This window comes from Bacillus piscicola (genome assembly GCF_022458745.1).
GTDB lineage: Bacteria > Bacillota > Bacilli > Bacillales > Marinococcaceae > Alteribacillus_A > Alteribacillus_A piscicola.
This window is the reverse complement of sequence record NZ_JAJJJF010000001.1, coordinates 115,344-230,686: the sequence shown is the minus strand read 5'-3', so window position 1 is coordinate 230,686 and position 115,343 is coordinate 115,344. Positions and strand designations below refer to the sequence as shown.

105 protein-coding genes and 2 pseudogenes (1 of these 107 only partly in view) are annotated in these 115,343 nt (G+C 44.7%); 18 read left to right on the top strand and 89 right to left on the bottom strand.

What is annotated here, in order from left to right:
• The 7 genes from LOR49_RS01050 to LOR49_RS01020 all read right to left on the bottom strand — a co-directional run.
• A protein-coding gene (locus LOR49_RS01050; protein ID WP_240374158.1) for a PocR ligand-binding domain-containing protein crosses the window boundary here: on the bottom strand, positions 1-36 show its beginning. The gene continues 981 nt to the left of window position 1, outside the view; 36 of the gene's 1,017 nt are visible here — the first part of the coding sequence; its start codon is at positions 34-36; its stop codon lies off the left edge, out of view.
• Between the two features lie 473 nt (positions 37-509).
• Entirely contained in the window at positions 510-1,169 is a 660-nt protein-coding gene (locus tag LOR49_RS01045) for a haloacid dehalogenase type II (protein WP_420830379.1), read from the bottom strand.
• Between the two features lie 485 nt (positions 1,170-1,654).
• Entirely contained in the window at positions 1,655-3,253 is a 1,599-nt protein-coding gene (locus LOR49_RS01040) for an aldehyde dehydrogenase family protein (RefSeq protein WP_240374154.1), read from the bottom strand.
• On the bottom strand, positions 3,235-4,692 hold the full coding sequence (locus LOR49_RS01035; RefSeq protein WP_240374146.1) for an aldehyde dehydrogenase family protein: 1,458 nt from the start codon (positions 4,690-4,692) through the stop codon (positions 3,235-3,237). Before LOR49_RS01035 ends, LOR49_RS01040 begins: the two co-directional genes overlap by 19 nt.
• A gap of 18 nt (positions 4,693-4,710) precedes the next feature.
• Entirely contained in the window at positions 4,711-5,889 is a 1,179-nt protein-coding gene (locus tag LOR49_RS01030; RefSeq protein WP_240374144.1) for a saccharopine dehydrogenase family protein, read from the bottom strand.
• 180 nt (positions 5,890-6,069) lie between these two features.
• On the bottom strand, positions 6,070-7,830 hold the full coding sequence (locus tag LOR49_RS01025; protein ID WP_240374139.1) for a sigma-54 interaction domain-containing protein: 1,761 nt from the start codon (positions 7,828-7,830) through the stop codon (positions 6,070-6,072).
• Positions 7,831-7,960: 130 nt separating this feature from the next.
• Positions 7,961-9,220 (bottom strand): MFS transporter, encoded by a 1,260-nt coding sequence (locus tag LOR49_RS01020; protein WP_240374138.1) that lies wholly within the window; start codon positions 9,218-9,220, stop codon positions 7,961-7,963.
• 996 nt (positions 9,221-10,216) lie between these two features.
• Between LOR49_RS01020 and LOR49_RS01015 the strand changes: the two genes are divergently transcribed.
• Complete coding sequence (locus LOR49_RS01015) at positions 10,217-11,425, top strand: NERD domain-containing protein (RefSeq protein WP_240374137.1); 1,209 nt, start codon at positions 10,217-10,219, stop codon at positions 11,423-11,425.
• Between the two features lie 33 nt (positions 11,426-11,458).
• On the opposite strand, the gene LOR49_RS17430 is transcribed toward LOR49_RS01015, so the two are convergent.
• The 6 genes from LOR49_RS17430 to LOR49_RS00990 all read right to left on the bottom strand — a co-directional run bounded on the left by LOR49_RS17430 (position 11,459) and on the right by LOR49_RS00990 (position 18,894).
• Entirely contained in the window at positions 11,459-11,584 is a 126-nt protein-coding gene (locus LOR49_RS17430; RefSeq protein WP_275899442.1) for a hypothetical protein, read from the bottom strand.
• 241 nt (positions 11,585-11,825) lie between these two features.
• The gene (locus LOR49_RS01010; protein ID WP_240374136.1) at positions 11,826-12,815 is read right to left on the bottom strand and encodes an Rpn family recombination-promoting nuclease/putative transposase; all 990 of its coding nucleotides are present in this window, start codon (positions 12,813-12,815) and stop codon (positions 11,826-11,828) included.
• A gap of 396 nt (positions 12,816-13,211) precedes the next feature.
• Positions 13,212-14,876, bottom strand: coding sequence for an amidohydrolase (locus LOR49_RS01005; protein WP_240374135.1), 1,665 nt, complete (start codon positions 14,874-14,876; stop codon positions 13,212-13,214).
• Between the two features lie 20 nt (positions 14,877-14,896).
• Positions 14,897-16,405, bottom strand: coding sequence for a BCCT family transporter (locus LOR49_RS01000; protein ID WP_240374134.1), 1,509 nt, complete (start codon positions 16,403-16,405; stop codon positions 14,897-14,899).
• 27 nt (positions 16,406-16,432) lie between these two features.
• The gene (speB, locus tag LOR49_RS00995) at positions 16,433-17,386 is read right to left on the bottom strand and encodes an agmatinase (RefSeq protein ID WP_240374133.1); all 954 of its coding nucleotides are present in this window, start codon (positions 17,384-17,386) and stop codon (positions 16,433-16,435) included.
• Between the two features lie 167 nt (positions 17,387-17,553).
• Positions 17,554-18,894, bottom strand: a complete 1,341-nt coding sequence (locus LOR49_RS00990) for a sigma-54 interaction domain-containing protein (RefSeq protein WP_240374132.1) — start codon at positions 18,892-18,894, stop codon at positions 17,554-17,556.
• 529 nt (positions 18,895-19,423) lie between these two features.
• Here LOR49_RS00990 and LOR49_RS00985 point away from each other — a divergent pair.
• The 3 genes from LOR49_RS00985 (at position 19,424) to LOR49_RS00975 (ending at position 24,372) form a co-directional block, all read left to right on the top strand.
• Positions 19,424-20,566 (top strand): FxLYD domain-containing protein, encoded by a 1,143-nt coding sequence (locus LOR49_RS00985; protein ID WP_240374131.1) that lies wholly within the window; start codon positions 19,424-19,426, stop codon positions 20,564-20,566.
• A gap of 9 nt (positions 20,567-20,575) precedes the next feature.
• Complete coding sequence (locus LOR49_RS00980; protein WP_240374130.1) at positions 20,576-21,685, top strand: S1C family serine protease; 1,110 nt, start codon at positions 20,576-20,578, stop codon at positions 21,683-21,685.
• Between the two features lie 647 nt (positions 21,686-22,332).
• Positions 22,333-24,372, top strand: a complete 2,040-nt coding sequence (locus tag LOR49_RS00975) for an EAL domain-containing protein (protein ID WP_275899441.1) — start codon at positions 22,333-22,335, stop codon at positions 24,370-24,372.
• 457 nt (positions 24,373-24,829) lie between these two features.
• Here LOR49_RS00975 and LOR49_RS00970 read toward each other — a convergent pair whose 3' ends face one another.
• Both LOR49_RS00970 and LOR49_RS00965 read right to left on the bottom strand, forming a co-directional pair.
• Complete coding sequence (locus LOR49_RS00970) at positions 24,830-25,114, bottom strand: type II toxin-antitoxin system HicA family toxin (RefSeq protein ID WP_240374128.1); 285 nt, start codon at positions 25,112-25,114, stop codon at positions 24,830-24,832.
• Positions 25,115-25,117: 3 nt separating this feature from the next.
• The gene (locus tag LOR49_RS00965; RefSeq protein WP_240374127.1) at positions 25,118-26,128 is read right to left on the bottom strand and encodes a hypothetical protein; all 1,011 of its coding nucleotides are present in this window, start codon (positions 26,126-26,128) and stop codon (positions 25,118-25,120) included.
• A gap of 528 nt (positions 26,129-26,656) precedes the next feature.
• On the opposite strand from LOR49_RS00965, the gene LOR49_RS00960 reads away from it, so the two are divergent.
• Positions 26,657-27,121, top strand: coding sequence for a hypothetical protein (locus tag LOR49_RS00960; RefSeq protein WP_240374126.1), 465 nt, complete (start codon positions 26,657-26,659; stop codon positions 27,119-27,121).
• A gap of 639 nt (positions 27,122-27,760) precedes the next feature.
• Here LOR49_RS00960 and LOR49_RS17590 read toward each other — a convergent pair.
• From LOR49_RS17590 to LOR49_RS17680, 13 genes and pseudogenes are all read right to left on the bottom strand, one after another.
• Positions 27,761-28,507, bottom strand: coding sequence for a FadR/GntR family transcriptional regulator (locus LOR49_RS17590; RefSeq protein ID WP_240374125.1), 747 nt, complete (start codon positions 28,505-28,507; stop codon positions 27,761-27,763).
• A 58-nt stretch (positions 28,508-28,565) separates the two neighbouring features.
• Positions 28,566-28,820 (bottom strand): hypothetical protein, encoded by a 255-nt coding sequence (locus LOR49_RS00950; RefSeq protein ID WP_240374124.1) that lies wholly within the window; start codon positions 28,818-28,820, stop codon positions 28,566-28,568.
• 100 nt (positions 28,821-28,920) lie between these two features.
• A complete protein-coding gene (locus LOR49_RS00945) occupies positions 28,921-30,417 on the bottom strand; it encodes a glutamine synthetase family protein (RefSeq protein WP_240374123.1) in 1,497 nt (498 codons plus the stop codon).
• On the bottom strand, positions 30,418-31,140 hold the full coding sequence (locus tag LOR49_RS00940) for a gamma-glutamyl-gamma-aminobutyrate hydrolase family protein (protein WP_275899439.1): 723 nt from the start codon (positions 31,138-31,140) through the stop codon (positions 30,418-30,420). It lies immediately after the preceding gene.
• A 42-nt stretch (positions 31,141-31,182) separates the two neighbouring features.
• Positions 31,183-31,455 (bottom strand): hypothetical protein, encoded by a 273-nt coding sequence (locus LOR49_RS00935; protein WP_240374122.1) that lies wholly within the window; start codon positions 31,453-31,455, stop codon positions 31,183-31,185.
• A gap of 70 nt (positions 31,456-31,525) precedes the next feature.
• Positions 31,526-32,110 carry an aromatic-ring-hydroxylating dioxygenase subunit beta gene (locus tag LOR49_RS00930; protein WP_240374121.1) on the bottom strand — a complete coding sequence of 195 codons (585 nt, stop codon included), beginning with the start codon at positions 32,108-32,110 and terminating at the stop codon, positions 31,526-31,528.
• Positions 32,098-33,405: an aromatic ring-hydroxylating oxygenase subunit alpha gene (locus tag LOR49_RS00925; RefSeq protein WP_240374120.1), complete on the bottom strand. Its 1,308-nt coding sequence runs from the start codon at positions 33,403-33,405 to the stop codon at positions 32,098-32,100. Before LOR49_RS00925 ends, LOR49_RS00930 begins: the two co-directional genes overlap by 13 nt.
• A 278-nt stretch (positions 33,406-33,683) precedes the next feature.
• On the bottom strand, positions 33,684-34,052 hold the full coding sequence (locus tag LOR49_RS00920; RefSeq protein WP_240374119.1) for a DUF8042 domain-containing protein: 369 nt from the start codon (positions 34,050-34,052) through the stop codon (positions 33,684-33,686).
• Positions 34,053-34,211: 159 nt separating this feature from the next.
• Complete coding sequence (locus LOR49_RS17415; RefSeq protein ID WP_338021120.1) at positions 34,212-34,301, bottom strand: hypothetical protein; 90 nt, start codon at positions 34,299-34,301, stop codon at positions 34,212-34,214.
• Positions 34,302-34,333: 32 nt separating this feature from the next.
• Positions 34,334-34,540 (bottom strand): TIGR00366 family protein, encoded by a 207-nt coding sequence (locus tag LOR49_RS17410; protein WP_338021119.1) that lies wholly within the window; start codon positions 34,538-34,540, stop codon positions 34,334-34,336.
• A 259-nt stretch (positions 34,541-34,799) separates the two neighbouring features.
• Positions 34,800-35,306, bottom strand: coding sequence for a hypothetical protein (locus LOR49_RS00910; RefSeq protein ID WP_420830378.1), 507 nt, complete (start codon positions 35,304-35,306; stop codon positions 34,800-34,802).
• Between the two features lie 232 nt (positions 35,307-35,538).
• Positions 35,539-35,970 (bottom strand): annotated as a pseudogene (locus LOR49_RS17685) (flagellin); the annotation flags it as partial.
• Positions 35,971-36,999: 1,029 nt separating this feature from the next.
• Positions 37,000-37,404, bottom strand: a pseudogene (locus LOR49_RS17680) (flagellin N-terminal helical domain-containing protein); the annotation flags it as partial.
• Between the two features lie 521 nt (positions 37,405-37,925).
• Here LOR49_RS17680 and LOR49_RS00895 point away from each other — a divergent pair.
• The gene (locus LOR49_RS00895; protein WP_240374117.1) at positions 37,926-38,306 is read left to right on the top strand and encodes a cytochrome-c oxidase; all 381 of its coding nucleotides are present in this window, start codon (positions 37,926-37,928) and stop codon (positions 38,304-38,306) included.
• Between the two features lie 78 nt (positions 38,307-38,384).
• Here LOR49_RS00895 and LOR49_RS00890 read toward each other — a convergent pair whose 3' ends face one another.
• Positions 38,385-39,815, bottom strand: coding sequence for a VWA domain-containing protein (locus LOR49_RS00890; protein ID WP_240374116.1), 1,431 nt, complete (start codon positions 39,813-39,815; stop codon positions 38,385-38,387).
• Between the two features lie 356 nt (positions 39,816-40,171).
• On the opposite strand from LOR49_RS00890, the gene LOR49_RS00885 reads away from it, so the two are divergent.
• Positions 40,172-40,324: a putative holin-like toxin gene (locus LOR49_RS00885; protein WP_240374115.1), complete on the top strand. Its 153-nt coding sequence runs from the start codon at positions 40,172-40,174 to the stop codon at positions 40,322-40,324.
• Positions 40,325-41,365: 1,041 nt separating this feature from the next.
• Here LOR49_RS00885 and LOR49_RS00880 read toward each other — a convergent pair.
• The 3 genes from LOR49_RS00880 to LOR49_RS00870 all read right to left on the bottom strand — a co-directional run bounded on the left by LOR49_RS00880 (position 41,366) and on the right by LOR49_RS00870 (position 45,288).
• A complete protein-coding gene (locus LOR49_RS00880; RefSeq protein ID WP_240374114.1) occupies positions 41,366-42,370 on the bottom strand; it encodes a DUF3231 family protein in 1,005 nt (334 codons plus the stop codon).
• A gap of 1,176 nt (positions 42,371-43,546) precedes the next feature.
• A complete protein-coding gene (locus tag LOR49_RS00875) occupies positions 43,547-44,725 on the bottom strand; it encodes an iron-containing alcohol dehydrogenase (RefSeq protein WP_240374113.1) in 1,179 nt (392 codons plus the stop codon).
• 125 nt (positions 44,726-44,850) lie between these two features.
• Positions 44,851-45,288, bottom strand: a complete 438-nt coding sequence (locus LOR49_RS00870) for an RpnC/YadD family protein (protein ID WP_240374112.1) — start codon at positions 45,286-45,288, stop codon at positions 44,851-44,853.
• A 688-nt stretch (positions 45,289-45,976) separates the two neighbouring features.
• Between LOR49_RS00870 and LOR49_RS00865 the strand changes: the two genes are divergently transcribed.
• Both LOR49_RS00865 and LOR49_RS00860 read left to right on the top strand, forming a co-directional pair.
• On the top strand, positions 45,977-46,564 hold the full coding sequence (locus LOR49_RS00865; protein ID WP_240374111.1) for a DeoR family transcriptional regulator: 588 nt from the start codon (positions 45,977-45,979) through the stop codon (positions 46,562-46,564).
• Positions 46,565-46,612: 48 nt separating this feature from the next.
• Positions 46,613-47,380 (top strand): FixH family protein, encoded by a 768-nt coding sequence (locus tag LOR49_RS00860; RefSeq protein ID WP_240374110.1) that lies wholly within the window; start codon positions 46,613-46,615, stop codon positions 47,378-47,380.
• 825 nt (positions 47,381-48,205) lie between these two features.
• On the opposite strand, the gene LOR49_RS00855 is transcribed toward LOR49_RS00860, so the two are convergent.
• From LOR49_RS00855 to moaA, 10 genes are all read right to left on the bottom strand, one after another.
• On the bottom strand, positions 48,206-49,339 hold the full coding sequence (locus tag LOR49_RS00855; protein ID WP_240374109.1) for a M14 family zinc carboxypeptidase: 1,134 nt from the start codon (positions 49,337-49,339) through the stop codon (positions 48,206-48,208).
• Positions 49,340-51,104: 1,765 nt separating this feature from the next.
• Complete coding sequence (locus LOR49_RS00850; protein WP_240374108.1) at positions 51,105-51,728, bottom strand: nucleotidyltransferase family protein; 624 nt, start codon at positions 51,726-51,728, stop codon at positions 51,105-51,107.
• Positions 51,725-52,840, bottom strand: a complete 1,116-nt coding sequence (locus LOR49_RS00845; RefSeq protein WP_240374107.1) for an XdhC family protein — start codon at positions 52,838-52,840, stop codon at positions 51,725-51,727. Before LOR49_RS00845 ends, LOR49_RS00850 begins: the two co-directional genes overlap by 4 nt.
• On the bottom strand, positions 52,840-54,066 hold the full coding sequence (locus tag LOR49_RS17585) for a vWA domain-containing protein (RefSeq protein WP_240374106.1): 1,227 nt from the start codon (positions 54,064-54,066) through the stop codon (positions 52,840-52,842). Before LOR49_RS17585 ends, LOR49_RS00845 begins: the two co-directional genes overlap by 1 nt.
• On the bottom strand, positions 54,063-54,941 hold the full coding sequence (locus tag LOR49_RS00835) for an AAA family ATPase (protein WP_338021103.1): 879 nt from the start codon (positions 54,939-54,941) through the stop codon (positions 54,063-54,065). Before LOR49_RS00835 ends, LOR49_RS17585 begins: the two co-directional genes overlap by 4 nt.
• Positions 54,942-55,010: 69 nt before the next feature.
• On the bottom strand, positions 55,011-55,868 hold the full coding sequence (locus LOR49_RS00830) for an FAD binding domain-containing protein (RefSeq protein ID WP_240374105.1): 858 nt from the start codon (positions 55,866-55,868) through the stop codon (positions 55,011-55,013).
• On the bottom strand, positions 55,865-58,213 hold the full coding sequence (locus LOR49_RS00825) for a xanthine dehydrogenase family protein molybdopterin-binding subunit (protein WP_240374104.1): 2,349 nt from the start codon (positions 58,211-58,213) through the stop codon (positions 55,865-55,867). The genes LOR49_RS00830 and LOR49_RS00825 overlap by 4 nt, the downstream gene beginning before the upstream one ends.
• On the bottom strand, positions 58,206-58,739 hold the full coding sequence (locus LOR49_RS00820; RefSeq protein ID WP_240374102.1) for a (2Fe-2S)-binding protein: 534 nt from the start codon (positions 58,737-58,739) through the stop codon (positions 58,206-58,208). Before LOR49_RS00820 ends, LOR49_RS00825 begins: the two co-directional genes overlap by 8 nt.
• A 29-nt stretch (positions 58,740-58,768) precedes the next feature.
• A complete protein-coding gene (locus LOR49_RS00815; protein ID WP_240374101.1) occupies positions 58,769-59,221 on the bottom strand; it encodes an SRPBCC family protein in 453 nt (150 codons plus the stop codon).
• Positions 59,222-59,275: 54 nt separating this feature from the next.
• Positions 59,276-60,289 carry a GTP 3',8-cyclase MoaA gene (gene moaA / locus LOR49_RS00810; protein WP_240374100.1) on the bottom strand — a complete coding sequence of 338 codons (1,014 nt, stop codon included), beginning with the start codon at positions 60,287-60,289 and terminating at the stop codon, positions 59,276-59,278.
• 95 nt (positions 60,290-60,384) lie between these two features.
• Here moaA and LOR49_RS00805 point away from each other — a divergent pair, with 95 nt between their 5' ends.
• Entirely contained in the window at positions 60,385-61,401 is a 1,017-nt protein-coding gene (locus tag LOR49_RS00805; RefSeq protein ID WP_240374099.1) for a ThiF family adenylyltransferase, read from the top strand.
• A 14-nt stretch (positions 61,402-61,415) separates the two neighbouring features.
• Here the strand turns inward: LOR49_RS00805 and moaD are convergent, their stop codons facing one another.
• The 11 genes from moaD to LOR49_RS00750 form a co-directional block, all read right to left on the bottom strand.
• Positions 61,416-61,661 carry a molybdopterin converting factor subunit 1 gene (moaD, locus tag LOR49_RS00800; RefSeq protein ID WP_240374098.1) on the bottom strand — a complete coding sequence of 82 codons (246 nt, stop codon included), beginning with the start codon at positions 61,659-61,661 and terminating at the stop codon, positions 61,416-61,418.
• Positions 61,645-62,070 (bottom strand): molybdenum cofactor biosynthesis protein MoaE, encoded by a 426-nt coding sequence (locus LOR49_RS00795; RefSeq protein ID WP_240374097.1) that lies wholly within the window; start codon positions 62,068-62,070, stop codon positions 61,645-61,647. The genes moaD and LOR49_RS00795 overlap by 17 nt, the downstream gene beginning before the upstream one ends.
• A gap of 30 nt (positions 62,071-62,100) precedes the next feature.
• Positions 62,101-63,309, bottom strand: a complete 1,209-nt coding sequence (locus LOR49_RS00790; RefSeq protein WP_240374096.1) for a molybdopterin molybdotransferase MoeA — start codon at positions 63,307-63,309, stop codon at positions 62,101-62,103.
• Between the two features lie 215 nt (positions 63,310-63,524).
• Positions 63,525-64,505 carry a 5-oxoprolinase subunit C family protein gene (locus tag LOR49_RS00785; protein WP_240374095.1) on the bottom strand — a complete coding sequence of 327 codons (981 nt, stop codon included), beginning with the start codon at positions 64,503-64,505 and terminating at the stop codon, positions 63,525-63,527.
• Positions 64,506-65,390: a 5-oxoprolinase subunit B family protein gene (locus LOR49_RS00780; protein WP_240374094.1), complete on the bottom strand. Its 885-nt coding sequence runs from the start codon at positions 65,388-65,390 to the stop codon at positions 64,506-64,508.
• Positions 65,383-67,437 (bottom strand): sigma 54-interacting transcriptional regulator, encoded by a 2,055-nt coding sequence (locus LOR49_RS00775; RefSeq protein ID WP_240374093.1) that lies wholly within the window; start codon positions 67,435-67,437, stop codon positions 65,383-65,385. Before LOR49_RS00775 ends, LOR49_RS00780 begins: the two co-directional genes overlap by 8 nt.
• A gap of 114 nt (positions 67,438-67,551) precedes the next feature.
• The gene (locus LOR49_RS00770) at positions 67,552-68,313 is read right to left on the bottom strand and encodes a LamB/YcsF family protein (protein ID WP_240374092.1); all 762 of its coding nucleotides are present in this window, start codon (positions 68,311-68,313) and stop codon (positions 67,552-67,554) included.
• Positions 68,314-68,319: 6 nt separating this feature from the next.
• Complete coding sequence (locus LOR49_RS00765) at positions 68,320-69,666, bottom strand: acetyl-CoA carboxylase biotin carboxylase subunit (protein ID WP_240374091.1); 1,347 nt, start codon at positions 69,664-69,666, stop codon at positions 68,320-68,322.
• A gap of 74 nt (positions 69,667-69,740) precedes the next feature.
• Positions 69,741-69,983 carry an acetyl-CoA carboxylase gene (locus tag LOR49_RS00760; RefSeq protein WP_240374090.1) on the bottom strand — a complete coding sequence of 81 codons (243 nt, stop codon included), beginning with the start codon at positions 69,981-69,983 and terminating at the stop codon, positions 69,741-69,743.
• Positions 69,984-69,998: 15 nt separating this feature from the next.
• Entirely contained in the window at positions 69,999-70,973 is a 975-nt protein-coding gene (locus LOR49_RS00755) for a 5-oxoprolinase subunit C family protein (protein ID WP_240374089.1), read from the bottom strand.
• Positions 70,970-71,839: a 5-oxoprolinase subunit B family protein gene (locus LOR49_RS00750; protein ID WP_240374088.1), complete on the bottom strand. Its 870-nt coding sequence runs from the start codon at positions 71,837-71,839 to the stop codon at positions 70,970-70,972. Before LOR49_RS00750 ends, LOR49_RS00755 begins: the two co-directional genes overlap by 4 nt.
• A gap of 1,766 nt (positions 71,840-73,605) precedes the next feature.
• Between LOR49_RS00750 and LOR49_RS00745 the strand changes: the two genes are divergently transcribed.
• Positions 73,606-74,721 carry a 5-methyltetrahydropteroyltriglutamate--homocysteine S-methyltransferase gene (locus tag LOR49_RS00745; protein ID WP_240374087.1) on the top strand — a complete coding sequence of 372 codons (1,116 nt, stop codon included), beginning with the start codon at positions 73,606-73,608 and terminating at the stop codon, positions 74,719-74,721.
• A gap of 73 nt (positions 74,722-74,794) precedes the next feature.
• Here the strand turns inward: LOR49_RS00745 and LOR49_RS00740 are convergent, their stop codons facing one another.
• From LOR49_RS00740 to LOR49_RS00730, 3 genes are all read right to left on the bottom strand, one after another.
• A complete protein-coding gene (locus LOR49_RS00740; RefSeq protein WP_240374086.1) occupies positions 74,795-76,468 on the bottom strand; it encodes a thiamine pyrophosphate-dependent enzyme in 1,674 nt (557 codons plus the stop codon).
• A 323-nt stretch (positions 76,469-76,791) separates the two neighbouring features.
• The gene (locus LOR49_RS00735; RefSeq protein ID WP_240374085.1) at positions 76,792-77,964 is read right to left on the bottom strand and encodes an aminotransferase class I/II-fold pyridoxal phosphate-dependent enzyme; all 1,173 of its coding nucleotides are present in this window, start codon (positions 77,962-77,964) and stop codon (positions 76,792-76,794) included.
• Between the two features lie 97 nt (positions 77,965-78,061).
• Positions 78,062-78,445, bottom strand: coding sequence for a 2Fe-2S iron-sulfur cluster-binding protein (locus LOR49_RS00730; protein ID WP_240374084.1), 384 nt, complete (start codon positions 78,443-78,445; stop codon positions 78,062-78,064).
• Between the two features lie 207 nt (positions 78,446-78,652).
• Here LOR49_RS00730 and LOR49_RS00725 point away from each other — a divergent pair, with 207 nt between their 5' ends.
• A complete protein-coding gene (locus LOR49_RS00725) occupies positions 78,653-79,117 on the top strand; it encodes a hypothetical protein (protein ID WP_240374083.1) in 465 nt (154 codons plus the stop codon).
• Positions 79,118-79,234: 117 nt separating this feature from the next.
• Here LOR49_RS00725 and LOR49_RS00720 read toward each other — a convergent pair whose 3' ends face one another.
• The 7 genes from LOR49_RS00720 to LOR49_RS00690 form a co-directional block, all read right to left on the bottom strand.
• Positions 79,235-80,083, bottom strand: coding sequence for a family 1 encapsulin nanocompartment shell protein (locus LOR49_RS00720; protein ID WP_240374082.1), 849 nt, complete (start codon positions 80,081-80,083; stop codon positions 79,235-79,237).
• A gap of 13 nt (positions 80,084-80,096) precedes the next feature.
• The gene (locus LOR49_RS00715) at positions 80,097-80,717 is read right to left on the bottom strand and encodes an IMEF encapsulin system ferritin-like cargo protein (RefSeq protein ID WP_240374081.1); all 621 of its coding nucleotides are present in this window, start codon (positions 80,715-80,717) and stop codon (positions 80,097-80,099) included.
• Between the two features lie 198 nt (positions 80,718-80,915).
• The gene (gene splB, locus LOR49_RS00710; RefSeq protein WP_240374080.1) at positions 80,916-81,944 is read right to left on the bottom strand and encodes a spore photoproduct lyase; all 1,029 of its coding nucleotides are present in this window, start codon (positions 81,942-81,944) and stop codon (positions 80,916-80,918) included.
• Positions 81,937-82,194: a transcriptional regulator SplA domain-containing protein gene (locus LOR49_RS00705; RefSeq protein ID WP_240374079.1), complete on the bottom strand. Its 258-nt coding sequence runs from the start codon at positions 82,192-82,194 to the stop codon at positions 81,937-81,939. Before LOR49_RS00705 ends, splB begins: the two co-directional genes overlap by 8 nt.
• Positions 82,195-83,150: 956 nt before the next feature.
• Positions 83,151-84,524, bottom strand: a complete 1,374-nt coding sequence (locus LOR49_RS00700) for a vWA domain-containing protein (protein WP_240374078.1) — start codon at positions 84,522-84,524, stop codon at positions 83,151-83,153.
• 190 nt (positions 84,525-84,714) lie between these two features.
• On the bottom strand, positions 84,715-85,095 hold the full coding sequence (locus LOR49_RS00695; protein ID WP_240374077.1) for a retropepsin-like aspartic protease: 381 nt from the start codon (positions 85,093-85,095) through the stop codon (positions 84,715-84,717).
• Positions 85,092-85,349 (bottom strand): hypothetical protein, encoded by a 258-nt coding sequence (locus LOR49_RS00690; protein WP_240374076.1) that lies wholly within the window; start codon positions 85,347-85,349, stop codon positions 85,092-85,094. The genes LOR49_RS00695 and LOR49_RS00690 overlap by 4 nt, the downstream gene beginning before the upstream one ends.
• 148 nt (positions 85,350-85,497) lie before the next feature.
• Here LOR49_RS00690 and uvsE point away from each other — a divergent pair, with 148 nt between their 5' ends.
• The 3 genes from uvsE to LOR49_RS00675 all read left to right on the top strand — a co-directional run bounded on the left by uvsE (position 85,498) and on the right by LOR49_RS00675 (position 87,694).
• Entirely contained in the window at positions 85,498-86,460 is a 963-nt protein-coding gene (uvsE, locus tag LOR49_RS00685; protein WP_240374075.1) for a UV DNA damage repair endonuclease UvsE, read from the top strand.
• A gap of 94 nt (positions 86,461-86,554) precedes the next feature.
• Entirely contained in the window at positions 86,555-87,034 is a 480-nt protein-coding gene (locus tag LOR49_RS00680) for a YugN family protein (RefSeq protein ID WP_240374074.1), read from the top strand.
• A gap of 63 nt (positions 87,035-87,097) precedes the next feature.
• Complete coding sequence (locus tag LOR49_RS00675) at positions 87,098-87,694, top strand: DUF421 domain-containing protein (RefSeq protein ID WP_240374073.1); 597 nt, start codon at positions 87,098-87,100, stop codon at positions 87,692-87,694.
• Between the two features lie 343 nt (positions 87,695-88,037).
• Here LOR49_RS00675 and LOR49_RS00670 read toward each other — a convergent pair whose 3' ends face one another.
• The 4 genes from LOR49_RS00670 to LOR49_RS00655 all read right to left on the bottom strand — a co-directional run bounded on the left by LOR49_RS00670 (position 88,038) and on the right by LOR49_RS00655 (position 91,092).
• Positions 88,038-88,970 carry an NAD(P)-dependent oxidoreductase gene (locus LOR49_RS00670; RefSeq protein ID WP_275899436.1) on the bottom strand — a complete coding sequence of 311 codons (933 nt, stop codon included), beginning with the start codon at positions 88,968-88,970 and terminating at the stop codon, positions 88,038-88,040.
• A 356-nt stretch (positions 88,971-89,326) separates the two neighbouring features.
• Complete coding sequence (locus LOR49_RS00665; RefSeq protein WP_240374072.1) at positions 89,327-90,397, bottom strand: TRAP transporter substrate-binding protein; 1,071 nt, start codon at positions 90,395-90,397, stop codon at positions 89,327-89,329.
• Positions 90,398-90,531: 134 nt separating this feature from the next.
• Positions 90,532-90,693: a hypothetical protein gene (locus tag LOR49_RS00660; protein WP_240374071.1), complete on the bottom strand. Its 162-nt coding sequence runs from the start codon at positions 90,691-90,693 to the stop codon at positions 90,532-90,534.
• A gap of 138 nt (positions 90,694-90,831) precedes the next feature.
• Positions 90,832-91,092 carry a hypothetical protein gene (locus LOR49_RS00655; RefSeq protein ID WP_240374070.1) on the bottom strand — a complete coding sequence of 87 codons (261 nt, stop codon included), beginning with the start codon at positions 91,090-91,092 and terminating at the stop codon, positions 90,832-90,834.
• Between the two features lie 682 nt (positions 91,093-91,774).
• On the opposite strand from LOR49_RS00655, the gene LOR49_RS00650 reads away from it, so the two are divergent.
• Entirely contained in the window at positions 91,775-92,875 is a 1,101-nt protein-coding gene (locus LOR49_RS00650; RefSeq protein ID WP_240374069.1) for an NAD(P)/FAD-dependent oxidoreductase, read from the top strand.
• A gap of 51 nt (positions 92,876-92,926) precedes the next feature.
• On the opposite strand, the gene LOR49_RS00645 is transcribed toward LOR49_RS00650, so the two are convergent.
• Positions 92,927-93,586, bottom strand: a complete 660-nt coding sequence (locus LOR49_RS00645) for a hypothetical protein (RefSeq protein ID WP_240374068.1) — start codon at positions 93,584-93,586, stop codon at positions 92,927-92,929.
• A gap of 132 nt (positions 93,587-93,718) precedes the next feature.
• Between LOR49_RS00645 and LOR49_RS00640 the strand changes: the two genes are divergently transcribed.
• Positions 93,719-94,696 (top strand): MBL fold metallo-hydrolase, encoded by a 978-nt coding sequence (locus LOR49_RS00640; RefSeq protein WP_240374067.1) that lies wholly within the window; start codon positions 93,719-93,721, stop codon positions 94,694-94,696.
• Positions 94,697-94,897: 201 nt separating this feature from the next.
• Here the strand turns inward: LOR49_RS00640 and LOR49_RS00635 are convergent, their stop codons facing one another.
• The 18 genes from LOR49_RS00635 to LOR49_RS00550 form a co-directional block, all read right to left on the bottom strand.
• Entirely contained in the window at positions 94,898-95,698 is an 801-nt protein-coding gene (locus LOR49_RS00635; protein WP_240374066.1) for an S-layer homology domain-containing protein, read from the bottom strand.
• Positions 95,699-95,901: 203 nt separating this feature from the next.
• Complete coding sequence (locus LOR49_RS00630) at positions 95,902-96,315, bottom strand: carboxymuconolactone decarboxylase family protein (RefSeq protein WP_240374065.1); 414 nt, start codon at positions 96,313-96,315, stop codon at positions 95,902-95,904.
• Between the two features lie 248 nt (positions 96,316-96,563).
• Positions 96,564-96,788, bottom strand: coding sequence for a hypothetical protein (locus LOR49_RS00625; RefSeq protein WP_240374064.1), 225 nt, complete (start codon positions 96,786-96,788; stop codon positions 96,564-96,566).
• An 87-nt stretch (positions 96,789-96,875) separates the two neighbouring features.
• Positions 96,876-97,580 (bottom strand): SDR family oxidoreductase, encoded by a 705-nt coding sequence (locus tag LOR49_RS00620; protein ID WP_240374063.1) that lies wholly within the window; start codon positions 97,578-97,580, stop codon positions 96,876-96,878.
• 66 nt (positions 97,581-97,646) lie between these two features.
• The gene (locus tag LOR49_RS00615) at positions 97,647-98,213 is read right to left on the bottom strand and encodes a hypothetical protein (RefSeq protein WP_240374062.1); all 567 of its coding nucleotides are present in this window, start codon (positions 98,211-98,213) and stop codon (positions 97,647-97,649) included.
• Between the two features lie 93 nt (positions 98,214-98,306).
• On the bottom strand, positions 98,307-98,633 hold the full coding sequence (locus tag LOR49_RS00610) for a YnfA family protein (RefSeq protein ID WP_240374061.1): 327 nt from the start codon (positions 98,631-98,633) through the stop codon (positions 98,307-98,309).
• A 100-nt stretch (positions 98,634-98,733) separates the two neighbouring features.
• Positions 98,734-99,291, bottom strand: coding sequence for a DUF5412 family protein (locus LOR49_RS00605; RefSeq protein WP_240374060.1), 558 nt, complete (start codon positions 99,289-99,291; stop codon positions 98,734-98,736).
• Positions 99,292-99,941: 650 nt separating this feature from the next.
• Complete coding sequence (locus LOR49_RS00600; RefSeq protein ID WP_240374059.1) at positions 99,942-100,850, bottom strand: sensor histidine kinase; 909 nt, start codon at positions 100,848-100,850, stop codon at positions 99,942-99,944.
• A gap of 22 nt (positions 100,851-100,872) precedes the next feature.
• Complete coding sequence (locus tag LOR49_RS00595) at positions 100,873-101,622, bottom strand: ABC transporter permease (protein ID WP_240374058.1); 750 nt, start codon at positions 101,620-101,622, stop codon at positions 100,873-100,875.
• Complete coding sequence (locus tag LOR49_RS00590; protein WP_240374057.1) at positions 101,615-102,535, bottom strand: ABC transporter ATP-binding protein; 921 nt, start codon at positions 102,533-102,535, stop codon at positions 101,615-101,617. Before LOR49_RS00590 ends, LOR49_RS00595 begins: the two co-directional genes overlap by 8 nt.
• A 94-nt stretch (positions 102,536-102,629) precedes the next feature.
• Positions 102,630-103,307 carry a response regulator transcription factor gene (locus LOR49_RS17580; RefSeq protein ID WP_240374056.1) on the bottom strand — a complete coding sequence of 226 codons (678 nt, stop codon included), beginning with the start codon at positions 103,305-103,307 and terminating at the stop codon, positions 102,630-102,632.
• A 455-nt stretch (positions 103,308-103,762) separates the two neighbouring features.
• A complete protein-coding gene (locus LOR49_RS00580) occupies positions 103,763-103,915 on the bottom strand; it encodes a hypothetical protein (RefSeq protein WP_240374055.1) in 153 nt (50 codons plus the stop codon).
• A gap of 14 nt (positions 103,916-103,929) precedes the next feature.
• A complete protein-coding gene (locus LOR49_RS00575) occupies positions 103,930-104,814 on the bottom strand; it encodes a permease (RefSeq protein ID WP_240374054.1) in 885 nt (294 codons plus the stop codon).
• A 78-nt stretch (positions 104,815-104,892) separates the two neighbouring features.
• Entirely contained in the window at positions 104,893-105,219 is a 327-nt protein-coding gene (locus LOR49_RS00570; RefSeq protein ID WP_240374053.1) for an ArsR/SmtB family transcription factor, read from the bottom strand.
• A 199-nt stretch (positions 105,220-105,418) separates the two neighbouring features.
• On the bottom strand, positions 105,419-105,976 hold the full coding sequence (locus tag LOR49_RS00565) for a peroxiredoxin (RefSeq protein WP_240374052.1): 558 nt from the start codon (positions 105,974-105,976) through the stop codon (positions 105,419-105,421).
• A 184-nt stretch (positions 105,977-106,160) separates the two neighbouring features.
• On the bottom strand, positions 106,161-106,862 hold the full coding sequence (locus LOR49_RS00560; RefSeq protein WP_240374051.1) for a GNAT family N-acetyltransferase: 702 nt from the start codon (positions 106,860-106,862) through the stop codon (positions 106,161-106,163).
• A gap of 623 nt (positions 106,863-107,485) precedes the next feature.
• Positions 107,486-108,064, bottom strand: coding sequence for a CBO0543 family protein (locus LOR49_RS00555; RefSeq protein WP_240374050.1), 579 nt, complete (start codon positions 108,062-108,064; stop codon positions 107,486-107,488).
• A 95-nt stretch (positions 108,065-108,159) separates the two neighbouring features.
• On the bottom strand, positions 108,160-108,951 hold the full coding sequence (locus tag LOR49_RS00550; protein ID WP_240374049.1) for a sulfite exporter TauE/SafE family protein: 792 nt from the start codon (positions 108,949-108,951) through the stop codon (positions 108,160-108,162).
• 326 nt (positions 108,952-109,277) lie between these two features.
• On the opposite strand from LOR49_RS00550, the gene LOR49_RS00545 reads away from it, so the two are divergent.
• Complete coding sequence (locus tag LOR49_RS00545; RefSeq protein ID WP_240374048.1) at positions 109,278-110,918, top strand: catalase; 1,641 nt, start codon at positions 109,278-109,280, stop codon at positions 110,916-110,918.
• A gap of 74 nt (positions 110,919-110,992) precedes the next feature.
• Here the strand turns inward: LOR49_RS00545 and LOR49_RS00540 are convergent, their stop codons facing one another.
• The 3 genes from LOR49_RS00540 to nadX form a co-directional block, all read right to left on the bottom strand.
• The gene (locus tag LOR49_RS00540) at positions 110,993-112,969 is read right to left on the bottom strand and encodes a RecQ family ATP-dependent DNA helicase (RefSeq protein ID WP_240374047.1); all 1,977 of its coding nucleotides are present in this window, start codon (positions 112,967-112,969) and stop codon (positions 110,993-110,995) included.
• Positions 112,959-113,930 carry a hypothetical protein gene (locus tag LOR49_RS00535; protein ID WP_240374046.1) on the bottom strand — a complete coding sequence of 324 codons (972 nt, stop codon included), beginning with the start codon at positions 113,928-113,930 and terminating at the stop codon, positions 112,959-112,961. The genes LOR49_RS00540 and LOR49_RS00535 overlap by 11 nt, the downstream gene beginning before the upstream one ends.
• Before the next feature lie 162 nt (positions 113,931-114,092).
• Positions 114,093-114,884, bottom strand: coding sequence for an aspartate dehydrogenase (gene nadX, locus LOR49_RS00530; protein ID WP_240374045.1), 792 nt, complete (start codon positions 114,882-114,884; stop codon positions 114,093-114,095).
• Positions 114,885-115,343 lie beyond the last annotated feature (459 nt).

Below are 115,343 nucleotides of genomic sequence, written 5' to 3'. Positions count from 1 at the left end.
CTGAATCACATCCACTATATCCTGCAACTTCAACATACTATCAGCCCTCTTGCACGTGATAAAATTATTTGAATTTTAAATCTATATTACCGCTATTATATACGATCTTGCTTCAAAACGAAAGACATGATTCGAAGGCGCAGGAATGTAAGTCTGGATGACACGCACCCAACTCTGGATATCTCCCGGCTAAAGATGGATACTTGTTGCTGGAAGGTGGATATCCCTCGCTCAAATGTGGATAGACACCATCTACGTATGGATTCACCTGTTGGATGTCTGGATTTCACGCACTCGACTCTGGATATCTCTCAACTAAGTCTGGATACTTGCTGCCAGAGTGTGGATGTCCCACGCCAAGTGTGGATATACGCCATCCAAGTACGGATTCACCGGGGGATGTCTGGATTTCAAACGTCTAACTATGGATAACGGGACGCGAAGTGTGGATGAACACAAAAAAAAGAAATCCCCTCATTCTCGTACGAACAAAGAGGATTTCTCTTTCATTAAATCTGATCGATCAATTCATCTAATTGAGTGATCACACGGTCCGGCTCGGCACCCAGCTCATCAAATTGCTTGTTAAAACGGTTAATCCAGCATACTTGAAAGCCGAATGTTTTTGCGCCAGCGGCATCCCACGAATTGGATGACACAAATAGCGTTTCCTCTCTTGGCACACCTAACGTTGCCGGGCTTAGTTGATACACGCCCATGAACGGCTTGAACGTTTTTAGCTCATCGACGCTGATCAGGTTGGAAAACACGTGGGACAGACGCGCATTTTCTACCAATGTATGCAGCATCTGCGGTGATCCGTTTGAAAGGATAGCGAGATTTTTATCTTTCAATCTCTCTAACGCTTCCGGCACTTCCGGGTAAGGTTTCAATTGTAAATATTCGTGAAGAAGCGCCGTGCGGGTATCTTCATCTGCTTCCAGCTTCAGTTCTTTCAACGTGAACTGCAGGGCATCTTCTGTAATTTCCCAGAAATCTTTGTAGCGCCCCATTAACGAACGGAGCCATGAATATTCTAATTGTTTTTGTCGCCAAATTTCACTAAACTGCCGGCCCTGTCCTGGAAAAAACTCCTCACATTTATCCACTACCGTATGTACGTCAAATAACGTGCCATATGCATCAAACGCAATCGCTTTAATCGTCAAAATCATCCACCCTTTCTTTTTATTTTATTTTATCACAATAATAGATTTTTCGGGAAGTGCTCAAGTTTGGATATCTCGGGCTTACGTCTGGATAACAGCTCGTGAAGTATGGATTTCGCATACTTGACGATGGATAACGATGCCTGGAGTCTGGATTATAAGTGGGGAAATCTGGATAACTCTCTTTCCTGCGAGGATGTTCGCATCATATGTGGATAGCTTTTTCCTATGTATGGATAACTTCACCTTCTGTATGGATTCCATCCGTCCTTGTTTGGATATCCTGCCCTCCATTCTGGATAACTCCGCGTAAACGATGGATAATTCCGATTCATCTCTGGATATACCGCGCTTGACTCCGGATTATTCCTTGCAGTCGTGCCTGGATCTAGATTCTACGCTCTGCACGCCGCACTCACTAAAAAAACCTATCGAGCTGCCTCTAGTGGAAGCTGCTGGATAGGTAAGGTTTTTCGTCATTCTAGCTAACTGTTAAACCAATTGGTTGGTTGTACATCTAAATTATTGATAATTTGCTTGATTTCTGTATAGGCTTCATAGCCGTAGACACCCAGTTCTCTGCCGGTGCCGCTTTGTTTGTATCCTCCCCACGGTCCTTCAATTAAATTTTCTTCGTAGGTGTTAAGCCAGACAGTGCCCGCCTTGATCTTGCGGGCCATCCGTTCGGCCTTCGCACTATCAGAGGTAAAGACGGCTCCTGCCAGTCCGTATGGTGTGGCGTTCGCCAGTTGAACGGCTTCTCTTTCGTTTTCAAACGGAATCACACATAATACAGGGCCGAAGATTTCTTCTTGGGCGATTCGCATGTCGTTTAAAACATCAACAAAGACAGTTGGCTCGATGAAGTAACCGTCTTCTGATCCTTCTACTAACAAGGGGTTCCCTCCAAAAGCAATCCTTGCACCTTCGGACCGACCGATATTGATATAGTCCAGTACCTTTTCATACTGCTTCTCTCCCGTAACGGGCCCCATTTGTGTCGTCTCTATACTGCCGTCCCCTACGCGGATCTGTTTTACACGAGAGATAATGTCTTCCACTGCTCTGTCATACACCGATTTTTCAACGAGTAAGCGGGAGCCGGCGGAGCATACTTGGCCGGTGTTATTAAATATGCCAAACACAGCATAGTCCATCGCTGTTTCAAAATCCGCGTCAGCAAAAATAATATTCGGCGACTTTCCACCCAACTCGAGGGATACCTTTTTTAAATTACTGAGAGAATTCATCATTATTTTTTTCCCAGTTTCTGTCCCGCCGGTAAACGCTACTTTATCTACCTGTTTGCTTTCTGTCAGCGGCTGCGCGGCGTCCATCCCGGTACCGATTACTAAATTCATGACACCAGCAGGAATGTCTATCTCCTGGATTAACTCAAAAAAGCGTAATGCGGATAGCGGCGTCACTTCTGATGGCTTTAAAATGCAAGTGTTACCTGCAGCCAAAGCAGGGGCCAGCTTCCAGGCAGCCATAAGGAGCGGATAATTCCAAGGGATAATTAACGCACAAACGCCGATCGGTTCACGGACTACTTTGGCTGACAGAGGATAGTCCGCTTCAAACGTCTCTCCGTAGGGTTTGCCGCACAAGCCGGCATAATAACGGAAGGTGCGGATGACACCGTCCATATCCCCGCGGCTTTCCCTAAGGGTCTTGCCGTTGTCCAGTGTTTCCAGTTGTGCCAACTCTTCTTTGTTGTGCTGGACGATCCGGGCAATATCGAATAAGATTTGGGCTCGTTCACTTGGGTGGTACTCTTTCCACGGCCCTTCATCAAACGCTTTACGTGCCGCTGCAATCGCGCGTTCTGCATCTTCCTGATTACCCGCAGCTACCTTTGCAATTACTTTCCGGTTAGCAGGATTAATGACCTCTATTTTTTTATCGGATGCGGCTTCCACCCACTCTCCGTTAATAAATAATTTGTCCACTTGCTTGATTAAGTCAGCTGTTATCAATGAAAACTCACCGTCCCTTCTATTTTTGGCAAAGAAAAAGACGGGGCTGTCTCTAACCCCGTCTCCCCCTTTTTCACACACTTCTGCTATTCGCTGAAATCCCATGTTACAGTACGCAGATCGGTCATATCGAGCATCGTATAACGGCCGCCAATGCGTCCCCAACCCGTACGAGTTCCGGCAGCTGCCCCAAATGGTACGTGAGCTTCCCAGTAGTCGGACGTGTCGTTAATAACGACGTTCCCTGTCTGCAACTGGTTCATATACTTATAAGCACGTGCTGAGCTTTTTGTGAAGACAGCGGACTGTAATCCTAAATAAGTGTCATTTGCCACTTGGATCGCTTCCTCATCGTCTTGAACCGTGATGATCGGAACAATAGGCCCGAATGTTTCGTGTTTGTTAATCAAAGTGTCCAGCCCGACTTGATCGATAACAGTTGGCTGATAATACAAGTTTGTCGGCATTCCTGCTTGTCGTTCTCCACCAACGAGAACACGCGCGCCTTTTTCTACTGCATCTTTCACATGGGCGTCCATCTTCTGGGCATTCGGTTCATTATTCATCGCTCCGACTGTCGTATCGTCATCAAATGGGTCGCCAAGCTTCCATTTTTTCGCTTCCTCGACGACTTTTTCAACAAAAGCATCGTGGACACTTTCCACAACCACCACTCTGGCTGTAGCGCAACATACTTGTCCTGCGCAGAAGAAAGCTCCAAATACTGCTGCTTCTGCTGCCCTGTCTAAGTCAGCATCGGCACAAACAATAGTCGGTCCGTTGCCGCTTGCCTCAATGATAGAAGGTTTAAATCCAGCAGAGCGAATAATGGTCTCCGCTGTGTTATGAGAACCGATAAACCCGATTGCATCTACCCCGTCATGCTCGACCAGATATTGTCCGGCCGGTCCGCTTCCGTACACAACATTTAAGACACCTGGTGGCAGGTTCGTCTCTTCTTCCAAGATTTCCATGAGGAGAGAAATGGTCCCTGGCGTCCATTCAGAAGGTTTAAAGATCATCGTGTTTCCTGCTGCAATCCCGGGAGCCGCAAATTCAGCAAGCATTAACGGTGGAAAATTCCATGGAATAATGCAAGCGTAAACGCCTTTTGCTTTTCGGAAAGTGAAAATGCGTTTGTTTACGTCCTCGGATGGAATAATAGACGTTTCCATTCTCTTCACGTCTTCCGCTGCAATTCTAAAGTTCTCCGCTGTCTCTTCCATATCAGGGATCGATTCTTCCTTGTAGGGCTTTCCCTGCTCCATTGTTTGCATATGGGCAAGCTTTTCGATATTTCTATCAATCGCGTCGGCTATTTCGTGACATATTTTGGCGCGTTCCCACGGAGATTTGGCTTCCCAGGCAGGCTGGGCCCGGCGTGCAGCTTCTACTGCTTTATCCATATCTTCTTGGCTGGATTCAGGGGCCTGAAAAAGCTCTTCCCCAGTAGCTGGAGATACGATCGTACGTGTTTCTGTACTAGTTGATTCAACCGCTTTACCATCAATAAAGTTTTTTAACGTTGCCAATTTTACTGTCATCTATTCCACTCTCCCTTGTTAACTATTTATTTTTTCTTTCTTGCCTTCCCCTTGAAGCTCGGTTTGTTCATTTATCGTTGTGAAAATTCGTACATTTTTCTCAGCTAAATACTGAAGAAATTTTTCTGGGTCCAAACATACTTCCGGCGGTTTTACACCAACTGCATTCACTTCGCCTTTTATAATCATTTGCGCCGCAATAGAGGCGGGCATAGCAGTTGCGTACGCAGTTGGCCCAATCTCCCAACCTTCCTGAAAGCCACAAAGTATTTCAACGGTAACCGATGTCTTTTTATTGTCCTTTATCCCTTTTACTTCTACCTTCATGACGTCCTGGCCCCAAGAGATTTCTTCCTCTTTCAACGTTTCACGGAGCATGGAAACGGTGCGCCTGCGTGGAACATAGTGATCACCGTTCTCCTCTATTGTTTCTTCCCGTAACAGACCGAGCTCTTCCAACACCTTCACTTTCTCAATCGTCGCCGGATCCCAGCTGTCCTTATAAGTAATCACCTTCAGTTCTGGAAAACTTTTAGGCAGCGTAACTAGTTCGGAATGTATGATAGAGTACGTGCGTTGTGTCCCTATTTCGTCATGAAAAGACGTCAGTTCTTCTTCCGACAAAGGAGGAATTTCTACTAAATCATTATTTCGATATGTGACGGCATTTTTTGTTACTTCATCAATAATCGTGTCGATGGCAAATGGGAACGTCACCCCTGAAGTCGTAGACCCAAAGCGGATATGCACTTCTTCTGCCTGATCGAGCTGATCAACGCCATAACGGCTGAACACGTTTGACGCCCCTGGATCAGAACCGATCCCGATGATGGAGAGAACGTTGGCTTCTGCCATCTTCTCATCTAGCTTCAACTGCTCTTTTGTCATAGTGAACAGTCCACCAAGATCGACCACATGCACTCCTGCCGCAGCGCACGCTTCCATCACTTTTAAGTTAAAAGCGTAGTTAGTTGCATTGACGCATACCTTTGCGCGTTTAATCACTTGCTGTGCTTCTTCCACGTTATTAATATTAAGCTTTATCGTCTCCATGTCTTTCCCGGTCCACTTTTTTACATCTTCCAGCCGTCCTTCATCCATGTCGGAAGCAATAACGTCATAGCCTTTTTCTGCTAAGTCACGAACAATTGCTTTTCCCACAGTTCCTGCGGCTCCTAGTACTATCATATCTGCCATTGTTTTAGACTCCCTTCTCCCTCTTTGTAGATCTTGTTGTGAAGCAGCCTTTCCTCCTTTCGATTCATTTGCTTAGTAATATTGCAAAAATCGTGCCAATTTTAAAAATGGCTAATTTTTGCTTGTTTGATGCCAAAAAGGGAGAAAGAAGCCTACTGGACAGTTCGTTATGGCCTGTTTTTAGCTATGCACCTTGGCATCATGCATTGAACCTTGTTGCATGTCTGCATCAACCTGAAGAGGCAGTTGGTATTTCTGCAGTTTTCGAGAAATGGTGGACTGATTCACCCCTAAGGCTTTCGCGATGCTGCGTGTCGTCTTGTATTTTTTGGCCGCAGCCTTCAGCACCTTCCTTTCCGTTTCGTGCAAGTAATCCGTTAAGCTTTCCGGGATAAAAAGATCGTGCTCATGGGACCCGTGACGGCTAGATGACTCGGCTGCAGGTTGGATGTGTGTTTGACCGGTGACAACGAATCGTTCTACCGCATTAGAGAGCTCCCTTACATTGCCGGGCCAAGAATAATGCAGATATCGCTGCATTTCCTCTTCCGTCATCGTTGCCTGCTTCTTATATTTTGTATTGTAATGATTTAGAAAATGATAGATAAGCGTATAGATATCTTCTTTCCGCTCCCGTAGCGGCGGGATGTGGATGGGAATGACATTGATTCGGTAATAGAGATCTGCCCGGAACTTTCCCTCTTTCACTCGTTTTTCAAGATCTTGATTCGTAGCAGCAATGATGCGGACATCTATATTCCTCTCGGTTGTCCCCCCAACGCGCATGACCTTTTTTTCTTGGAGGACACGGAGCAATTTGACTTGCAACTGCAGAGGAAGCTCACCAACCTCATCCAAAAACACCGTTCCTTTATGAGCGGATTCAAATATACCGATTTTTCCGCCTTTTCTTGCGCCAGAAAAAGCCCCGTCCTCATAACCAAATAACTCTGATTCTAATAAGTGGCCTGGGATTGCCCCGCAGTTCACCGGAATAAAAGGCTGATCACGTCTCCCGCTTTGTAAGTAAACCTGCCGGGCAACAACTTCTTTTCCTACCCCTGTCTCACCTAATACAATGGCAGTCGTGTCGACCGAAGCAATGGAAGAAATCCGCTCAAATAAATCTTCCATCACCTTGCTGGAGAATACGAGTTCTTCTTCCACATAAATAGATTTGTTCATCTTAATCATTTCCTGTTGGTAGTGTTCGAGTAATTTCCTGTAATCGTTTATTTCTTCTGAAAGCTTTCCTAATTCTGAGACTGCATGTGTGACGGAAACTACTTGTGTTACGCTTCCGTCCTTGTCTTTTATCGGTATCGATTCAATATCAAACGCCTCGCCCGACGGAACATACTGCCATCCCCGCTCCCTTTTCCCCGACTTCAAGGCCCGGGCGCTTATCGAAGGATAAAATTCCCGGCGCTTTTCCAGGTCATAGACATTCTGGTTAATGTAAAGCTGATCATCACGATCCGTCGCATAGGTCACGTTTCCTTTGTCATCCGTAATAAAGATAGAATGATCCAGGCTGCTCCAGTTGGACGTCAATTCATCGAGCGGCATGTCGCCTTTCCGGATAATTTCTTCCAAGTGGGTATTGTTTTCGATGATCCCGGCCACATCTCCCTGCTTCGTCAGCACCACCGTCAGTTTTTCCTCCCCGTTCATTTCCCTTCTTTCTGTCAGATCGTCTTCGGTAATCACGAAGCACTCCTTCATAGGAAGATCGAACACCGATATATCGGCTAACTGTGCCACCCCGTATTCTTGAACCGTTTGAATCAACACTTTATTCTCTATACAGCCCGCTATCTCTCCCTTGTCCTTAATGACGTACCATTTTGCGTTCGTTCGCAGCCCTTCTAATAAAAGATTATCCATTTTAACAGGTGATGTTAAACAACTCACCTCCGTAATGAAGTACCCATTTAACAACGTTTACCCCCTCCTATCGGTAACAATTAAACTTCGACATTTTTCACCATTATCCTTTTCTCATCTCCATACAAAAACTGCCAAAAATACCATCCCCTGTATTTTTGGCAGTCCTCGCGATATTTACCTGCTACATGGCAACTTCGTCTTGATCGTTTCCTGTTCGTTTTTTCATATCTTTACCTAGAAAACCGATGAGAAAGTTTAACAGGAAGGTTGCGGCAATGGCTCCAATGAAACCTACCGTGTACGTCCCCGTAATATCTTTAATGTAGCCCATAATAAAAGGATACAAGAAACCACCTAGTAAAAATCCTGTCCCTAAAATAAAACCATTTGCTGTCGCGACATACTTGCTTCCTACCGATTCAGCGGCAAGCGCGAGTGCAACCGGCATTCCCGTGTACACACCAATTCCGACAAGCGGCATAATCCAAGCGACTAGGTCAAAACGGTTATTCACTAAGGCAATTGTTAAGGCAATTAACATGATCGTCATCCAAAGACCAGCAGAGACTATAAACGGTTTACGTTTCCCCATTTTATCCGACATGAGCCCAAAGACGATAGACGGCACAACGCCAATCAACACATAAAGAGAAGCTAAAAAGCCAGTGAGACCCTCAGACCACCCTGCTCCTTCCATAAGTATCGTAGGAATCCAATAAGCAATAACTGCATATAACCCCCACTCTCCAACAAAAAACGCCGTCGCTACGATCACATTTTTATTTCCAATGACATGGAGATAATCTTTCACCGTAAATTTTTCATCTGGATTCGTTAAGCGTTCCTGCTTTTCCTGCTCGAAATGAGGCGGTTCCTTTAAGAAAAAAACAGTCAGCACGAGTATGCCAAGAAGGAATATTCCGCCAATGGCTGATCCATGCTGCCAGCCAAGCCCCGTTAATAAGAAAGAGAATAAATATAACGCAAACACGGTGCCGATTCCGTCAGATGAAAACATGACCCCCATCGCTGAACCGATGCCGTCCTCTTTCTCAAACCATTTAGCAGCCATCGTATAAGGACCTACAAATAATAAACCGACCCCTAAACCAATGAGCCCCCGTGAAAAAACCATCATGGAATAGTCCGGAATATACGCAAAAAGCAATTGACCGACAGCGCTTACAAGCAGCCCCAAGATAATAATGTTTTTTGCTCCCCATCTGTCTACGAGAACTCCAACGAAAGGCAAAATTAAACCGCCAACTAAAGCCGTTACCGATGCCAACAACCCGGCAGACGCATAATTAATAGATGTGGCCTCCATGATCTGCGGCAGTTTCGTCGAGTATCCTATATAAGGAATAAAACATGCTACTAGTGCAATATAAGACAAAGCCAGCATAAACCACTTCGTTTTCGGTGAATTTATTCCACCCATTCCAATCACTCCTTCTTTTCTTTTTGAAAAATGAGAAATATTAGCGCGAGAAAATAGTGAGAGCCGATACTTCTAACCTCCTATCTGAGAGATGTCGTCTGGGAACAAAGCTCTTGCGACTGCCTATCTATTATGCAAGTATCGTGCCATCTGTGGATCCCCTGATCTATAAGTGTTGCGAACTACAGAAATTTGAAAGTATGGCATTTTGCATCATCTATGTATGCCGCTTTGCATCGGACACTACCACGTCTGGCCACGTCTGGCTCTGCTTTGTTTGCACCATGTGTGGATTCTCAGCCGCTAAGTGTGGATTCCTTTCTCTCAAGTGTGGATTCCCGGTCCATATGTCTGGATTTCTTCCGCACTCGTTCGGATATTCTGCACATAACTCTGGATTCCGTTAACACAAGTATGGATAGCTTATGCTTAAGTATGGATTCTCTCCGTTTAGATGTGGATTCGTTGTGCTCCAGTGTGGATTCTTCTCCCGCACGTCTGGATTCCACGCACACAAGTATGGATTTCTGCACCAGTCTGGATTACTTACGCTTAAGTATGGATTCTCTGCGTTTAGATATGGATTCGTTGTGCTCTAGTATGGATGCTTCTCCCGCTTGTCTGGATTCCACGCGCACAAGTATGGATTTCTGCACCAGTCTGGATTGCTTATGCTTAAGTATGGATTCTCTCCGTTTAAGTGTGGATTCGTTGTGCTCTAGTATGGATTCTTCTCCTGCATGTCTGGATTCCACGCTCACAAGTATGGATAGCTGCACCAGTCTGGATTACTTACGCTTAAGTATGGATTCCCTCTGGTTAGGTGTGGATTCGTTGATCCCATATATGGATTCTTCCCGTGTATGTATGGATATTCCGAGCTTACGTCTGGATAACAGCTTGTGACATCTGGAATTCGCACACCTGACGATGGATAACGATGCTCGGAGTCTGGATAAGGCGCGAAGAAATCTGGATAACTCTCTTCCTGGGAGGATGTACGCATCATATGTGGATAGCTTTCGCTTATGTATGGATAACTTCACCTTCTGTATGGATTTCACTCGTCCTTGTCTGGATATTCTGCTTTCCATTCTGGATAACTCCGATTCATCTCTGGATTATGACCCACTTAGTTTGGATTTCTCGCATACTAGAGTGGATAACCCGCCGCTTTCCAACCTGAATGCACAGCTTTTTACTTTTAAAACGATTTGTCTTTCCCTAACTTGCATTCTCCTTTATAATGAGATTAATTTAAGAATGGAGGTTGCTTACTTGATTCTACTCCCTCATGCAAAGTCCCCCGAACTGCTGACACTTGAGTCGCTTCTGCCCCGGCTATCTCCCCGTTCCCCACAGTTTCAGGAACTCAGCGATTATTATGAGCGGACGCTTTCTGGTTACATCGGCGAGATCTCCCTTGATTATTATTTACGAATTGCTAGTATACACGAAGTGATCCTTCTCCACGGGCTGCGAATGACCCATGAAAACAACACCTTCCAGATCGACACCCTCGTGATGCTCCCTAGTTTCTTCCTTATTATTGAAGTGAAAAATTTCAGAGGTGAAGTCATCATGGATCCACATTCGCTTCAAATGATTCGCGACGATGAAGTGTTTCCGAACCCGCTTCTGCAAGCGGATGTGCAAAAGCTGCATCTCGGAAATGTACTTGCAGCAGCTGGCTTCCCACCAATTCCGATTTATACTCTCGCTGTTTTCACCCACAAAAAAGTGCTCTTGCGAAAGGCAGCAGCCGAAACAGATATCCTCGTGAGCCAAGTCCTTCCTCAGCGAATCGCCCAACTCCAATCCGATTATCGAAAAAAGCGTTACTCCCGAACGGACTTATTGCAAGTCGGCCGTATGTTGAAAAAGCGGCACACCCCAAAGCAATTCCGTGGTCCTGTGGAAAGGCAGCATATTCAAAACGGTGTCCGCTGCCCCTCTTGTAAGGAAAGTTTCATGAATTGGCAACGACGGACGTGGCGTTGCACGCACTGCAAAGCCACCGATCGTAGCGCCCACTTGATTGCCCTCGCGGATTACGCCCGCATCTTCCAGCCTGAGATCACAAACCAAGACGCACGAACATTTCTGCGCCTCCCCACTTCCGCCTCCGCCTACCACTTATTAAAAAAATCAGGATACCAAAAAATCGGCCAGAACCGCGGCCGCAAGTATATCATCACCCTATAGCAGGGAAGCGTTCAAATGTGGATATTTCGCACGTCAGTCTGAATTGTTTGCTCCTTTGTGTGGATTCTCAACCGCTAAGTATGGATTCTTTTCCCCAAGTGTGGATTCCCGGTCCGTATGTCTGGATTCCTCCCGTTCTCGCTCGGATTCTTTGCTCATAAGTATGGATCCCTTGGACACTAGTATGGATAATTGCTCTAGTCTGGATTCCCATGCTCAAGGATGGATTCTCTGGGCGCGAGTATGGATTGTCCCCCCTCATGTGTGGATACTTTACGCTCTACGTTCGTTTATATGCACACAAAAAATCCATCCCCGCTAGTACACGACATAGCGGGATGGATTCTTTATTTGGTTATATACTTCTTCTGTATTTGGTTAATGCAAAAGGGAAAGACGATCAATCTTCCTTCCTCTCTTGCTCTATTTCCATAATTCTTTTTTCATCAAGTTCCGTGATCTCCGCAATGTCCTTGACTTCCATTCCCTTTGCCAGAAGACGACGTGCCGTTTTTTCCTTTGTTCTTTCCTCACCTCTTTTCTCGCCTCTTTTCTCGCCTTGAGCTTCTGCTTCTTTGGCGCGAGTTTCTGCTTCCTGTATACGAAGTTCTGCTTCTCGGACGGCTGCTTCTTCATCAAGCACTCGCTTCAACCGCGCTTCATATGCAAGCATTTCTTCTTGTGTGCAACTAAGGATTTCCCAGTTATGGAAAACGTTCCGCAGCTTTTCATCTTTCATGGAAATTTCCTCCAATTCCTTAAAGATGTCTTCATATACTTTACCATTACGGTGATCAACTATTCCTAATAACAATAACCATCTTGCCAGTACGTCATTCCATGGGTTCAGTTTCTCGGCTTTCCAATCTTGAATTAGCTTAGGCATTTCGATGAAGTGAAATTCCATAATGTCAGTGAGCTTGAATCTTTCTTCATCTTCATATAAATGAAAGATGGTGTGAAACTGTTCCGTCTGCTGAAACATATCGAAGTTCAACAAGTTGATGGCAATCACAGGGCGCAATTCCCGATACCCCATTTTCCGCTTCATCTGTGAGCGGTATACCCCAGACCAATAATAAATGGAACGTTTCGTCATATTATATTGGTCCGTAAATTGAATTTCGACATTAATCCATTCATCCGCATTGGTGACGACTAAAAGATCCAACCTAGACTGTTTATCTGTTTCGTATTCACCGCCGGCTTCCGTATTCGAAAAAGTAATATCCTTAATGCTGTCTTTTCCCGTTCTTTGTAGAACCGCGTTAAGAAATACAACGGTAATTTCCTTATTCTTTTCGCTTCCAAACAGTTGCTTGAAAGCATAATCCACTTTCAAGTCCATCAGCCGCTCAAGAGGTATTCGTTTCAACACTTTCGATTTCATGACAATGAGCACCTCATTATCTGTTAATTTATTATAGCATTTACTTAGAAGAAGGCGAAAAATAACTACAACCCACCGGGAACGTTTGTTCTTAAATATAGAATACCAAATAAGTAGTGATCAATCAAGTATATTATTAAAATTTTCTGATAAAAATGATGTTTTTTCTTTCGTCTATACTTTCTTTGGTTTTGTCTCGCCCAAGTCTGGATTCTTCTCGTGTAAGTATGGATTCATCACACACAACTATGGATTGTTCGCTCGCATGTATGGATTCTTTCAACGGAAGTGTGGATAGCCGCCGCGTTAGTCTGGATTCCCCGCGCGCATTCCCTGGATGGAACAAAAAAACCATCCCCGTTCGCCATATTAGCGGGGATGGATTCTTTCGTGTTCTTATCCTACTTTTATTTCGCTGCTTTTCTTTGAAAAAACTTGCTCGCCTTCGATCCATGTCTGGGTGATGGATAGGTTTATCAAGTCATCGGGATCGGTTTCTAATGGATTGCGGTCAAATACGGCAAAGTCTGCATATTTTCCTTTTTCAATCGAACCGATCTTATCTTCTTTAAAAATAGCCTTTGCTGCATTGATTGTGTATGCTTGCAGGGCTTCTTCGGTGGTGAGTTGATGTTCTGCGCCCCCCATGTAAGTTCCCTTTGCTGTTTTCCGGGTGACGGCAGCATAGATTCCTTGAACTGTATTTACATGTGCTACTGGGGAGTCGGAGGTGATGGTGACCGGCACCCCGTGCTCTTTAAACCAGCCGTACGGAATAATGTTGCTCGTTCTTTCTTTTCCATATGCGCCGATTAGTTCTTCTCCCCGCTCATAAAAGTTTTGAGGCTGTGGCACTGGAATCACTTCTAATTCGGCCATCTTTCGAACTTGTTCCTCGGTCGCGAAACTACTGTGTTCGATCCGGTGGCGCATATTTTCCCGCGGGTGTTTTTTCTGAGCTTCCTCAATTGCTTCAAGGACAATTTGAATTCCGGCGTCCCCTTGTGCATGAGTGAGGGTCTGCAAGCCAAAGGTGTGTCCTTCGATAATAATATTTTTATACTCTTCTATTTCATGAAAGAGATAACCGTGTCCTTCCATCCCGTCTGCATAGGCGCTGCTCATATAGGCCGTACCTGCTGTGATCGCGCCGTCAATATACGTTTTTAAAGAAGTGATGGCCAGCTTGTCGTCTCCCAAGTGAGAAGAAATTCCTAAGTTCATTAAGTCATTGAGGTGGTTGGACAAAACCGAGCAAAATACTCTTACCTTTAGAAGCCCGCTGTTCCGTGCCGCTAAATAGGAGTTCATTTCTTGCTTGGTTACTTGCACGTCATTTGTCGTGGTAATGCCATGCGCTAAAAATTCATTTTGGCCGAGCTCGATGATCTTTTGTAAGTTTTTCGGTGTATCCGGGGTATGAAAATTGGGGCCGTGGTTACTGATTTCCACGCCAAATTCATCTGCCAAATAATCGCTCGCACTATCAAATAACGGACCGTTTGGCTCCCCGGCTTCATTTCTACCAATTGTCCCGCCATCGGGATTAGGTGTATCCTTTGTTATTCCTAGTTGATTTAATAAATAGTGATTTAATACATTCACGTGGCAGCTCACATGCATGATTTGCACGGGACGGTCTGTCGCCACTCTATCCAGCTCCTCAGCGGTCGGATAGCGGTTCTCCTTCAAACTGCGGTGATCAAAACCAAAGCCGCGTATCGGCTCCCCTGCCGGAAGATCTTTTGCATGGTCCGTCAGCACCTTAATGATGTCGTCGATGCAACTTACTTTTGTCGAGGAAATATCAGCCCAAAGCAGACTTCTCCCTCTCATCGTCATATGGCAATGGGCGTCTATTAATCCAGGAACCAGACACTGGCCATTTAAATTGATTTCTTCATAGTCATGGGTTAATCGCTCAGCCGCTTCCCGGCATTCTTCCGCAGTTCCTACGCATCTGATCACACCATTTTCAACTGTTACCGCTTCAGCTGTTTTATCCGCAGTCATCGTTAAAATAGTGCCGCCAGTGAATACTTTTACATCCTGTTTGATCATTTTGTTATCCTCCTCAGTGTTTAAGCATCTTTTTTTAGAGGTTCCACTTTCGTTTCTTCATCTAAATCTTCATTTCTAATTGCTTTTATAAAGGAGACCGACATGAGTATGAGCACAATGGCTAAAGGCAGTCCGCCTAATACGGATGCGGAATACAGTGGGTCTAGTCCTCCACTTAACAGCAAGACGAGCGTGGTAAGAAACATAATAAGTCCCCACGTGATTTTTGCTTTATTAGATGGCTGCTCAGAACGTTCACTCAGCATCGCTAATACGTAACTGCCTGAGTCCGCAGAGGTGATGATAAAGGTGAATATTAAAACGAACATGAGCAGAATAATCACAGGACTCATTGGGAAGAACTTTAAGAACTCGAATATGGCTAAAGGAAGATTCTGGTCAACGGTGTCTGCCAATTCAGTGATTCCTAAATTTTGAATGAAATGCAACGCTGATCCACCCATTGTAGCGAACCACACGAATGTACCTACAGTGGGGATCAAAATAGTCCCGATGATGAAATCCCGTATCGTTCTGCCTTTCGAAATTCTGGCAATAAAAACACCGATAAAAGATCCCCACGTAAATATTTGCCCCCAATAAAACAGTGTTTTGTTCCCTATCCAGGAATTATCGCGAAAAGCGTCAATGCCAAGGGTGAGGCTGGCAAAATTCTGGAGGTAATCTCCTGTTGTCCCAATGAATGTGTCAAAAATTTGTATCGTGGGCCCGGTCACCATTACCCAGAGCATGATGGCGATAGCAATCCACATATTTACATTCGATAAAATTTTAATTCCTCGGTGGATACCAGTGTACGCGGACGCAATAAAGATAACAGTCAACAAACTTAATAAGATAACGTGAGTAAACGTGGAATCGCCCATTCCCCATTCTGAGCTCAGACCGGCACTCACTTGCATCATACTTAGACCGAGAGACGTACTAATTCCAAACACAGATGCTATGATAACGATTACATCTGCAGATACGCCAATTGGCCCGTTAACCTTATCTCCAAACAACGGATACAAAGAGCGGCTGAACAGAGGAAGGTATTTTTTTCTGTGCATAAAGTAGGCCAAAATTAAACCAACCATCGAATAGGGCGCCCAGTTGTTAAATCCAAAGTGAAAAAATGTATAAAGCATTCCTGTTTCTGCTGCCTCTACAGTCCTCCCTTCTCCCGTTGGCGGCGAGAGATACGTGGTCACCGGCTCGCCAATCCCCCAGAATAAAAGGGTTGTTGCCAAAGCAGCACTGTACAACATCGCTATCCAAGTAAACGTACTAAACTCCGGACGTTCATCTTTTTTACCAAGCCTTAATTTTCCGTATTTTGAAAACGCAAAGTACAAAGCGATCAGGATAAATAGCGAATTCGCAAGCAAATAAAAGGAGCCGAAGTATACGCTGACAAAGTCTAAAAAGGAAGAAGCGAGCGCTCCAAATTGATCCGTAAACAAAATTCCAATGACAATAAAGACAATACTAATTGTCAAGGACACAATAAACGTTGTATTTTTCATATGGCCTCCTTTTTATAAGAAAAAAGCTTACCGTGTGATACCGAATTTACCGATCAAAGACATACATTCATACACAATAGTCGCGCCTAAGTGGGCTGTGATTTCTGATTGGTCCAATGCTGGCAGTACTTCCACCAGGTCAAGCCCTGCAAGATTCATCTTTGGCAGCTGTCTCAAGTAGCTCAGTCCCTCTGCACTTGTAAACCCTCCCGGTTCCGGGGTGCCTGTTCCCGGGGCATACGCCGGGTCAAAAAAGTCGATATCAAAGGTTAAAAATACTAACTTATCGCCAACTCTGTCTTTTATCCGTTTGCTTAATTCTTGCGGGGACAGAAGCCGGAGTTCGTCTGCCGTGACAATATCAAATCCCATTTCCTTTGCCACATCTAAATCCCCCGGGTCGTACACAGTGCCTCGCAAACCAATTTGTATGGAGCTGTGAGGATCAATCAGTCCTTCCTCTACCCCTCTTTTAAACGGTGTTCCATGCGTATATTTCATGCCCCAGTAATTATCCCACGTGTCCCCGTGCGCATCGAACTGTACTAAACTTAACGGTTTGCCGTAGTGCTCTTTTAATCCCCGAAGTTCTCCCAACGCGACGGAGTGATCCCCGCCAAGGCCAATGGGAATGATATTATTTTCGGCAAATTGTTTGTACGCTTTTGAAATAATCGAATATGATTCCTGGATATTCCCGGGTAGTAAAGGTAAATCTCCGTAATCAATAACCGAACAACGCTGAAACGGGTTCATTTTGTGATAAGCATTTGCCGGTCGCAGCAGCATAGACATTTCTCGAATACTTGATGGTCCAAATCTGGCTCCGGAACGGTAACTGGCTGCTGTATCAAAAGGCAGTCCTACTACTGCCACATCTATATCATCATCCACCTCCTGTACATGTGGCAGTTTCATAAAAGTGCGGATTCCTGTGTATCGAGGACTATTTCCATTATGTGGTCCATATTTAGGCTCCATAAAATCCATCTCCTTTGCTGAATAGTTCGTCTATTTGATGTTCACATGCAATGCTCGACACCGCACCCCCCTTCGAAAACGCTTCATGAGGCTTCACTTACTATAATTGCAATAAGCGTGCCAAGTGAAAAACGTTGAGTTATCAATAAAAATAGTCTGTTATTTAGTCACTTATGACTAACGTACTTACGGATTTTTCTATTGGCGGTGGGTTGGCTGATTCCTAATGCTTTGGCTAAAGCGATACTGTTGGGGTGCTTTTCGTATGTGCGGTTGATGATCGCCGACTCTACTTCTTCCATGTACGTATTCAGATTGAAAGCAGCATCAGGTGCTTGTTGCTTCCCATTCGCAACAGACTGGACAGTCAGCTCCTCGTGCTCTGCTGTAACCATCGTTCTCTCGATGTAGTTCCGCAGCTCTCTTACATTTCCGGGCCATTCCCTGTTACTAAGCCACATGATGAGGTCTTCGGAAAAGGTAATACGTAAGTTATGTTTTTTGTTAAATTCCTCCACGAAGTCGGTAATCAACGATTGGATCTCGTTGCGGCGTTCCCGTAACGGTGGGATTTCCAAGTTTACCACGTCAATTCTGTAGTATAGATCTTCACGGAACTGCTGTTGTTCCACTAATTTTTTTAAGTCTTTGTTCGTTGCAAAAATAATCCGACACCCCATAATAAAGGAGCTTTCCCCGCCGACCCGCGTCACTCTTTTATCCTGCAATACAGACAGCAGCTTGGTCTGCAAATGTAACGGCAATTCTCCGATTTCATCAAGTAATAGCGTACCTGATCCCGCACGTTCAAAGCTGCCTTGTTTTCCGCCTTTTTTGGCCCCGGTAAAAGCGCCTTCCTCATAGCCGAATAACTCAGACTCAAACAATGACTCAGGGATCGCACCGCAGTTAAGCTCAATAAAAGGCTCATCTTTCCGTGAGGATTTTTCATGAAGAAGACGAGCAATCCGGTTTTTCCCGACTCCAGACTCCCCTTCAATTAACACATTCACCTCTAAATCAGCCACTTTCTCGACCATATCAAGCACTCGCTCCATGCGGCCGGACCGGGAATACAAGGACCGTAACTCACTCATCTCTTCCATTTCTTTTTTGTAATATTGTAGAGTCGTAGTTACCGTATCATTTTGCTTTTTCAGCTCTTCAATCTCCGTGATATCGGTAGAAAAGCTTATCGTGCGAACCAATTCCCCGTTATCAAACAACGGATGCCCGGACACGGCTATCTTTTTCCCGTTACTTGTGACCTGTACCTTCGTTTCACTTTTTCGTGTTCTAAGGACCAACGCCGTAATGGACGGGTTTAACACGCCCTCCTTCTCCAGTTGAAAAACATTCTTGCCAACCATCTCATTCGGTGTGAAACCGTACAATTCATAACAAGCCGGACTAATATCAATCACATTCCCCTCGCCATCCGTTATAAAAATTTCATCCGAAGAATGAGTCATAATTGTTCGTAACAACAAATCATTATACTGTTTCATCCCCTTCTCCCCTCGTTAGTCATAGTTGAATAGCAATTATTCATACATGACTACTTCTTGAGATAATTCTCATTATCCTTCTATTTTAGTACCCTGGATTCCAGTGGCCGAAGTCTGGATATCACGCGTTTACCTATGGATTGTCCGTTCCTATGTATGGATTCTTTCGGTTGAAGTGTGGATATCTCTGCTCAAGTCTGGATTCTTTCCTTCGAAGTATGGATAGTCCTCCCTTAACTGTGGATTCTCGTAGGTAGGCTGCATTCCAGGACCCAAATCTGGATTTTTCTCGCGTAAGTATGGATTCCTCGTGTTCAAGTCTGGATTGTTCGCTCGCATATATGGATTCTTCCAACAAAAGTGTGGATAGTTCCCGTTTAAGTCTGGATTCTTCGCCTTAAAGTCTGGATTTTCCCCATACCAAAACAAGTTTTTGTAAATTTCAACATTTTTCCCACTTTCCGCTTGTATAATGGTAAAATATTCATAGACACAAAGATTACTTATCTCGTTATGTGGGTGATTGGTCATGTATTGTAAAAAGTGTGGTGGGGAAAACACGCCGGATAGTAAGTTCTGTACGCATTGCGGGAAGGCGATTACAGAGAAAAAGTTTTCTTCGGTAACTACGTCCTGGAAGCTTTTTTGTCTGGGGCTGCCGCTCGTCCTTTTAGTGGGAGCGGGGGTATTTTTATTTTTCACGTATGAAAAGGAGCAGTCGGTGAATCGTGACGTCCTCCGCTGGCAGGAGAAAATGGCTGCGGCAGCGGAGAAAGGTGATCTTGAAGAAGCGCTTGCGCTAAACGCACGAATGCAGGCTTATCGACCGAAAGAAAAGGCGTTTCGTGAAGACGAAAAGCAGTTGACCGAAGCCTCTTCCTGGCAGGAGAAACACGAGAGTGCGATATCCCAAATTGAGAAGCTGGAATTCGACAAAGCTGAAGAAAACTTAGCGTCGCTAAAAGAAGAGGCTGCCGTGTTCACGGAACCGTTCGCTGATTGGCTTTCCGACTCCTTGCAACAAGCAGATGCTGCTTTATTTCTCAGCAAGACACGGGAAGAAATGAAAGAAATGACATCTGTGGAGCAGCTTGGAAATAAACTTTCCTCTCTTAAGGATTATAAAGGAAAAGAAGCGAAAACCCTTGCGAAGGAAATCCGCGCGAAAGTGGAGGGCATTTCCTTTGAGGAGGCCTCCCAACAGTTATCCGCCGGCAATATGGACGGTGCGGAACAAGTGGTCGCGCAAGGGATGAAGTTTATTCCAAAAAGTGAAAAGTTGAGTGCCTTGCAAGCGGATATTGAACAAAAGCGACTCGCCTCCCAGCAGGCTGCCCAGGCCCGTCGAGAAAAACAGTTAAAAGAAGCTGCCGCCGAAGAACATCGAAACCAAACGGAAGCTGCGGAGGTCGTATCGGTCACGCCTGTCGTGGATGAATTGGGTGACTTAAACATCGAAGGCCAAGTGGTAAACAACGGTACCGCTCCGATAAGCGATATTCAAGTGTTGCTTTCTGTTTTTGAAGAAGAGCAATACATTGGGGAGACGTCTCTCCAAGTGCTCCCTTATGAGTTGTCGCCAGGAGAAACCGGCAATTTTTATGATTACTATTATGGTCCATATGAGAATGTCGATGTGGAAGTAGTCGAAGTAAATTGGTATGTGAATTGAGGTGAGACGATGTCACGCTCTGCTTATCTGATCCTTTCCTTATGTGCCTGTGTGCTGATTGCCGGCGGTACATACGGCGGTTACGTGTACATAGGAAAACATGTAGCCGGTGAACTCCGTGCTGAACCGGTGTTTTCCGCCGAGGAAGCAACCGCGGCGTCTGCGGAGGAAGTCGATATGAAAAAAATTATCCATGACGCGCAGAAAAGCGTCGTCATGATCGAAACCGATTACGGGCTTGGGAGCGGTTTTTTGTACAATGACAAAGGCGATATTATTACGAACGCCCACGTCGTCGAAGGTGCTGACACCGTGCGCGTCCAGCTTTCCGACTCCGCTACACATTCCGGGTCGGTGATCGGAAGAAGTGACAAGGTCGACGTTGCCCTCGTTCGTGTGGAAGCACTGAAAGACAGGAAACCATTGCCAATACGGGAAAAGGAGCATGTTGAGACCGGAGAGGAAGTAATCGCGCTCGGAAGTCCACGGGGGCTGCAAAACACCGCGACGACCGGGATAATCAGCGGTGTCGATCGCAACATAGACATCTCCCCTTATACGTATGAAAATGTGTACCAAACCTCCGCGCCGATTGCTCCTGGAAGCAGCGGCGGTCCGCTCATTGAACAAAACAGCGGAAAAGCAGTCGGCATTAACTCCGCCGGTGCCGGGGAAGGCGATATTGGATTTTCCATCCCGATTATCGACGTTTTGCCGATGTTGAAAGAGTGGTCCGAAAACCCAGCCGCTATAACGCAAGCACCTGCAGAACAGAAGCCAAGCACAGCGGCCGCCATTGATCAAGAAGCCGCCGCCTATCTCGTCGGCTATTACTTCGAAAGCTTGAACGTCGGCGATATGGCAACTGCCTACGAGCTATTAAGCCAAAGCTGGAAACAGCAGGAATCTTATGAAGAATTCGCGAGTCGCAATGCCGATTTAGGGTGGATCAACATCCGCGACATCGACACAACCATCGTCGGAAACAACGCCAAAGTCATGTTCGCCCTCATCGAAGACACCGGTTCCGAACAAGTTTGGTACCAAGCCACCTACACCGTTGCTGCGGAAAACGGCCAGCACGTTATTGTTGATAAAGAATGGGAAGCAGTGGAATAAAAGGTAACATGGGGTGATCCCCTGTTACCTTTTTTGTGTGGATTGTGCTACCGCTCAAGTATGGATTTTTTGCTCATATGTATGGATTCTTTCGGTTGAAGTGTGGATATCTCTGCTCAAGTCTGGATTCTTTCCTTCGAAGTATGGATATTCCTTCCTTAACTGTGGATTCTCGTGGGTAGGCTGCATTCCAGTCCCCAAATCTGGATTCTTCTCATGCAAGTATGGATTTCTCGTGTTCAAGTCTGGATTGTTCGCCAGCATGTATGGATTCTTTGAACGGAAGTATGGATAGTTTCCGTTTAAGTCTGGATTCCCAGCACTTCAATTTGGATTCTTTCTGACGATGAAAATCCTAAAATAAAATATTTGTAAAATTTTTACTGAAACAGTAGAATAAAAGAAATCTATGACTTTTTTCACGTGCGGGACATGCCCTTTTCTTATTCTTGATAGGAAAACAGATCATAGGGAAACGTTTATTTCTCGCGGCAAAGGGGTTGTTTTATTTGGTGAAGTTTCTTTTTAAACGACAAAAGTTAAAGAGTTATTTAGAGAACTGTTCAAAAAAATGAAGAACGGTTGAACACGTTGCTCACCTATTCGAGCGATATTGTCGGGATCCTTGACAACGATGGCACGATACGTTGGCAAATCCTTCTTTTTATAGAATTCTCGGCCATGATGCGGGACACATGAAGGGGACAAGTTGTTTCTCTCTTATCCACGAAGAAGATACGGATCGGGCCGGGGAGTTTCTAAAAGAGATAAACAGTCAACCAAACGAAGCGAAGAAAATAGAGCTTAGACTCCGACATGAGGATGGACGATGGCTTGATTTTGAAGTAAGTGCTGTACATCTGCCAAACAATGAAGTGATTTCGGGCATTGTGGTCAATTACTATGAAATTACCGAAAGAAAAAAAGCTGAAAATGAGATTCAATACATGGCCACTCATGATTACTTGACTGGATTACCGAGCCGCAGGCATTTTGATGATCAACTGGACTTGCAAGTAAAACTCGCTTATTCCAACAACTCCCTGTTAGCGTTGCTCATCATAGATGTAGATGACTTTAAGTTCATCAATGAAGTGCTCGGTTATTATGTTTCTGATCAATTGTTAATAGAGGTTGGAAAAAGATTAAAGAACCGTCTCCGTCACGATGATCTCGTTGCCAGAACAGGCAGTGATGAATTTTCCGTTATGCTGACAGATATCAAAGGGACAGATAGTGTGCATGAAAAGGCTGAGGAGATTCTTCAGCTCTTTGACGAACCATTCCATGTCAATCAATACGAACTCCATCTTACCATCAGTGTCGGGGCGAGTATTTATCCTCATTCAGGTGACAATGATGCAACACTAAAAAGACAAGCGCATTTCGCGGTTGAGTTGGTTAAAAAGAACGTGAAAAACCATTATCGCTTTTTTACACCTGAAATGGATATCGGCACTTCCAAATCATTCACGTTAAAAAACGATCTAAAAAGCGCCCTCCAAAAAGATCAATTTTTCGTTCAGTACCAGCCGATTATCGATGCCCAAACGAAACAAATTGTTGCCGCAGAAGCTTTAATTAGATGGGAACATCCAGAATGGGGAACCGTGCCCCCGAACGAATTTATTATGCTTGCGGAAGAGTCCGGCTCCATCCTCCCTATTAGTGATTGGCTGCTAGATACCGTCTGTAAGCAAAATAAAACATGGCAGTCACAAGGACTTCCATCCATTAAAATTTCGGTTAACTTTTCTGTGCTGCAGTTTTTAAGCCCTGACGTTCTCGGGCATGTCGAGCAAACCTTAAACAAACATGAATTACAAGCGAAATGGCTTGGTATTGAAATAACCGAAAGTGTCATGCTTGATAAGGAAAAAAGAGCACTGGAGATGATTAAACAGTTAAAACAGCTTGGCGTTCAGGTCGCACTCGATGACTTTGGAACGGGGTACTCCAGTTTAAGTTATCTGACCCAATTTAAACCACATACGTTAAAACTCGATCGGACGTTTATTCAAGGTATCCCGGCAGATACCGATACACGTGAAGTCGTATCAGCCATCGTACAATTAGCCAAAAAGCTGTCCATTCAGGTGGTTGCCGAAGGGGTAGAAACAAAAGAACAACAGAATGTACTAAGCGAATTCGGCTGTGATTGGCTGCAAGGATACTTATACAGCCCGCCTTTGTCCTCTGAAAATTTCGAGCAGTTGTTAAAGAAAAAATATGTAGGAGAAGAGGAGAGCGTTGAAGCGCCTACAGAAGAAAGAAGAAAACATTTCCGAATCGACTTTCCTTATCCCCTCCAAGCGGTTATGACCATGACCGAGTTAAACAACAAAAAAGTGAACCTTGGCGCCACGAACATATTGGTAGAAAATATCGGACCCGGAGGACTACGCTTCCTCTCCACGATTCGATTTCCGATCAGAAACGACGCCGTCTTAAAATTCGACCTGACCCTGGCAGGAGAAAAGCAACTATTATTTGGCCGTCTCCGATGGTTTACAGAAACAAACAACCTCTACCAATACGGTGTGGAATTTATCATCGAAGAAGAGGATAGAGAAACGTTAATCCAGCTCCTCTATCACCTGCAAATTATATTACGAAAAAACCCGTTACCGGAACACACCCCGTTTTATACGGATAACATTCCCTCCTTTTTCAAGCTGAGCCCCTAAGAAACTTACGCTTGTCACGCCGGCCTCGGCGAGAACAACAACACCGTCGAAAAATCATGATTTTTCAGCGGTGTTGCTGTTTCTAGAAAGCATGGATTTCCGACTTATAAGTCTGGATATTTCTCACGTAAATATGGATTCTCCGCCTTTATATCTGGATTCCTCACGACCAACTACGGATTCTTTCAACAGAAGTGTGGATATCCTATGCTTAAGTCTAGTTTCCTCGTGCCTTAGTATGGATATTATGCGATCAACTGTGGATGGTTTGTCCTATATATGGATTCATTTCATCCAGTCGTCCAGGTATGGATATCCCCTGCTTACGTAGTCCCCAAATTTTTGTCCAAGATAAAGGTTATTGCATATGCAAGAAAAAATCCATCCCTACATATTTGTGATGTGGGGATGGATTTGTCTGTATACTCCTGCCGTTTTTACATATTGCCAAGCAGGGTTACTCCTTTATTTCGTTCCTGTCGTATAATAATGCTATATAGCTTTCATATGTAAGAGGGCAATCTATTAAATCTAATAGCTCTTCATTGGAAAGGCGGAGTTGTTTCGACATAGCACTTAGTAATGTATTGCTATATTCTTTTTTTCCATGGCTGATAACGGTACGAACGGTTGTTTTTTTATTATTGACATACAAAATAAACCGCTTGTGCCGGCTATTTGATTCTTTAAACCCTTTATCCGTAAGTGCCTTGCGAATATCTTTGGTTTTTCGTACGGTCATCTACTACTCCTCCCCCATCATCCCCAACAATTTTTCTTTCAGCTCCTGTGCATCTGCTGTAAGATACCTGTCATCTTCCATGGCATACTCATCCCAGAGAAAAGCTATTTCTTCCTTAAATGCTTTGTAAAGGTTTTTAATCGTGGTATCTGTAAGAAAAATATTCAACGGCTCAAACGTCAAATGCCAATGATTGTCCTCAAAGTCAATCGAAACACGAACGTCCTCGTTCATCCGAAAGCGGCGTCCGTCTATTGTAAGAAGATCAATTGAATGAACACCCGGTTGAACTACTCTGAACTCTTTAACAAAAGAGAGGTTTTTTAATTGCCCGTCATCTGTAAATTCTCCCTCTCCTTTCACAATAACTTCTTGGTCAAAGGCTTTCAAAATCTCTTCCGTTCTCGAGTCATCGAGCAACTGACATTTGATGTTCCCCTCGTCTGCGTCTACAACGAATGACCATAGAGGACGGGACTCTAGCTTAATCACTTTTCCAACTAATTCTACCTCTTGATCGGTAGGCTGTTCATACTCATCCATTGCTTCTTTCAAGACCGCTTTATCTAAAGAAAAATATTGATCATCATGCCCAAGCATGACCGTGTATTCACTCGTTTCGTGAGCAATTTCTGAAAAATATTGGAGCACCCGAAAACGGACGGAAGGATCTTTTATGTTTGCGGCTATACCTCTTTTGGGATTTTCCTTTACTTCATGGGTAATCTGGTGAAAAGATTGTAAAGATTCCTTGCCTACTTCCATCGTCTCATCTTGCAAATCCAATGTAGCCATAAAGCTGCCTTTTTCTGTACCAACAAGTTCTAATGTACAGGCTTCTCTTACTTTTTTTGGAACGGGACCACTTCTCCTCACTTTCGCTTCCTCAAGATAATATTCACCAAGCCTAAATACGGCGTTTTGAATGGATTGCGTAACGCTGTTTAAAAGTGGGAGAGGAACTCTCCCCGTTTTTACTTTTGCTCCGGCAAACTTCACTTTAATTGGAGGCACGTTATTCACTCCCTTCTATATGGGGAAATAGGTGATAAATAATTTTTGTAAAAAGAGTGAAACAGTGTACAAAGTTATTGATACACTTAATACCCGTTGCGCTTGTATACTAAAAATTTTCTCTACACTTCTATGCATATTTTCTATAGTATATCCCATTTTTGTAAGGAAAACAGCAGTGACTGACACTATGTTAATAATACGAGCTTAACCATGCTGCGCTAAGTAGGGATTCCTTCTCTGACAGCATGGATTCCTCATGTATGAGTTTGGATTTCACGTGCTTAAGTCTGGATATTGTGCGTTCAACTGTGGATTATTTGTTCCTATGTATGGATTCCTCTCGCGCAAGTGTGGATATTCCCGGCTTAAGTCGCGATTTTCCGCTTTCCTCCCTCTGACGACTTCATGCTAGCATCTACTGCGAATACTTTATTCATAACGTTGGACGATTTTGAACAGACCCTTCATACTATTCCTATATATACACGAGTGACTGGCTGTATAGAACGAAAGGAGTTGATAGAGATGAACGTGAAGGAAGAGTTCAAGCGGTGGGCTGATTTCTTTGATAGTTTGGATCACTGCTACATGTCGGACCCAAAACCAAAAAATCAAGATGGCCGATTAAAAATTACGAGTGTAACGAAGGTTCCTTGGAGTGAAAGCCTAAAACCGCAATACAACGAGGACCCGGACAAAATTGGGTATCTGTTTCCACAGAAGAAAGGCATCAAGCTTGCTATCGATTTTCTGCCTCGTGATGTCGCCGCCGACGATGTGTATCGTTTTATGAAGCCTTATCCTCACATAAAGGAAACACCCGCAGACCAACGCGCTTCAGGGAGTATGTCCTGGTGGAGGTATAACACAGGAGACGATTTTAACACACTAGAGCTGGTTATCCGCAACCACGAAATAGGCACGATCAAGCTGGACAACGAGGAGACCCGCCATTTCTTTCAACAAATTGTAAGTGGAGATAATAGGTAGTTTTCATTTAATAGGAATATCCCCGTTTAAAAAAGACTCCAGGCTCGGAGTCTGGAGTCTGTATGGATATTTTGCATGTGACTATGGATTGTTTGTTCCTATGTATGGATACTTTCATGCAAAGTGTGGATATTGTCTGCTCGAGTTTGGATTATCCGCCCGTAAGTCTGGATATCTGCTGCTCAAGTATCGATAGTCATGCGTTAGTTTGGATTGGCTAATCATCCTAAGAAAAGAAGTATCTTCCTCCCTAATATATGAATAAGTTCGATAGATTTTACTTTTGCTGTCCAAGCTCATATCAGGACTTATAAGGAGTTTCACACAAAAAAATTACGCTACATGGAAGGATGTGGCGCAAATTATTGAAGCATTTAAATCCTTCAACGGACAAACAACCTACAAGGTGTCCATATTCTTGTCATTATCCCCTATCTACCTTGGTCAGGAGAAAGAAAAAACTAGAGATTCAGGTAAAGATAAATAGTGCCTCTCTTCCCTGAAGTACTCGCTCGGGGATCCAAATTCTAGTTGATCTTCCCGCAGAACCCCAATGCGCATTCTAACTCCAACGGCAAGTATTACAGCAAAATAGTGGGAAAAAGCAAAGTTTATTACCCAAAATGATAAGTTGCCTTGTCACTTGACGTTCACAAGTGGTTGCAAGCATCTAAAAAACTCTTCGAAATGGCATAAATGTTTACTCATTCTTTTTGCAGCGTCCTTGGGATCCTTATTGTAAATGGCATGATAAATACCCTCTAGTTCGTTATTTAATGTGTTCCTTAAATGCATAGGTACATTTATATATTTAAACAGCGGGACTATTACACGGGATATCGCTGTAAAACCTAGATTAATTAATCTATTTTTTGTTGCTAATGAAATATAATTATTAAAATTATAGTTATTTTTGCAAAACAACAAATCCGTCAATGGTTCATTATTTAAAAAATTTATGCTTTCCCTGAGTCTTTGTAAATCCTCTTCATTCCTTCGTAAAGCTGCCAGATATGCTGCTTCGACTTCAATCATTTTTCTCATTTCAATAACCTCTTCTAAAGTAATCCCACCTATGCTTAAAGATAAGCTTAAAGAGTCACCAAAGTTTTGTTTGATGGCTTCTTCCGTAACTACAGAAACGTAATGTCCCCCACTTCTACCAGACCTCGTTTCTATTAAGCCTTCCGAAGATAGTGAATTTAATGCACCTCTTACCGTATTTCTACTTACATTTAATCTTTCTGCCATCACTGTTTCGCTAGGTAACTTCTCACCTTCTCTTAAATCTCCATACACAATGGCTTGTTTGATATAATCAGCTATTTGCTCCGTCACACTATATATCTCAAAATCACTTAGGAAATCAACTTTTTGGGAGTTCACTATAATTGCCTCCTTCCATACAATAAGTTATTAGTAACTCCCCTTTAATCCCTGACTATTAATTCTCTCTTCCAAGACCGTCCCCGCTTAACTCCCAACCAAATTGTGAAGCGGAAAGGTCATGTGCGGTGTGCGGATTTGACCCTTCCACTGCTTCACCATTTAAGGAACCTTCTTTGTGATTACCTTTATCTCCAACCTGGCATTCCTCTAAAATAAAATAGTTCTCTTGGTTCATTGACCGTTCCTGCAGATTCTTTGATTCTTTTTCAATTAGCAGGGAATCCCCAAGAATATATTCTTCTTGCTCCATATTAGATCCTTCTAACTTGATCATTTTCGTTACAGTCTGAATCCACAATAAATCCCCTTAGATAGTAAAGTGAATTTTTAAATTATTCTTGATAAAAATGCTAAAATAAATCAAAATACTCTCGTTGTTCCCAATTCGTTACAACCCGCTCATGGTTTTCTATATTATTCTCTTCTACAAATGCTTCGTACCGGGAGATTTCACTTTCTTTCATTTTAACGATATAATCCACAAATACATCACCCATTTTATTACGATATAAAGTATCTTTCTTTAATGCTTCTACTGCCTCTCTTAAACTTATAGGTAATAATTCACGCTCTTCATTATAAGCTTCTCTACTAGATAATCCAGGGTCAATCTTTTCCTGAATACCGTGAAGGCCGGCAATAATTTGTGAAGCCAAGTACAAATAGGGGTTAGCAGCCGGTTCTCCAACTCGATTTTCAAACCGGATGTTTTTTTCACCCGGGGCGCCAATGACTCTCAGCATTGCACCGCGGTTATCATCCCCCCAACCAGCTCTATCGGGTGCTAGTGAATTTGGATTCAGTCGCTTAAATCCATTGATTGTTGGGGTTGTAAAAACAGTGGAAGCTCTAGCATGCTTTAAGATACCGCCTATAAAATGTTTCCCTGTCTGAGACAATGGTTCGAGCTGCCGTTTATCTTTCAGTAGATTTTCACCTGTGGCTATACTATTAATAGACTGATGTAAATGCCACCCACTCGACACGAAACTTGAGAACGCCGGTCGGCACATAAAAGAGCCGATGTATCCATGTCTCTTACATATTTGCTTCACAGTGTTCCTAAACAGCAGCATCGTGTCTGCTGCATCTAAGCCATTTAATGGAGCAAACGTAAACTCTTTCTGACTTGGCCCCCATTCGTCTTCTATTGTGTTTAACGGTAAACCAAGTAAGGAGAGGGCATTATAAATCTCCTGCAAAATACTATCCGCTTCATCTAAATGTGATTCTAAGTGATACTGATAGCCTCGTGCCGACGATAAAACGGTAGGCGCTTCTGCTGAAACACCGGGTCCTCCCATATACTCAGGCCTTAATTTGTTATCTTCAATTTTCATTAAGTGCCATTCTACCTCAATCCCTGCAACATATTCATAGCCGGCATTTTTAAATTCATTAAGGGCTTGACGTAGAATTCCGCGACTATCAAAGGGTAAAGGTCTTCCATCCTTTAAATACGCATCCGTTAAAATCCATCCAGTGTGTGGTGCCCACGGCAGTACTTTAAAAGTCGATGGGTCTGGAATAAGACGATAATTAGGACAGCCAGTCATTTCTTCTGAATCAAATCCTCCCCCCTCAATAAAAGGATTAAACACAATGGCGCTTCCCGTATCAAAAAAAAGAGGCCCCGTATTAAATTCAAGTCCGTTTTCCAGTGCACCCAGAAATGCTGGTACGGTCATCGATTTTGCTCGTGAAATCCCATGTTGATCTGCCCAAGCTACACGGATAAGGCGAATATCTTGTTCCTTAATTGTTGCTTTTATACGCTCAATCATTTCATCTTCTTCTTTGGTTCTCAAATTGTGCATATCAACAAATCCAAAGCTTGTCTGGGACATTTACTTTCCCCCTATTTTTAATTTAGATGACACTCGGTCTATGAAACGGGCTAATAATCTAATATTTTTTTCATCCTGCAAAATCTCAGGATGCCATTGTAGTGCAAAGATAGGTGAAATACCTGGTTTTGCTTCATAAGCCTCGACGAGCCCGTCCGGTGACCAAGCTAATGGATTTAAAGAAGGCGCCAAAGCATCGATTCCTTGATGATGCCACGAATTCACGTTACTTTCTTTACCAAGAATATCAGCAATCCAACCAGTTGTTTTCACTTTATGTGTATAGGCTGCCGGTCCCTTTGAAGACCGGTGTTCAATTTCAGTTGACCAATCAGGCAAATGTTGATGGAGCGTGCCTCCTAACACTACGTTCACCATTTGCACACCACGACACACCGCAAAAACCGGTTTCCCTTCTTCAATGGCTAGTTCAATGATACTCTTTTCAAAACTATCCCTTTTCCCGTCTTTCTCAAAAAAAGTCTGTGGATGTGGGGACTGATCATAAAAATCCGGGTTCACATCGGGTCCTCCTGGACTAACAATGATATCTAAATGATCAATAATACTAAGATCCTCGTTAGGAGAAATGAGACAAGCATGACACCCAACCTTATTGAGATATGACAAATAATTTTCCGCACTATACAACACTCTCTCTGTTGTATAGCTTGTATTATCGGGACTAACACGTTCTACTTCCTGAGTAAACGGTGTTTTCAAATCATAAATTGTTCCTATAACACCAGCTAATAGTTTCAGTGTTCATCTCCCCCTTAATCGTCTTTCTATTGGTGATTTCCATGGCCGTATTTCATCTAATTCAGATAATGATTTCATTATTTTTTCATGATCCTTCTTATCCAATGCGATCCACGTGTCATCTGGTATTTCATCGTATATACTGTAGTCCCAAGTTTCAGATTCATAAATACACGCAGTTAAATGTTTATACTTTTCAATCAATTTTTCTTGGTATTCCACTTTCCTAGTTAGCTTTTCAAGCTGTAAGGTTAACGAATGATCACTGTCTTTCATTTAATTAAACCTCTCCCTGCACCTTTCTGACTTGTTAATCACCTGCATCAAATGCATGTACTTTGCTTCATTACAGCATAAAGGTTAAATTTTTATGTGCTTGATCGGAGTCAATCAAATTAACCATTTTCATTGCTATTTTCCAATCATCGTTCTCCTTTTGCAATTTATATCCTGTCCAACCAGCAAAACTTCTTAATACACCGACTCGAAACTCATGCAAACAAAAATTAGATCTTATTAATAATTCATTTTCATTAGATCCCTCGGTTACTTCTATATTTGTTATCATGCGCCTTGTACGTGAAAGTGGTAGTTGAGAGTATGCATATCCAGTTCTGATTCGGTATACCCTATCTTCCAAACGACGACGGTCATCAAAAGCAATCGATACTTCTTTTCTAGGATCTCCTCCCCCTGGAATCGTAGGAATCCAATACAAGCATTTCTTACTATAAAGAGATAACCATTCCTCTAAGCGTAGTTCATCCAATAGTCGAGCTTCTTTAAGTAAAACACGTTCTGCTTCATCTTTTCGCTCGACTGAAACGGGCAAAAAATCATCTTCCATTCTTTTTACATCAGCTAAAGTATTTTCATAAAATTGTGGGGTCACATAAAATGAAGTAAGTGATGTATTTTCTATTCCTGGCAATTTACTTTTCTCCTTTCCACGCTAAGTAAGCGTTTCCATTCTTGGAAGTAATTTCTCATTGGTGTTTCATCCGTAACGGGAGCCGTAATCACACCCCTTTTATCAGTGGTTTGTCTGTCTGGCACGTTATACCCTCGATTAAACATAACCCATTCTACTTCCGGGATACTCAAACCCCTCTGACATTCTGCAAAATTAGCAACATCATCGGGTTCTCCAAAGGCAGGAAAATCTTCCTGTGAGCGCATGCGTAACGTATTGACTTCATCAGGTAATTCATCAACTGTCGTTGCATACCACGTCAACTGTGTTTGGTTTACGGAAATTGGTTCAATTACTTGAATTTGGTTTCCTATAATAAGCAGGTTTGGGAAAATGGATAAATTCATTTGAGCACCTGCCGTCCAATCTAAATAATCTTCTGCTTTCTCTTTAAATTTTTCTCTAATAGTTTTTTCATAAGCTTCTCGACCGGGTTGGGGACGTTGTTGCTCCCAACGGTCACCCACTTGATTATACATGGGGCGCTGATCTAAGAACACGTGTCCATTTCCTAAATACTGAACATACATTGGAGACCTATCTGGATTTTTACCAAAGTAAGTCATATCTTTATCTTGCTCAAGGTTATATCTTTCGCCAACTGCGAGTAATGAACGGTGCGAAAACGAAACATGATATCCATCCGCTGCATTATCGAATACAAACTTCCAATTTCCCTCTAATGTCATGCGGTGCGCACTGCTTCTTACAACTAATTCACCCTCATACCGATCTATCCATTGATCTAACAGTTCTTTTGCATTGCCTAGATAGTCTTGTAAGCTACAAATATCATCACTTATCGTACCAAAAATAAAACCACGATAACTTTCTACTTTCGCTAGTTGCTTTAAATTTAATTCATTTTTATCGAAGGATTCACCATAGCCGTCTCGACCCCACGGCACACCATTCAACCTGCCATCGTTTGAGAAATTCCAACCATGATAAGGACAGATAAAATTCCGTGTATTCCCTTTATCCGTTCGACAAATAGTGGCGCCACGGTGTGTACAACGATTAAATAGCGCACGAATAACCCCATCGTTGTCGCGACTTACAATTATAGGACGAAGACCGAGGTAGGTTGTCTTATAGTCATTTACATTGGGGATCTCACTTTCGTGTGCCAAATAAACCCATGTATCACCAAATACTTTTCTCATTTCCAATTCAAAAATCTCTGGATCTGTATATACGAAACGATGCACACGGTCATCTTGAATTAAATAGTCCCAATCCCACTTCGTCATTGTTTTCTCCTCCTTCGCTAGGAAATATTCACGAAACCCATTTCCAGTTTATAATTCTATTCTACCACTGATGGAGTCTATTTAATTGTTCAATAATTGTACAATTAAATATATTTAAAAAATTAAAAAACATACCTCGAAAATCCCGATCTTCCTTACACCTCCGGTTTCCTTGTACAAAAAAGAAGGAGCTACCCTGGATGAAAGGTAACTCCCTCGCTTGAATATAACTATTGGCTAATGGACACTCCCCACTACCCTTATTCTGTTTTGCTGTCTCAAGAAAGAATATAAGGCTGAAAGGCTGTTTCTAATTCTTGATGCAGTTCTTTGCATTTGGGGAGTACGGTAAATTGAATGATTTCCTGTACTTTGCCATATTGCTTTTTCTCATAAGCGGTGACCGTGACTTCCAAAGCTCTTTGAACCTGTTGAAGTTTGGTTTCTAAATCTGACTGCGGCATATCTGGGGCAACTGGTGCAACCGCTTCTTCTACGCTCGAAAAAGCAGCAACAATATCCTCAAACAAAAATACGGTATCCTCCATCTTCCCCTGGCCAAACAACGTTTGCATATGCTGCAAGCCCTCGATCATCGTATGACTCAATTCAACCGACTGCTTCATCACGTCTATATACTTCTCCATCGAATCACTTCTTTCCGAAACTTCCTTGTTAAAAAAACTTTCTACTACATATATCGGCAAGATGAACTTAACTTTTAGACCAAAGCCCCTACCCACAAGCAGAGACTGAAATACAACGGGCTAAAACATTTGAAAACCTAAACGGTTATTAATAAAAAACTATATTAAAACTGAAGTTAATAGGCCTACCCATGTGGATAACAGGATACAGTAACCACCCATAACGTGGCGGCTATGGAGGCTGACGATGCCTAAAATCGATAAAGCCCAGTAAGGTTGTATTAAGTTCGTCCAAACATCTCCCTAGCCGTCATCGCTGTCAAACTAGAATCCACTCCCAATTGCAGAACGACAAGTACCTGTAATGGACCTTGCAATTCCCACTGCCCCCCGCCGGAAGGAGAAAGAATATTAATAAATCCTGCAGCCCAATAAATTTGATAACAGTAGACGGATGAAAAATATAGTTTGAGAAGTAGGAATAACACCCATAATATCAACTAAAAAATGATCTTCAGTCGCAACCGTTAAACCGGAACTGGATAAACCAGCACTGCAAAGAATATTGACCATTAACTGGGGAACTGAGCCCGATATTCATTAACATATCTCTTTTCCCACAGTTAAGTAAAAAAGGGAACCTATTTCTTGTTCTGACTCGGCGGTCTTGGGGGTCTCTTTGTTTTTGGGGGATTTTTCAACCCGTGATTTACCTTGGTATTAGGGTTAATTTTCGGTATCTTTTTGTTATTCGCCACTTGCTTCATCCTCACTTTCATATATTTCTATAATAATTTTTGATTCAATATTAAAATTTATATAATTAAACTTCATGTCATGTAGAAATCTTAACTCTTGTCCCTCCTCCTTATAAACATTTACGTCTCCCAAAACAAGCTCCCTCTTATTATCTTTTTGTGAGAAAGCTATAACCGCACCTTGATAAACAAGCATAGTATCGTAATCTCGTATTGTTACCCACTCTATATCATTAGAGCTTAAAAGGAAATCCCATACATCGTCCTCTCCATGTTTATTGGAAATCTGAAATAAATTAGAAATTGTATAAACATACTTTTTGTTGATTACTACCACAAAAACCAGTCCTATTATAATTCCAATAAAACTTGCTATAAACACCTCATTGATATGTATTTCTGCATTATTATTTAATAATGATCTTAAAAATGAAACTTCCCACGTAGGGATAAGGTCTTTTTCAATAACGAGCCTGTTATTCACATAAACAATCAATAGTAATAAACCATAGGAAGCCATACTCAAAAGATAAGAATGTAAAATAAAATGAATAGATTGCCTTTTTCTATGTGTAGTAAGTAAATCAATGATTATCGTTGCTATAATTCCTGGTAGAAATAAAAGCAAAATCCTTACTGTTAACTCAGATATCCCTATAACTATCCCCCCTATATTAAAAACAAGAGACCCCAGCCTAAGCTGGAGCCTGTAAAGTGTTTTAAAAGTATTATTGAAGTAATTGCAGGACTGATTGTGGCTTTTGGTTAGCCTGTGCTAGCATTGATTGAGACGCTTGAGAAAGGATGTTTGTACGTGTCATTTCCATCATTTCTTTCGCCATATCAACGTCACGGATACGAGACTCAGCTGCTGACAAGTTCTCAGAAGAGTTACCTAGATTAGAAATAGTATGCTCTAAACGATTTTGGTATGCACCTAAATCAGACCGTTGAGCAGAAACCTTTTCAATTGCATCATTAATCACACTAATTGCAGCTGATGCATTTTCATGTGTGGAAACATCCAATGCATACTCTACATTATTATTATCAGTACCGTTAGTTACATTCTCAGATGAAACCAATTTAGCTTCCTCACCATTTTGAGCTGTAACAATTCCACCAGCTTCAACACCAGTTATTCCTAGTGCAGCTGAACGCATATCTCCAATTTCAACAGTCATACTTTGGCCAGTATTAGCACCAATTTGGAATGTTGCTTGGAATGGAGTATCAGATAATTGTGATTCTCTTTGAGCACCGTCCTCCATTGTGAATGTCCCTTCAGGACCACCTTTAGTAGCAGTGATATTTAATTGATGTGCATTAGTACCATCTTTAGATAATGCAAGATCATCTATTTTATCATTTGCTTGTTGTACAATAGCATCAACTAAATCTTCTTGAGCAGTAGCTGCTGCTCCAGTTGTATCAATACCAGATATGTTTACTGCAATATCGGCATCACCTGAATACTGACCATCATCTGCATTATAGAATTCAATACTTTTACCGTTTATAGTCAACCCTTTGCCAACTAATGCATCTACTTCAGCTGCGACATCAGTACCGGGGATAGCCGTATCAAATGTTATATTCCCAGAAGCATACGTGTATTGGTCACTAGTACCTGATTCGACAGTACCCACATTGGCTGTATTATCCGAACCATCATTGTAAAATGCAGCTACATCAGCTACTGCAGTAACTGTACCTGCACCTTTAGCATAATTACCCTCAGATGTTGCTTCAATTGTTAATCCATCCGGGCCAGATGTTCTGATATCAAAATCTGAAGCATCTATACTCGCATTTTTACTAATCATTTCTTCTAATGTACTCTTAACTAAATCACGAGTCTGTCCTGCAGATGTATTTGGGTCTGTTCCATCAACTCTTAACAATAGGTCTGCTGAATTTCCTGAAATATTTGATGCTGTCCCTTGTGGTCCATCAGGAGTATTAGCAGTAGTATCCGTAGAGATATTAAAAGTGAAATCTTGACCACCAAAAGAAAGTTTAAATTCTTGACCGTCAAAACCATTAGCAGCTTCCTTAAAATCAATAGTAAGTGAAGCATCTGTTCCTGGTGTAACAGTACCTGCAGTTACTGAAGATGTCGTTGCGCCTGTAGTGGCTAAATCTAGTTCTTTTACAGCTTCAAAGTTTTCAGAACCAACACCTTTTAGTACTTTTTGTGTGTTGAATTCAGTCGTGTTACCAATACGATTTATCTCAGAAGAAAGTTGATTCATCTCTTTTTGTATTTCATTACGGTCTACTTCTACGTTAGTATCATTTGATGCTTGTGTAGCAAGCTCACGCATACGTTGTAGAATGTTATGTGTCTCTTGTAATGCTCCCTCGGCTGTTTGGATCATTGAAACGCCGTCTTGAGCGTTACGACTTGATTGATCTAAACCGCGGATTTGCGCACGCATTTTTTCAGAAATTGCTAGACCTGCTGCATCATCCCCTGCTTTGTTAATACGAAGACCTGATGATAGCTTCTCCATTGAGTTAGAGTTTGCATTTTGGTTGATTCCCATCTGCCGATAAGTATTCAACGCGGGAATATTGTTATTAATAATCATGTAAATAATTCCTCCTTGAATGGGTTTTTCGTTCCGTTCCACGTCCTTGTGGTTGAAACGTTTGTTTATGTTCGGATAAAACGTTACGCTGTCGGCCGCCAGGGTTTCGTTTTATCCTTTCATTGATAATATCGGCGGGGGCATTTTTTTCTTAAGGGTTTGTTTCGTGATTTTTGGAAAAAGTTTTTGTTATGGTTGCGGGTGTTTTATCATAGTCTGTTTTAAAAGATGAATCAATTTCATAAATGATTAATTAGATCAAAAACACGAATTAGATAATTGTTTGATTAATTAGGTTATCTGTTGATTGTAACGGAAGGCGGCGACTCCGACGGGAATAGCATGAATCTTGAGACTTCGCAATGAGCGTAAGCGCGGTCTCGAACTGATGTCGCCCTTGTGCCTGTAGGTGAAAGCGTCCGCCTGCAGTGGAAATCGTCCTGTCCATGCTATATCTAAGGTATATGATTTTGGGGGCGGTTGGATGGTTTATTTTCCAAAGGACGGAAGGGGGAGTTTTTATGGGGGTTCGGTTGATTAAGGCGGCGGTTGTGTATTTTTTGATTGGTGTGTTGTTTGGGTTGTATATGTCGGTGTTTCATGTGTTTGATTTGGCGACGGTGCATGTGCATGTGAATTTGCTTGGTTGGATGTCGCTTGCGATTGCGGGGGTGTTGTATCAGTTGTTTCCGCAGCTTGCGGCAACGGCTGCGGCGCGGTGGCATTTCTGGCTTCATAATATCGGGCTGCCAGTGATGATGGTTGGGATTGCGCTTGCGATTACGACCGGGGTGCCGCTGTTCTTCCCGATCGCAACGCTCGGCGGGCTCGTGACGGTTATCGGGATAATTATTTTTGTCGTGAACGTCCTGCGCCATATTGACCGCCCGGCCGGAGTTTAATATGGAAAAAATCCACCTGTCCCGCAACTGGGGGTTGAGATGGATTTTTTGGTCCTTTCATCAGCTTGGTGATTATCCTTATTCTGTCGTTTGCTTGTCGTATTTTTCTTTAATTGCCTCTCTCATGCTTTCGATGTTGTCGGCACTGATGTTTTCGAGTTCTTCTTTTAGTTCGCGCTTCGCTTGTTTTAAATTTTTTTCGACGTCGTTTCGGCGGGCGTTAAATTTGTCGAGCTGGAAGACGTCGATTATTTCTGCTTTATACAGGGCGCGGGAGGCACGGCTTATGTTGTTGAACATTCTTGTTGTTTTTTGGCCCCATTCGTTTGTGTAACCGAGCCTGTCAAAGGAATGGCGGACGCGTTTGGCATCGATGTCTTTCAGGGCATCTTTTTTCCAATCGTCCCAGGCTTCTAACACTTCTTCTGCGCGGTCAAATTCTTCCTGCAGTTCCTCCTGGTCATTCGCCTCGGCAAAGATTCCACCCGAGACGTCGGCCATTTCTTTTAGCTGCTGCTGGGCTTCGGTATCGACGTTGAATCCGATGATGTTAATAATTGGCTTGGCGCCGGAGTCCGCGAGCGAACGGGCTACTTCGACGGGATCGCCGCCGCACGTCTCTACGCCGTCGCTCACTACATAGATTAAGTTGGTGTTGTTTTCGGTGTCATATTCCTGAAGAGACGCCTCCGCTTCTTGTAAAGCTGCCGCGAGCGGCGTCCACCCCGCTGGTTCGATTTTTTCCAGTTCTTGTTGGAACGTTTCTTCCTTGTACGGTTCATACCCATACACTTGTTCAATCGCGGAACACGACAGCTCTTTATCGCTGTTGTCCCCTGTTCCTTTATGCCCGTAGACTCGGAAGGACACGTTCGCTTCTTCAGGCACTTGTTGCATGAAGTCATCGATCGCTTCTTTCGCGATGTCCATCATTGTTTTATCGCCAATATAGGCGCCCATGCTGCCGCTCGCATCCAGCAGGACTTCGACGTTGTAGTTTTCTTTAAAATGAAAGCGCGCATCCGGCAAGTCTGGGTCACCGAACGAACCGAACTCCCACTTTTTAATGACATCCTGTGGGTCGGGAAAATCCTCCGCCACGAGGGAATAGACATATTGAAAATAGCGGTCATACTCCTCCTCGCTCGCCTCCTTAGGAAGGGGCTCGAGCACGCTCACATCCGCTTTCAATTCTTCCTTCTGTTCATCCGTCCAGTCGGAGGAATAGATCGGGTACTTGCCCTTTGGCTGGTTAATAAACCCCGCCGCATCTTCCGGAACCTCAGGCAGGTCGGCCCATATTTCCTCGTTACTCGCAGGGGCCGTACTCTCTTTTTCCTCATCGGTGGTGTTCGCTTTATCTGCTTGTTCGTTCGTTTCTTCCTCACCGTCTCCCTCGTTCGTCACCGCTTCACTCGGAGGCTCCTCCCCCTTATCCGCGGCACACCCCGCGAGGAACAGCCAGGCCGCTGCGATGAAAATGGACAGATAAATTTTATCCTTTCGCATTCCCCTCACCCTTTGATGATCATACTTGCAGCCGGCTTTTCTCGTTAACACTTGTCGGCGCTGTAAAAATCCATTGCCTTCTATTATAGACACGGCTGATAGGGAAAAGAAGGGATTTCCAGAAAATTGGAAGAAGGGGTAGTATATCTAAAAACCGGTTCCGCTTGGTCCTTCCCATCTTCCCTTAACTTGGAAGCATGAATCATTCAGGTTATGTATTTATTCATAAAGATTCAGGAAGGGAAAGTATGTTCTCATATATATTTCCAAACCTATGAAACTGTGAGATAATAAACCAAGCAGCTAACACGCAGGATAGGCAATGGCCAAACCCTCAACGAAAGGGGGTGAGGCCAATGGTTACATTGCGACGTACAGGACGTACTAGCACCGCCGTTCCTACAGGACGTAGTGGTTTTAGGCGGTGTACCTTAAACACGATGATATCCTTTGGGATTCTAATCATAACCATCGTCGCAGTCATTGTAACCATCTTGCAAAACAAATAACCTATCCTGCGTCTACCTGGAAAGTGCACGCTTGGATAGGTTATTCACTATTCTTAGCCATTGCCTTTCTTGCTAAAGCTGCAAGACAGCATCCGTGTTCGCGCACGGGTGCTGTTTTTATTATATACCTCCATTATAACGTAGTATTCCTCTTTTGCAAAATACATAAAAAAATTAGGTAGAGACCACCAATTCATGAATGTCCAAGTCTCACGCCTGCTGGATCGTGCGGGGGATTTATTTAATTTTCACATCTCCCGTTTCTCTCAAAAATCCCTAACCACCTATGCAGGAAATGGAAAATGAAATATGTCTTTTCACGGTCTTTTTTCTTAAACAAACGTTTGATTAAATTTTTATCGTGTGTGCCGTCGGGATAAGGGTTTTATTTTGGAGGCTCGGTGACTTGACGACGTCATACGCATGCTTGAGGGTCGTTATTTTGTAGTTGTTGTATTTTCACGACCTCATAGGGATGCTATGATGTCTCTATTTTGGTGTTTCTTGGATTTCAAAGCTTCATACACCGCCTATGACGTCGTTATTTTCACCGCACGCTCTTTTCACGGCTTCATACGACTTCTATGATGCTGCTATTATTACCGTTCCACGTTTTCGCAACATCATTGGCCCGCTATGACGTCGCTATTTCGGCGACTCTCTGATTTCATGACTTCATACGGTCTCGATGACGCTGCTATTTCAGGCATTCTACCATTTCACGACGCCATAGGACTGATATGATGCCTTTATTTCAAAGACTCTCTGATTTCATGACTCCATACGAGTTCAATGACGCTTCTGTTTCGATGTTTGCTTGATTTCACAGTTTCATACACCGACTATGACGTCGTTATTTTCACCGCCCACTCTTTTCACGACTTCGCACGGCTGCTGTGCTGCCTATATTTTTACCGTTCCGCATTTTCGCAACATCATTGAGCCGCTATGATGTCGCTATTTCGGTGACTCCTTCGTTTTGAAGGCGTCATTCGAATATAAAGCCTGCCATGAGCATCAGCGGCAGGTTCTTTAAGTTGTTCAGCGTTGGTTTTGTAGTTTTTTTCTATCAAGGCTTTGCGGTGGTTTTTCCAGCCAACCATTTTTGATCGCAATTTTCGATCCAGCGTTTGCATATTTTCCAACTCGCGCAGACAACTGGCTGTACTCGCTGATGATGTCACTTCGCAAACTTCCTGTTATGCCTTGCCCGAAGTTTCCAATAGCCAGGCTGGCTAAAGCAGCATTTAGCCCCATAATCAATTTATCGGAAAAAGGAGCGACCGTACTTTCTGTAACAATGGAATCAGACGAAAACGGTGTGTCCGTACCATTTTCATCAAGCATTTCTTCAAACGTTTTTATTATTTCGGTGCATACCACCATGCCTTCCTGTAAATGTTTTCTCACCTCTTGTGATTCAGCTGCTTGCGCCAGGCCCACAAATAACGCTCTCGCTATAACATTCATCTCAATATTATTTGAGATATTGGCAATTTCAATCGCGAGTAACGGTCTTTTGTTCCGAGTTAAATGGCCTTTTAAAAAGTGCTCATCTTGGACAAATTCGACTTGTTTGCTGTAGGGAATATAGGGAGTGCGGACAAGTATGCCCTGCTTTTTCATCAGTTCCACAATCGTATCGTATAACTTGGCACTTTCCTTTACGATCGATAAGTAAAAATCTTTGACGTCTTCTCGGTAAGCAGTCCCCAGGGCCATGCCATTGATATTAGTTCCTGTCCTCCCCATGCATTGCAAATAACGTAAACAAAACGTTTCGGAAAATAACTGTGGGGCATTATCGTTAACATCCGCGTCGGAATAGCCCTGTGGAATTGGTATGTTTTCCTTTTCGAAAATGGCTGCAATCGATGCTAAGTGATTTTCTGAAAGCTCTTTTGCATGTTGGATAACTTCTTTTGTTGCGGGCTCCTTACAATGTGCCAGGAAATGCTTCATGACACAGCGATTCATGCTGTCAGACATATAAGAATTCCACAAATTACCTAATTCGGATGCTGTAATATCAGGGTTATGTCCCATCAAAAGTCCTCCTTCTTTGTGAGTTATTTTGAAACAGAAGGAGTGAATTATGTATAAGAAATATATTTAAAAGAAACCGTACACATGAGAATGAACGCCCTATTCCAGGTATGCAGCCTTTTTTACACTAGACTTTACACATGAAAATGGAGGGTTGGATATCATAGCATCATACACTTACGATGGTGTCGTTATCTAAACGGAATTGTTATTTCACGGTGACAGCGAGCTGCTACGGTATCTCTATTTCAAGAATCCTTCGTTTTGGAGACTTCAAAGGGGCTAATGACGATACTATTTTGACGACCATGCGTTTTTGTGGCGTCATACACTGTCTATGCAGGTGTTATGTTGGCCGGTTTCTCATTTCAAGGCATCATCCCATCGCTATGACGTTGCTATTTCTGTGATTGTAGAATTTAAAAGCGTCATAGGGCTGCTATGACGGTGCTATTTTATGGGTTAGTGGTTTTCACTACTCCATTGAACGACTAAGACGTCGGTATTTCAGCGGCTCGCTGATTTCATGACTCCATACGGTCACTATGACGTTGCTATTTTAGACATTCCACGATTTCACGACGCCATAGGACGGCTATGATGCCTCTATTTCATTGATTTTCTGATTTCACGACTTCATATAGTCTCTATGACGCCGCTATTTCTTCACTTCCCTATTTTCCCGTCATCATACAGCCCCGATGGTGTTGTTATTTTTTCAGTCTCCTCATTTGACTACTTCATACGATGCCTATGATGTCGTATTTTTCGACCCCTTCTCTTTTCACGACACCATACAACCTCTATGACGTCGCTATTTCGGCGACTCTCTAATTTCATTACTTCATACGAGCCCTGCGACGCTTCTATTTCAGCCCTTTCAACATTTCATAGCTTCAGACAGGTGCTATGATGTTGTTATTTCAGTGTTTCTTCATTTTCACGCCTTCATACAACCTCTATGAAGTCGTTATTTTCTCGATCTTCTCATTTAACGACTTCATACACGCCCAATGACGCCTTTATTTTGACGCCTTCTCTTTTTCACGACGTCATCGGGAGGCAATGACGTCGCTATTAGGAAGAACGGTTCATTTCACGGCTTCATACAAGCACAAATACGATAAAAAACAGGAAGGACTCATCAAATAGCGAGAGTCCTTCCTGCACCAGGTGTTAGTCTCCGAATCGTAATTCTCCTTGATACGCGGCACGGTAGCGGTCGCGTATGTCATCCAGTGTAAACGGCTTCGGACTGCGGGCAAGGAGTCTGGTCTGTTTGATGCCGTTCGCAGCAAGGGTCTCGATATCTTTTTCTTCAATGCCAAACGCACCGAGCGTGGAAGGTATGCCGACGTCATCGACAATGTGCTTCAACTCTTTTACCGCTGCCAATGCGGCTTCTCGTTGGTTGAGATGCGCCGTTTTCACACCGAGGGCTTCTGCCATCCGGGCCATTTTAGGGAGGCAGGCCGGCCAGATGTAATCAAAAATATACGGAAGAAGAACGGCATTGGATTCTCCGTGCGCGATTTTGAACAACCCGCCGAGAGGATAGGCTAGGGCATGCACACCTGCTACTCCCGCATTATAGAAACTGAGTCCGGCGAGAGTACTTCCCCACGACATATCGCTCCGTGCTTCTCTGTCCGCTCCGTTCCAGACGGCTGTCCGGATGCTGGAAGAAATTCTTTTGATCGCTTCGAGAGCCAGTGCATCGGTTAACGGCGTGGCATTCACGGATACAAACGATTCCACCGCATGAGTGAGGGCATCCACGCCGGTGGACGCGGTAATCCGCGGCGGCAGGGTGTACGTTAATTCCGGGTCCACTACCGCTGCATCCGCGAGCAAGTATTCGTGGGTGATCACATCCTTGGTGTCTTCCAGCGAAAATACGGAAATATCGGTTACTTCTGCCCCGGTTCCCGACGTCGTGGGAATCAATATTTTCGGCAGCCCTTTTTCTTGTAAAGGCTTCGTGCCAGAAAGATTTAAAAAGTCTTCCACGCTGCCCTCGTTGTCATGCAGAACCGCCACTGCTTTACTAATATCAAGCGAACTGCCGCCGCCAATTCCGATGACAAGGTCGGCCCCGTACTCTTTTAACGCCTGGAGCGCCTTATTCCCAATCGCAAGCGGCGGCTCGGGAATAAGATCCGAATAGATGCGGTATTCGAGGTTTGCTTTTTTTAATTGGTCTTCCAGTTTCGTCACAATCCCGGCATCAATGACCCCTTTATCAGCAAAAACCATGACTCTTTTCGCTTCGAACGACTGGACGAGAGCAGGGATCTCTTGGATAGAGCCTTCCCCGGATACGATTTTTACAGGTGATATAAACGGTTGATACATAAGCCCACGCCTTTCTTTTAGTAACTAGTTGTAGGGTCTGACAAGTTGTATATACATTGCTGTCCTTCCCCTCATTTACCTAAAAAAACCTCCTTGGTCAAAACATAATAAGGAGGTTTGTTACTTTATTTTCCTGTCATCTCATTCATTATCTTACGGGCATCTTCGAGAGAACCGACAGTGAGGATCTGCTTCAATAAGTCATTCAGCAGCTGCAAATCATGGATTGAACGAACTTTCTCCATTTCTCTAGCAGCAGCGGCGCCAAATTTTGTCTCAAGAACCATGGAAACAGCCTCCTGCTTCCCCTTCACTACTCCTTCCTGTCTTCCTTTTTCTATCCCTTCCCGTCTACCTTTTTCCATCCCTTTACGTTCGTAAGAAGTCATTAGCTCCATCACCTTCGCCTCCTCTTCGGGATCTAGGTTATTTATCTCCGTTTGTAACATGCGTTCTTCCTTATCCGAAAGTGCCAAATATGTTTCAAAAAAAGCGGTTAATAGGTGATTTCGCGCTGGATCGAGCTCCAGCCGGACGAGCATCCGCAAAAATTCCTTTTTCACTTCGATATTTTCCTCTTTAGTATATCCCATTTTGCTTAGCAATGCACCGGCAACTGGATTATTCCACCCTGTTTTGATGAGACACGGAACACACCTCGTTTTCTTCTATTATAGCAAATGTTTGTTCGTATTTGTCTATCTTGATTGAGTATTTTGATACCTTTTTTTAACATGTTATTTTTATGCTATGACGTTGTTATTTTTGCTGGCGCTCGATTTCGTGGCACCATACCCACGCTATGACGCCGCTATTTCTTCACTTCCTTATTTTCCCGTCATCATACAGCCCTGATGGTGTTGTTATTTTTTCAGTGTCCTCATTTGACGACTTCATACGATGCCTATGATGTCGTTTTTTTCGATCCCTTCTCTTTTTACGACATCATACAACCTCTATGATGTCTCTATTTCGGCGACTCTCTGATTTCATGACTTCATACGAGCTCTGCGACGCTTCTATTTCGGACCTTTTAACATTTCATAGCTTCTGACAGGTGCTATGATGTTGTTATTTCGGTGTTTCTTCATTTTCACGTCTTCATTTGTTACTTATAACAAAACATCACAAATCTTTCACAACTTGTCTGGCATTCTTATTTAAAAGAAAAACGGAACTGATACAATGTATGTGAGAGTTTGTTATTTTACATGAATGAGTATCATGGTTTAACAGAGGGGTGAAGACACGGTGCTTCCAATTGAAAGGCAGCGACAAATGAGGGAATTGATCCAGAAGAAAAAAACATGGAAGATCAGTGAGCTGAGTGAGCATTTTGCTGTGTCAGAAATGACAATTTATCGGGATATTAAGCCGTTAGTGGACGAAGGATTCATCACCAAAACGTTTGGGGGAATCTCCCTCAAGCAAAATAAGGAACAAACTGTCTCCGATCAAGCTCACTGTGCCTATTGCCACAAACCGAACAACTCTAAAATGGTGTATCGTTTAATCTTAACAAACGATCGGATTGAGACCACTTGTTGTGCCCACTGCGGCCTGCTCCGGCACCGTCAGCTGGGGGAAGAAGTGCTGCAAGCTATGTGTCACGACTTCCTGATGGACACCACGATCAGTGCTTCTTTGACCTGGTATGTCATGGATACTACCTTACACGTCGCTTGTTGTCAGCCACAAGTCCTTACGTTTGAACAAAAAGAACATGCGGAGAAATTTGTAAAAGGGTTTGACGGGGAAATATATGGATTCCAGGAAGCGATGGAAGCCGTTCATCAAAAAATGCAAGGCGGACAAGGTGGTTGCAGCGATCATCCTTAGGGTAAGCCGATTCGAGACAATCTATAAACGTGAATAGGAGATGAAAAAATGACAAAAAAGATCTTTTTTGCCCTTATTACTGTGGTCCTATTAGCAGCATGCGGAAATGACAATGCCCCCGATCAAGATGCCTCGGAAAATGGTCAAAACGCCGAATCCGAAGCGTCCTTGCAACCGTTGGAGGTCGAGATTTTAACAGAATCCGAGGCCTTCGAACCAGGAGAAGCGGGAGACATTGAGATTTTAGTTACGCAAGGCGATGAGAATGTTTCCGATGCAAAAGACGTGCAGTTTGAAATTTGGAAACAAGGGCATGAAGAAGAATCAGAGAAATTCGAGCCTGAAAATGCAGGAAATGGAAACTACACCCTCACTCATACGTTTGACGAAGAAGGTATTTATTATGTCGTCACCCATGTCACCGCAAGGAACATGCACAGCATGCCAAAAAAAGAATTGATAGTCGGTGATGTGGAAGAAAGTAACAAAGCAGACGAAAACGATCAAGAGGAACATAGTCATGACCAAGCCGTTACCTTTCACCTGATGGAGCCTGAGGCCATTCATGCAGGTGATGAGAAAACCTTCACCGTTCATCTTGAGAAAGACGGAAAACCATTAACAGAAGCAGACGTAAGCTATGAGTTTTGGAAAGCAGGGGAAGAGAAGCATGAATTCATTGATACGGAAGAAAACGAAGAAGGTGAATATGAAGCTGATTTAACATTTGCATCAGCTGGTGAGTATCAGTTGACCATCCATGTGAAAAAAGATGAACTTCATGAGCACAAAGAAAATACGATTAATGTTCAATAAATATATTCATACCGCTTTGGAACAGGGCCGTTTCTTAAAACCGGCCTTGTTTTAACGTTTCTTTTATTCACTAACACGTAATCGCGACGTCACACAACTCCGATGGTACCGCTATTTCAAACGACTTCTGATTTCATAGCTTCATACCACCTCTATGACGCTGTTATTTTGGTTCAGACTCCATTTCACGTCTTCATTCGCGGGCTATGCTGTCGTTATTTCAGCGGTTCTATCATTTCATGGCTTCATACCCCCTCCATGCAGCCGTTATTTTCACACCCTCCCTTTTTGACGACTTCATACGAGCCCTATGACGTCGTTATTTCCGCACCTCCCTCGTTTCGCGACGTCATACAATCCCGATGACGCCTCTATTTCACACAACCCCCGTTTTCATAGCTTCATACGTCTTCTTTGACGTTGTTATTTCTGCTCGCACTCGATTTCACGTCTTCATCCATGGGCTATGATGTCGCTATTTCACTGGGTCCTTCTTTTCAAGGCTTCATACAGCCCCGATGACGTCACTATTTTCACGCCCTACCCTTTTGACGACTTCATACAAGCCCTATGACGTCGTTATTTCTGCACCTTCCTCGTTTCGCGACGTCATCCATGGGCTATGGAGCCTTTATATCGGCGGTTGCATCATTTCACAGCTTCATACGCGCTCGATGACGTTGTTATTCCCCAAGCAGTCAAGTCCATAAAATGGTGTGAGAACAATACAATAGAAAAGACCATAGGTTCAGAAACACCTATGGTCTTCTCCGTAGTCGGCTCCCTTCCATCCAAGGAGGCCGGCTGGATTTATTGCCAAATCAATTAATTTTCGTTATCAATTTCAATAACACCATCGTCCGTTAGATATCCTTTAATAGGAGAGATAGGGATCTCGTCCCACCGATTGGGATCGACGTCTTTTACTTCGTCCGTAGCGATGCCGTACAGCAGACTTTCAAGCCCACGGACATTTTGGCGGATGAGCTTGCCTCTGGATTTTTGTCCCAAACTTCCGTCTCTTGTATTACCAGAGGTTTCAAAGAAAATAGCCGGGTTACTGTGTCCGTCCGCATTGATGCCCTCATAATTCAAACCCAACATCATGGCAGAAGTGACACCGCCTTTAATGTCAATGACGTAGTCGCCGCCACCTACCGTGTAGCGGTCAATGTTAATATTTCCATAATCGTTCAAAGCATCGTATACATATACTTGCATTTGCCGAGTCAAATCATTGTATGCCCCGTCTTCGATATAAGGCAGGGTAGGGCCATCTGGTGCAAGAGAAATACCTAGCGACATCGTGACTGCTTTATTTGTGCCGTACTGGGTTTTCAAGCCTTGATGGTGAATATCAATGGCATAGTCAGGCTTGACATCTGCCCAGTAAGAATAGTAAGAGAGAGATTCTGAAGCCGCAAATCCATCTTCTGCCCAATCCCGATTTAAATCAATCCTAGTTTCATCTTCTGCCAGCAGCGTATGGCGAATGTTTTTTTCGCTTCCATCCGGGTTATACATCGGGATGAAATAAAAAGTCAGTTCTTCTCTCAACGTTTCATACGTCGGTGATCCGTTCGAAACAAGACTTTTGATAACGTTTAAAATGGTTTCCGTTCCATATGGTTCATTCCCATGTATCCGACCTTGAATCCATACTTTTTCATCGCCTTCCCCGATTTTGGCCACATAAAGATCCCGTCCTGCTTCACTTTTCCCAGGTTCATATTTAAGCTCGTCCAATGTCATGATTTCCAGGCTGCCTTTGCTGCGCTTTTCCAGCTTGTCCAGCTCCTGAATCATCTCCTCATATGTAACAATACTTGAAATATTTGTGTTCCCTTCCGTAGATGGTCCTCCAGGGATACGGTCCGGTTTTGCGAAGGCCGTCCCCCCAAACATAGACATAACCAGACTGACGATAAGTACTGCATAAAAGGCTTTTTGTTTACTCATCGAACCCCTCCTGTTAATAAATTGTAAATGAGTAATAATATGGCTGTTACATTATTTAAACATTCAATTCATAATATTTAAATATATTTTCATAAAAATCATTCTTTTCTCCTTGTGTCGTTCTGACAATTCTTGCAATGAATGGCATATAGTCATGGGACCTTGTTGGATTTGTGGCCGTTTTCACTGTTTCCAAGGAAACGATGGTTGCTTTATGACAGGCTTTAGTAACGATGAATACCGACAGTTGTTGTTTGCTTTTCCTGAAGTTGGAGATAATCTATCATCATATTATCCATATTCTACATAAGCCGATAGATTCGCCTACGGCCTCTCACAGTAGTTGGGTCCCTCAAAAGGGGGCGCTAGGTGAATACATCACCCGGAGCTGGTTAACCCAAGGACGACACGGTGATCAGTCGCAGGCAATAGGTCAGGACCTATGATAAAAGCAGGAAGGCGGGAGTGTCTCGCCTTCCTGCTTATCACACGTGCTTCAGTGCTTTTGCGTAGTCTTCTTTTCTATCAATATCCAAAAGAATTCCTTCATCCGTAACAGGCAGGAATTAGATGCTTAAGGTACCTGCTTGTCTAACCCTTTCCTTTCAAAATTGCAATGGTGCTTTTTCATGCCCACAGGTCTTTCTATGACGGCGTTATTTCTGCTCGTGTTCGATTCCGCGACGTCATCCGAGGGCTATGATATCGCCATTTCAGCAGCGATTCCTTCTTTTCATGGCTTCATACAGCCCTGATGGCGTCGCTATTTTCACGCCCTACCCTTTTGACGACTTCATACGAGCCCTATGGTGCCTTTATTTCCGTACCTCCCTCTTTTCGCGACGTCATACAACCTCAATGACGCCTCTATTTCACACAACCCTCGTTTTCATAGCTTCATACGTCTTCTTTGACGTTGTTATTTTGGTTCGGACTCCATTTCACGTCTTCATTCGCGGGCTATGATGTCGCTATTTCACTGAGTCCTTCTTTTCATGGCTTCATACAGCCCTGATGGCGTCGCTATTTTCACACCCCACCCTTTTGACGACTTCATACGAGCCCTATGGTGTCTTTATTTCCGTATCTCCCTCTTTTCGCGACGTCATACAACCTCAATGACGCCTCTATTTCACACAACCCTCGTTTTCATAGCTTCATACGAGGGTTATGAGGTTGTTATTGCAGCGGTTCCACCTTTTCATAGCTTCATACGCCTTCTTTGACGTTGTTATTTTGGTTCGGACTCCATTTCACGTCTTCATTCGCGGGCTATGATGTCGCTATTTCACTGAGTCCTTCTTTTCATGGCTTCATACAGCCCTGATGGCGTCGCTATTTTCACGCCCTACCCTTTTGACGACTTCATACAAGCCCTATGACGTCGTTATTTCCGTACCTCCCTCTTTTCGCGACGTCATACAACCTCAATGACGCCTCTATTTCACACAACCCTCGTTTTCATAGCTTCATACGATCGCTACGACGTTGTTATTTCAGCTCGCACACGATTTCACGTCTTCATTCGGGGGCTATGATGTCGTTATTTCGACGGTTGCATCATTTCATAGCTTCATTCGCGCTCTATGACGTTGTTATTCCCCAAGCAGTCAAATCTATAAAATGGGGTAAGAACAAGGAACTCAAACGTATAGAAAATGCTTTGAATTTTAACATCTGAATCTTGTAAAAAACTGGTTTTGGGTTCCGTTTTTCATGGTAAACGTAAAAGCAGGAAGGTGGGAGTGTCTCGCCTTCCTGCTTTTTACACGCGTTTCAGCGCTTTGGCATAGTCTTCTTTTCTATCAATATCAAGAAGAATTCCTTCGTCCGTAACAGGCAGGAATTCTCTTTTCTGTATTTGAGCCATTAATGGCTTGCCGCCTTCGTCTCCCTGCAGCGTCTCTAACGCCAGACGCTCCGCGTGTCCGAAGAAGACAGGATGGCCTTTGATGCCTTGATAGCTGGGACGCACGACAAACGGCTCGTCTGCCGATTTGGCGATTGCTGCGCCTTTTTCATAGATGTGATGTATGGTAACCGGGGTGAGGAAAGGCAGGTCCGCGAGAAATACCATCACGTGGTACGAAGAAGAATCCGTGCGGTTTCGAATCGTCTCCAGTCCGCATTTCAGTGACGTACTTTGTCCCTGTTTGTAATCAGGATGGACCACCCAATGGAACCGAGGGTCCTTTTCCTTTATTTCTTCTTGTACTTGACTTGAGCCGTGACCAAGGACTGTGATTACTTCGGTAAAATCTTCGCCTCTCACTTTGTCGATGACGTGCTGAAGCATAGGCTTTCCTTGAAGCGGGAGCACTTGTTTTAGCTCCCCCATCCGGGACGCTGTGCCGGCTGCTAAAATGACGGCGAATACTGGTTGACTCATGCTTTTTGAGCCTCGTGGATATGTTCGGCCCCTTGTAGAAAACTGCCGGTGTGGCCTTTCTTTACCGCAACAATTTCAGACAGGATGCTTACGGCTATCTCTTCTGGTGTGACAGCACCAATGTCTAATCCGATCGGGCTGTGCATGCGTGCCAGTTGACTGTCGGTAAACTCCACTCCTTCTTCCTTCAGAGCTTCGAGCATTTTTACCCGGCGCTTCCGCGGCCCCAGTACCCCCACATAGAATGCATTCGAAGGCAGTACGAACTTTAATGTGTCCCTGTCTTTTTCAATATGGTGATTCATCACAATGACATAAGTTCGATCATCAATGTGGACGGCATCCTCAAAACGATGGGGAGGCGCGATGATTCGTTCAGTACCCGGAAAGTATTCTTCCTTGTTATAGGAAGGGCGTTGGTCCACAACGGTCGTTTTCATTCCAAGAGAAACCGCGTAGCGAGCAACCGGAATCGCATCATGGCCAGCTCCGAAGATAATAAGCGGAAGCGGCGGCTGATACATATCAATAAAGACATCAAGCTGGTTGCCGGCAATGTCCGTGTATTGCATGGTTTCTGACTTCGGGTTGCGCTCTGAAAATTTCTTCGCCGCTGCTTCCTTTATAGTTTGATCCAGGTGCTCGTCCCCCAGCGTTCCAGCAGCGCTTCCGTCCTTAGGAATCAATAACCGTTTCGATAATTCGCCTTCCTCGATAATCTTTGCCATCACGGCTTCTTTGTCTTTTGCGATACAGTCTAACCATGCAGTAAAAGCGTCATCCCCTACTGGAACTGGCTCCATGAATAAATGAACGGTTCCCGGGCATCCCAATCCGAGCCCCCAGACGAGGTCTTCATCCATAACGTATGTCTTGAGGAGGGACTTCCCTGTTTCAAATACTTGTTTGGCGGTCTCCGCAACGTCAGCTTCCAGGCACCCACCGGAAATCATCCCTGTCATCTCTCCGTTTTCTTCCACCAACATCTTGGCCCCTTCCCGTCGATATGCGGAACCGCTCACTCGTACGACGGAAATGAGTACGGATTGTCTGTTCTCTGCCTGCGCTTTCTGAATCGCTTCCACTACCCTCTTTTGTTCCTCCACCATCATCACCTCTGTCTTTTCATCTCTTTTGATAAACGTAAATAGGAATCCAGCTGATGAGCTTCCGAGAAAATGTCGATAAACGGCAGTGCCTCTCTCATCTTTGTTTGCTCCGGCCTGTATCCTGGGGTGCCCAACAAAGGGTTTAACCAAATCAGAAGGGATGTTTTCTTTTTTATCTCCTGCAAGGCCTTTCTCATCCACCCCTCTTCACTCGTGTCGAGCCCGTCGCTCATCACTAGAACAACGGTGTTTTTCGTCAGGTATTGCGGTCCATATCGGTTAACAAACGTATTCAATGACTCGCCGATACACGTACCGCTCCCCCAGGAGTCCTCATTCATCTGCAGGGCGGGAAGAGGTTGTTTTTCGCTTTTTAATTGCGATGTCACGTGACTTAATGTCGTTGAAAAGAGAAATGTCTCCGTGTATCGATGTGCCGCTGTTACGCAGTAAGCGAATTGTAAAAAACGGGGAGTATACGGGGACATCGAGCGACTGCCATCCCCGAGAAAGACAATTTTTGCTCGTTCCGGCTTCCTTCCTTTACACATCAGTTCAATAGGCGTACCACCGGTGTGCATACTGCGGCGAATGGTCTTTCTACCGTCAAAGAGGCGCCCGTCATTTGCGGCTGTACGCCGGGACTGGCGCAGCTTTAACACCTTCAAAAACCGGTGAGCTGCCTGCTCCATGACATCCTGATGAATATTAGGAATGATCGCTTCCCGTGTCTTTCGGCTATTCTTATTCGCTCTTGCCGCCATAAATTGAATCGCCTGCTCGAGACCCTCGTTGTCATTCTCTTGATTGGCACCATCAGTGACAGAAGAGGACGATTGCTGTACATTCTTCCCTTGCTTCGGCTGCGATGTCTTAGGTTGATCTTCGTTTGAGCCGGACTTCCTTTTATTATGATGAGAACTCGAATCAGAGGCTGTCTCTTTCATCTTTCTTTTTTGCATGTCCGGAGTCTGGTTCGCTTGTTCAAAAAATCGCTGGAAAATGCTCTCAAAGACTGGCAGATCCTCTTTCCCCGAACAGAGTACGGTTTCAAGCGCTGACTTATACTGTTCCTGATCAGCCATGTTAATGGCCTCCACCGCTCTTAAACTATCGATCTCTTCCTGGACGCCGACGAGCAGCCCTTCTCTTCTTAGCTCCCGGCAAAACAATAGAATATAATCCGTGACATCACCTGTGCTGGATGGGTTTTGTGACGGGGAGATCACGGATGAAGCAACTCCTCTTCCTTAAGTGCAGCCTCCACGGTTTGCCAGTCTTCTTTTCCTTTAATAAAACACCCCAATGTCTCCGTCACGATGTCTTTATCTAGCTGATTGATATGTAAGTAAAGCAATGATTCCGCCCAATCCAGACTTTCTGCTCCCCCTGGAACTTTGGAAAGCGGCAAGGTACGCAGATTTTGCATAAATGCTGCAATTTGGTCAGCCAGCTTTGCGCTAATGTCTGGAAGCCGTTTTTTAATCATGGCCGTCTCTTTCTCTAAATCGGGAAAGTCCATCCACTGATAAAGACAGCGCCGTCGCAAGGCATCACTTAATTCGCGTGTACGGTTCGAGGTCAAAATAATGTACGGACGCTCTTTTGCGCGTACCGTACCAAGCTCAGGTATGGAAATTTGAAATTCCGCGAGCATTTCCAAAAGAAAAGCTTCAAATTCTTCATCTGCTCGGTCGATCTCATCAATTAAAAGCACAGGAGCTTTTTCTTCTTTTAACGCTTGCAGAAGTGGTCGTGTTAACAGAAAGTCTTCACTAAAGATTTCTTCTTTTATCGTTGCAGGATCCGCACCGGCGCCGTTACTCATTTGGATGTGCAGCATTTGCTTGGCGTAGTTCCACTCATACATAGCATGAGCGGCATCGAGTCCTTCATAACATTGAAGTCTTATCATTTTAGTGCCCAATGACTGCGCCAATACTTTTGCAAGCTCTGTTTTTCCGACTCCAGCGGGCCCTTCGATTAACAACGGTTTTTGAAGAATTTTGACAAGATGGAGAGAAATAGCAACAGCATGGTCCGTAACATATCCGTGCTTGTCAAATTCTTCCTCAATGGCGCGAATACTCTCTTGCATAGTCATCCCTAGCTCCTTTCTGACAAAATGGGGAGCCAAGGGCATCACGACACATGTGCTGCCCCTGGCCAACTTTTATAATAAAACGGAAGTTAAGGCGCGTTCTGTATAGACTTTACAGAGATTTTCCCGGTATTCCTCTGAAGCAAATAAGTCACTTCCCATTTCTCCATCTTCAGCGGCTGATTTGGATGCTGCTTTGATGACAGCTTCGGACGGTGTTTTACCGATGAGCGCTTCTTCTACAGATGTTGCACGGAACGCTACGTCACCGGCACCTGTGATACCGACACGCACATAATCAATCACACCATTGCTGTCTGTGCCAGCCACGACTGCAACACCGACGACCGGATACCCGGAAGCCGGGTGGAAATATTTCAAGTATGTCGACTCAGTATGAGCGGGAGGGATTTCGAACGAGATACCCGTCACAATGCTGTCTTCCGGCATCATCGTAATTAACGGCCCAATAATGAAGCTGTCAATATCCATGGATTGCTCTCCAAATTCGTTTGTGATTAGAACTTCCGCGTTTAACACGAAAGCGGCTGCCGGTAAGTCTGCGGCTGAGTCTGCGTGCGCAATGTTGCCGCCGATTGTCCCTTTGTTTCTAATTTGGATATCACCAATTTGCCGAGCTGTTTCGGCTACAAGAGGGATATGTTCTTTGATTTCCGGATGAATCGATACTTCTCTGTGTGTATTCAGAGCGCCGACGATGAGGCGATCTCCGTCTTTTTTTACTTCTTTTAACGCATCGATGCCGGTAATGTCGATTAACATCTGTGGCTCTGTCAGCCTCATTTTCATCAACGGCAGCAGACTGTGACCTCCTGCCAGGATCTTCCCTTCCCCTTTGCTGTCTTTCAGTTGTTGAATGGCCTGGTCTACGTTTTTGGCACGAACATAATCAAACGTTACTGGGATCATTGATTACCCTCCTTTTCTTGGACCGTTTTCCAAATTTTTTCCGGAGTGAGCGGCATTTCCAGATCGGTGATTCCGTATACCGACAGAGCATCCACAACGGCATTCATCGCACAAGCGATAGAAGCTGTTGTTCCAACTTCGCCTACCCCTTTTGCCCCTAGTGGGTTAACAGGAGAGGGGGTCTCGGTGAAGTCTGATTCAATGTGTGGGAAGAACCGTGCTTTCGGCAAGGTGTAGTCCATAAGCGTCCCCGAAACTAACTGGCCGTTCTTATTGTAAACAGCTCCCTCCCAAAGAGCTTGTCCTACTCCTTGAGCGATTCCTCCGTGCACCTGCCCTTCTGCTGTAAGAGGATTGATAACCGTTCCCACGTCATCCACGCTGACATAACGCTGAAGGTCTATCTCACCTGTGTCTTTGTCAATTTCTACAACAGCCACATGCGTTCCAAATGGGAAAACAAAGTTCTCTGGTTTAAAGAAATATTGTGCTTCTAAAGAAGGTTCCATCCCTTCTGGCAGATTCCACGCCATATTCGCGGAATGAGCGATATCTTGAAATGTCCGTTCTTTTCCAGGTACACCCTTTACCTGAAACTTGCCATTTTCAAATTCGATGTCATTCTCAGATACTTCTAATTCGTGGGCCGCGATTTTCTTTGCCTTCTCCACTACACGGTCTGAGGCAAACGACACAGCGGCACCGCCGACAGCTGTAGAACGGGATCCGTATGTTCCCCATCCCATGGAAACGGATTTTGTATCACTAAACACAAATTCAATATCTTCAATAGGGATACCAAGCTTATCCGCTACAACCTGACTGAACGTCGTGTCATGGCCTTGCCCGTGAGGAGATGTTCCACAAAATACCGTTACTTTTCCGGAAGGGTGGACACGCACCGTAGAATTTTCCCATGTTCCCCCCTGAAAACCTACTGCACCAACTACTTCAGACGGACCAAAGCCACACATCTCTACATAGGTAGAGAAGCCGATTCCGATCAATTTTCCTTCCTTCCGCTTCTTCTCTTGTTCACGTCTCAGCTCTTCATAATTAATGGCTTCTAAAGCTTTGTTCAACGGCTTCTCATAGTCTCCGCTGTCATATACTAGTCCATGGGCATTTTGGTAGGGAAATGCCTCCTTTTTTATGAAGTTCTTCCTTCTTAGCTCTACCGGATCCATCTTGATTTCACGGGCGAATAAGTCTATAATTCTCTCAATTTGATAGGTTGATTCTGGTTTACCAGCCCCACGATAGGCATCTGTCGGCGTTGTATTCGTATATACTCCAAACGTTTCAGATTCAGCATAAGGAATATCATAAGAACCAGTAACCATCATGCCAAAGTCGATGGTGGAAACACCAGCACCCATTGTTGATAAGTATGCTCCCAGGTTTGCGGTATTTTTGACGCGAATGGCTTCCAGCGTACCGTCTTTCTTACCAGCCAATTCAACATCGATATACTCATCGCGCCCAGCATTCGCGGCAACATAGTGTTCACTGCGTTCTTCGATCCATTTCACTGGTCTTTCGAGATCCCGAGCCGCATACCCGATAAGAGCTTCGTCCGGATACACCCCAATTTTGCCGCCAAAGCCACCACCCATATCAGGAGCAATGACCTGGAATTTCGCTTCTGAAATGCCAAGAACTTCTGAGAGTACCATCCGGTGAATATGTGGGTTCTGGGATGAACACCAAAGCGTCAGCTCACCGCTTCCCGGATTGTATTGACCAATTGCTGCCCTTGTCTCTAAAGGACTTGGGAATACGCGCTGTACGTAAAAACTTTCTTTCACGACCACTTCCGCGTTTTCCATGATACCTTCGGGAATTTCTCCTGCTTTCCAATTCAACGCTATGTTGTTTTCAATGTCTTCATGAAGAAGCGGGGCTCCTTCTTCCATTGCTTCTTTCTGATTCACCACGGCCGGTAAATCCTCATATTCCACTTCGATTAACTCCGCTGCATCTTTCACCGTGTATCGGTCTTCCGCTATCACTAAGGCTACGCCATCTCCCACGTAGCGGACATGATCGATCGCCAAAGGATACTGAGGCGGTTCTTTTAAATTACATCCTGGTACATACCATGAGGTTGGGATCGGACCAATCTTACCTTCAAGGTCTTTTCCTGTGTAGACAGCCACTACGCCTGGATGATTGAGCGCTTCTTCCACCTTAATGCTTTTAATCTTTGCATGCGCGCTGGAGCTTCTTACAACGGACGCATGCAGCATACCTGGAAGCGTAATATCATCTGCAAAATTACCATTTCCTGTTAGTAAGCGGGCATCTTCTTTTCTTTTTACTGACGAGCCTACCATCTTAGTCATTTTGAGTTCCCTCCCCAACTAATCGCTGGCTGTTCAGGTTCACGCCGGTTTCTTGTATCCTGGTTGCCGCTTTTTGGACCGCGGAGACAATAAACTGATAACCGGTACAGCGGCAGATGACGCCTTCGAGTCCTTCCCGAATTTCTTCTTCGGTAGGATTGGGATTTTCTTTTAACAGACCAATAGCTGCGATCATAACACCAGGTGTACAGTACCCGCATTGCAGCCCATGTTCTTCCCAAAAGCTTTGCTGCATAGGGTGAAGCTCTGCTGCAGTCCCCAACCCCTCCACAGTCGTTATCTCCGAATGGTCAGCCTGAACAGCAAGCATCGTACAGGACTTTACAACATCTCCGTCCACCATCACAGAGCAGGCCCCGCACTGACTTGTGTCACATCCAACATGAGTACCGGTTAAGCCGAGGTCATCACGCAAATAGTGAACGAGCAGTTTTCTCGGCTCCACCTCTGCGCTGCAGGCTTGTCCGTTTGCGGTTACTGATACTCTCTTTTTCTCAACTGTCATATCATACCCTCCTATTATTCTATGATTCATTAGAGACTGGCGATTTTCTTCGCTTCTTTCTCAATATCCTTGAAGAACTGTCCCATGATTACTTTCGCGACCCCATTCATGACACGCTGTCCGGCAGCCGCAAGTACACCTGTTACTTCTACATCAGCACTGCATTGAAGCGTCGTGTCGTCTCCGTCTTCTACTAGTTCCATGGCAGCGTCCCCGTTAAATTTACCGGGCTTCCCTTGGCCTTCTACGAGCAATCGATAAGAGTCCATTTCCTTAATATCCACCTGGCTTACTTTTGCTGTAAATACCCCCTTTACCGGGCCAATATTAATCCCTAACTCGGAGTCATACACATTCTCCTCCACTTCTTCAAACTTCTGACACCCTGGCAATGCGTTTTTCAACGCTTCATTGTTTTGCAACGTGTTCCATAGTGTCTCCTTCGAAATTCCTTTAAACTTATGTGATGATGATATGTTCAACAGTAAGATCCCCTTTCATGTTGGAATAAAAATTTGTCAGGATAGTGATGTTTTTTAGCCGCCAATGTATGACATTTCAATTTTCTTTCTGTCTGTTCTGCCTGTCCTGGACTCACCTCCTCTCTCTTCGGAGTAACGATCCGTACGAGCGTTCCAAATCGCTGCCAGCTTGTCCTGAATCTCCTCATCCGTCGCTCCGGAACGAAGATATTCTCTGAGGTCATGTCCTTTGGAAGCAAACAAACAAGTATATAACTGGCCGTTCGCTGAGAGTCTTGCTCTCGTGCAGGAGCCGCAAAAAGTATCGGTCACCGACGAGATGATTCCAATTTCCTTGTCTGTTCCTTCGTATGTAAACCGGCTGGCTACTTCACCAAAATAATTACGTTCCGCAGGCTCCAAAGCCATGTCGTGATGGATGATATCAACCATTTCTTTCTTAGAAACTACTTTTTCGAGGTTCCATTGGTTGTAGTTGCCGACATCCATGAATTCGATAAATCGGAGGATATGATCCGTTTCCCGGAAATACCGTGCCATCGGTAAGATATCTTGATCATTAACGCCTTTCTGAACGACCATGTTCACCTTCACCTGGAGTCCGGCAGAAGACGCAGCTTCGATTCCTTCCAGTACATCTGTAACGGAATGCTTGCGGCTGTTCAGCTGATGGAAAACGTGATCATCGAGCGTATCTAAACTGACATTCACCCGTTGTAAACCAGCAGCTTTTAGCTCTTCACTGAATTTCTTTAAAAGGATTCCGTTGGTCGTAAGCGCAATGTCTTCGATCCCTTTTATCTGGTTAATAGAGTGGATAAGTGTCGGCAATTCCTTCCGCAGTAAAGGCTCTCCGCCGCTGATTCGTATTTTCTTCACCCCTAAAGGCACCATCAATTGGACCGTGCGCTCTATTTCTTCAAAGCTTAAAATCTCCTCGCGGGGAAGAAACGGATAATCTTTTCCGAATATTTCTTCCGGCATACAATACGTACACCGAAAGTTACAGCGATCTGTCACAGAAATGCGCAAGTCTCGAAGCGGACGTTGATACGAATCGTGGACCATGATCTTCCTCCTCTCTTTTTGAATGTTGGAAATTGATTGTTTTTACATTCTGTTTTATGATTAGCTAAATATTGATAGAAAGGAGCCTTTTGTCTATGCTTGATCAACGTTACTCCCGCCAGATACTCGTCCCATCCATAGGAACAGCAGGACAACAAAAGCTTCAGGAAACCTCCATCCTTATTATTGGAGGAGGAGCACTCGGAAGTCATACCGCCGAAATGTGCGCCCGTATGGGAATTGGCAGCATCACGATCATTGACCGTGACTACGTCGAGCTCAGCAATCTTCAGCGACAGACACTTTTTACCGAACAGGATGTTGCACATAAAGAAGCGAAAGCCTATGCGCTTGAAAACCATGTAAAAGCCATCAATTCATCGATCGAGGTGAAAGGAATTGTTGCCGACCTTACAAAAAATGAGATAACCCACTTTGTACGCAGCGCCGACATTGTCCTCGATTGCACAGACAACTTTGATATCCGCTTTTTAATCAACGATGCCTGTATCCTCCACGGAAAAAAATGGATTTACGCCTCCTGTGCCGGAACGTACGGTAATATCGTTCCGATCCATCCGGGCGTGACACCTTGCCTTGATTGCTTACTGAGCGGTACTCCTTTTTTGAACGGAGCCAGTTGTGATTTAATCGGTGTGCAAACAACACTCGTTCCGTTTATTACGAGCATTCAATGTTCTCTCATGGTTCGCATGATTATCGAAGAAAAAAAGTTCGACGGTTATTACTTTTACCAAGTTGATTCCTGGAAGCTTGAAATGAATAAATTCACTATTTCGAGAAGCGAGGATTGTCCCTCTTGTGCTAAAAAGGAATATAATTATTTACATAAGCCGTTTTCTGAAGATGCCATGCAGCTTTGCGGCCGGGACACCGTTCAATTTCGAACGTCCGCCCGTGACCGGGAAGGCCTGGATCAAGTGGCTAATTACTTAGAACAGCATTCCCTTCCGTACAAGCGAAACAAATTCATCCTTTCTTTCACTTATGAAAATTATCCATTTACCCTTTTTACAGATGGAAGATTGCTGATACATCAAGTCAACAGTAAAGAGGAAGCGAAAAAAGTGTATTATCAGTTATTTAACTAACGAGCCAACAGTTATCAACCGCCGCTCACCGGCGGGATAACTGCTATTTCCCGTTCTGCGTGCAGAGGATCGGCATCTTGCTTAAACGTCATATCAACGGCAATCTGACACTGAGGCACGTCAGCGGCAACCGCCGGATATTTCCTCGTGATTTCCTCCTTTAGTTCTCTGATCGTCTCCACACCGGTGAGCTTCATCGTATCCTGATCGAAGCCAAGCTTTTCTTCTAAATAAGCAAAAAACTTAATGGTTACCGTCATCCCGGATCCCTCCCCATCTCACCTTGTCATGGTCGTATTCTTTCTTCCATATCGGCACTCTTTTTTTCAGCTCCTCTATGATATGCCGAGACCCTTCATAGGCTTCCGGCCGGTGAGGAGTAGAAACGCCAATGAATACGGCAATGTCTTGCACATCTAACCTGCCGATCCGGTGAACGACCACGACATCGGCGGCGTAACGTTCTTCTACCTCCTGAGCCAACTTTCTCAGTTCTTTGACGGCCATATCGTCGTAGGCGTAATACTCAATGGACGTCGTCGTGACGTCACCAGTGATATCACGAATGGTGCCGGCAAACATGTTGTTTCCTCCGTGATGAGGATTTGAAATTTTGCTAAAATACTCGCCAATATCAATCGGTTCATCTTGCAGTTTTACTTCAATCATATGCTTTCCCCTTTGCTCTCCGCTTCCTTGTTATAACAGCCATACTTGTACGGTGTCGCCTTGTTTATGTCCTTTGGAACCGCCGGGTATGGTAATCAGGCACGTTGTTTGATGCAAGTTGCCAAGTGAACTGGACTGGTCACTTCCTACCGGTGTCACGTGAAGACGCCCGTCGCCATCAAAGTCATATTGACCGCGCAATATCCGGTCAAAAGCGTTTTCTTTTACGTAATCTTCTCGTAAAACAGCCGTTGTGTGAATCACAGAAGTTGTCGTCCCCAGCAATTGAGCTAAGTAGTTTCTAATAAACAGATGAAAGCCGATAAAGCAGGCTCCCGGGTTTCCGGAGAGAGCGATCAGCAGCGTATCTCCGAGCATTGCTGCACTCGTGGGACTTCCCGGCCTCATTCGTATCTTGTTAAATAACAATTTATTTTCTCGAACAATAGCTGCCATATAGTCAAAATCCCCAACTGATACGCCGCCCGTCGTCACAATAATGTCTACTTGTTCTGCTAATTCTGACAGTTCTTTTTGGATGCTTCCCTTTTCATCTGGCAGCTGCGCTGAGTAATAAACGTCGGCTCCGTTTTCGTACAGCAACTGTTCAAGCAATGGCATGTTGCTGTCGTATACTTTTCCGTCTTGTAATTCTTCTCCCGCTGACAGAAGTTCTGTGCCGGTAGAGAGAACAGCAGCTTTCGGCTTCTGAAAGACAAAAATGGTTTCTATTCCAAATGCCTTGAGGAGGCTGATTGTTCCGCTGTTCACTTTTTCTCCTTTGGACAATATCTTGTCCCCTTTGACGAAATCAGAGCCAATCGGGTTAATCGTAGCAAACGGGTGACTCTCCACTATTTTGATCTCTTCCGCGTTGTCGGTCTCCTCTGTCTGCTCAAGCATAATAACTTTTTCTGCCGAATCAGGAACTTTGGCCCCAGTCATAATGCGTACGGTCTCCTGCTCTTGCAAATCCCCTTCAAAAACGGCACCGCACGGAACCTCCCCAACTACTCTAAACACTTTAGGCAAGTCGGTATCGTCCTGTTTTCTAATCGCATATCCATCATATAAAGACCGTCTAAACGAAGGAATAGAAGAAGGGGCGTAGCAATCTCGGGCTAGAATAAAATGGAGGCTGTCATCAACATCTATCTCCATTTCTTTCAACTGTTTTTTGGAATCCATCAACCTCTTGATCGCTTCCTCTATGTCAATGGCTTGTCTCTTCTGAATCATCCGTATCCCTCATTCCGTTGAAGAATGTCTGGTTTGTTCTTGTTTAATAATATGCAATTAGTGTGCCATTTTTTAATCACTTAGAGAATCAACATATTTTTACTTTTATTAAGCTTTTTTCGTTTATTTCATTTCAGAATTGAATGTTTATTTTTCATTTTTGAAAATTACTTTGATTTCGATAAAAAAAAGAGGCTGTCTTCACAGCCCCCATGTCAACTTCTTAATAACATTTCTTCCATGATTTCCAACTGTTTTCTTCTTTCTGCTCTTACTTCCATCGCCTGCTCGAAGGTGACGGTTATAAAACGAGAAGTAGAGGCAGGTCTTAATTGTGCCATGAGGTCCAGATCCTGGCTGATTACCGTTCCAACCGTGACGTAGCCTCCTCCTGTCGTCGCATCATTGTGGAGAATAATAAGCTCTTTTTCATTCGTGAACATAATCGACCCGATTGGGAAAGCAAAATCAACCACATTCGAGAGACTCTCTCCAGCCCCAAAAGGGGGATGCTGTCCCGTAAAAGATACGTTTCCTCCTGTGTACCGGTACGCTACCCGGTTTGATTCGTAGGAGACCTTCCATTCTGTCGTTAAAAAATTTTTCAACCCTTCATCACTGACTAAATAACTTGATAGCCCCATGATAACCCGCAGTTCCTGAAATTCGTTAAAAGTTGGGGTATACTCCAACGGGGCTGATTTTCCAACTTGCTTAAATGCCCCTGGCAAGGGTTCACTAATGGAAAGCTCGTCCCCTGACTGTAATTTTCTCCCTTTAAACCCGCCAATCTTGCTGACTTCATATGTTGATTTACTGCCAAATACATCTTCCACTTGGATACCACCGGAGACACAAAGGTAGCTTTTGACTCCTTTCCGGCATTCTTTTATCGTAAGAACATCTCCCTCTTTCACTTCCAATGCTTCCCAAAACGGCACCAGCTCATGATTGAGATAAGCCTTCATCGGTGCACCAGTAAGTGCAATCACTGTGTTTTTATGAAAGAGAAAGGTGCCGCCCATCAGCGTCATTTCGAGTGCTGCAAAGTGGGCAGGATTGGCAACAAGCAAATTGCCAATATAGTAGGAGTATTGATCTGCAGCCCCGGATGGCGGCACTCCTAAATGATACCCTCCGCTTCGTCCCGTATCCTGTACCGTCGTCCATAAGCCCGCTTCTTTTACAACAATCATTTACTGATCCTCCAGCAACTCTTGAATATAATCCTTCCCTCTGTTCACGTACTCGAGGGGGGAGAGATGAATATTTCTGATGTTAAACCGGTAAGTACCATCTTCGACTTTGGAACGAATGTGACAATACTCCGATTCTTCTATCGGCCTGTATTTCCAGATATCACCCAGACGTGCTAGAAAAGGAGAATCCTCCAGACAAGGTAAGCGTTTTGACATGTCAAACACAGGGACCGCTGACATGCCCACAAGGTTATAACTTCCCGATCCATTGGCTGGGTATATCACATTAAACGCACCACCGATTCCAATACTTCTTTCCGGCGTCTCCATTCGGGGACTGTTATATTTGGGGGCTTGGATAACTTCCTTCGACTGAAGGCCGAGCGGGAAATGCCAGGCCGTTCCCGGCAGAAAACCAATCATCGTAACGAGATAAGGAGAGCTCGAGTGGTGCTCAATAAAAGCTTGCTTGTCCGTAAAGCCATTTACTTTCATGCAAAATTCAAAATTAGACCGCGTCGGGTCCGGGTGCCTGTCTTTATAACGTGCGGAATACTCTGCTGTAATGGGGTCGTCATACCAGATGGGAATCTCAATAAGACGAACAGACAAATCGAGCTTAGCCGGGTCACTTTTGGTAAAGTCGATCTCCCGCATATACTCCACAAGATCCTTCCCCGAAATGATGTCTGGATTATAGCGAACTAAGTAGGAAGCGTTAGAGGACACGACATCTTGAATACCTGGAATGTTTCTACGTTTCAATTCCTTTGTGACGGCTAATGCTTTGAAGTTACTTTCGATTTTCATATCCCTCGTTATCTCGGCGTGTATGTATTCATCCCCACCGAAACTGAAAGTGGTCTCCGGCAGACTAAACATCGTCCTCTCCCCCCTCTTTCCACTTTTTCATCCGGCGGCTGATCGTTGCCGGGCTGACCTGTAATACTTCCGATACTTTGGTTGCTGTCCCGTACTTTCTCATCGCTTGACGAATCAATTCGTTTTCCACTTTATCTACTGCATCCTTCATGGGCATGATGCCGAGAGAGAATGGTTTCTCTGTCTTTTTCTCCCCTCCATATAAAGCTCTTACCACCACTTCTTGGTCTACCCATTCCTCTGAACTAAGAACAAGCAGTCGTTCTACAATGTTTTGGAGCTCCCGTACATTTCCCGGCCAATCATAGGCTTCGAGCAACTCAATAGCCTCTGAGGTGAACTTCTTATGAAACGTGTACATGTGGTTAAATTGCTCAAGAAAATAAAGGGCGAGTGGAAAAATATCTTCTCTCCGCTTCCGCAGAGGTGGAATTTGAAACGGAATCACATTCAACCGATAATACAGATCTTCCCGAAACTCTCCTCTTTCCACCATCTGTCTAAGATCTTTATTAGTAGCCGCAATGATACGAACATTAATCGAGATGGTTTGCGTTCCGCCGATTCGGGTAATCTCTTTCTCTTGCAGTACACGAAGCAGCTTGACTTGCATATTGAGAGGAAGCTCGCCAACTTCATCCAAGAACAGCGTGCCATTATGGGCTAATTCAAAATAGCCAGCTTTTCCTTTTCGATCTGCCCCTGTAAACGCACCGTGTTCGTAGCCGAATAATTCACTTTCGATCAATTGTTCCGGAATAGCCCCGCAGTTGATGCGAATATAGGCATTCTCATAACGCGGACTGGACGCGTGAATTTTATGGGCAAAAATCTCCTTTCCTACACCGGATTCCCCTTCTAGTAGGACGGTTGAATTCATTTGTGCCACACGGTGCATTTCCGCAAGCAGACTTTCCACGAGTTGAGAGCGGTAGACAATCTCTTTCCCCACACTATTCGCAGCTGCCACTTGACCTGAAATATCTTGTTCCTTTTCGAGACGTCCACTTTTGCCTTCTTTAAGACTTCGCAGTAAGATAACGACTCTCTCTAATTTCTCTTCGTGATAGATAGGTGTGGCAACAGACCAGATTTTACCGATGTTGTCTGCTTCCTGGATAGCCGTAACTTTTTTTCGCTGGCTGACACACAGATCAAAGATGTTCGGCTTCATTCCTTTTTTATCGGTATACCTTTGTATATTCTCTCCAATAATTCTCTTCGGCTCCTCGACTCCCCAAAAGTCTTTCAAAAAAGTGCCGGCAGCTCTTAATATATTACCAGCATGATCCACTACTAATATTTGTTCCTGAGACGAGGCGTACAAGGCTAACATGTCAGAATAAATGTTGCGGACAAAGTCCAATTCCTGCACGGCTTGTTCAAACGTTTCACGCGAAAAAAATATATGTACGATACCTTTTATTTTCCCATCAATCCGGAGGGGATACAAATTACCACTAATTTCTTTATAGTTAAAGGAGCTACTGACACTAACCATCGTCTCGCCTTGGATAACTTGATCCATATCCCTGTCCATCGTTAACAAGGTTTTATAATTTCGCCTCATCAAGAACTGACTTGGTATTCCTAGTATATTTTCTGCTTCTTCGTTCATAAATTCAATTTCGTGATTTATGTTTGTTTTGATAATACCGACTTCCGATCCTTGAAACAATTCATTTAACTCCGTAAGCCGAATACCATTCAACCTGTTTTTTGCTTCATGGAGCGTAATATAACCCGAAGCATTATTTTCTCTATCTTCCGTGACAACAAGAGAAATATTATGAGTGAATGCAGCTGGAGCGGACTCGGGAACGGTAATCATGTCGGTTTGATACTTAATAGGTATATCTAAGCAGCTTACATGTTCTACCTGTCCTAGAAGCGACCGTAGTGTGCAGTAACCAACAAACGTATCTTTTTCCTGCACTAGTGCCAGGTCTGTTTCCTGTTCTTTCATTCGTGCAAAAGCCTTCCGAATGCTGGTATTGGCAGGTATGACCGCAGGAATAGGCATGATAATATCTTTCCAAGTAATCAATGTATCCCTCCTTTAATCTCTATTATAATACAAGTTCGGGGGGATAAGGCAGCAACAAAGAGAACAAGAGGGCGTGATCGCTGTACACACGGCGCTCCGCCCTCTTGGACTTTATTATTCATTTCGGATGGCGGTAATTTCTACGTTAGCTTCCTTTAAAGCGTTGGTAACCGCTTTTGCGAGCTGCGGTGCGCCCGGTGTGTCGCCGTGAATGCAGACCGTTTCTGCTTCAAGACTCACATCTTCTCCTTCGTTTGTAACAACACGACCTTCTGTAACAATCCGGACAACACGCTCTGCCATTTGCTCATAGTCTTTAATCGCAGAGCCCCGCCGCGTCATGACGATAGACCCCTCTTTCGTATGTTCTCGGTCTGCATATGCTTCTTTTGCGACGGGAACTCCCATTTTCTGTCCTTGCTCGTACACCTCAGACTGGGGTAATGTGAAGACAACCATTTGCGGATCCGCTTCATGAACTGCTTCCAAAATCGCACGCGCTAGCTCTCGGTCTCTCATCGCCTTCATAAAAAGAGCGCCGTGAGGTTTGCAATGGTGAAGGTGAATGTCCTCTGCACGAGCAAATTCCCGCAATGCCCCCATTTGATACGTGACATAATCCTTCACTTCACTGGCAGTAGCTGTCATGTCGCGCCGTCCAAATCCTAACAAATCAGGAAATCCAGGATGGGCACCGATTTTCACTTGATGTTCTTTTGCTAATCGTACCGTCTTTCTCATTACATGGGGGTCGCCGCCGTGATAACCGCATGCAATATTAGCCGATGTGATATATTGCATCATCTCTTCGTCATTTCCGAGCACATATTGGCTGAAGCTTTCCCCCATATCACAATTCAAATCTATCTTCTTCATACAAGATCACCCCTCAAGGCCGAGCGATTTAATAAATTGAGTCGTATAATCTCCATGGACAAAATCCTCGTTTTCCATGATTCTCTCTAAGAGCGCAAGGTTCGTAGTCAGACCTTCTACCTCTATTTGGCTCAGGACTTGCTTCATGTTCGCGATCGCTTCCCGACGGTTAGGACCGTGAACAATAATCTTTCCAATCATCGGATCATAAAAAGGTGACACGTTGCTTCCTTCCTCCACACCAAAATCAAGACGGACCTTCTCTTCTGGGAGTTGAAGCGTTGTGAGCTTCCCTGGTGATGGGAAGAAACTTTCCGGATCTTCCGCATAAAGCCGGCATTCAATGGCATGTCCTTGTTTTTGAATGTCTGCTTGAGCGAGCGGTAATTGTTCTCCGGATGCGATTTTTAACTGCCACTCGACTAAGTCCAACCCTGTAATCTCTTCTGTCACCGGGTGCTCCACCTGAAGACGTGTATTCATTTCTAGAAAATAAAAATTGCCATCCTCATCGAAAATAAATTCCATCGTGCCGGCATTGGTGTAGCCGATTTCCTTCACCCCACGAACAGCCGCTTCGAGAAGCCGGGTACGCATGTCCTCATCCAGGAACGGGGAGGGGCTTTCTTCTACGATTTTCTGATTACGGCGTTGCACCGAACATTCGCGCTCAAACAGATGAACGACATTGCTAGCATGATCCGCTACGACTTGAACCTCGATATGGCGCGGCTTTGTGATTAATTTTTCTAAAAAGACTGCGCCATCATTAAAATAAGACTCCGCTTGCTGCACGGTTGAATCAAAAGCGCTTTCAAGTTCTTCTCGGCTGTGGACAAGCTTCATTCCAATGCCCCCGCCGCCGGCACTAGCTTTAAGCATAAGTGGATAACCAAGCGACTCTGCTGTTTCCACGGCGTCTTCCAGAGACTTTATCCGTCCTTCTGATCCAGGTACGACAGGGACGTTCGCCTTTTGCATTTGCTCTCGAGCTGACAACTTGCTTCCCATGATTTTCATTATTTTTGCTGATGGGCCGATGAAGGTAATATTTTCTTGTTCACAACGTTCCACAAAACCCGGATTCTCCGACAAAAAACCATAGCCAGGGTGAATCGCATCTGTGTTTGTTTCTTTTGCAGCCTGGATAATTTTCTCGATGTCTAAGTAACTCTTCTTCGCTTGGGACGGGCCAACACAAACGGCTTCATCCGCCTCATTCACAAACGGGGCATTGGCATCAGCCTCTGAATAGACAGCTACCGTACGAATCCCCAGACTTTTACACGTTCTTATGATCCTTCGGGCAATTTCTCCCCGGTTGGCAATTAACACTTTCTCAAAATAACTCATACACGTCCACCTCTGTTTTTTAAAAGGCGAAGACGCCATCATCATGCCTCTTCGCCACATTCAGTTTCACATTACTAAGATATCGTTGCGATCTCTTGACCCGCTGCTATTTCACTCTCATTTTCGATGAAGAACTTTTCCAACACACCGTCTTTTTCTGCCTTTACTTCATAGAAATTTTTCATAACTTCCACTAGACCAATCGTATCGCCCTTTTTAACAGGGTCTCCCTCTTTTACATAATCCTCTTTGTCCGGGGATGGCTTGCGATAAAAAATTCCCGGTAGCGGGGAGAGTACTTTGTTTTCTTCAGACATTGTTAATTCCTCCTTTTATTTCGCTACAAACTGCCGTACTTTTTCAACAGTGTCTCTGTATTCATTTCTAGCTTGCAGTGCTTCCTCTATATCGACGGAGACGAAACGAACTTTTTCATTTGTTTTCACTTGAGCCATTTTATCCAAATCGGTACTAATGATCGTGCAGATCGTTACATAACCTCCGCCGGTAACCGCGTCATTTAAAAGGGCAATGGGCTCAACACCGTCCGGTACTTGGATAGAACCTATTGGATATCCAAGATCCACCACATTGGAGGCATTACTCCCGGCACCAAAAGGCTGCTCGCGTTCCATGAAATGCAAACGCTCTCCCTTGAATCGATAACCAACACGGTTTGCTTCTGTTGTCACGGTCCATTCGCGTTCAAAGAAACGCTTTTTGCTATCTTCAGTCAAGCGGTAGCTGCAAAGACCGAGAACAACACGAATCTCATTATCACCGCTGAAATCTAAGCGGTATTCATCTGGAAGGCTTGTTCCCTCTTTAACATCTTGCTTTTTATTCGTGCCGATCGTCAGTTCGTCACCCTCCTGAAGAGCACGGCCTTCCATACCGCCGATCCCGCACAGTGTGTAGGTCGAACGTGATTCCATAATAAGCGGCACTTCAATGCCGCCAGCTACTGCTAAATATACGCGTGCTCCTTTTTTCACAAAATCAAAAGAGAGTTCGTCTCCCGATTTAACTGAAAGCGTTTCCCACATCGGTACGGATTCTCCGTTAATTTTCGGCGGGATCTCCCCTCCTGTAATCGCAATTACCGCGTCTTCCTGGAACTGCAGGACCGGCCCCATGTATGTAATCTCCAGGGAAGCCGCATTTTCGTCATTACCGACAAGTATATTCCCTACGGTATACGAGTATTTATCCATCGCTCCAGAAGGCGGCATGCCGACATTGTAATAACCAATTCTGCCGTAATCCTGAACGGTTGTTTCGAGACCCGGATTTTTTACTTTAATCATGCATACAACCTCCCTAACACGTCATCTGAGAACGCTTTCGGATCTTCCAGCACTTGTTGAGGAGTGAAGGTGAAATCTTTCATGACATAACGGAATGTGCCGTCTTTCACTTCTTTGCGAATTTTTTCGTATTCATCCATTGTGATACTGCGGAATCGAAGCAAATCCCCTTGTCTCGGGAATGTCATGGAATCTTTAAAGTCATGAAGACGCTGCTCACTTTCAAAAATTGGCGCTGCGGCTGTACCGAACAATTGATACCCGCCGGCTCCTTGAACAGGATAAATAACAGCGAAAGCTCCACCGAAACCAAACGCCCTTTCAGATGTGAAAGTACGCGGCCGCACATACTTAGGAACTTGGATTTGCTGTTCACGAGGTACCATTTGATAGCACCAAGGCAGGCCGGGAACGAAACCGATCATAGAGGCAATATACGGATAATCGGTGATCGCTTGAATTAATTCTTCCTTCGAATCAAAGCCGTTAATACGGGCTGCATACTCTAAATCCGTAGAAGAAGGGTCCTGATGACGGTCTCTAAACCGCATAACCGTTTCATGCGTCCACGGGTCCTCGAACAAAATCGGCATGTCCACAATTCGAGAACTAATTTCAAAACCATCAAGTGACACGGATTCTTCCAACTGTTTCAGTTTTGCAATCAGATCGTCCGGATGAATTTTTTCCGGCTGAAAACGTATCATATACGAAGCATTAGAGGGACATATGTCCACAATTCCTGGTACGTTGTCCTCTTTCAATTGTTTCGTAATGGCCATCGCTTGAAAGTTCACTTCTAAACTCATTTCCTCTGATAATTCAACAAAAATAAACTCATCACCGCCATACTCGTAACGGGGCACCAGCCTTCACCTCTCTTAATTTATGATTCTTTCGATTTTACACTCTTACATAAATTGCAAATATCGTGCCAACTTTCAAAAGTCCCCTAGAACGGTGTATTCACTTTGTGACGTCGTTTATTTTTTCATTTTTGAAAGATTGTTTTTCTTTTTTGAAATTGAATAAGGGGCAGCGATGAATAGGGACACTGTGAAATATCCCCTTCCCTTCCCCCACCTTTCAAAATTGCAATGGTGCCTTTTCATGCCCACAGGTCTTTCGTTGATTGATGTTGTTGTTTTTGTTCGGGCACGATTTCGCGACGCATCCGAGGGCTATGAGGTTGTTATTTCTGCTCGTATTCAATTTCATGACATCATCCGAAGGCTATGAGGTCGCTATTTCACCGCGCCCTTCTTTTCAGGGCTTCATACAGACCCGATGGCGTCGCTATTTTCACGCCCTACCTTTTTGACGACTTCATACGAGCCCTGTGGTGTCGTTATTTCCGCACCTCCCTCGTTTCGCGACGTCATACAACCCCAATGACGCCTCTATTTCAATCAACCCCCGTTTTCATAGCTTCATACATCTTCTGTGACGTTGTTATTTCTGCTCGTCCGCAGTTTCACGACGTCATTCGGGGGCTATGAGGTCGCTATTTCAACAACCCTTTGTTTTCGCGACTTCATACGAGCCCTGTGGTGTCGTTATTTCCGCACCTCCCTCGTTTCGCGACGTCATACAACCCCAATGACGCCTCTATTTCAATCAACCCCCGTTTTCATAGCTTCATACGTCTTCTGTGACGTTGTTATTCCTGCTCGTATCCAATTTCATGACGTCATCCGAGGGCTATGAGGTTGCTATTTCACTGCGGCCTTCTTTTCAGGGATTCATACAGATCCGATGGCGTCACTATTTTCTTGCACTTCAACTTTGACGACTTCATACGTGCCAGATGGTGTCGTTATTTCCGCACCTCCCTCTTTTCGCGACGTCATACAACCCCAATGACGCCTCTATTTCAATCAACCCCCGTTTTCATAGCTTCATACGACCTCTTTGACGCTGTTATTCCTGCTCGTGCTCAATTTCATGACGTCATCCGAGGGCTATGAGGTCGCTATTTCGCTGGGTCCTTCTTTTCAGAACTTCATACAGACCCGATGGCGTCGCTATTTTCACGCCCCACCCTTTTGACGACTTCATACGAGCCCTGTGGTGTCGTTATTTCCGCACCTCCCTCGTTTCGCGACGTCATACAACCTCAATGATGCTTCTATTTCAATCAACCCCCGTTTTCATAGCTTCATACGTCTTCTTTGACGCTGTTATTTCTGCTCGTATCCAATTTCATGACGTCATCCGAGGGCTATGAGGTCGCTATTTCACTGCGGCCTTCTTTTCAGGGCTTCATACAGACCCGATGGCGTCGCTATTTTCACGCCCCACCCTTTTGACGACTTCATACGAGCCCTGTGGTGTCGTTATTTCCGCACCTCCCTCTTTTCGCGACGTCATACAACTCCGATGATGCTTCTATTTCACACAACCCCTAGTTTCATAGCTTCATACATCTTCTGTGACGTTGTTATTCCTGCTCGTATCCAATTTCATGACATCATCCGAGGGCTATGATGTCGCTATTTCGACTGGTCCTTCTTTTCGCAACGCCATAGAACCTCCATGCTGTCGTTATTTTCTTCGATTGGCTTCGTCCATTCAGATTCACTCCGTATGTTACACTAAAATGGATTGAATGGTAGAAGGAGGAGTTCGCCCGATGAGTGTAGGAAAAAAAGGACCGTTTCGTGCGGATCATGTTGGTAGTTTTTTGCGTCCGCAGGCGTTGAAAGAGGCGCGGGAGGCGTACCAGAACGCGGACATCAGCCTGGAGGATCTGCGGGCTGTGGAGGATAAAGAGATTGAGAAGTTGGTGCAGAAGCAGAAGGAGATTGGTCTTTCTTCCGTGACGGATGGGGAGTTTCGCCGTAAGTGGTGGCATTTGGATTTTATTCAGTCGCTGAACGGGATCAAGACGTTTGATATCGATGCTTCTGGGCTGTTTCACGGGGCGATGAAAAAAGCGACCGTATACGCGGTTGATTCGAAGGTATCGTTTCCGGAGGATCATCCTTTTTTAGATCATTTCGCGTTTTTACATGACCTCGCTGGGGATCATACAGCGAAAATTACGATTCCCGGACCGAATATGATTTTTTATTCCGGTATGATCAATAGTGACGTCTATGCGGAAAACCCGGCTTATCCGTCGCTTTCGGAAGCGGCGAAAGACATCAGCCAAACATACCGTGATGCGATTCACGCGTTTTATAACGCGGGCTGCCGGTATTTGCAGTTGGATGATACGAGCTGGGGCGCTTTATTCAGTGAGGATTTTCGGGAAAAGATCAAAGCGAAAGGGTATGACCCCGATGAATTGATGAAGATTTTCGCGGATATTACGATAGAAGCGCTAGCGGACAAGCCGGATGATATGGCGGTGACGCTGCACATTTGCCGGGGAAATTTCAAGTCCAATTGGCTGTACCAAGGGGACTATGAACCGATCGCAAAAGAATTGTTTTCCCGTGTCAATGTGGATGCGTTCTTTTTGGAATTCGACAGCGACCGGGCCGGGGACTTTTCACCGCTCCGCTTTATTAACAAGCAAAAAGTGGTGCTCGGCTTGGTAACAACAAAAACGGCCGAGCTCGAGGATAAAGAAATGGTGAAAAAGCGCGTCGCTGAAGCTACGGAATACGTGCCGCTCGAGCAGCTCTGCCTTAGCCCGCAATGCGGATTCGCCTCTACGGAAGAGGGGAATTTAATCACCGAAGAGGACCAATGGAACAAGCTCCGGCACGTGGTTGACATTGCTGCTGATATTTGGAAATAAACGGTAATGAAACAGGACAATGAGAACATCCACCTTGGTTTATTTTTTAATCCGGGGTGGATGTTTTTCTATTTCACAATTTGTCACTTTCCTTATCTCCCAAAATCATCGTAGGGGAAACTTGCTGCGGACTTACCATGATTTCAATGAGAAATGGCGTCTTCGTTTCTGTCTTGGCTTCCGTCCAGGCTTTCTCAAATTCCTCCGTTGTCCGAACGCGACGGCCTTTTGCCCCCATTGCTTCGGCGATTTGTGCAATATGGATGTCCCCTAACATGGTGCCGACAACGCGGTCCGGGTACTGTATTTCCTGGTGCATGCGGATCGTTCCGTACATACGGTTGTTGAAAACGAGCGAGGTCACGGGAATTTGGCAGCGGACGGCTGTTTCGATTTCCTGCATCGTCATCATAAAGCCACCGTCGCCGGAAAAGCTGATGACTGGGCGGTCGGGGTGTGCGATCTTCGCTCCGACCGCAGCCGGAAATCCATAGCCCATTGCGCCGGATGTAGGACCGACATAGCTCTTTGGTCCTTGGAAAACATGAAAGTGGTGGAGCCAAGAGGCGAAATTTCCAGCGTCATTGGTGATGATCCCGTTTTTCGGCCAATGAGTGTTGAAAAACGCCATGACATCCTTGTAACCGATCCCGTTTGGCGCGAGTTTTTCGTTTACCGACGAGAGGGCGACGCTATGCTGATATACTTTTTTTCGCTCCGCTGTCCAGTTCTGCCATCCTGGTAAAGCGGCAGCCTGCTCCGTTAACTGGCTAAGCGCTGCTTTCGCGTCGGCGATAATTCCGAGGTGAGGTGGGTATACGGTGCCGAGTATGTCCGGCTCGATGTCGAGATGAATAAGGATTTGCTCCGGCCTAAGCAAACGGTAGTCCTGCGTCGTTACTTCGGAAAGGCGGGTTCCAACAGCAAGAATGACGTCCGCTTTTCTTACCGTTTCAAGTTGCACGCTCGGGGTACCGAGACCGAGATGACCGACGTAGTGGGGATGATCATTTGCGAGTACGTCTTGTCGGCGAAACGAGGCAACTACCGGAATCCGGGCTTCTTCTACGAATGATTGCAGTTCTTTCTCCGCATTCGCCGCTTTCACCCCGCCCCCGGCAATGAGCACCGGCCGCTGCGCTTTGGCTAACAGGTTGATCGCTTTTCCGATGTCTTGATTGGAGACAGCAGGTGTAGGCCGTTGCACCGCCGCACTGAATATCATGTCCGCTTTTTTTGGCAGAACATCCTCGGGGAGAGACACGACAACCGGCCCCGGCCGTCCTGATGTTGCGATACGAAAAGCGCGCAGGACAAGTTCCGGCGTCCGCGCCGGATCCCGGATCTCTACGCCCCACTTTGTTATTTCTCCAAAAAACCGGTCCAACTCGATTTCCTGAAAGCCTTCCCGGCCGCGAAACTTGCTGTGTACCTGCCCGAGAAACACAACCATCGGCGTTGAATCCTGGTAAGCTGTATGCACACCGATCGATGCATTGGCGGCGCCGACTCCACGTGTCGCCATCACAACAGCCGTCCGATTCGCCGCTTTCGCGTAACCTTCCGCCATAAATGCCGCGCCGCCCTCGTGCCGGTTGGACACAAACGTTATCGACTGTTCCTCATAGATCGCATCCAAAAGAGGCAAGTAACTTTCTCCCGGCACACCAAATACGTGGCGTACCCCCTCCTGCTTCAGGCTTGCCACAATCGCCTGCGCACTCGTCATCCCCCGCAACTCCGCCATTCCTGCTCCCTCCCATTCCAACCTGAAAAATATCACGTTATCCAGTCAGCGAACGCCATTCCCCCGTCATAAGACTACTTTTGCAGTGGCTCTCCTTGGTTTTGGTCTTTTGAACCCTTTATAAGACCACTTTTACAGCGCCCCTCCCCGGTTTTGGTCTTTTGAAACCTCTATAAGACCACTTTTACATCAGCTCAACCCGTTTTTCGTCTTTTGAGTCGGCCATGAGACAGCTTTTCCAGGTGTCCTTCGCTTTTCTTGTCTCATGTAGCCGGTTATGAGTCTGTTTCGTGTTGCTGCTCCTCTGCTTTTGGAGGCAACCTTCACTCCCGGTGTTCTTGTAGAAATGCGCCAATTCGTGTGGCGGCTTCTTGGAGTCGTTTTTCTTCTACTGTCAGGGATACGCGGAAAAAAGCTTCTCCCGTTTTCCCGAAGGCTTTCCCTGGGGTGACGATGACGCCTTTCTGTTCCAATAGTGCTTCCGTAAAGCTGCCTGAGTCCCAACCCGGCGGTACGTTACTCCAGAGAAAAAGGCTTCCCCGCGTTTTGTTCACTCGAATCCCGACCCGAGTGAGCGCTTCTTGCATAACGATCATTCTTTTTTCCAAGAGTTGATTATATGTTTTTACACAAGATTGATCCCCCGTTAAGGCAAGTGCCGCGGCTTTTTGAATCGGCAGAAATTGGCTTGTGTCCAGGTTACTTTTCACAATCGCCAAGCTGGCAAGTGCTTCGGCTGAGCCGGCCGCCCATGCAATCCGCCATCCTGCCATGCTGTAGCTTTTCGAGAGCGAACCAAATTCAAGGAGTCGCGCACGGTCCGTGTTTGCCTCAAGCACACTTGGAGCCCGGTATCCGTCGAACACAACCTGTTGGTAGGCAGCATCGTGGATCAAAAGCAAATCATATTTTTCCGCAAACGCGGCAGCTTTTTCAAAAAAATCAATCCCGACCGTGGCACCTGTCGGATTCGCAGGATAATTTACGATCAATGCTTTCGCTGTTTTTGCATCGCTTTCTGTAATATCCGCAACATCCAGCACAAACTGTTTCTCTTTCTGAAGCGGTATCCGAATCGTTTCCACCCCTGCAAGCTGTGCGGCCGTTTCATAAGGCGGGTAACCCGGGTCCGGTACAAGCACCGTATCTCCGGGGTTTAGCACCGCTGGAAAAAAATGACCGATCCCTTCCTTTGATCCGATCAACGTTAAAATTTCTGTCTCTGGGTTTAGGTCTACTTGATACTCTCGCCGGTAATATGCTGCCACTGCTTCCCGAAATTCCGCACAGCCCTGGTACGGCGAGTATTGAAAATTCCGCGGATCTTGTAATTCCTCCGTTACTTTCCTGACAATATGCGGCGGTGTCGGTACATCCGGCGCGCCAATCCCCAGGTCAATCACATCCATTCCCGCATCCGCAAGCTCCTGTTTCCGCCGGTTAATCGCCGAAAACACATAAGGAGACACCCCTGCCACCCGCTTCGATCGCAGCATACCGCCAGCCCCTTTCCTAACACCGAAGTTAGCCCCTATCCATAAGATATGCAGCTACTCTTCCCGTCATTAAAAGGATTTTTCCTGCATTTTCTATCTAGCTAAAAACACTCTGGCAAGCGAGCCGGAAGCCTTGTTGCGATTCGGTTCCCAGGCGTTTTCGTTCGGCGTCATTCGGGGTGCTGATGAGGCTCATGCCGTCTTCTACTTTCACCCGGCACCTGCCGCACGTTCCTTTTTTACATTTAAAATCAAGCGGAATGTTCTGTTGGAGCGCCGTCTCGAGCACCGTTTGCCGCGGCACTCTTTCCACGTGAAACTGCTTATCATGCTGTTCGATTTTCAATTGCGGCACGGCGGTTTTTTGTACGGTTTCCCGGCGCTCTGGTGCCCTCACCGGTGCTTCCGGTGCGCGCGCCACCGTCGACGTGCTGTATCCTGCCTGTCCTGCCTTCAACGACCCGATCGTTAACTTTTTCAAAAAAAATCCCCTCCCGGAATATTTTTCAATTTATCTAAAAATTTAACCCTTGACTTGAGAAAGATTTTCACTTACAATGACATTAATAATGAGAATCGTTTTCATAAACTATTTTATCAAAACATACTTATAAACACACGTGCATGTATATAGGTCGGCGTACCGTCGACAAAACGTTAAAACATACAAATAAAGGAGTGGGTTACGTTGAATACACGGGTGAATGGATTTGACGATATGCATAGTATCTTGCGGAATGAGCGTAAAGTTGGTGGTGTCATTGAGAGTGATTATCTGCGTCTATCATCCGGTGAGGAATTCCATAATATTGTCATTACCAAAGTGGAGATGATCGGTACAGCTCTTTGCTCCCTCAGCTGTGTGACAGAGGAAGGCAATATGCTCATCGTAAACGCCAAAGATGTCAGCCTCATCCACCAACCGCAGCATAAGAAAATCTGCGAGCTCTGTAATAAAGAATTCAAGCAAGTGAAAATGCAAGAAAAAATGAAGTACTTAAAGCGCTTGTGCGATCTTCATGAAGATAACCTGAACCCGATTTTCGTCGAGGAAGCCATGCTCCTTATCCAAGACATCGGCTTGAAAAATGCCAAGGAAGAAATCGATGTCAGCGCGATTTATCCGGACGAGAAAGTCTACACCATTGCATAATACACTCCCTGTTATACACATATAAATACAAAAAAGGATCAGACTGGTTTATGCGTCTGGTCCTTTTTGTACTCTTAAAAAAGAGGAAAGGGCTGAGGAGGCCCCTTCTCCTGTCTCTTATTCGTCCGGATCTTCCAATGTACAAATCGCGGTTGGCCGCTTAATCCGAAGCACGATGGATTCGTATACGCGGAAGATATAGTTCATGTTATCTTCATCAATAAAGGACGTATCAAAGTCACTCGCAATCGCAAGGTCCAAGTTCTGCTGCCCTGTATCTACCACGACACCGCGGTTTCCTTGAATCATCGGTGATTGGAAGACTCCTGCCGGCATTAGTTCACGAATGTGCTCGATCTCAAGCACATGGGTGTCTTGGTGAACACGGTGGATGAGGGCATATAATTCCGGTGAGAGCACGAGCGCAAACGGGCCAGTGTGTCCCATCTTCAACAACTTATTGCGCGCTTCCACAACGTCTGTAAAGGCATTACCGGACTTCATCCAGTCGCTGCGAATATGCGACAGTCTGCCTTTTACATTCATGATCCCTTTCAACTTAAACTCTTCAGACCCGTTAAAAATGAGGTCATCTTCTAAAAGTGCGCACTGCTGCGCGGCGTTCGCTGAAGCAGAAAAGTCAATCGGGCTGTCCAGCGTTTTCGCCTGCTGAATGTCGCGCCAGAACAGAATAAAGTCTTTATACAAAAGCGGAACGGTCAGGTTCACGCGGCGTTTCGGTGTAGAAAGTTCCGTTTCCGAACCGTGAAAACTCATGCCGCCGCGCCCCGGTGCTTCATAAATATCCGTCGGCACCGATTGGACGCCTTCGCCGAGTGGTCCGTATATATCAATAAAACGTCGGCCGATTAGTTGCTTTTTCGCATGCCCAAAAACAGTCTCATCAAGCGCATTCCATTCACTGCTATTTAATGGGGAATCTGCGTAAATTGTCGTTTTGTCCATGATCAAACCTCCATTAATTATTTTTCAAACTTCCAACTGTTAATTGCTTCTTTGTGCGTGTCAACCTATATTCATGAGGTTTGTCAGGGGTGTCAGGCTCACTGTTAGCTTCCGCAGAAGGAGAAGCTGAAGCATACGCCTCTACCTTCAAATTCTCATTCACGTTCTCTTTCTCATCTGTCGGAACGGAAGCGTTAAAAGAAAGATTGCCTTTGAACTCTTCATTGAGTTCGTCCATCAAGGCTTTTGTTGTCTCATAATCAGCTGCGGTCATGTCGCGCAGTTCACGAATTTTATCCGCTGCTTCCGAATCTGTAAATGTATAAAGAGAAAGATCCAGATGCTCCAAGAAATTATGCAAACCAAATTTCTCGAGGCTTATATCTTGGAGCAGAAGTATCTTTTCCCTGTCTTCCAAGGAATGGCTGTCCCCTTTTACCGTTTCAAGCTCCGGCAGCAGATGCTCCAGCCGGTCCAGCCGATGATCTTCCTCTTCATAAATGTGATGCCAATACAAACGTTCGTGGTCATCTTCCGCATTCTCAATAACCGGGGTGATAATATCTTTAAATTCATTTAACGCATCCCGCGTGCGATGAAATATATCTTCCAATTGCGAAAATGAAGTTTCCACAGATCCACCTCCATGATAATGCCGTTATTTTCATTATTGTACATTACTTTCCATTTTACAAACAAGTAATACCCCTTCTCTTGGCTAAAAAAGAAAAAGCGAAAGTATGTTCCACGTGAAACAAGTTTTTTTCATGAAAGTTTCTCATGAAAAAACCCTTCACTGTCAGGCTATACAGAGAAGAGTTTTTTTCATCTTTCACGTGAAATATTCGAGCTTTGCTTTTGGAAAATAGGTGTTAATGTAGCCGCCGATCGTGTCCTTAATGTCTTCTTGTTCTTCATCCGTATAGACGTATTTCCAGATGCCGTAGCGCCCCCATTTCGTTTTTCGCTTCGACTCATCAAGCTCCAGCTTCGTCATCGGGTAGTTTTTTTCGATCACGCGTTTCGCCGGCTTCGTAAAACGGTGCTGGATCATTTCAAAGGTTAGATCTTCCTTGGCCACATCTGGCAGCTCTTTTGCCAGCCTCTCCAGCATGTCTTTGTACCCTTCTTTCCAGCCGTCATGCAAGTAAATCGGCGCAATAATGAAGCCTAACGGATAGCCTGCCTCCGCAATTTTCACCGCCGCTTCAATTCTTTCCTTCAACCGCGACGTTCCCGGCTCAAAATACTTGATAATGTAATCGTCATTAATGCTGAAGCGAAAACGAGTGCGGCCATTGTGCTTCGCGTCCAACAAATGATCGACATGGGCAAATTTCGTCACAAAACGGAGTCGCCCGTGCTCGGATTCCCCAAAAAACTCGATTGCTTTTTTCAGCGTATGGGTGAGGTGGTCGACCCCGACGATATCCGACGTACACGATGCTTCAAAACGGGTCGGCTCCGGCGCGCGCTCTTTCATATACGCGTCCGCTGCCTCGAAAATATCCTCCGTGTTGACGTACGTACGAATATACGGTTTGTCGCCCATCGTCGTTTGCAAATAACAATAATGGCAGTGCCCCATACACCCCGTCACAAACGGGATCGCATACTCCGCCGACGGTTTCGACGTATCAAATTTCAACGTCTTCCGGACCCCGACCACTAACGTCGATTTAGCGTTCCGATATTTTTGAAAATGATTTTCCCCGGGCAGGTTGCGAATCTGGTTGTGCGAGGTCGTCTCCCTAATTTCAATTCCCATCTTCTCAAACTTCGGAATCAACTCTTTCGCAAGCGGATATTCGAGCGCCCGCGGTTCCACGTACACGAGCTCCGGCACGAACGGTTTAACCATAATAGTCCCCCGTATCCGGCATGCCAAATGCCTCCTGATACGCCTGTTCTGCCGCGTCCGCCGTCTGGTACACCGCCACCTCATCGGTAAGCGGATAATACGTTTCATACAAAAACAGCGCCAGCTCACTCGGGTTATCAGGATTCGTTACCACCGCCGCCTCCTGCACATTCGCTACATCCTGCGCATGCGGATTGCGAATAATAACGTACACCACATCCCCCGGAATAAAAGACCCATCCATCATCATGTGATCACCGACCTTCTTGTATTTTCTCCCCGTAGTGTACCCGCGCAGCGTGGCTTTATGAACTGGAAAAAAACGACGATGATTTTTTTCAAAAAACGATTTACATTCACGCAACGTCAAGGTGTAAAGTCTCGCGTTTCGCAACGTCATCCACTCTCGATGACGTCGCTATTTCTGCGTTCGGCCGGTTTCACGACCCCATTCGAGCGCTTTGATGTTGTTATTTCAGAAGGATGCCAGTTTCGCGACCGCATACATGCCCTATGATGTCGCTATTTCGAGGTTCCGCCAGTTTCACGACTTCATACGTCTCCTAGGACGTCGTTATTTCATGCTCCCTCTCATTTCGTGACTTCATACGCCCCCTATGACGTCGTTATTTCCACGTCCGGCCGGTTTCACGACCCCATTCGAGCGCTTTGGTGTTGTTATTTCAGAGGGACACCAATTTCGCGACCGCATACATGCCCTATGATGTCGTTATTTCGAGATTCCGCCAGTTTCACGACTTCATACGTCTCCTAGGACGTCGCTATTTCCTGTTCCCTCGCATTTCGCAACGTCATACACCTCCTATGCGTCGCTATTTCCGCGTTCGGCCGGTTTCACGACCCCATTCGAGCGCTTTGATGTTGTTATTTCAGAGGGATGCCAGTTTCGCGACCGCATACATGCCCTATGATGTCGTTATTTCCACGTTCGGCCGGTTTCACGACTTCATACGCCTCCTATGACGTCGTTATTTCATGCTCCCTCTCATTTCGCAACGTCATACACCTCCTAGGACGTCGCTATTTCTGCATTCCTCCGTTTTTACGACTCCCTTCCCCATCTAAACGATGCTTCTACGGGGGTCGGGGCGTTATTTCGGGTACAATCCGTCGGTCCCTCTCTTTTTATTCATAAGAAAAGCTTCAAGCGTGGCTATTTCGGCCTGCTTGAAGCTTTTCCAACTATTATCGTCCGTATTTGTCTTTCATGTCGTCGCCTTTTTCATCGATGGCGTCTTTGATTTTGTCGCCTTCTTCTTTGACGGTTTCCTCGAGTTCGTCGAATTTATCTCGGTATTCTTCTAAAATGTCTTGGCGTTGGGTGATGATGCTGCGTACTTCCTGGCTTATCTCGCCGTCAATGCGGTCGTTGTTGCGTAAATACAGGACAGCATTTTTCAGGCGTGATTCTTCGCTGAAGGTTAAATTCATAAAGTCTGATTCTTTGCCGTACAGTTCATTTAGTTTTTTCGTTTTTTCTCTCGAGATTTTGTTCCAGTTTTCGGCGGTCCAGGAGCTCCATTGGTTAAACAAACGGACGCGTTCGCGTTCCCAGACTCGTTCGAAGTCTTTGGCGGAATCAACGGTTTCGAATTTCCCGCCGCCTGCTTCCGCGACCTTCAGCAGTTCTTTTTGTCCGGAGCTGTCGACGTCAAAGCCGATAATGTTCACGACCGCCTCGATGTTGGAGTCATGCAGTTCCTTTGCCGCTTTGGCCGGGTCACCGCCGCATGATTCAACACCGTCACTGACTACATAAACCATGTTATCCTTCGCGTCCGGCGCATCGGCAAAATCTTTTTTCGTTTCTTCGATGGCTTTTGCGATTGGTGTGTAGCCGGTCGGTTCAAATTGGCCGAGCGCCTCATCGAATGCTTTTTCATCATAAGATTTTAAGTCATACACAACTTCCGTGCTGGCGCAGGAAATGTCTTTGTCCTTTTCGTCACTGCTGCCTTCATGGCCGTACACGCGCAGCGAGACATTCGCTCCTTCCGGCATCGAGGCGACGAAATCGTTAATCGCGTCTTTTGCGAGCCCCATTTTCGTCCGGCCCTCAATCACTTGGGCCATGCTGCCGCTCGCGTCTAAGAGTATGACGATGTTCGCCGGACTCGTGCCGCCCTCGCCGTCTCCAAGATTTAACCCGTCTGGCGTATCCGAAATGGCCGACTCCATTTGCGGGTTAAAATTCTCGGCAAACTCATAAAATTCTTTGTAAGCCGCGGCTTCATTCACAAGCGGTAAAATACTGCCGTACAATTCAAAGCTATCTTTACCGTCTACATCCATCTCATCCAACGCTCTATGTATGACCGCTTTGTTGTAGGCATTCCCGGCATATTTCCCCGGTTTTTCCTCAATGATTTCTTCGATGCTTCCGGCAATGCCAAAATCATCCGCTCCTTCCGTTTCGCCCTTTTCCTTATCTGCTTCGGCTGCTTCTGTGTCATCCGTTGCTTCATCCTGAGAAGCCGCTTCCTCTTCTCCGTTCCCGCAAGCGGCCAACGTTGCACTCATCAGCAGCGCCGCGATTCCCGGTATGATTCGTTTTTTCACCCGTAGACCCTCCCTCTTGATCCTTCTGAAACGAACGTACCACAACCACGGGAGGGCTGACAATTCAACTTTTTCACCGCTTCTTTCATCCTCTTTCTATCGATAAAATGAAGGTGAAGATTCCATTTTTCCATCATTCACCTACATGCACAACACGTAAGCAGCGCACCCAATTTCCTAAGGCCGCAACTCAGCGTAGTACCAGCCGTTCTAAATCAAGGATGGCGCCAATTTCTTTTAAAAAATCGTAGCCGATGATGCCGTCCAGAATCAGCCCGTAATCCATGTCGCCTAATTCCACAGCAAAATCATCGACCCCGATGTTGCTTCCAATCGCGAGGCGGTCGAGCGGCTTCGTATAGACGAACTCAAAGCCGCCAACACCGTGGATCATTTCCACTACATCATCCGGTTCCGGTTTGACCCCGATTTTCTCGAGATGGTTGACGTTCAAAATCGTGCCAGCTGACCCTGTGTCCACCAATAGTTCCGGCAAAACCAGCGTCTCGCCGCGAAACGTCACGGTCGCCTCAATAAAAGGCAGCCCGTTTTTCTCCGTCAGTGAAATCATATTTTCTGCAACCCTGCCCGTTTTTTTTCATAAATATCGAGGCATTCCCGGGATGTGTGAAAAAAATAAAATTCGCGCCGCGGCTCTTGTTTTTGCAGAGCGGCATGACGACGAAACGCCTCCATCGCATCCTCCAAAACAGCAACAACCTCAGCCTCATCGATCACACGGTACCCTTCCGCAGAGTGCGCCGCCTTTGCCTCCAGCACGACCCACCTGTCCGGATAGGCTTGTCTTACTTTTTCCCAATTCATCACGATCCGCTCCTTCGTTATGCTTTCTTCTATTTTAGCAAATTTTCGCGGTGAGCAGACGGTTTTCAAAAAACTCATCAGGGAAATCGTAAGTCGCATAAATGGCAGCACTCGGACGAATGTTAAGAAAAAGAAAGGAGGGGGTTGTGTGACGATCGTCAGGCTTGGCTACGTGGCGATGAGCGTGCATGTGAAAAACGCGTCGCCGTCCCAAACGATGACCTTTACACGATTTAAGGAGATTCCCAATCGGGATGCCGCCAAACGAAAATTAGAACGAATTGCCCAGTCGAACCTTAAAAACTGTTTGCGGCTGTTACAGCATAACGCCGCCCATGACATCCATTTTTTTCGATTAAGTTCACGGCTCATCCCGCTTGCCGACCATGAGGAGCTGACAGATTGGGAGTACATGCCGCCGCTTGCCGCTGATTTCGAAGCGCTTGGAGCATATGCCAAAGCGCATCACATGCGTCTCGATTTTCACCCGGATCATTTCGTTCTGCTTAATTCGCCGCGCGAGGAAGTTCTGAAAGCCTCCCTCATCACGCTCAAACTCCATTACAAGATGCTGAAGGCGATGAACCTCAACCCGAGACACCGTGCGGTCATGCATATCGGCGGCGCCTATCACGATAAAGAACAAGCACTGGAGACATTTATTGAAAATTGGGGACGTGTCCCGCAGGCCCTGCAACAGATGATCATGCTCGAAAATGACGATAAATCATTCACCGCGGAGGATGCTTTGTATCTATGCGAAAAACTGGGAATCCCGCTCGTTTTCGACCTTCACCATCACCTCGCCAACCACCGAGAGCCCCGCTGGCAAGAAAGTTGGGAACGCATTATCGCGACGTGGGCCGACTCCCCGCTTCCGCTCAAAATGCACATTTCCAGTCCCAAAAGTGAAAAACAATTTCGGGCTCACCACGATCACATCGAGCCCGAGCCGTTCGTGCGTTTTCTTCAAGACGTGAGAGGAAGCATCGACCGCTTGGACTGCATGATTGAAGCGAAGAAAAAAGATGAAGCGCTTTTTCAATTAGTGAACGATTTGAAAAATGTTCCGTGGATCACCTGGATCGACGGCACTACGTTTGAAATGTGAAAACAGGTGGGGACTAGCTTTTTCGCTTGTGTATGGTAATCGGGAAATTCGTTAAAACTATAGACAACATGAGAAAATCGGAGGAGGAATTTACGTGTTAGAACTGCAGAACACAAGCCTGGAAGGAAGGCAGCATTATTTTGGACAAACTCAGGAGATATTTGACCGCTTAAACTATGAATTAGGCGATAATTGGGATTACGATAACGGCTGTTTCGATACGATTTTGGAGCGCGACGGCGGGGAGACGATTTATTTACGCGTGCCGTTCCACGTTCTCGACGGACAGCTAGACAGCCGAAACGCTTACGTCGAATTCCAGACACCTTACGTCATTAAACATGTCGTGAACCTCGGTTTGGATGAGGGTGGTGATGCACTAGCGAGCGCAAGCGGGTTTAGTCAATTCCAAGAGCCCCTCGACAAAGATGGCAATATTATTAAAGAAGAAAAATGGGCAGAAGCCGGCCGCGAAGCCGTAGAAGTCATCGAGCAATACATACCCGAGCGGCAAACCGAGGAAGAAACAGAAACAGAAGAAGACAACCAACAAACCGAGACCTCAACTGATTAGCATAACCGGAGGACTTCTCTCCAAAAATAAAAGATACAAGATGTCAGCTTAAGGAGAATGAAGATGAGCTTTACATTAGTTTGGCAGACACTTCTTATTTTTGCAGTCGGCACCCTTTTACTCCGAATCAGCGGACGAAAATCAATCTCGCAGATGACAATCCCGCAAACGATTATTATGATTGCGATCGGTTCCTTGTTGATCCAGCCCGTAACCGGAAATGGGCTCTGGCCCACATTCGGAGTAGCCTTGCTATTAATTTTGTCTCTGCTGGTAACGGAATATCTCCAGGTAAAGCTGGATAAAGCGGAGACTGTCATCACGGGGAAAGCGGTAATGGTGATTGAAAACGGCACCTTACTCGAAAAAAATTTAAAGAAATTACGCTTAACAGTTGATAAGTTAGAGGAGAGATTGCGCAAGGCCGGCATCTCCTCGATCCAAGACGTGCAATACGCCACCATTGAATCCAACGGACAATTAGGATACACCTTGAAAAAAGGAAAGCAGCCGGCGACCAAGGAAGATATCCAAACCCTTATCGAACTCATCCAAAATGGCAAACTCACGTACCCCGATCCCCATCGCTCCGCAGATGACGACATCTTTTTTGAAACCATTCGAAGACCTGACCCGCCCGACCCCGAGCACTTGCAATAAAAGCTGGCAAACGAAACAACCGGAGCACAGAAGCCCCGGTTGTGTCGTTCATTGCCGCTCCCGCTAAATCATAAGACCAAATGGACGGAGATTCTCCCCGGTTTTGGTCTTATGAACGGCCCATAAGACCGATTTTGCAGGTCGGCCCACCGATTTTGGTCTTGTGAACGGCTCATAAGACCACTTTTGCTGATGCACTCCCCAGTTTTGGTCTTAGGAACGGCTCATAAGACCACTTTTGCTGATGCGCTCCCCAGTTTTGGTCTTAGGAACACTCCATAAGACCGATTTCGCAACAATTTCTCTCTAGTTTGGTCTTATGCAACCAGTGGGCATGCGCGTCTTATTCGTTTTCTTTTTGGTACAGCTTAATAAGCGCCTGGGTGCCGCTGTTTTCTTCGCCTTCCGCTGCGAGTTTATCGTACAGGGATTTGGAAAGCTCGAGCGCCGGCGTCATCAAGCCCATTTCTTCCGCGGCTTCAAGCGCGATCGTCATGTCTTTGATAAAATGCTTCACGTAAAAGCCAGGGGCAAAATCGCCCTTCAGCATGCGCGGCGCAAGGTTGCTGAGCGACCAGCTTCCGGCAGCACCTGACTCAATGCTCTTCAGCACTTTTTCCGGATTAAGCCCCGCTTTTTGTGCATAGACAATGGCTTCGGTCACGCCCATCATACCGGAAGCGATCGTAATCTGGTTGCACATTTTCGTGTGCTGGCCGGCACCTGCCTCGCCCTGCAGCACGATATTCGTACCGAGCACCTCGAACATCGGCTGGACGTGCTGAAAACTTTCTTCGTCGCCACCGACCATGATCGTCAATTTCCCTTCGCGTGCCCCAACGTCTCCGCCGGAAACAGGAGCATCCAGCGCATGAAGGTCTTTTGCCTTGGCACGCTCATAAATGTCTGCCGCAAGCGCCGGCTTCGATGTCGTCATATCCACTAAGTACGTGCCGGGACGGGCATTTTCGATAATCCCGTTTTCCTTAAAATACACTTCCTCGACATCACGCGGGTACCCGACCATCGTGATCACCGTATCTGCTTTTTGCGCCAGCTCGGCAACCGTTTCGCACCACTCGGCCCCTTCTGCGAGCAGCTCTTCCGCCTTTGCTTTTGTCCGCGTGTACACGAGAACACCGTAACCCGCCTTCAACAGCCGGCGCGCCATACTGCTTCCCATCACGCCGGTTCCAACAAAACCTACTACCATGACACTCACCTCGTTTACGAAAATAATCACCGCGGCCTGTACCGCTGTTTTTCCATTATACATGAAACCGGCAGCTCGATTCTCTCCGGAAGGCTTCCGGAGAGGCGAGCGCATTCAAATTAGGCAACCTATTAAAATGACTACCGTGAAGCAGGGGTCTTATGGAGCATTCATAAGACCAAGTTTAACCAGTCAGTCCTCTCTTTTTCGGTCTTATGAAACGTCCTTTGAAACTCTTTGTTGTTCTTGTTAAGGATTGTTGGCATTTTTTTAAAAAAGCTCTTTCCTTTTTTCCCCGGTATACAACTGTCGGAAACGAAAAAAAGGCCCCCTGCCATCCTTTTTATCAAAAGACAAGGATGGCGGTAGAACCTTTAAGGCAAACGGTTAATTTTTTTGTTGACCAACTTTATAGGTAATTATTCTTGTGAAGCAATTTCCACGGCTCTTTCATAGATTTCCTTCCCTGGAAGTCCTTTGTCTTCTTTGTCTTGGATCCACTCGTCAATTGCTGGCTGCATGTTGGCCCGCCATTCTTCGAGTTCTTTATCGCTAAGCTGATAGAACTCGATTCCTTGTTCTTCAGATGCCTCTATAGCTTCTTCTTTTCGCGTATCCATCACATCAGCCAAATACATCGTCATTTCTTCCCCTTTTATTTCCGAAAGGGAGGCCTTGGTGTCTTCATCTATTGACTCCCAGCTGTCTTTATTCATAACCGAGAAGAAGGTGCTCATGTAAAAATCGCCGACCGTTACGTAATCAATAACATCTACAAGGCTCTGGTCAAGCAACGTGTGGTACGGTCCGACTGTGCCGTCAACGACCCCTTTTTGAATCGCTTCATATGCTTCTGTTAACGGCATAGAAACAGGAGTAGCCCCCATTTCTTTCAGCCATTTATTCACTTCTGGAGAGGGAGATCGAATTCTCATTCCTTTTAAATCTTCTATACTTTTTACCGGTTTGCCTGCTGTGAAGATTTGGCCAGGTTCAGTTGTTCCAAGCCAAAGTACCTCTGTATCTGCGTGTTCTTCTTGTATTTCTGGAAATTCATCATACAATTTCAATAAAACCTCAGCACCTTCATTCGCACTTTCTGCTAGAAAAGGCATTTCCATGACGGAGGTCAACGGAAACTGTCCCGGTGTATAGCTGTGAACACTAAAAGCCATATCGACAACGCCGGTTGCCGCTGCTTCGTACTGGCCGTCCGGCTCTGCTAACTGAGAACCCGGGTAGGAGGTCACTTGCACTTGTCCATCCGTAGCTTTATCGGCTTTGTCAATAAAAGTCTGTACCACTTTTGTTTCCATGACGTGGTTAGGCGGAAACATATGTGAAAAATCATAAGAATAGCTCCCCCCCGCGTCTGCATTGTTGTCTCCGCCTGTTTCCTCATTTGTTGAGCTTGAACAGCCGGTGATTACTAGAATAACAGCAAGGAACATCGTTATCCCGAGCCATCGGCGTCTTATTTCTGCCTTCATTTCTTCTCCCCCTTATAAGCTTTCAAATACAATCGCGAAAAGGTGTTTAAATATTTAAATAATTGTGTGGTTATGTTGAAAAATGAATCAGTGGGGTTAGCGGTCCCCACTGATCGTTGCGATATAATCCTGTTTTAATGATCCGGAACATCCAAAGGTTCGCCGTTTAAAAAGTGTGTCTTGTTCACTTTAACTGGATTTTCCAGTGCTTGTTCCGTATAGCAGCTATTATGTGCAACCCGAATCATTTCGGCCACTTTTTCCGGTGATTCACTTGAGTCAATCGTTAATTCCAAATCAAATGCTCTTGGTTCACTCCGATATGTTCCTTTAAGCGCAGAACCTTCAAAATGCCAGCGGAATACCGCATTTACTTGCGCTTTTGTAACGTCAAACTTCTTAATAGTCGCGTACCGCGACACGTGGGTAAGTAGTCAAAATGCCGCTCCGGCGGTGAAGTATGATAATGGAAACGGAGCAGAATCTTCCCCTCCTAAGTAAGACCCTTCGTCACTAACAATCGTATGTGTTGGTCCTACCCCATTGTCTCCAGGGAGTCCATGCTGGAACAAAGAAGCCACCGCAACTTTCTTCTGTTTGGCTACTTCACCTAAGTTTTTGGCCTCTACCCGTACTTCTAAGTCTCGGTTTTGCTTGTCACGCAGATTGGGTGCTACATTTTTCTCTTCAGACATACAAACACCTCCGCTTGATAATAGAAATAGTACTAATTAATATAATATATAGAAAAGTATATTATATTAATATATATTATAATAGTCTGCGTTTTTTGTCAATTTTTTGAGAAAATATTCGAACTCTTTTATTGTTATTGCTTCTGGCGCTTCCCTGCTGCAAAACATCCTTGAGCCTTCTTTGTGCCCTGACGAACAGTACGAGGGCGGGAACGAAGCTAGTCACTTCTTAAGAAAAATATTACGTATTTCGCATCGCACACACCAGCCCGTCCGGCATACTATTACTGATTACACCACCAGTCGCGTCCTTAATAAGGCTTCTAACTCACAAAACTTCATAACACAACCACTCACCAGGCTTCAGTTCTTGTAGCGCGATTTATAAGACCAGCTTCAACCGGGCTTCCCTCTTTTCCATTCGTATGAAGCGTCCATAAGACCAGTTCCAACCAGTCTCCTCTCGTTTTTGGTCTTATGGTGCGTTCATGAGACGTGTTTTCCGCGATTTCCTTCGTCTCCGGTCTTATGGAGCGTTTATGAAGCCTGTTTTCTGCATGTCCTGTCTCATCATTCTTTCCCAGCCTCAGTAACGTTTTCGGCTTTTTGCATACATGTTTGTTTCGTTCGCTGGGAATGCTGTGAAAGGGAGAATGGTTATGATGGTAAAGGAGATGATGATGTGGAAGTTGCGATTATGGGGGCGGGGCTTTCTGGGTTAGCGTGCGCGATTACGCTTGAAAAAAACGGCATAACGCCAGCTATTTTTGAATCGAGGGGCCAAGCGGGGGATCGGTTTGTGAATGGGGAGGTGCTGTTGTCCATTTTCACACACCCGATCAGTGACTGTATTGCGTCTTTGGCGGAAGACTACGGCATTTATTTGCAGCCGACCGCGCCTATCCAGCGAATGAGGCTGTTTTCTGAAAATGAACAGGCTACGATCGAGGGGCGTTTTGGTTTTTCAAATGTTCGCGGCCGCGAGGAACATGCTTTTGAAGCGCAGTTGGAACGGCAGACGAAGACGGACATTCACTATCATTCCAAGTATTCCTTAGACCAATTACAACGGGAGTACACACACGTCGTCGTGGCGACCGGCGACGGGGATGACGCGAAGGAGATGAGGAATTTCCATACGGATTTCACTGTTTCTCTGAAAGGGGCGACGGTGACTGGGGAGTTTGACCGCTATACGGTGATGGCTTGGCTGGATCACACTCTCGCCCCCTACGGTTACTGCTTTCTCATCCCGTTTTCGGAAAAAGAAGCGAATATTACGATCGCCATCCCGGACCTGCCGGTGAATAAGAACATCCAGATGGACGAATTGTGGGAAAGGTTTCACCCGCGCGTGCAAGCGCACCTTAACCAGGAGCTTCCCATTACCGATCAGTTCGACATCACCCGCTATCCGATCGGGATCTGCGAGTCACCGCGGATCGGCAATACTTTTTTTGTCGGCAACTGCTTTGGCACAATGATGCCTTTTCTCGGGTTTGGCCAACATCCGGCTATGTTAAGCGGGATTTACGCTGCGTATGATTTATGCGGCTTCGGGAAGTACGAGGAATTAACGAAACCCCTTCGGAAAAAATACGAAAACTCCCTCGTCCTCCGCCAATCCATCGAACAGCTGTCCAATAAAGGCTTCGACCGCATGATCAAAGCGTTACACGGACCATGGGGAGGAAAATTATTTCAGCCTAGAAAACTGGACCCGCTGCGTACCGCGAGCTATCTTCTGCGTCCGTATGTGAAACTCAAAGGGGCCCGTCCTTGACAGACTGTCTTTTTTTGCCAAGTCATCAAACAGCTACTCGTTTTACGAAAACTACGCCAGTTCGCGCGCCATTGAACGGAGCCATTCCAATTTCTTTCCTTTTGGCTGTGGGCTGGCGTGGTAATAGAACGGTCTTTTCTCGTATAGAACACCGGTAACTCGTTCTGCCGGCAATGCGTGGATTGCTTTCTCGGCAAGTTCTTTCACGACCGGGTTCGTTCCCCAGGCAGCGATAACCGGACCTGCGCATTGATCCAATACATGAGTAAGCTCCTGTTTGCGCTGCGTTGCAAAAATACTATGGCTCGTAAAACCTGCTTTTTCCGCTTCTTTCAGTTTGATACGGAAATCTTTAAGATTACCGCACCGAATATCAGAGAGGTTGATCACCAGCACATTGCACCATTTTCTCACGTGCATCAACCTCATGATCTGATACTGCGTGTTATCCGTTTTAGCTGGGATGTATTTCCTCTGATACTCCCTTTTCTCAACTACGTGCGGGATGTCATACGTGGTTTCCGCAGGCGAACATAAACCAGGATTCGCGAGTGTGAAAATGGCGTCAAATCGATCAATCTGTCTGTTGTCGTTCTCATAAATATGTACAAAATCCCGGCATGCAAACGTTTGCTCAGCGGTTTTAAAATTGTAAAAACTCGCTTCCGTAGAATAGGTTCCTTTTAACCTATCGGCAGTGAGAAAATCCACGCGCTACCACTCCTTTTCCATCATACATATCAATACTTTCGTGAGGACAGTCTCCCTCTCCTTCTATAATCCTCTTTCCTTCATTTTTTTCTTCCGTTTTTGTACCATTGAGAAGGAAAGGCGTGATTTCACATGTTGTCTACTTCTCATCCATCCTTTACATATTACCCGGTATCCGTCCCTGTCCCGGGTGACTTACGGTCGATCAATTTCTATTTGCTGCTTGTGGACGGTGACCTTATTTTATTTGACGGTGGCTTACCCGATGAAACATATTGGAATGCGTTAGTCGAAAGCCTGCACGAGAATGGTTTTTCTCTTGGGGATATTTCCGCGGTTCTCTTGAGCCATCACCATAATGATCATTGCGGGGTCGTGAATCAATTAACGGAAAAAGAAGACATTCCTGTTTATGCCCATGAAAAAGCCATCCCTTATCTGCAACGGGATGAACAACTTTTACAAAAACGGGCGGAATTTTTCAAAAAGTTGTATCAAGAATTCGACTGCGGCGAAGAAGGGGAAAAACAAGTGGCCCACCTCCTTCGCTCTATCGAAACGAACCGACCTTTTGCGATTGAGGCAGCTATCAAACCAATCGAGGAATTCCATTTGCCCTTGTTTCAGCTTCTCCACCTGCCCGGACACTCACCGGATCAAGTGGGGCTCTGGGAAGAAGAAACCGGACTGCTTTTTGGCGCTGATTTTTTAATTCAACATATATCGAGCAATGCCTTAATCGGACCGGATGAAAACGGCAACCGCCTCCCTTCTCTTATTCAAAATGTGGAGACGCTACAGAAAGTTTCAGAGCTCCCTGTGTCTTGTGTCTTATCAGGTCATGGCGAGAAGATAGAGAACCCGACATTTATTATCGAAAAGCGACTCCAGGGCATTGAAAAGAAGGGCGACAAAATCCTTCGTTTCATCGAAGAAGGGGCAAAAACCGGGCGCGACATTGCCCAGTCGTACTATAAAAACACGTACTACAAGCAATTCCCTCTTGTCATGTCAGAAATCATTGGGCAGCTCGACTACTTGGAGAAACAGGGCAAGATAACGAAAAGAATGCAAGGCGGGGTGTGGGTCTATCAACCCATTCATGCTTAAGTCCATTTCCAGAGGACGAGAGATAGGATAAAACCATGATACCCTTTGCTTTCATGTTGATCCATTAAACAAAAACCGGGTGGGCCTGATGAAAGGCTCCCTCCGGTTTTATTGAATAGTCCTCTACTTTGGGCGAGTCCGCGTGGCTCATACCCAACATCGGCTTGAAGCTCTGATCTGCGACAGTACCGGCCCGGGCATTTAGTACTCGGGCGTCACTTCACCTGTAACTGGATTCACAAGTGCAAACCAGTAACCATACGGAGAATCCTTAATCCCTACTTTTGCCCGGTACATTCCATTCTGGTCATCATAGTAAATCATTTTAACTTCCACGTTCTTACTATCGCTATTTTCTCTCTTAATTAAATCTACCGCTTCAGCCATAGCCTCATAGTTATCTCTTGGATGTGGATCTTTTTCGGCAACCATTTGGGTTAAACCATTAGCTTCTAAATGAGAGAAGAATACAGCAGCTTGAGCCCGTGTTAAAGTCTCATCCACGCCATAAGATGAAAAAGTTTTAATACCATTTCTTCCGCTGGATATATGATGATCATACATAAATTGGACAGCTGCGCTGATTTCAGCCCGATGCCCCTGGGTGGCCGCCAATACCCTGGCGATAGTCCCTCTTTTTACCGGCCTGTTCTTTATTGAGTCGTTATTATTTGCATAGCCTCTTAATGGCAGCCCGTACATATTCAATGAATTGTAAATACTTTGGGCCCAATGATAATCCCCGGGAACAGTAATAGGATTGATATTTAAATAATCTGCTAAAATTGCTGCGAATTGAGCCTCTGTCAATGTACTGTTTGGTTTGAAACTCCCGTCCCCGTATCCATTGACAATCCCTGCGTTACCAGCCCATTCAATTTCATGATAAGCCCAAAAACTCCTATGTACATCGGAAAAAGTTTGCGCACTCGTATGAGAATAGAATGGAACATATAATAGAAGTGCTAACAATAAAACGAAAACAATCTTAAATCCCCTCATGAACATAACCTCCATCATTAGTTATGGTAAAATCATACCATTAAACCATTTGGATGGGAACTTTTCCCGTTAACTATAAACTTACCAAAATGAAGAAAGTAAACCAGACTTCCCGGTAGATCGGAGAAAAAGCCGAAAAAAGGCTCTAACCAACAAAAGCTGTCGGTCAGAACCTTTTTCTTCGTACTTTCTACACCCAACCTTTACTCGTCTTGAGACGTTGTAACAGATACACCACGTTCTGCAAATACTTTTTTAGCGACGGTTAAGGCATTCAAGACACTCGGGAACCCGGTGTACGGGATAAGGTGCATGATACAGCCCACAATCTCTTCCGGTGTCAAACCAACGTTCAGCCCTGTTTTGATATGCATCTCAATCTGCGGTTTCCCTTGAGCTACAAGGGCTGTAATGGTTGTAAGTACCTTCTGCTTGTTATCCAACCCTGGGCGTGAGTAAATCTCTCCGAAAGCAAATTCCACCACGTATTTGCTTAGGTCCGGCGCAATATCACTAAATCCTTCTCCGATGTCCATCTCGCCAGTTGGGTTATCCTCTCCTGATAAAGTAAGCTCCATTAATTTCTCTAACCCTTTTTGATAACGATCTTCTGCCACTTCGAAAACCTCCTTGGTATGCATGATAATGCTTCCTATTTTTCTTCTCCGTATGTAAAGGGAAACAATCATTCCTGAAGCAGATTATACATGAAATAACCATTAAGGCAATGAATACCAAACACCCATGAAAAATAGAGAACAACAAGGGTTAAATAATCCCTTACTGTCTGCTCATAAACGTAAAAGAGGCTGTCCTCTTTGCTGCTCCATTAAAAATGGATATCGTGCTTTTATTAAATTAGTACTTACTTTTCGGGCATACTGAATGTTACAGAAACACCAGTATTTTCTTCCATTTTTGTAAGTATTTCTTTAAGAATTTCTAATGCCCTATCGTTTGATTCGTACTTTCCCAAAACATAACTATCTAGAAGCCCACTGCCAATAACACCTTCAACCTTTTTTCCATTTGCAGTAACCTCTCTTGCGTTTATCAGCCTTTTTTGATCCTGTGTTAACACCCACAGCATAAAAAACACCTCCTTTTTGTTCACATTTTTACACATCGCTTCATCTCTGTGCTTCGCGCTACGCCCGATTGCAACATAATATTCCTATTAAACTGGTCGAACTGTGATTTCGTTCACATTCACATAATCCGGTTGAGTTACGGCATATAGGACTGCTTTTGCAATGTCAATTGGTTCGAGCTTCTTTCTGTCGGTCTCAAAAGGGCTTTGTGAGCTTAATGGGGTCTCTACCATTCCCGGTGAAATGTTAGTGGTCCGTACACCAGTATTGGCAAGTTCTTTTTCCAACCCGGTGGAAATGGCACGTACCGCGAATTTAGTAGCGCAGTACACCGTCAGTCTTTCAATGACCTCAAATCCCGAATCAGAAGCAATGTTCACGATATGACCGCTCTTTCTCGCCAACATCTCCGGTAAAACGGAATGAATGCCGTAAAGAACGCCTTTAATGTTTATATCAATCATTTGCTCCCAGTCAGAGACATCTCCCTTTAGAACTCTGCTCGACCCCATTTTCCCGGCATTATTTACATAAAAATCTACACTTCCAAAAGCTTGTTTGGCACGTTCTGCCAGAAAATCAACATCCTGTTGCTTCGTCATGTCGGCTTGTATCCCTACTACTTTTTCTTCATTGCTAATTTCGGCGACTATCTTTTCCAGCTTTTCTTTATTTCTTGCGGCAAGGACAACATTAGCACCTGCTTCCGTAAGTTCTTTCGCAATGGCAGCCCCGATACCACTGCTTGCACCTGTAATAATTGCCGTTTTTCCTATCAATTGTTTGGTCATGGTCATTTGTCTCCTTGTTGCTTCATTCTTCTGTGAAAACAAAGAAAAAAAGAGCGTAATCGCTCCTTATTGGTTAGAGAGTATATGTTTTAATTCTTTTATTTCACTTTCGTGAGTAATAGAACGAACTGCTAAAGTCTCAATAATCCTTTGTTGCTCCTTTGATATAACTTTACTATCATCAAATCTTTCATCGATGTGATTTGCAACTTTTTCGATATAAAAACCAACACGATTAATTGTGTTGTCTGTCAGTTGTTCTTGGCCATCCTTAAGTTCTTTCATATCCTTATCTAAGTTATCAAAGCGGGTTTCAAAACCATCCAAGCGTTTTTCAAATCCACTCATATGCTGTTCAAGACCACCCATGCGACTCTCAAAACCATCCATACGGGACTCCAAGCCATCCAGGCGCTTTTCAAAACCACTCATGTGCTTTTCAAGGCCATCCATGCGACTCTCAAAACCATCCATACGGGTCTCCAAGCCATCCAGGCGCTTTTCAAAACCACTCATGTGCTTTTCAAGGCCATCCATGCGGCTTTCAAAACCATCCATACGGGTCTCCAAGCCACCCATTCGATGATTAACCTTTTGGACTTCGATGAGTATTTGCTTCAACGTTTCTTCCATTACCATCGCTCCGATTTCTTTTCTCTATTATAACACGGTTACATTAGAGTAAAATGATTTCACCCATTTCTTCACAAGTTCTGTCGAGCCTAGTTATTGGCGTGGTGCGAATAACATGACGGATACACCAACTATACAAATACTTGCACCTATCCAATCATAGAAATCAGGTGTTTTTTTATCAATTACCCATCCCCATAACACGGAAAGAATGATAAAGACTCCGCCATAGGCTGCATAGACTCTACCAAAGGATGGGAATGTTTGAAATGTAGCGATAACACCATATAAAACTAACGCAATACCTCCAAATAGCCCCAAAATAGCAGTCTTATCTTCACGCAACCACTGCCAAATAAGATAACCTCCACCAATTTCAGCTAAACCCGCTAATAGAAAAAGAAATATGGCTTTAAGCATTTCCCAATCACTTCCTTAACATTTTAACAAAAATTATTCTGCAATCAGGCTCAATTCCAGTACAATGACATTCAATTTTATTCCCATCGTGCAACAGGAGTTATTCGTTTTGAAAGCAAGTCTCATATTCATCTTTCATTAAAAGACTTTTACACGCCAAACCATTCTCATGATAAATTTCTTTGCCGATTTCTAATTCAATGCTTCTATTAGAATTCGGATAATCCGGTTCGTTATTTTGAATGTACAGCGTATTTTCGTCCATCCATTTCATAGAAAAATCACTTTTGGCATCACTATAATAAATGGTTTGGACTTTATTTTTCTCGTGGTTATCAGTAATTTCAACCCAAACGTTAACACCGCCTGCGGCACCACCGTACGGTTCATAATAGGCATTAGCTGTATATTCTTCAGTGGGTGATGTTACAGGCCCAGGTCCCGGTTGGACGAATGCCCTATCAATTTCACTAAATGTAAAAAAGTACGATTCATAGAGGTAAATGGAAAAAATCAGAACACCCCCGGCCAACGTTGCCATACCTAACTTTTTAGGAAAAGGCTTCTTTTTAATGAAAGAAATTATTATCCTTGCGCACAAAATCAAAAATAAAACAACGGTAATGAAAGATGTGAAGAGCCCAATTATTAAAATCATAATCTCCCCGTTCTAAATCAATAATACACCTCTCCTTCAACTCTACTGCCCACTTACTTCCTCCCAATTATTTCAAAGGGACACAACGAACTCAATCTTTATTCCATCAAAAAAGACGCTTTCCCTGTTTAGGTTAAGCGCCAATTGCTTAATTGAATCAATATAACAAATGGGGAAACAGAGAACGTTATAATTTATAATATCATTCGTTTTTTGACTTGAATAACTGTTGGTTGTAACGGAAGGCGGCGACTCCAGCGTGCGTCGGCTAAAAACGGTCACGTCCTGTGACCAACGCCGACACTAGGACGTCGTGTTCGTCGAAAGCAACAGCTGAAGATCCCGCAGTGAGCGGGCTTTAAGGGGAAAGGCTAAGAACGCCACGTCCTGTGGCAACGCCTTTTTGACCAACATCCTGTTGGCCCGAGGAAGCTGAAGCGTTGCCCGCGGCAAAGAAGACACAGTGAGAGCAAGCGTAAGCGCAGTCTTGAACTGATGTCGCCCTTGTGCCTGTAGGTGAAAGCGTCCGCCTGCAGTGGAAATCAAACTTTCTATGTTGCGTCTAAAATTGTTCGTACTTTTCCAACCGTACTTTAATTATGAATTGTATCATGAAAGGTATGTGGTTGAAGATATTCCGACGGCGCCGGTTACGTCCATTTCTTAAACAATACGTCTATCGTGAATTCATTTTCGTTAACCTCTACCACTACGGTTCCCGCTTGTTTATGAATCAGCTGTTGAATAATGTGCAGGCCCAACCCAAGCTGGCCGCCTGTTCGGCTGGCATCCATGGTGACGGTCCGATCAAAAATCCGATTAAGTTCCGTACTATCAAATTCGTCCACGTCATTTATTGCCCTTAACCGGACATATTTTTCTTCTTCGAGCAGATTTATTGTGAAATAGCTTTTCGCATGGCGTAAGGCATTTTGAATGATATTGATCACAATACGATTTGTTGCTTTCCGGTCGCCCAAGATAGGTGATACTTTCCCTTCATCCACATGTACCTTCAACTGCTTTTTTTCAAAATCATGGTAGAACAACAGCATCGCTTCGATCACGTGCTCATCCAAAAGCTGCCGCTCCAAGACCATTTGATTATCCATCGATTCCATTTGCGAAAGCTCATAAAATGAATCAACCATCATCGTGAGGTTATCAATTTTCTTTTGTATAATCGTTACAAACTCTTTCTTTTCCTCTTTGGTCAAAGACGGATCTGTTAACAATTCCGAAAATCCCTTAATGGACGTCAAAGGTGTGCGCAAATCATGGGAAATATTTGTGATTTCTTGCTTGAGCTCTTTCTCCCGCTTTTCTTTATACTGTTGATCTTGTTTGAAGAAATAAATAAGCCGGTTGATTTTGGCGATAAAGTGCTTCATGGTTTTACTGTGCGTATTTGTGCGAACCAATTCATTTGTCCCGAAGTTCTCAATAATTTCGTCCAGTTGGTTTGTCATCTTTCTTACATCCCAATGAAAAAGCAAAAGTGCTCCGAAACTAATGATTAACAGAACCATCAACAGAGCGATGATCAACCAGCCATTCATAAGAATTCTTCCTTCCGCACTTTTAATCGATACTTTGTTTGGCGAACCTTTTCGCGCCTACTAATAGTGAAACTGCTGATATCGCAATGCCGACAACCCAATAGCGATAATCAAATGTTGCTGCTTGATCCACAAATTCCATTAAGTTTTCATCCAGCAGTGTGCTTGGCGCATATTGATACAGCTCGCTTAAACCTGTAACCGGTCTGAGTATCATTCGTAACAGATCACCGGAAAACATAAAGAGGAATAGCAACAGGATAATAATATAGACATCGCCGAACTTCAGCATTTTCAGCGCATGAATCATGAAAAAACCACCGAGTACGATCGGCAGCATATTGAAACTGGCGATCAAAAAGCTTTCCACGGATTGTGCGTCGTCAGCTAAAAGGCTCTCTCCCAATCCAATTGTATAAACCATTCCTATCATACATAGCAACAGAAAATAACTTACTGTCAGGATGAGTTTTGACCAAAAAATCGCACTTCTGGAAACACCAAAAGAGATAGACTGTTTCAGTAAAGACGTGTCCTTCCCTGTTAGAGCTACATTAAAAAGGAACGCTACGATTAAAATAAGCAGGCTTCCGCTAATCACATTTGAATAAAAGAATAGACTTGTTGCGTACGGGAAATTTGTTTCATACTGCCCTAACAGGTACAAAACAACTGCTGCGGCAGTAATTAGCAGGAGACAAATCAAGCTTGTCAGGTAGAGGCCTTTTTTACGCAGCAAACGATAATTTTCACTTTTTATATAATTAATCATTTGCATCATTCCCCTCTACAAGTCCTAAGAAATATTCTTCTAAATTCAACGCTTCAATGCGAAACTCCATCACGGACACGCCATTGTTTACTAAGAGGCTATTAATCTCAGCGCTTTCTTCCACATGATTCTGCAGGCTGATTACTTGATCCGGAAGCACTTTATAACGAATATCCGGATATGCGCTTTCCAGCAATTGCGCCGCTTTTGTCGGGTTATCTACTTTCAGCCTTATTTGTTTCTTACTCTTTTCATCTAACGTTCTTTTACTTAAATCCTCCACAATCATGCCGTTTTTAATGAACACAAAACGCTTTGCCAGCAATTGCAGTTCCGTTAAAATATGGCTGGAAACTAAAATGGTGATTTGCTTTTCTTGGTTCAGTTTCAATAATAAATTACGAATCTCCCTAATCCCTTCCGCATCCAACCCATTAATTGGTTCATCCAGCACTAAACAATCCGGGCTGCTCAGGAGACAAAGCGCGATACCTAATCGTTGCTTCATGCCCATGGAGTAGTCTCTAAATCTTTTTTTCTTTTGATTCGCCAACCCGACAATTTGCAAAACTTCATAGATGCGTTCCTTTTCAACAACGCCTCGTTGAATTCGAAAATACTCCAGATTTTGAGTTGCCGTAAAGTCCGGGAAAAAGGCGGGTGTCTCAATCATGAAACCCATTCGTTTTTTTGCTTTCGTCATTTCCTTGCCTGATTTTCCAAATAAGTGAATATCCCCTGAAGTCGGCATTAATTGTCCGGCAAGCATTTTAAAAAACGTTGACTTTCCCGCACCGTTTTTACCAATTAATGCACAAATTTCCCCTTTTTCCAACGTGAAATCAATAGATTTGATGACTTCTTCCTGCTTAAACATTTTTGTCAATTGGAACGTCTGAATCAGTCTTTCCATATTCTTGACCCCTTCACTCTGTTCGTCATACAAGTAGTGTAGCTCAGGCGTCTTTAATTTCCGTTAAACAAAACATAAAGAAATCATAAAGAAATTAGATAAGCATGAAACCTACTCCCCAAATGGTTTTTATGTACTCATCCGCTGTAATTTCGGCCATTTTCTTACGGATATTAGAAACATGGACACTAATGGTATTGTCCTCGCCTAAATAAGGACCTGTCCAAATCTGTTCATAAATCTGCCTTTTGGAAAAAGCACGCTCCGGATGATTGACAAAAAAAGACAGAATATCAAATTCAGCGTTCGTTAATGGCAGCTCATTATTTTCTAACGTGGCGACTCGTTTTTCTGGATGGATACGAAGCTCACGCCATACGTTCTCCGTCTTTGATGATGGAACATCTGTTTTACGTAATTGAACTTCGATCCTTGCCATCACTTCTTCCGAATTAAATGGCTTGGTTATGTAATCGTCCGCCCCCATTTTTAATACTTGCACTTTATCCTCTATACCAACCTTCGCTGAAATCACGATAATCGGTATCGTAGTCTCTTCTCTCGCCTTCATGATAAATTCCTCTCCGCTTATTCCCGGTAGCATCAAGTCCAAAATAATTAAGTCATATGAATTATTTTGGACTTGCAGCAACCCTTCTGTTCCAGAATAAGCCGGAACCGCAACCATCCCTGCTTTCTCAACAATCACACTCAGTAACTTACTAATCTCCTGATCATCCTCAATTAGTAAAATACGATACCCTTCCTCCACACTCTTCACCTGCTTTATTGGATCTTTTTGTATACTGAATCAATTCCATGCGTGCTTATTTAGGTGGCAATTACGAACAATAACACAAATGAATTATATGTTATTCGTTTACTATCGTAAATATCTGTTGTTGATTGTAACGGAAGGCGGCGACTCCAGCGGGAAAAGCAACAGTCCGAAGACCACGCAGACCCGCTTGCAGGTCAAGGGGGCTGAGGCGTTGCCCGCGGAAAGCGTCCGCCTGCAGTGAAAATCAACTTGTCTATGCTATGTCCAAATTGTTCGTATTTCAAACAACTGTATCTTAATTATGAAACTCGCTCTATTATTTATTATAACTAATATAGTGTGTTTTGTTTTGTAAATGCAGGTGTACACTGTGACACTATAAAAGGGCTGTCAGAACAAAAGGGGCTTCTAACTGAAGTCCCTTTTGCAAGATTCCTATCAGATGGCTAGGCTTCTTTCTGTTGTTTTTTACGTTTCTTCCCCGTCTCATCACAGCAGTCGTCATTTTCATCTGCTTTCACTTCTTCAATTTCGACGCTGCAACAGTCTTTATTGGACTTGGAGAATAATTTTTTTAGCCCAGACATTTTCTCTGCCATTTGTCTCACCTCCTTTAAAGAATCATTTGCAGAATAACCCCTGTACTGACAGCGACAATCAAGATGGAAGCCACGAATGAGATTACTAATTTCTTTTTAAATAACTTACTTAAGAGGACAACTTCCGGAATGCTTGCTCCTGCTCCCCCAATTAAAAGGGCGATAACGGAGCCAATCCCCATTCCTTTGCTCACCAGCGCGTCACCGATAGGCAAGATTGCTTCTGCCCGAATGTACATCGGGATACCAAGAATGGAAGCAATAGGAATCGTCCACGGCTTGTCGCCTCCTGCATATGTCACGATAAAATCTTGTGGAATAAAGTCATAAATAAAAGCACCAATAAACACACCAATTACTAAGTAAGGCAGTAATGGATAAAAGAAGCTCCACGCATCTTCAAGCGCCAATTTCCACTTAGATGCTGCCACATTTTCGTCTTGGCTGCTTCCTTTTCTTACGTTCACGTTCTTAACAGAATGCTCAAGCCCCAATGCTTTCCAAACAACACCGATCAAAACAGCAAATATCCCGACAATGACAACGTAATAAAGTGTTAACTGCCAGCCAAGCAACGTCCAAAGTAAAATAACAATGACGGGATTCAAAAGCGGGGAAGCAATTAAGAATGACATAGACGGACCAAATGGTGCTTTGGAAGACAGCAGTCCCGCTAAAATAGGGATGGTCGAACAGGAACAAAACGGGGTCAAGGCCCCCAGACCTGCGCCGTACAGATAACCACTCCATTTATTTTGACGGTCGAGAATTCGTTTAATTCTATCTTCTGTCACCTTTTGCTGTAGCCAACTTACCAAAAAACTAATGAAAATAAATAACACGGTTAATTCTACAAAAAGCTTGAAAAACGTTTGCAAAAAGCCCAAAACACTGTCCATCCTATTCCCTCCAGCTTATGTACATCAATTTTATTTGATATATTAATCAAAAAAAGTTGATGTTTTGATTAAAAAAAATTATTTTTTCTCTGGATAAAAGATACAGCATAACTCTTCTGATAAAAGTCCCCTTACCTCTGCTTCATGTAAGCGATAATAATTCCATGTGCCGATCTTTTCTCTCGTAATTAAATCAGCATCCAATAAAATTTTGAGGTGGTAGGACAGTTTGGATTGTGGAAGCTCTACAATTTCCGTCAAATCACAAACACAAACCTGTCCACGTTGGTTTAATTCATACATGATCTTCAAACGAAGTTGATCAGCTAAAGCTTTATACTTTGCTTCATATTTTTTGAACAGCTCTTTTTGATTAGCTTCGTTTATTCCTTCTATAACTGACATTTCTATTCACTCCTTTACATCAATTTTATTTGATCTAACGCTAGTATATTCCCCATTATTTTACATTGCAACCGTATCAATCAATTTTTTTTGATGGATCGTTAATAACACAAAAGGTGGCCGTATTTTTTTGAGATGTAAGCGCCTTGAGAGAAAACAGGCGCTATTTTACATTTCTTGGGATTCTCCAGGAACTTCTTTACTTAGCAGATAGCCATTCAACTACTTCATCTATGTTTTTGTCTGGTGGGAAAACAGGATAAAACACTTTTTCAATGATCCCATCTTGCACAATAAGAGTAAGTCTCTTGATAAGCGTCATGGAATCTACCTCAAATAATGGGAGGTTTAACGCATTCGATAAAGCCAAATTGGAATCACTTACGAGTTGATAAGGCAAATGAAGCCGTTCAGTTAATTCCTTTTGATATTCTGTACGTTGAGTGCTTACTCCGAATACTTTTGTATTTAATTTTTGTAATTCCTGAAAATGATCTCGAATAGAACAAGCCTGTGCTGTACATCCCCTAGCACCTGGGATGTCATTCCACCCACTAGGAAGACTTACTCCCGGCTTTCCCGTTAAGGGGTAAAAATATAAAACAAGTCTCCCCTTTATCTGTGACAGATCTACACTTTCGCCTGTTGTTGAGTGTAATGTAACGGATGGTATTTCTTTACCTTTCAAATGATTACATGCACCGTCATCCTGCGGTTCAGGAAGGTCATCAGGAAGTTCTAAAAAATGTTCCGTCATTATCTCCACTCCTCTATCAATGATTTTTCCCAACTATAACTATTTTTACAGATTTCCGAATGAGAAAGCCCATTCCTTTACCTTTAGGCGTGAGTTAACAGTGTAAGGAGGTATGAAAAGTTACTTCTCATTGATATAACAAAGTCAACAGAGCCGACCAAGGTGGGTCATTTTTTATTGGGATTTATTTCCGAAATGCTTCTAATCGTTGAATTTGAACTCCTTTGTCATCAAAGTTCTCCTCTGCCAACCACTGTGTGAATGCTCGTTTGTATAGAGGCCATTCTTCGACCAGCATGGAAAACCAACTGGTGCTTCGTGAGCGGTTTTTATAGATAACGTCATTTCTAAAGGTGCCTTCATATTTAAATCCTAAGCGTTTTGCTGTTTTGATAGAGGGAGCATTAAGGGAATCACATTTCCATTCATAGCGCCTGTATTGAAGCTCTTCGAATACATACTTAGCTAATAAATAGTGGGCTTCCGTCGAGATTCTAGTCCTTCTTAATGCATCCGAAAAATTAATATCCCCTACTTCAATGACCCCATTTGCTTGATTTATCCTCATTAAACTAAGAATCCCAAGCGGTTTGTTTGTCTCTTTGTTTAACACGGTGTAATAGACGCTGCCGCTGCTATCTATTTTGCCTACTATAGTTTGTTCAAATGATTCAAAACTCTCAGGCGGTTCGTCGATTAAATAGGTCCAATTCCGAGGGTGGGAATCTGTAAAAGCGCTATACAGTTCTTTAGTATGCGCAGGCGTTAATTTGGTAACAATCGAATATTTTCCAACGTAATGCATATCAGAAGGGAACTGTCTCTTCTGCCAATTGGACAACTCCTCCCCAATCGGCTGGTTATATTTGTTTAATCGCTGAGCCACGTAATAACCACACTTCCTTACATTAATTGTAAAAACGACCGCCAACGGGACACATTAACCATGGGGGCGGTGAGATAAATCATTAAAGACTAGACGGATCAAATTCACAAGGGTTTTTCGTTTACGCTTGTAAATATCTATAGTTAATTGTAACGGAAGGCGGCGACTCTAGCGGGAATTAACGAAAGAACTCATGTCGGGAAGGGAACTTCTACTAAGAACGCAAACGTCCTGTTTGCAACGTAGAAGTCAGTACATCCTGTACAAGTCAACGCAGAATCCACCGCATCCTGCGACGCACAGGAGGTGCTAGGGCAGCCGTTCCCACAGGACGTGGGGAACTTAGGCGGCTTCCTTAGATCCCGCAGGATGCGGTCAAATGGTATTTCTTTACCTTTCAAATGATTACATGCGCCGTCATCCTGCGGTACAGGAAGGTCGTCAGGAAGTTCTAAAAAATTTTCCGTCATTATCTCCACTCCTCTATCAATGTTTTATCCCGCTCCGATTTCTTTTCTCTATTGTAACACGGTTACATGTGTTGTGGTCTCATACAGCACTATCACAATCACGCCACAACAAATAAGACGCCTATCTGGTTCGATAAGCGCCCGTTCCTTTCATCAACGTGATACCTGCTTTTCTTTTTCGTGCAGCCAAACAAAAAGGGATGTAATGAGCTTGGACACGAGAAAGAAAGCCAAATAAAACAAGAACAAGTGAACGTAATTCAGTCCTTTAAACATATGGAAAAGGTGAAGCTGTACCAAAAGTGGCTTCATGATAAACGCCAATATTGCTGATAACAGCACAGCATATACATACATGTTCTTTTTACGGTGTAACGTCCATTGATACAACAACATAAAACAAACGGGTACGAGTGAAGCATCTAAGCTAAAGCTAGGCAAACACGGTATCAAGTGATAAGGATACTCCCACAGGCCTAAGCCAATACCAATTTTATTGGCATAAGCGAACCACACGTGATAATTCAGACCAAAAAAACCGAGGAGCAGTATCTTCCTTTTATCAATCCAAATAAATAACACAATAAGAGGTGTAACTAGCATGAGGACTAGCAACCAATACTGCCACGTTGTTAAATTGGAAAATGACTGCCAATATTCTAGTTGATAGTGACTTACTTTTTCGGCCCCAGCTCTTATGACATCTAATAACTCAGATTGTTGACTATTCATAATGAAAGACCACCCTACAACGATTTATAGGGTATTTTAACCTTTTAGCGTTCCATTATACCTTCTTCGAACATGGCAGCGCAGAAGCAGATAACCTATTCTCCTCCAAATAATAATAACAGTCCTCCCGCAACCGGGACGGCGACGAGCGTTGTTTTTAAGACGGTTGGGTGAAGACGAGCGGTGAATTTAGCGCCTATATAGGAGCCGATCATCGTCCCGGCGACCACTTTGATAAACAAGAGGATATCCAAATGGCCCGTCGTATAATATCCAAATCCCCCCACAGCCGCAATCGGTAAAATAACAAGCAGGGTCGTTCCTGCTGATTGCCGTACGGATAAGCCAAAGAAAAACAGCAGGCCAATTTGAATAAACGGCGAGGCACCCACACCAAACAATCCCGACAATATACCTGTCGCAAGTCCGACACCACCTGCCGCCATCCAAAAACGACTGCCGGCTGGTACCGTCTGCGCGCCGGCATTTGCCCAAAACTGGCCGAATTTCGTAAAGAGACGAAGCCATAACAACCCCGCCGAGAAAAACAGCATAAAGGCGGTTAACGATTCTAACTTACTGCCAGGAACCAGATTGGCAATACGCGAACCAACGAAAGCGCCGGCAGCGCCAAATAGACCTGTGGCAAGGCCGACTCGCATCAGGACATTGTTTTCTTTAAAGTGACTATACGTACCGGACAGCGAAGTAAAGACCATCGCTGCCAGGGACGTTCCAAGCGCGGTATGTACGGGAATTCCAAATACAGAAGCTAACATCGCAATAATAAAACCAGAGCCTCCTGCCCCAATAAAACCAAGCAGGAGACCCATAACGAGCATCGTGACAAAAATAAACAAGAGTGAAAATCCCTTCTGTCCATTCATATAGTTATTCGTTTACATGACCTATCACATGAATAAAAAGGAAGAATTGCTTCCCATTCAAGCACAACTAATTGTTTCTTATTATACAATACCTCTCTCTGTCCTGCCATCACACTTCCGATACTTGAAAAGATAGTTGGAATACGTTAGGCAGCTGCTTCAGTGGTATTCAAGCAGCTCTCACCGCATCAAGTAGACATGTCATGCCTTTTCTCGTTTTTACAAACGATATTTGAAAATCTCCTCATACATTGGGGTAAAAAGGTCATACTAACGTTTGACGAATTTCCATAGGTGGTAACTGCTTCTTGAGGAGGGAATAATGGATGGAACATGACAAGGAGAAAGGGAACAAACATGAGGATGTGAAACGAGAGACGCTGACCACTCGCCAAGGGCGGCCGGTAACAGATAACCAGAATATGCGTACCATCGGCAGACGCGGCCCGGGAACGATGGAAAACTATCATTTCCTTGAGAAAATGTCCCACTTTGACCGGGAAGAGGTACCAGAACGAGTCGTACATGCTCGTGGAACCGGTGCCTTTGGTTATTTTGAGACATACGGAAAAGCGGGAGAGGAACCCATCGAAACGTATACTCGCGCAAAAGTATTTTCTGGTGCGGGGAAACGGACGCCGCTTATGGTCCGCTTTTCTACTGTAGCAGGTGCGAAAGATTCACCAGAAACAGCTCGTGATCCACGTGGGTTCGCTGTGAAAATGTACACAGAAGACGGGAACTGGGACATCGTTGGAAATAACCTTAAAATTTTCTTCGTCCGCGATGCGATGAAATTTCCCGATATGATTCATGCCTTCAAACCGGACCCTGCTTCCAATGTGCCAAACCCGGAGCGGATGTTTGACTTTGTATCGCGCACACCCGAAGCGATCCATATGATCACCTTTTTGTTTTCGCCGTGGGGAATTCCAGCCACATACCGTCACATGCAAGGTTCCGGGGTTAATACGTATAAGTGGGTAAACGAAGAAGGCAAGGCGGTGCTGGTGAAGTATCACTGGGAGCCAAAGCAAGGGATCCGCAACTTAACGCAAGAAGAAGCAGATAACATTCAAGCAAAGAATGTCGGTCATGCGACCCAGGATTTATATGAAGCGATTGAACGCGGCGATTACCCGGAATGGGAGTTGTTTGTCCAGATCATGGAAGACGACTACCATCCGGAGCTTGACTTTGACCCCCTTGATGATACGAAGCTTTGGCCGGAAGATAAATTTCCATGGCTTCCGGTAGGACGCATGGTGCTTGATCGCAATCCAAAAGATCATCACGCGGAAATTGAACAAGCTGCCTTTGGTACAGGTGTCCTTGTGGATGGAATGGATTTCTCTGACGACAAAATGCTCATCGGCCGAACGTTTTCTTACTCCGACACCCAGCGTTATCGAGTCGGAGCGAATTATTTACAACTACCTGTTAATGCGCCGAAAACCGAGGTGCGTACGAACCAACGCCGCGGTCAGATGGACTACCGCGACCCGAACGAATCCGGTGAAGATCCGCATATCAACTATGAGCCATCCCTGTTAGGTGGGTTAGAGGAAGCAAGTGAAGAGAATCGTAAGCCGCACCGGCCGACTTATCATGCGGAGGCTTTGAGTGCTCCGATCGACCGTCCGAATAACTATGGACAAGCCGGCAAAACGTATCGTAACTTGCAGGATTGGGAGCGCGACGAGCTTATTAAAAACCTTTCGGAGGCATTGGCTGTTTGTGACACGCGTATTCAACACACCATGATTGATCACTTCACACAAGCAGATGAAGACTACGGCCGGCGTGTCAAAGAAGGTATCGAGAAAAAAATGAAAGAACTGGAAGATGTGAAAGCAAGCCTTCCTGGAAGGGAATCAAAATGGGTGAGCTTTACGCAAGGCTCTATCGATGATAAAGAAGCGACACAAGATGCGACAAATAAAAGTCGCGAATCAGATCCGTATTAATCTGCTAAAAGCCCTGAGACGTCGTGAGCGGCCCAGGGCTTTTCTCTTTTTTTACACCACATCCTCCCGCCTTTTTACATGCTTTTTATTTTCTCAATCAGATGTTCGGCAGAATCGGAGAGGGCTGGGTTTTCGTATGTGATTTCCAACTGTCCGGGAAAGTATGTATCGTACACGGCTGTTTTCTCGAGCCATCTTTTATCGTAGCTTGCTTTGCCGATCATGCCAAGGTGTTCCCAGTATATTTCCTTTTCCCCGGCTGTAATCGTAAAGTCCGGTTCAATCCAGCGCCCCTGTTCGTAGTAGAGTTTTTTCTCGTATTCATAGTTAATGCCGGCATCATACAGGAGATTCGCGATGATCACTTCCGATTTGGAGCGGACTAAATCCCCTTTTCGTGTGCGGTAAATCTTATTTAAGAGATGCTTGTCCACCCCTAAATACCGGCCAATTTCTTGGTGAAGTTCCCGCGAATTCTCACATGACTCCAGTAAGTGAGTAAAATAATCTAATAGCCGGTGCTTGTACGCGCGCTTTCCTTCCATATCCTCTTCCAGGGCGCGGATTTGCTTTTCATCCAATTCCGTATACTCGCTTTTAACGATCAAGCATTTATCGAGGTTCTTTTTCAGTTTGACCGTGCCATTTGTGACGGCCGCATAGACGTCCGCACTCACTTCATCCGGAGTACGCCCACTTTTTTTCACGGTGCTGATAAAGCCCTTTCGTTTCGTCAAGTTCGATAACTCATCCACTTTCGGGTCTTTGATTTCTGAGAAAATATCTAACGTCGTGAATCCCTTGGCGGCAATATCGAGAATCCCGTTGTCCAAAAAATAGGCAAGACACTGCTGTACTTCTTCATCATTGAAATAGGGGAGCGTTTTGTAGGCGATTTTATTCCCGGTAATCTTCTTAAACACTTCTTGCAGCTTCTCTATCGACGGAAAGGTCCGGTCGATGAAGTGGGTTTTCTTCACCTGAATATTTTTGTTGGAATAAAGCAAATACGCATTCGACGCCTGTCCGTCCCGTGATGCTCTCCCGACTTCTTGATAATATTGCTCTACCGACTCGGGAATCATAAAGTGAATGACGACACGAATATCTGGAATATCGATGCCCATTCCGAAGGCGTTGGTCGCAAAAACGACATCCACCTCATTGTTTTTAAAAGCCTGAATCATTTTCTGCCTTTCAGCAGCTGCCATGTCGCCGTGAAAATGAACAGCACGGAACCCTTTTTCCACCGCCGTGTCCTTCAGCTCCTCGGTTCCTCGTTTGCCGTATTTTCGGTATAAATAAACGAGAACTTTTTCATTTTTATGGATGTTCAGTAACTCCCAGAGCTTGTCTTCCTTTTCATCCTCCGTTGCGAATTTCATTTTTTTCAGCTCGATTTCTGAACGGACGAGCAGGTCGTCTTTCACGATGTTACGTCTCGTGATGTGAAACGCATCACAAATCTCGTTGATTTCTTTTTCATTTAACGTCGCAGTTAAGCCGAGCACCACCGGCCATTCCGCCCCATACACCTTATCCAAAAACTCAGGAATCCGCTTATAAAAAGGACGGAAGCTGAAACCCCACTGGCTGACGCAATGAATTTCATCAATCGCAATGAGCCGGATGTCTGCTTTCCGCGCCCTCACCGCGTACTCGAACAACCCGTCCACCGCGATCCGCTCCGGACTGACAAAAATAAAATCAGGATTCCGCTCACGGTTCGTGAATTTTTTCAGCAAATCAACCTGCTTTTTCGGCGGAATCCCCCCGTGAATCGTCAACACGTCATAGCCCTGCTCGCTGATCTTGCTCGCCTGTTCATCGATTAAAGCAATTAACGGCGAAATCACAATGGTGGTTCCTTCCAAGGAGGCGCCGGCCAGCCAATAGATTAAGGATTTCCCGCCGCTCGTCGGCATAATACACAGCGTATGGCGCCCCGCGCGCACATTGTTCACGGCAGCCGCTTGCATCTCTTTTAACGAAAACTGCTCCGCCAAATTCGGAAAATAGCGGGAAAACAAGGAATCTGCGTTAGAGGCCATGCTGCACCTCCTTCAGCTGACTTTTCAAGAAGTTAATTTCATCCGAATGCGTGGCGGCCACAAACTGCAAAAACGCGTTCACCAACACAAAACGATACTCACGGTTTATATGCACACCCAGTTTCTCCGCTTCTTTATCCAGCATGTTAAAGATTTGCAGCGCATAAAAAGAAAACAATTCATACGGGTAAAAATAATTCTGTTGGGTCGTGCTCTCCTTCACGTTAATCATGAGAAACTCGGAATCTTCCTCGCACCCAAATGTCTTTTTATTCGTCAAATACCAGAGCGCCCACAACGCGTCACGGCTCCGGTTTGGAAAAAAGGACGGGTTTTGCTTGTATAACAAATGACTCTTAATGCCGCCGCCAATCGCCCCGTAGACGATATAATCCTCCGTATCCAGCTCTTCAAAACCGAGCTCCTCCAACGTCGTAATCGCCTCAAACTGCTCGGCGGTCCGGCTTTCCTTGTATGTATTCGCAAACATCGCTAAGTTCATCACCACATCTAGCAGCTCCGCCGGGTTAGCAAGATTAAAATCACGCTTATACTTATCGAGCTCTTTCGCCTCGCTGTAAATCGTCACCCGGATAATCGGGCATTCGTCACGCAGAATTTTATTTTTAAAATGGTTCGGATCATCCTCGTATTCGTCGAAGGCCTCTTCATCCAACAACTCTAAATAATCGTCCCGATCTTTCTCAAACGCAGCGATACTTTCCTGAAAAATCCGCTGAAACGTCTCTTTTTCATCCTTTTTCCGCCTTTTCCATATATCCCCGTCGCTCCCGAAATGCTCCGCTAAACCGGCAAGATCATCAAGAGACAACCCCTGACCCGCTTCCGACTGAATGAAGTCATGAAAATAATCAGGAAACGTCAGCCTGATCTCCGTCAACACCTGTTCCACATGCTCCGGCGCATAACAAACCTCTTCAATATTATGTGGGTAATACATCGCACATCCACCCTCACTCGTATAATATGTCTTGGTGTTCCTACTATTTTGAAATGATCCTATTATACCATAATGGTAAATCAAGAGATTACTAGAAAAAAAGACCACTCGCTGGTGAAGTCGAGAGGTCAATAACGAGCTTATACTGCTTGTCACCCCATGTTAACCGCCAATCTGGATGGATTGGTTTTTGTTTTGGAGGGTGGATAAGATGCTTAATGCGGCTAGATAGCTTGTTTTCGGGTTATTTGGCATAGGTTCGTTTTCAATCGTTGTCTGGAAGTTTCCAAAGGTGCCGGCCGCTTCAATGGTGTGGGTGTTTTTTGTCACCTGCGGATCGGCACTAATCGTCACCGTTGTTGCGGTTGTGCCGATGCCGGCTAACGAGAGGATGATCGCGACATTTATGTTTTTCGGGAATTTTTCAATCGCTTCCGCTGCACTGCCTTGAAAAACAATCGTCTCTTTGCCGCTATCCTCTGTGATCCCAAGGGACTGCGGGGTTTTTCTCGTCGTAATCGCGACCTTCTGCAGGCCTCCTAACGCCTGGGCCGACTGTATCATATCAAGGCCGCCGATTGCGCCGGACGGAATGTACAGCTTGGCGGCATTTTCACCGGCAAGCGTTCGTGCTTCGCTGTAAAAAGCAGGATCACTCAACGCACCAACACTGCTTAACAGCAAGTCTTTCCCCGCTTTCAGCACGTGCGGCGCGACCGCTTTCACTGCCTGTACCGTCGCCGCTTCGGCCACCACCTCAATGGAAGAGTCGAGAAATTCATCGATATCCGTGTAAAAATCAATGTGATACGCCGCTGCAAGTTCAGCCCCCACTTTTTCATTTCGTCCGTAAAGCGAGCAAATCTGCATCTCCTCTTTTAACTCCGGATTGCCATTAATAGCCTCCAGCAAAAAAGACGCAATATTTCCCGTGCCGATTATACCAATATGCAATAACGCCACCTCTTTCCGATCACTGCAAGTTCTACTCTTCCCTCTACCTTAGCATGAGAACCCGCAGCAGACCATGAAAGAGCTCCTCCGACCTTTTTGCTAAGAAAAGCAGATTACCCGTGACCTGCGCAGTGTAGATACTTTGCCAGTTAGTCTGGATTCTTCTCTTCTCAGTGTGGATATCTTTCTGGAAGTATGGATTCCTTTTGCTTAAGTCTGGATAACTCAGTCCGGAGTATGGATTTTTCGCGTGTAAGTCTGGATTCTCTTTACCCTAGTATGGATTCTTCACGCGACATGACCGGAACGAGGTACACTAGGCGGCTTGAGACTAGAATTAACGGTAGCATCCGTATCTCCGGTCTTATGAAACGCTCATGAGACCTAGTTTTGCTCGTTTCCTTGAAATTCGTGTCTCATGAAACCTCGAAGTCTGGATTCTTCTCCATTAAGTGTGGG

Bases quoted from the DNA above. Each gene is read 5' to 3' on its own strand.
- LOR49_RS17430 (WP_275899442.1), bottom strand. From the start codon at position 11,584: ATGAGCAAAGAATCCGAGCGAGAACGGGAGGAATCCAGACATACGGAC.
- LOR49_RS00960 (WP_240374126.1), top strand. From the start codon at position 26,657: ATGAACGTGAAGGAAGAGTTCAAGCGGTGGGCTGATTTCTTTGATAGT.
- LOR49_RS00770 (WP_240374092.1), bottom strand. From the start codon at position 68,313: ATGAAGAAGATAGATTTGAATTGTGATATGGGGGAAAGCTTCAGCCAA.
- LOR49_RS00895 (WP_240374117.1), top strand. From the start codon at position 37,926: ATGGGGGTTCGGTTGATTAAGGCGGCGGTTGTGTATTTTTTGATTGGT.
- LOR49_RS00640 (WP_240374067.1), top strand. From the start codon at position 93,719: ATGTTGTCTACTTCTCATCCATCCTTTACATATTACCCGGTATCCGTC.
- LOR49_RS00595 (WP_240374058.1), bottom strand. From the start codon at position 101,622: ATGATTAATTATATAAAAAGTGAAAATTATCGTTTGCTGCGTAAAAAA.
- LOR49_RS00825 (WP_240374104.1), bottom strand. From the start codon at position 58,213: ATGACTAAGATGGTAGGCTCGTCAGTAAAAAGAAAAGAAGATGCCCGC.
- speB (WP_240374133.1), bottom strand. From the start codon at position 17,386: ATGGAGCCTAAATATGGACCACATAATGGAAATAGTCCTCGATACACA.
- LOR49_RS00855 (WP_240374109.1), bottom strand. From the start codon at position 49,339: ATGAGTAAACAAAAAGCCTTTTATGCAGTACTTATCGTCAGTCTGGTT.
- LOR49_RS00720 (WP_240374082.1), bottom strand. From the start codon at position 80,083: ATGGACAAAACGACAATTTACGCAGATTCCCCATTAAATAGCAGTGAA.
- LOR49_RS00780 (WP_240374094.1), bottom strand. From the start codon at position 65,390: ATGTTTAGTCTGCCGGAGACCACTTTCAGTTTCGGTGGGGATGAATAC.
- LOR49_RS00695 (WP_240374077.1), bottom strand. From the start codon at position 85,095: ATGATTTCACTGACGGAGAAAAACGGGCTGCCTTTTATTGAGGCGACC.
- LOR49_RS00550 (WP_240374049.1), bottom strand. From the start codon at position 108,951: ATGAATGGACAGAAGGGATTTTCACTCTTGTTTATTTTTGTCACGATG.
- LOR49_RS01000 (WP_240374134.1), bottom strand. From the start codon at position 16,405: ATGAAAAATACAACGTTTATTGTGTCCTTGACAATTAGTATTGTCTTT.
- LOR49_RS00735 (WP_240374085.1), bottom strand. From the start codon at position 77,964: ATGCTGCGATCGAAGCGGGTGGCAGGGGTGTCTCCTTATGTGTTTTCG.
- LOR49_RS00885 (WP_240374115.1), top strand. From the start codon at position 40,172: ATGGTTACATTGCGACGTACAGGACGTACTAGCACCGCCGTTCCTACA.
- LOR49_RS00880 (WP_240374114.1), bottom strand. From the start codon at position 42,370: ATGGGACATAACCCTGATATTACAGCATCCGAATTAGGTAATTTGTGG.
- splB (WP_240374080.1), bottom strand. From the start codon at position 81,944: ATGGTTAAACCGTTCGTGCCGGAGCTCGTGTACGTGGAACCGCGGGCG.
- LOR49_RS00605 (WP_240374060.1), bottom strand. From the start codon at position 99,291: ATGATTTTAATAATTGGGCTCTTCACATCTTTCATTACCGTTGTTTTA.
- LOR49_RS00745 (WP_240374087.1), top strand. From the start codon at position 73,606: ATGAGTGTAGGAAAAAAAGGACCGTTTCGTGCGGATCATGTTGGTAGT.
- moaD (WP_240374098.1), bottom strand. From the start codon at position 61,661: ATGACGGTAACCATTAAGTTTTTTGCTTATTTAGAAGAAAAGCTTGGC.
- LOR49_RS00690 (WP_240374076.1), bottom strand. From the start codon at position 85,349: ATGAATTGGGAAAAAGTAAGACAAGCCTATCCGGACAGGTGGGTCGTG.
- LOR49_RS00565 (WP_240374052.1), bottom strand. From the start codon at position 105,976: ATGACGGAACATTTTTTAGAACTTCCTGATGACCTTCCTGAACCGCAG.
- LOR49_RS01020 (WP_240374138.1), bottom strand. From the start codon at position 9,220: ATGGGTGGAATAAATTCACCGAAAACGAAGTGGTTTATGCTGGCTTTG.
- LOR49_RS00950 (WP_240374124.1), bottom strand. From the start codon at position 28,820: ATGGAGCAAGAAGAATATATTCTTGGGGATTCCCTGCTAATTGAAAAA.
- LOR49_RS00845 (WP_240374107.1), bottom strand. From the start codon at position 52,840: ATGATGGTGGAGGAACAAAAGAGGGTAGTGGAAGCGATTCAGAAAGCG.
- LOR49_RS00795 (WP_240374097.1), bottom strand. From the start codon at position 62,070: ATGATTGAAGTAAAACTGCAAGATGAACCGATTGATATTGGCGAGTAT.
- LOR49_RS01010 (WP_240374136.1), bottom strand. From the start codon at position 12,815: ATGAAATCGAAAGTGTTGAAACGAATACCTCTTGAGCGGCTGATGGAC.
- LOR49_RS00970 (WP_240374128.1), bottom strand. From the start codon at position 25,114: ATGACCGTACGAAAAACCAAAGATATTCGCAAGGCACTTACGGATAAA.
- LOR49_RS00545 (WP_240374048.1), top strand. From the start codon at position 109,278: ATGGAACATGACAAGGAGAAAGGGAACAAACATGAGGATGTGAAACGA.
- LOR49_RS00935 (WP_240374122.1), bottom strand. From the start codon at position 31,455: ATGAAAGACAGTGATCATTCGTTAACCTTACAGCTTGAAAAGCTAACT.
- LOR49_RS00655 (WP_240374070.1), bottom strand. From the start codon at position 91,092: ATGTCTGAAGAGAAAAATGTAGCACCCAATCTGCGTGACAAGCAAAAC.
- LOR49_RS00820 (WP_240374102.1), bottom strand. From the start codon at position 58,739: ATGACAGTTGAGAAAAAGAGAGTATCAGTAACCGCAAACGGACAAGCC.
- LOR49_RS00615 (WP_240374062.1), bottom strand. From the start codon at position 98,213: ATGGAAGAAACGTTGAAGCAAATACTCATCGAAGTCCAAAAGGTTAAT.
- LOR49_RS01030 (WP_240374144.1), bottom strand. From the start codon at position 5,889: ATGGCAGATATGATAGTACTAGGAGCCGCAGGAACTGTGGGAAAAGCA.
- LOR49_RS00600 (WP_240374059.1), bottom strand. From the start codon at position 100,850: ATGAATGGCTGGTTGATCATCGCTCTGTTGATGGTTCTGTTAATCATT.
- LOR49_RS00945 (WP_240374123.1), bottom strand. From the start codon at position 30,417: ATGTCCCAGACAAGCTTTGGATTTGTTGATATGCACAATTTGAGAACC.
- LOR49_RS00555 (WP_240374050.1), bottom strand. From the start codon at position 108,064: ATGAATAGTCAACAATCTGAGTTATTAGATGTCATAAGAGCTGGGGCC.
- LOR49_RS00835 (WP_338021103.1), bottom strand. From the start codon at position 54,941: ATGACTATGCAAGAGAGTATTCGCGCCATTGAGGAAGAATTTGACAAG.
- LOR49_RS00625 (WP_240374064.1), bottom strand. From the start codon at position 96,788: ATGCTGTGGGTGTTAACACAGGATCAAAAAAGGCTGATAAACGCAAGA.
- LOR49_RS00790 (WP_240374096.1), bottom strand. From the start codon at position 63,309: ATGATTCAGAAGAGACAAGCCATTGACATAGAGGAAGCGATCAAGAGG.
- LOR49_RS00925 (WP_240374120.1), bottom strand. From the start codon at position 33,405: ATGACGAAGTGGGATTGGGACTATTTAATTCAAGATGACCGTGTGCAT.
- LOR49_RS00535 (WP_240374046.1), bottom strand. From the start codon at position 113,930: ATGTATTACCCACATAATATTGAAGAGGTTTGTTATGCGCCGGAGCAT.
- LOR49_RS00920 (WP_240374119.1), bottom strand. From the start codon at position 34,052: ATGGAGAAGTATATAGACGTGATGAAGCAGTCGGTTGAATTGAGTCAT.
- LOR49_RS00620 (WP_240374063.1), bottom strand. From the start codon at position 97,580: ATGACCAAACAATTGATAGGAAAAACGGCAATTATTACAGGTGCAAGC.
- LOR49_RS00540 (WP_240374047.1), bottom strand. From the start codon at position 112,969: ATGGCCTCTAACGCAGATTCCTTGTTTTCCCGCTATTTTCCGAATTTG.
- LOR49_RS00570 (WP_240374053.1), bottom strand. From the start codon at position 105,219: ATGTCAGTTATAGAAGGAATAAACGAAGCTAATCAAAAAGAGCTGTTC.
- LOR49_RS00765 (WP_240374091.1), bottom strand. From the start codon at position 69,666: ATGAGTTATTTTGAGAAAGTGTTAATTGCCAACCGGGGAGAAATTGCC.
- LOR49_RS00875 (WP_240374113.1), bottom strand. From the start codon at position 44,725: ATGTATCAACCGTTTATATCACCTGTAAAAATCGTATCCGGGGAAGGC.
- LOR49_RS00805 (WP_240374099.1), top strand. From the start codon at position 60,385: ATGCTTGATCAACGTTACTCCCGCCAGATACTCGTCCCATCCATAGGA.
- LOR49_RS00760 (WP_240374090.1), bottom strand. From the start codon at position 69,983: ATGTCTGAAGAAAACAAAGTACTCTCCCCGCTACCGGGAATTTTTTAT.
- LOR49_RS00890 (WP_240374116.1), bottom strand. From the start codon at position 39,815: ATGCGAAAGGATAAAATTTATCTGTCCATTTTCATCGCAGCGGCCTGG.
- LOR49_RS00575 (WP_240374054.1), bottom strand. From the start codon at position 104,814: ATGGACAGTGTTTTGGGCTTTTTGCAAACGTTTTTCAAGCTTTTTGTA.
- LOR49_RS00740 (WP_240374086.1), bottom strand. From the start codon at position 76,468: ATGGCGGAGTTGCGGGGGATGACGAGTGCGCAGGCGATTGTGGCAAGC.
- LOR49_RS01040 (WP_240374154.1), bottom strand. From the start codon at position 3,253: ATGGGATTTCAGCGAATAGCAGAAGTGTGTGAAAAAGGGGGAGACGGG.
- LOR49_RS00675 (WP_240374073.1), top strand. From the start codon at position 87,098: ATGAGCTTTACATTAGTTTGGCAGACACTTCTTATTTTTGCAGTCGGC.
- LOR49_RS01005 (WP_240374135.1), bottom strand. From the start codon at position 14,876: ATGATCAAACAGGATGTAAAAGTATTCACTGGCGGCACTATTTTAACG.
- LOR49_RS00590 (WP_240374057.1), bottom strand. From the start codon at position 102,535: ATGGAAAGACTGATTCAGACGTTCCAATTGACAAAAATGTTTAAGCAG.
- LOR49_RS00990 (WP_240374132.1), bottom strand. From the start codon at position 18,894: ATGAAACAGTATAATGATTTGTTGTTACGAACAATTATGACTCATTCT.
- LOR49_RS00850 (WP_240374108.1), bottom strand. From the start codon at position 51,728: ATGAGTCAACCAGTATTCGCCGTCATTTTAGCAGCCGGCACAGCGTCC.
- LOR49_RS00980 (WP_240374130.1), top strand. From the start codon at position 20,576: ATGTCACGCTCTGCTTATCTGATCCTTTCCTTATGTGCCTGTGTGCTG.
- LOR49_RS01035 (WP_240374146.1), bottom strand. From the start codon at position 4,692: ATGACAGTAAAATTGGCAACGTTAAAAAACTTTATTGATGGTAAAGCG.
- moaA (WP_240374100.1), bottom strand. From the start codon at position 60,289: ATGGTCCACGATTCGTATCAACGTCCGCTTCGAGACTTGCGCATTTCT.
- LOR49_RS00670 (WP_275899436.1), bottom strand. From the start codon at position 88,970: ATGTATAATGGAAAAACAGCGGTACAGGCCGCGGTGATTATTTTCGTA.
- LOR49_RS00580 (WP_240374055.1), bottom strand. From the start codon at position 103,915: ATGGCAGAGAAAATGTCTGGGCTAAAAAAATTATTCTCCAAGTCCAAT.
- LOR49_RS00665 (WP_240374072.1), bottom strand. From the start codon at position 90,397: ATGAAGGCAGAAATAAGACGCCGATGGCTCGGGATAACGATGTTCCTT.
- LOR49_RS00610 (WP_240374061.1), bottom strand. From the start codon at position 98,633: ATGCTTAAAGCCATATTTCTTTTTCTATTAGCGGGTTTAGCTGAAATT.
- LOR49_RS00755 (WP_240374089.1), bottom strand. From the start codon at position 70,973: ATGATTAAAGTAAAAAATCCGGGTCTCGAAACAACCGTTCAGGATTAC.
- LOR49_RS00985 (WP_240374131.1), top strand. From the start codon at position 19,424: ATGTATTGTAAAAAGTGTGGTGGGGAAAACACGCCGGATAGTAAGTTC.
- LOR49_RS00830 (WP_240374105.1), bottom strand. From the start codon at position 55,868: ATGATCCCAGTAACGTTTGATTATGTTCGTGCCAAAAACGTAGACCAG.
- LOR49_RS00635 (WP_240374066.1), bottom strand. From the start codon at position 95,698: ATGAGGGGATTTAAGATTGTTTTCGTTTTATTGTTAGCACTTCTATTA.
- LOR49_RS00785 (WP_240374095.1), bottom strand. From the start codon at position 64,505: ATGATTGTTGTAAAAGAAGCGGGCTTATGGACGACGGTACAGGATACG.
- LOR49_RS00860 (WP_240374110.1), top strand. From the start codon at position 46,613: ATGACAAAAAAGATCTTTTTTGCCCTTATTACTGTGGTCCTATTAGCA.
- LOR49_RS01015 (WP_240374137.1), top strand. From the start codon at position 10,217: ATGTACGCATCATATGTGGATAGCTTTCGCTTATGTATGGATAACTTC.
- LOR49_RS00705 (WP_240374079.1), bottom strand. From the start codon at position 82,194: ATGATGATGGATGGGTCTTTTATTCCGGGGGATGTGGTGTACGTTATT.